This is a genomic window from Burkholderia sp. Leaf177, assembly GCF_001424345.1.
Lineage (GTDB): Bacteria > Pseudomonadota > Gammaproteobacteria > Burkholderiales > Burkholderiaceae > Caballeronia.
This window is the reverse complement of record NZ_LMPF01000004.1, coordinates 114,653-226,961: the sequence shown is the minus strand read 5'-3', so window position 1 is coordinate 226,961 and position 112,309 is coordinate 114,653. Positions and strand designations below refer to the sequence as shown.

Annotated in this window: 114 protein-coding genes, 1 tRNA gene and 1 riboswitch (1 of these 116 only partly in view); of the genes, 51 read left to right on the top strand and 64 right to left on the bottom strand. The window is 60.0% G+C overall.

All coding sequences use genetic code 11. The features are described 5' to 3' along the window. Positions 1–6: 6 nt before the first annotated feature. The 3 genes from ASG35_RS07945 to ASG35_RS07935 form a co-directional block, all read right to left on the bottom strand. On the bottom strand, positions 7–801 hold the full coding sequence (locus tag ASG35_RS07945) for an ABC transporter permease (protein WP_082508276.1): 795 nt from the start codon (positions 799–801) through the stop codon (positions 7–9). A gap of 102 nt (positions 802–903) precedes the next feature. Then, complete coding sequence (locus ASG35_RS07940; RefSeq protein ID WP_327019641.1) at positions 904–3,324, bottom strand: glycosyltransferase family 4 protein; 2,421 nt, start codon at positions 3,322–3,324, stop codon at positions 904–906. Positions 3,325–3,467: 143 nt separating this feature from the next. Further along, positions 3,468–3,776 (bottom strand): hypothetical protein, encoded by a 309-nt coding sequence (locus ASG35_RS07935; RefSeq protein WP_056355176.1) that lies wholly within the window; start codon positions 3,774–3,776, stop codon positions 3,468–3,470. Between the two features lie 498 nt (positions 3,777–4,274). On the opposite strand from ASG35_RS07935, the gene ASG35_RS07930 reads away from it, so the two are divergent. Beyond that, positions 4,275–5,150, top strand: coding sequence for a symmetrical bis(5'-nucleosyl)-tetraphosphatase (locus ASG35_RS07930; protein WP_056355173.1), 876 nt, complete (start codon positions 4,275–4,277; stop codon positions 5,148–5,150). Between the two features lie 7 nt (positions 5,151–5,157). Here ASG35_RS07930 and rfbD read toward each other — a convergent pair whose 3' ends face one another. Genes rfbD through ASG35_RS07890 form a run of 8 tightly spaced genes read right to left on the bottom strand, consistent with a single transcriptional unit; the run spans position 5,158 to position 11,434 of the window. Next, positions 5,158–6,075 (bottom strand): dTDP-4-dehydrorhamnose reductase, encoded by a 918-nt coding sequence (rfbD, locus tag ASG35_RS07925; protein WP_056355363.1) that lies wholly within the window; start codon positions 6,073–6,075, stop codon positions 5,158–5,160. 10 nt (positions 6,076–6,085) lie between these two features. Then, the gene (gene rfbC, locus ASG35_RS07920) at positions 6,086–6,637 is read right to left on the bottom strand and encodes a dTDP-4-dehydrorhamnose 3,5-epimerase (RefSeq protein ID WP_056355170.1); all 552 of its coding nucleotides are present in this window, start codon (positions 6,635–6,637) and stop codon (positions 6,086–6,088) included. Between the two features lie 48 nt (positions 6,638–6,685). Further along, positions 6,686–7,489 carry a lysophospholipid acyltransferase family protein gene (locus ASG35_RS07915; RefSeq protein ID WP_056355160.1) on the bottom strand — a complete coding sequence of 268 codons (804 nt, stop codon included), beginning with the start codon at positions 7,487–7,489 and terminating at the stop codon, positions 6,686–6,688. A 13-nt stretch (positions 7,490–7,502) separates the two neighbouring features. Further along, positions 7,503–8,786 (bottom strand): dihydroorotase, encoded by a 1,284-nt coding sequence (locus ASG35_RS07910; RefSeq protein WP_056355157.1) that lies wholly within the window; start codon positions 8,784–8,786, stop codon positions 7,503–7,505. 4 nt (positions 8,787–8,790) lie between these two features. Then, positions 8,791–9,822, bottom strand: a complete 1,032-nt coding sequence (locus tag ASG35_RS07905; RefSeq protein ID WP_156393042.1) for an aspartate carbamoyltransferase catalytic subunit — start codon at positions 9,820–9,822, stop codon at positions 8,791–8,793. A gap of 54 nt (positions 9,823–9,876) precedes the next feature. Beyond that, complete coding sequence (gene pyrR / locus ASG35_RS07900; RefSeq protein ID WP_056355156.1) at positions 9,877–10,392, bottom strand: bifunctional pyr operon transcriptional regulator/uracil phosphoribosyltransferase PyrR; 516 nt, start codon at positions 10,390–10,392, stop codon at positions 9,877–9,879. Further along, positions 10,389–10,859 (bottom strand): Holliday junction resolvase RuvX, encoded by a 471-nt coding sequence (gene ruvX, locus ASG35_RS07895; RefSeq protein WP_056355154.1) that lies wholly within the window; start codon positions 10,857–10,859, stop codon positions 10,389–10,391. Before ruvX ends, pyrR begins: the two co-directional genes overlap by 4 nt. Further along, positions 10,856–11,434 carry a YqgE/AlgH family protein gene (locus ASG35_RS07890; protein ID WP_056355151.1) on the bottom strand — a complete coding sequence of 193 codons (579 nt, stop codon included), beginning with the start codon at positions 11,432–11,434 and terminating at the stop codon, positions 10,856–10,858. The genes ruvX and ASG35_RS07890 overlap by 4 nt, the downstream gene beginning before the upstream one ends. A gap of 29 nt (positions 11,435–11,463) precedes the next feature. Between ASG35_RS07890 and ASG35_RS07885 the strand changes: the two genes are divergently transcribed. Further along, the gene (locus ASG35_RS07885; RefSeq protein WP_056355148.1) at positions 11,464–12,945 is read left to right on the top strand and encodes a cryptochrome/photolyase family protein; all 1,482 of its coding nucleotides are present in this window, start codon (positions 11,464–11,466) and stop codon (positions 12,943–12,945) included. Between the two features lie 3 nt (positions 12,946–12,948). On the opposite strand, the gene ASG35_RS07880 is transcribed toward ASG35_RS07885, so the two are convergent. Further along, positions 12,949–14,307, bottom strand: a complete 1,359-nt coding sequence (locus ASG35_RS07880) for a hypothetical protein (RefSeq protein ID WP_056355146.1) — start codon at positions 14,305–14,307, stop codon at positions 12,949–12,951. A gap of 353 nt (positions 14,308–14,660) precedes the next feature. After that, entirely contained in the window at positions 14,661–14,831 is a 171-nt protein-coding gene (locus ASG35_RS07875) for a rubredoxin (protein ID WP_025527884.1), read from the bottom strand. Between the two features lie 355 nt (positions 14,832–15,186). Here ASG35_RS07875 and thiD point away from each other — a divergent pair, with 355 nt between their 5' ends. From thiD to ASG35_RS07860, 3 genes are read left to right on the top strand one after another with little or no spacing between them, the layout of a single operon-like run. Beyond that, on the top strand, positions 15,187–16,056 hold the full coding sequence (thiD, locus tag ASG35_RS07870; RefSeq protein ID WP_056355140.1) for a bifunctional hydroxymethylpyrimidine kinase/phosphomethylpyrimidine kinase: 870 nt from the start codon (positions 15,187–15,189) through the stop codon (positions 16,054–16,056). 25 nt (positions 16,057–16,081) lie between these two features. Beyond that, positions 16,082–16,903, top strand: a complete 822-nt coding sequence (locus ASG35_RS07865; RefSeq protein ID WP_056355138.1) for a DUF72 domain-containing protein — start codon at positions 16,082–16,084, stop codon at positions 16,901–16,903. A gap of 55 nt (positions 16,904–16,958) precedes the next feature. Next, positions 16,959–17,318, top strand: coding sequence for a hypothetical protein (locus tag ASG35_RS07860; protein ID WP_235527490.1), 360 nt, complete (start codon positions 16,959–16,961; stop codon positions 17,316–17,318). A 129-nt stretch (positions 17,319–17,447) separates the two neighbouring features. On the opposite strand, the gene groL is transcribed toward ASG35_RS07860, so the two are convergent. The 4 genes from groL to vapB all read right to left on the bottom strand — a co-directional run bounded on the left by groL (position 17,448) and on the right by vapB (position 20,374). Then, positions 17,448–19,091 (bottom strand): chaperonin GroEL, encoded by a 1,644-nt coding sequence (gene groL, locus ASG35_RS07855; protein ID WP_056355133.1) that lies wholly within the window; start codon positions 19,089–19,091, stop codon positions 17,448–17,450. Positions 19,092–19,200: 109 nt separating this feature from the next. Next, complete coding sequence (locus ASG35_RS07850) at positions 19,201–19,491, bottom strand: co-chaperone GroES (protein ID WP_031362728.1); 291 nt, start codon at positions 19,489–19,491, stop codon at positions 19,201–19,203. 197 nt (positions 19,492–19,688) lie between these two features. Beyond that, positions 19,689–20,114, bottom strand: coding sequence for a type II toxin-antitoxin system VapC family toxin (locus ASG35_RS07845; RefSeq protein ID WP_082508274.1), 426 nt, complete (start codon positions 20,112–20,114; stop codon positions 19,689–19,691). After that, entirely contained in the window at positions 20,111–20,374 is a 264-nt protein-coding gene (vapB, locus tag ASG35_RS07840) for a type II toxin-antitoxin system VapB family antitoxin (protein WP_056355131.1), read from the bottom strand. Before vapB ends, ASG35_RS07845 begins: the two co-directional genes overlap by 4 nt. Before the next feature lie 159 nt (positions 20,375–20,533). Here vapB and ASG35_RS07835 point away from each other — a divergent pair, with 159 nt between their 5' ends. Beyond that, positions 20,534–21,217, top strand: a complete 684-nt coding sequence (locus ASG35_RS07835; protein WP_056355128.1) for a DUF2242 domain-containing protein — start codon at positions 20,534–20,536, stop codon at positions 21,215–21,217. Between the two features lie 7 nt (positions 21,218–21,224). Here ASG35_RS07835 and ASG35_RS07830 read toward each other — a convergent pair whose 3' ends face one another. Next, the gene (locus ASG35_RS07830; RefSeq protein ID WP_056355352.1) at positions 21,225–23,321 is read right to left on the bottom strand and encodes a D-(-)-3-hydroxybutyrate oligomer hydrolase; all 2,097 of its coding nucleotides are present in this window, start codon (positions 23,319–23,321) and stop codon (positions 21,225–21,227) included. 289 nt (positions 23,322–23,610) lie between these two features. Beyond that, a complete protein-coding gene (locus ASG35_RS07825; RefSeq protein WP_056355126.1) occupies positions 23,611–23,970 on the bottom strand; it encodes a BON domain-containing protein in 360 nt (119 codons plus the stop codon). A gap of 669 nt (positions 23,971–24,639) precedes the next feature. On the opposite strand from ASG35_RS07825, the gene ASG35_RS07820 reads away from it, so the two are divergent. The 5 genes from ASG35_RS07820 (at position 24,640) to ASG35_RS07800 (ending at position 30,282) form a co-directional block, all read left to right on the top strand. Continuing rightward, positions 24,640–26,100, top strand: a complete 1,461-nt coding sequence (locus ASG35_RS07820) for a TAXI family TRAP transporter solute-binding subunit (RefSeq protein ID WP_056355124.1) — start codon at positions 24,640–24,642, stop codon at positions 26,098–26,100. Positions 26,101–26,184: 84 nt separating this feature from the next. After that, a complete protein-coding gene (locus ASG35_RS07815; RefSeq protein ID WP_056355121.1) occupies positions 26,185–26,835 on the top strand; it encodes a 2-hydroxychromene-2-carboxylate isomerase in 651 nt (216 codons plus the stop codon). 162 nt (positions 26,836–26,997) lie between these two features. Next, a complete protein-coding gene (locus tag ASG35_RS07810; RefSeq protein ID WP_056355118.1) occupies positions 26,998–27,960 on the top strand; it encodes a LysR family transcriptional regulator in 963 nt (320 codons plus the stop codon). A gap of 189 nt (positions 27,961–28,149) precedes the next feature. Continuing rightward, positions 28,150–29,364 (top strand): MFS transporter, encoded by a 1,215-nt coding sequence (locus tag ASG35_RS07805; protein ID WP_056355114.1) that lies wholly within the window; start codon positions 28,150–28,152, stop codon positions 29,362–29,364. Between the two features lie 171 nt (positions 29,365–29,535). Beyond that, the gene (locus ASG35_RS07800) at positions 29,536–30,282 is read left to right on the top strand and encodes a GntR family transcriptional regulator (RefSeq protein ID WP_056355110.1); all 747 of its coding nucleotides are present in this window, start codon (positions 29,536–29,538) and stop codon (positions 30,280–30,282) included. Here the strand turns inward: ASG35_RS07800 and ASG35_RS07795 are convergent, their stop codons facing one another. Next, a complete protein-coding gene (locus tag ASG35_RS07795; protein WP_056355107.1) occupies positions 30,283–31,671 on the bottom strand; it encodes a CoA transferase in 1,389 nt (462 codons plus the stop codon). It lies immediately after the preceding gene. 209 nt (positions 31,672–31,880) lie between these two features. Here ASG35_RS07795 and mdtD point away from each other — a divergent pair, with 209 nt between their 5' ends. Both mdtD and ASG35_RS07785 read left to right on the top strand, forming a co-directional pair. Beyond that, positions 31,881–33,329, top strand: a complete 1,449-nt coding sequence (mdtD, locus tag ASG35_RS07790) for a multidrug transporter subunit MdtD (RefSeq protein ID WP_082508286.1) — start codon at positions 31,881–31,883, stop codon at positions 33,327–33,329. A gap of 1,326 nt (positions 33,330–34,655) precedes the next feature. Beyond that, positions 34,656–35,930 carry an EAL domain-containing protein gene (locus ASG35_RS07785; RefSeq protein WP_056355103.1) on the top strand — a complete coding sequence of 425 codons (1,275 nt, stop codon included), beginning with the start codon at positions 34,656–34,658 and terminating at the stop codon, positions 35,928–35,930. Positions 35,931–35,948: 18 nt separating this feature from the next. Here ASG35_RS07785 and ASG35_RS07780 read toward each other — a convergent pair whose 3' ends face one another. The 4 genes from ASG35_RS07780 to xseA form a co-directional block, all read right to left on the bottom strand. Next, on the bottom strand, positions 35,949–38,003 hold the full coding sequence (locus ASG35_RS07780) for a PAS domain-containing hybrid sensor histidine kinase/response regulator (RefSeq protein WP_235527483.1): 2,055 nt from the start codon (positions 38,001–38,003) through the stop codon (positions 35,949–35,951). A gap of 2 nt (positions 38,004–38,005) precedes the next feature. Beyond that, positions 38,006–39,475, bottom strand: a complete 1,470-nt coding sequence (locus tag ASG35_RS07775; RefSeq protein WP_235527482.1) for an ATPase domain-containing protein — start codon at positions 39,473–39,475, stop codon at positions 38,006–38,008. A gap of 264 nt (positions 39,476–39,739) precedes the next feature. Then, on the bottom strand, positions 39,740–40,321 hold the full coding sequence (gene sodB, locus ASG35_RS07770) for a superoxide dismutase [Fe] (RefSeq protein WP_056355096.1): 582 nt from the start codon (positions 40,319–40,321) through the stop codon (positions 39,740–39,742). Between the two features lie 230 nt (positions 40,322–40,551). Continuing rightward, complete coding sequence (gene xseA / locus ASG35_RS07765) at positions 40,552–41,928, bottom strand: exodeoxyribonuclease VII large subunit (protein ID WP_056355093.1); 1,377 nt, start codon at positions 41,926–41,928, stop codon at positions 40,552–40,554. Between the two features lie 516 nt (positions 41,929–42,444). On the opposite strand from xseA, the gene lpxK reads away from it, so the two are divergent. The 5 genes from lpxK (at position 42,445) to ASG35_RS07740 (ending at position 46,329) form a co-directional block, all read left to right on the top strand. After that, the gene (lpxK, locus tag ASG35_RS07760; RefSeq protein WP_056355091.1) at positions 42,445–43,461 is read left to right on the top strand and encodes a tetraacyldisaccharide 4'-kinase; all 1,017 of its coding nucleotides are present in this window, start codon (positions 42,445–42,447) and stop codon (positions 43,459–43,461) included. Next, complete coding sequence (locus ASG35_RS07755) at positions 43,442–43,648, top strand: Trm112 family protein (RefSeq protein ID WP_056355089.1); 207 nt, start codon at positions 43,442–43,444, stop codon at positions 43,646–43,648. Before lpxK ends, ASG35_RS07755 begins: the two co-directional genes overlap by 20 nt. 34 nt (positions 43,649–43,682) lie before the next feature. Beyond that, positions 43,683–44,492, top strand: coding sequence for a 3-deoxy-manno-octulosonate cytidylyltransferase (gene kdsB, locus ASG35_RS07750; protein WP_056355085.1), 810 nt, complete (start codon positions 43,683–43,685; stop codon positions 44,490–44,492). A gap of 297 nt (positions 44,493–44,789) precedes the next feature. After that, a complete protein-coding gene (gene adk / locus ASG35_RS07745) occupies positions 44,790–45,452 on the top strand; it encodes an adenylate kinase (protein WP_056355083.1) in 663 nt (220 codons plus the stop codon). A 118-nt stretch (positions 45,453–45,570) separates the two neighbouring features. Then, positions 45,571–46,329, top strand: a complete 759-nt coding sequence (locus tag ASG35_RS07740; protein ID WP_056355080.1) for a 3-hydroxyacyl-CoA dehydrogenase — start codon at positions 45,571–45,573, stop codon at positions 46,327–46,329. Positions 46,330–46,391: 62 nt separating this feature from the next. Here ASG35_RS07740 and ASG35_RS07735 read toward each other — a convergent pair whose 3' ends face one another. Continuing rightward, positions 46,392–47,237 (bottom strand): SirB1 family protein, encoded by an 846-nt coding sequence (locus tag ASG35_RS07735; protein WP_056355078.1) that lies wholly within the window; start codon positions 47,235–47,237, stop codon positions 46,392–46,394. Next, entirely contained in the window at positions 47,237–48,787 is a 1,551-nt protein-coding gene (gene murJ, locus ASG35_RS07730; protein ID WP_056355075.1) for a murein biosynthesis integral membrane protein MurJ, read from the bottom strand. Before murJ ends, ASG35_RS07735 begins: the two co-directional genes overlap by 1 nt. 449 nt (positions 48,788–49,236) lie before the next feature. Here murJ and rpsT point away from each other — a divergent pair, with 449 nt between their 5' ends. Next, positions 49,237–49,512, top strand: a complete 276-nt coding sequence (rpsT, locus tag ASG35_RS07725) for a 30S ribosomal protein S20 (RefSeq protein ID WP_047845158.1) — start codon at positions 49,237–49,239, stop codon at positions 49,510–49,512. Positions 49,513–49,692: 180 nt separating this feature from the next. Here rpsT and ASG35_RS07720 read toward each other — a convergent pair whose 3' ends face one another. Next, on the bottom strand, positions 49,693–50,025 hold the full coding sequence (locus ASG35_RS07720) for a DUF3579 domain-containing protein (RefSeq protein WP_056355072.1): 333 nt from the start codon (positions 50,023–50,025) through the stop codon (positions 49,693–49,695). Between the two features lie 568 nt (positions 50,026–50,593). On the opposite strand from ASG35_RS07720, the gene argF reads away from it, so the two are divergent. After that, positions 50,594–51,523: an ornithine carbamoyltransferase gene (gene argF / locus ASG35_RS07715; protein WP_056355069.1), complete on the top strand. Its 930-nt coding sequence runs from the start codon at positions 50,594–50,596 to the stop codon at positions 51,521–51,523. Positions 51,524–51,645: 122 nt separating this feature from the next. Next, positions 51,646–52,875, top strand: a complete 1,230-nt coding sequence (locus ASG35_RS07710; protein WP_056355066.1) for an argininosuccinate synthase — start codon at positions 51,646–51,648, stop codon at positions 52,873–52,875. A gap of 68 nt (positions 52,876–52,943) precedes the next feature. Here ASG35_RS07710 and murB read toward each other — a convergent pair whose 3' ends face one another. Next, the gene (gene murB / locus ASG35_RS07705; protein WP_056355064.1) at positions 52,944–53,963 is read right to left on the bottom strand and encodes a UDP-N-acetylmuramate dehydrogenase; all 1,020 of its coding nucleotides are present in this window, start codon (positions 53,961–53,963) and stop codon (positions 52,944–52,946) included. 124 nt (positions 53,964–54,087) lie between these two features. Here murB and ASG35_RS07700 point away from each other — a divergent pair, with 124 nt between their 5' ends. Continuing rightward, complete coding sequence (locus tag ASG35_RS07700; RefSeq protein ID WP_056355061.1) at positions 54,088–54,573, top strand: YajQ family cyclic di-GMP-binding protein; 486 nt, start codon at positions 54,088–54,090, stop codon at positions 54,571–54,573. 80 nt (positions 54,574–54,653) lie between these two features. On the opposite strand, the gene plsY is transcribed toward ASG35_RS07700, so the two are convergent. Both plsY and ASG35_RS07690 read right to left on the bottom strand, forming a co-directional pair. Next, positions 54,654–55,274 (bottom strand): glycerol-3-phosphate 1-O-acyltransferase PlsY, encoded by a 621-nt coding sequence (gene plsY / locus ASG35_RS07695; RefSeq protein WP_056355058.1) that lies wholly within the window; start codon positions 55,272–55,274, stop codon positions 54,654–54,656. A 51-nt stretch (positions 55,275–55,325) separates the two neighbouring features. After that, positions 55,326–55,817: an aminoacyl-tRNA deacylase gene (locus tag ASG35_RS07690; RefSeq protein ID WP_056355346.1), complete on the bottom strand. Its 492-nt coding sequence runs from the start codon at positions 55,815–55,817 to the stop codon at positions 55,326–55,328. A 125-nt stretch (positions 55,818–55,942) separates the two neighbouring features. Between ASG35_RS07690 and ASG35_RS07685 the strand changes: the two genes are divergently transcribed. Next, a complete protein-coding gene (locus ASG35_RS07685) occupies positions 55,943–57,094 on the top strand; it encodes an acyl-CoA dehydrogenase family protein (RefSeq protein WP_056355343.1) in 1,152 nt (383 codons plus the stop codon). A 1-nt stretch (position 57,095) separates the two neighbouring features. Further along, positions 57,096–58,616 (top strand): class I adenylate-forming enzyme family protein, encoded by a 1,521-nt coding sequence (locus tag ASG35_RS07680; protein WP_056355055.1) that lies wholly within the window; start codon positions 57,096–57,098, stop codon positions 58,614–58,616. Between the two features lie 13 nt (positions 58,617–58,629). Here ASG35_RS07680 and xerD read toward each other — a convergent pair whose 3' ends face one another. Beyond that, positions 58,630–59,553 (bottom strand): site-specific tyrosine recombinase XerD, encoded by a 924-nt coding sequence (xerD, locus tag ASG35_RS07675; RefSeq protein ID WP_056355341.1) that lies wholly within the window; start codon positions 59,551–59,553, stop codon positions 58,630–58,632. Between the two features lie 23 nt (positions 59,554–59,576). Further along, positions 59,577–60,821, bottom strand: coding sequence for a tRNA epoxyqueuosine(34) reductase QueG (gene queG / locus ASG35_RS07670; RefSeq protein ID WP_056355052.1), 1,245 nt, complete (start codon positions 60,819–60,821; stop codon positions 59,577–59,579). 17 nt (positions 60,822–60,838) lie between these two features. Here queG and tsaE point away from each other — a divergent pair, with 17 nt between their 5' ends. Both tsaE and ASG35_RS07660 read left to right on the top strand, forming a co-directional pair. Next, positions 60,839–61,393, top strand: a complete 555-nt coding sequence (gene tsaE, locus ASG35_RS07665) for a tRNA (adenosine(37)-N6)-threonylcarbamoyltransferase complex ATPase subunit type 1 TsaE (RefSeq protein ID WP_056355048.1) — start codon at positions 60,839–60,841, stop codon at positions 61,391–61,393. Next, a complete protein-coding gene (locus ASG35_RS07660; protein ID WP_056355045.1) occupies positions 61,375–62,919 on the top strand; it encodes an N-acetylmuramoyl-L-alanine amidase in 1,545 nt (514 codons plus the stop codon). The genes tsaE and ASG35_RS07660 overlap by 19 nt, the downstream gene beginning before the upstream one ends. A gap of 30 nt (positions 62,920–62,949) precedes the next feature. Here the strand turns inward: ASG35_RS07660 and ASG35_RS07655 are convergent, their stop codons facing one another. Together ASG35_RS07655 and ASG35_RS07650 are read right to left on the bottom strand one after the other, a co-directional pair. Then, complete coding sequence (locus ASG35_RS07655; RefSeq protein ID WP_056355042.1) at positions 62,950–63,831, bottom strand: EamA family transporter; 882 nt, start codon at positions 63,829–63,831, stop codon at positions 62,950–62,952. 207 nt (positions 63,832–64,038) lie between these two features. Continuing rightward, positions 64,039–64,299 (bottom strand): hypothetical protein, encoded by a 261-nt coding sequence (locus ASG35_RS07650; RefSeq protein WP_056355039.1) that lies wholly within the window; start codon positions 64,297–64,299, stop codon positions 64,039–64,041. A 190-nt stretch (positions 64,300–64,489) separates the two neighbouring features. Between ASG35_RS07650 and ASG35_RS07645 the strand changes: the two genes are divergently transcribed. Continuing rightward, positions 64,490–65,389: a pirin family protein gene (locus tag ASG35_RS07645; protein ID WP_056355036.1), complete on the top strand. Its 900-nt coding sequence runs from the start codon at positions 64,490–64,492 to the stop codon at positions 65,387–65,389. A 183-nt stretch (positions 65,390–65,572) separates the two neighbouring features. Further along, a complete protein-coding gene (gene trxA, locus ASG35_RS07640; RefSeq protein WP_056355033.1) occupies positions 65,573–66,421 on the top strand; it encodes a thioredoxin in 849 nt (282 codons plus the stop codon). 128 nt (positions 66,422–66,549) lie between these two features. Here trxA and ASG35_RS07635 read toward each other — a convergent pair whose 3' ends face one another. After that, the gene (locus tag ASG35_RS07635; protein WP_056355338.1) at positions 66,550–67,413 is read right to left on the bottom strand and encodes a tRNA threonylcarbamoyladenosine dehydratase; all 864 of its coding nucleotides are present in this window, start codon (positions 67,411–67,413) and stop codon (positions 66,550–66,552) included. Positions 67,414–67,711: 298 nt separating this feature from the next. Here ASG35_RS07635 and pdxH point away from each other — a divergent pair, with 298 nt between their 5' ends. From pdxH to ASG35_RS07620, 3 genes are all read left to right on the top strand, one after another. Beyond that, on the top strand, positions 67,712–68,368 hold the full coding sequence (gene pdxH, locus ASG35_RS07630) for a pyridoxamine 5'-phosphate oxidase (RefSeq protein ID WP_056355032.1): 657 nt from the start codon (positions 67,712–67,714) through the stop codon (positions 68,366–68,368). Positions 68,369–68,603: 235 nt separating this feature from the next. After that, positions 68,604–69,818 carry an SAM-dependent methyltransferase gene (locus tag ASG35_RS07625; RefSeq protein WP_056355029.1) on the top strand — a complete coding sequence of 405 codons (1,215 nt, stop codon included), beginning with the start codon at positions 68,604–68,606 and terminating at the stop codon, positions 69,816–69,818. Between the two features lie 77 nt (positions 69,819–69,895). Continuing rightward, on the top strand, positions 69,896–70,951 hold the full coding sequence (locus ASG35_RS07620; protein WP_442854817.1) for a DUF72 domain-containing protein: 1,056 nt from the start codon (positions 69,896–69,898) through the stop codon (positions 70,949–70,951). A gap of 53 nt (positions 70,952–71,004) precedes the next feature. On the opposite strand, the gene msrA is transcribed toward ASG35_RS07620, so the two are convergent. Further along, entirely contained in the window at positions 71,005–71,565 is a 561-nt protein-coding gene (msrA, locus tag ASG35_RS07615; RefSeq protein WP_056355026.1) for a peptide-methionine (S)-S-oxide reductase MsrA, read from the bottom strand. Positions 71,566–71,768: 203 nt separating this feature from the next. Here msrA and ASG35_RS07610 point away from each other — a divergent pair, with 203 nt between their 5' ends. After that, positions 71,769–72,278, top strand: coding sequence for a flavin reductase family protein (locus ASG35_RS07610; RefSeq protein WP_056355332.1), 510 nt, complete (start codon positions 71,769–71,771; stop codon positions 72,276–72,278). A 39-nt stretch (positions 72,279–72,317) separates the two neighbouring features. On the opposite strand, the gene ASG35_RS07605 is transcribed toward ASG35_RS07610, so the two are convergent. After that, positions 72,318–72,806, bottom strand: a complete 489-nt coding sequence (locus ASG35_RS07605; RefSeq protein ID WP_047845177.1) for an Lrp/AsnC family transcriptional regulator — start codon at positions 72,804–72,806, stop codon at positions 72,318–72,320. Positions 72,807–72,900: 94 nt separating this feature from the next. Beyond that, on the bottom strand, positions 72,901–73,707 hold the full coding sequence (locus ASG35_RS07600; protein ID WP_056355024.1) for an IclR family transcriptional regulator: 807 nt from the start codon (positions 73,705–73,707) through the stop codon (positions 72,901–72,903). Between the two features lie 96 nt (positions 73,708–73,803). Here ASG35_RS07600 and ASG35_RS07595 point away from each other — a divergent pair, with 96 nt between their 5' ends. Then, a complete protein-coding gene (locus ASG35_RS07595) occupies positions 73,804–74,994 on the top strand; it encodes an acyl-CoA dehydrogenase (protein WP_056355329.1) in 1,191 nt (396 codons plus the stop codon). Between the two features lie 86 nt (positions 74,995–75,080). Here ASG35_RS07595 and ASG35_RS07590 read toward each other — a convergent pair whose 3' ends face one another. Next, the gene (locus ASG35_RS07590; protein WP_056355020.1) at positions 75,081–75,719 is read right to left on the bottom strand and encodes a peroxiredoxin; all 639 of its coding nucleotides are present in this window, start codon (positions 75,717–75,719) and stop codon (positions 75,081–75,083) included. Positions 75,720–76,117: 398 nt separating this feature from the next. Here ASG35_RS07590 and ASG35_RS07580 point away from each other — a divergent pair, with 398 nt between their 5' ends. From ASG35_RS07580 to ASG35_RS07570, 3 genes are all read left to right on the top strand, one after another. Further along, positions 76,118–76,420: a DUF883 family protein gene (locus ASG35_RS07580; protein ID WP_056355014.1), complete on the top strand. Its 303-nt coding sequence runs from the start codon at positions 76,118–76,120 to the stop codon at positions 76,418–76,420. A 198-nt stretch (positions 76,421–76,618) separates the two neighbouring features. Next, complete coding sequence (locus ASG35_RS07575) at positions 76,619–76,999, top strand: phage holin family protein (RefSeq protein ID WP_056355011.1); 381 nt, start codon at positions 76,619–76,621, stop codon at positions 76,997–76,999. A gap of 75 nt (positions 77,000–77,074) precedes the next feature. After that, positions 77,075–77,593 carry a DUF3318 domain-containing protein gene (locus ASG35_RS07570; protein WP_056355008.1) on the top strand — a complete coding sequence of 173 codons (519 nt, stop codon included), beginning with the start codon at positions 77,075–77,077 and terminating at the stop codon, positions 77,591–77,593. 26 nt (positions 77,594–77,619) lie between these two features. Here ASG35_RS07570 and ASG35_RS07565 read toward each other — a convergent pair whose 3' ends face one another. From ASG35_RS07565 to glyA, 7 genes are all read right to left on the bottom strand, one after another. Further along, on the bottom strand, positions 77,620–78,060 hold the full coding sequence (locus ASG35_RS07565; RefSeq protein ID WP_056355005.1) for a type IV pilin protein: 441 nt from the start codon (positions 78,058–78,060) through the stop codon (positions 77,620–77,622). Continuing rightward, entirely contained in the window at positions 78,057–78,596 is a 540-nt protein-coding gene (locus ASG35_RS07560) for a pilus assembly PilX family protein (RefSeq protein WP_056355002.1), read from the bottom strand. The genes ASG35_RS07565 and ASG35_RS07560 overlap by 4 nt, the downstream gene beginning before the upstream one ends. Further along, entirely contained in the window at positions 78,593–79,378 is a 786-nt protein-coding gene (locus ASG35_RS07555) for a type IV pilus assembly protein (RefSeq protein WP_056354999.1), read from the bottom strand. Before ASG35_RS07555 ends, ASG35_RS07560 begins: the two co-directional genes overlap by 4 nt. Further along, a complete protein-coding gene (locus ASG35_RS07550) occupies positions 79,375–79,782 on the bottom strand; it encodes a type IV pilus modification PilV family protein (protein ID WP_056355326.1) in 408 nt (135 codons plus the stop codon). Before ASG35_RS07550 ends, ASG35_RS07555 begins: the two co-directional genes overlap by 4 nt. Then, complete coding sequence (locus ASG35_RS07545) at positions 79,779–80,330, bottom strand: GspH/FimT family pseudopilin (RefSeq protein ID WP_056354996.1); 552 nt, start codon at positions 80,328–80,330, stop codon at positions 79,779–79,781. Before ASG35_RS07545 ends, ASG35_RS07550 begins: the two co-directional genes overlap by 4 nt. Before the next feature lie 154 nt (positions 80,331–80,484). Beyond that, entirely contained in the window at positions 80,485–80,967 is a 483-nt protein-coding gene (gene nrdR, locus ASG35_RS07540) for a transcriptional regulator NrdR (RefSeq protein ID WP_056354994.1), read from the bottom strand. A 3-nt stretch (positions 80,968–80,970) separates the two neighbouring features. Beyond that, on the bottom strand, positions 80,971–82,218 hold the full coding sequence (gene glyA / locus ASG35_RS07535) for a serine hydroxymethyltransferase (protein WP_056354991.1): 1,248 nt from the start codon (positions 82,216–82,218) through the stop codon (positions 80,971–80,973). 160 nt (positions 82,219–82,378) lie between these two features. Continuing rightward, a riboswitch (ZMP/ZTP riboswitch) is annotated at positions 82,379–82,478 on the bottom strand. A gap of 293 nt (positions 82,479–82,771) precedes the next feature. Here glyA and ydfG point away from each other — a divergent pair. From ydfG to ASG35_RS07490, 9 genes are all read left to right on the top strand, one after another. Next, positions 82,772–83,518: a bifunctional NADP-dependent 3-hydroxy acid dehydrogenase/3-hydroxypropionate dehydrogenase YdfG gene (gene ydfG / locus ASG35_RS07530; protein WP_056354988.1), complete on the top strand. Its 747-nt coding sequence runs from the start codon at positions 82,772–82,774 to the stop codon at positions 83,516–83,518. A 122-nt stretch (positions 83,519–83,640) separates the two neighbouring features. Continuing rightward, complete coding sequence (ybgC, locus tag ASG35_RS07525) at positions 83,641–84,123, top strand: tol-pal system-associated acyl-CoA thioesterase (protein ID WP_235527481.1); 483 nt, start codon at positions 83,641–83,643, stop codon at positions 84,121–84,123. Positions 84,124–84,304: 181 nt separating this feature from the next. Then, a complete protein-coding gene (tolQ, locus tag ASG35_RS07520; protein ID WP_056354982.1) occupies positions 84,305–84,982 on the top strand; it encodes a protein TolQ in 678 nt (225 codons plus the stop codon). Between the two features lie 10 nt (positions 84,983–84,992). Further along, entirely contained in the window at positions 84,993–85,439 is a 447-nt protein-coding gene (gene tolR, locus ASG35_RS07515; RefSeq protein ID WP_056354979.1) for a protein TolR, read from the top strand. Then, entirely contained in the window at positions 85,439–86,533 is a 1,095-nt protein-coding gene (gene tolA / locus ASG35_RS07510; protein WP_056355323.1) for a cell envelope integrity protein TolA, read from the top strand. The genes tolR and tolA overlap by 1 nt, the downstream gene beginning before the upstream one ends. Positions 86,534–86,668: 135 nt before the next feature. Next, a complete protein-coding gene (gene tolB / locus ASG35_RS07505; protein ID WP_056354976.1) occupies positions 86,669–87,964 on the top strand; it encodes a Tol-Pal system beta propeller repeat protein TolB in 1,296 nt (431 codons plus the stop codon). Between the two features lie 45 nt (positions 87,965–88,009). Continuing rightward, positions 88,010–88,516, top strand: a complete 507-nt coding sequence (gene pal, locus ASG35_RS07500; protein WP_047845194.1) for a peptidoglycan-associated lipoprotein Pal — start codon at positions 88,010–88,012, stop codon at positions 88,514–88,516. A gap of 27 nt (positions 88,517–88,543) precedes the next feature. After that, positions 88,544–89,293: a tol-pal system protein YbgF gene (gene ybgF, locus ASG35_RS07495; RefSeq protein ID WP_056354973.1), complete on the top strand. Its 750-nt coding sequence runs from the start codon at positions 88,544–88,546 to the stop codon at positions 89,291–89,293. A gap of 182 nt (positions 89,294–89,475) precedes the next feature. After that, a tRNA-Lys gene (locus ASG35_RS07490) sits at positions 89,476–89,551 on the top strand. A gap of 62 nt (positions 89,552–89,613) precedes the next feature. On the opposite strand, the gene proX is transcribed toward ASG35_RS07490, so the two are convergent. From proX to ASG35_RS07445, 9 genes are all read right to left on the bottom strand, one after another. Next, complete coding sequence (proX, locus tag ASG35_RS07485) at positions 89,614–90,651, bottom strand: glycine betaine/L-proline ABC transporter substrate-binding protein ProX (protein WP_056354971.1); 1,038 nt, start codon at positions 90,649–90,651, stop codon at positions 89,614–89,616. Between the two features lie 86 nt (positions 90,652–90,737). Then, on the bottom strand, positions 90,738–91,667 hold the full coding sequence (locus ASG35_RS07480; RefSeq protein ID WP_056354968.1) for an ABC transporter permease: 930 nt from the start codon (positions 91,665–91,667) through the stop codon (positions 90,738–90,740). After that, a complete protein-coding gene (locus tag ASG35_RS07475; protein ID WP_056354966.1) occupies positions 91,660–92,853 on the bottom strand; it encodes a quaternary amine ABC transporter ATP-binding protein in 1,194 nt (397 codons plus the stop codon). The genes ASG35_RS07480 and ASG35_RS07475 overlap by 8 nt, the downstream gene beginning before the upstream one ends. Then, a complete protein-coding gene (locus ASG35_RS07470) occupies positions 92,850–93,206 on the bottom strand; it encodes an NIPSNAP family protein (protein ID WP_056354963.1) in 357 nt (118 codons plus the stop codon). The genes ASG35_RS07475 and ASG35_RS07470 overlap by 4 nt, the downstream gene beginning before the upstream one ends. Then, positions 93,203–94,027 carry an alpha/beta fold hydrolase gene (locus ASG35_RS07465; protein ID WP_056354960.1) on the bottom strand — a complete coding sequence of 275 codons (825 nt, stop codon included), beginning with the start codon at positions 94,025–94,027 and terminating at the stop codon, positions 93,203–93,205. The genes ASG35_RS07470 and ASG35_RS07465 overlap by 4 nt, the downstream gene beginning before the upstream one ends. Before the next feature lie 3 nt (positions 94,028–94,030). Continuing rightward, positions 94,031–95,128: an LLM class flavin-dependent oxidoreductase gene (locus ASG35_RS07460; protein ID WP_056354957.1), complete on the bottom strand. Its 1,098-nt coding sequence runs from the start codon at positions 95,126–95,128 to the stop codon at positions 94,031–94,033. Between the two features lie 58 nt (positions 95,129–95,186). Beyond that, positions 95,187–96,698 carry an aldehyde dehydrogenase gene (locus tag ASG35_RS07455; protein ID WP_056354954.1) on the bottom strand — a complete coding sequence of 504 codons (1,512 nt, stop codon included), beginning with the start codon at positions 96,696–96,698 and terminating at the stop codon, positions 95,187–95,189. A gap of 17 nt (positions 96,699–96,715) precedes the next feature. Next, positions 96,716–97,696, bottom strand: coding sequence for a flavin reductase family protein (locus ASG35_RS07450; protein ID WP_056354950.1), 981 nt, complete (start codon positions 97,694–97,696; stop codon positions 96,716–96,718). Positions 97,697–97,788: 92 nt separating this feature from the next. Next, the gene (locus tag ASG35_RS07445) at positions 97,789–99,618 is read right to left on the bottom strand and encodes a helix-turn-helix domain-containing protein (RefSeq protein WP_056354947.1); all 1,830 of its coding nucleotides are present in this window, start codon (positions 99,616–99,618) and stop codon (positions 97,789–97,791) included. Between the two features lie 153 nt (positions 99,619–99,771). Here ASG35_RS07445 and ASG35_RS07440 point away from each other — a divergent pair, with 153 nt between their 5' ends. The 4 genes from ASG35_RS07440 (at position 99,772) to ASG35_RS07425 (ending at position 102,359) form a co-directional block, all read left to right on the top strand. Next, complete coding sequence (locus tag ASG35_RS07440) at positions 99,772–100,371, top strand: amino acid synthesis family protein (protein WP_056354944.1); 600 nt, start codon at positions 99,772–99,774, stop codon at positions 100,369–100,371. A 102-nt stretch (positions 100,372–100,473) separates the two neighbouring features. After that, a complete protein-coding gene (locus ASG35_RS07435; protein WP_056354941.1) occupies positions 100,474–101,418 on the top strand; it encodes a 2-hydroxyacid dehydrogenase in 945 nt (314 codons plus the stop codon). A 33-nt stretch (positions 101,419–101,451) separates the two neighbouring features. Then, complete coding sequence (locus ASG35_RS07430; protein ID WP_082508284.1) at positions 101,452–101,928, top strand: Lrp/AsnC family transcriptional regulator; 477 nt, start codon at positions 101,452–101,454, stop codon at positions 101,926–101,928. A gap of 2 nt (positions 101,929–101,930) precedes the next feature. Beyond that, complete coding sequence (locus ASG35_RS07425) at positions 101,931–102,359, top strand: DUF3293 domain-containing protein (protein ID WP_056354935.1); 429 nt, start codon at positions 101,931–101,933, stop codon at positions 102,357–102,359. A 47-nt stretch (positions 102,360–102,406) separates the two neighbouring features. Here the strand turns inward: ASG35_RS07425 and ASG35_RS07420 are convergent, their stop codons facing one another. From ASG35_RS07420 to ASG35_RS07405, 4 genes are all read right to left on the bottom strand, one after another. Continuing rightward, positions 102,407–102,730: a DUF4148 domain-containing protein gene (locus tag ASG35_RS07420; protein ID WP_056354932.1), complete on the bottom strand. Its 324-nt coding sequence runs from the start codon at positions 102,728–102,730 to the stop codon at positions 102,407–102,409. 114 nt (positions 102,731–102,844) lie between these two features. Then, a complete protein-coding gene (locus ASG35_RS07415; protein ID WP_056354929.1) occupies positions 102,845–103,930 on the bottom strand; it encodes a M24 family metallopeptidase in 1,086 nt (361 codons plus the stop codon). After that, on the bottom strand, positions 103,927–105,588 hold the full coding sequence (locus ASG35_RS07410) for a GMC family oxidoreductase (RefSeq protein WP_056355322.1): 1,662 nt from the start codon (positions 105,586–105,588) through the stop codon (positions 103,927–103,929). The genes ASG35_RS07415 and ASG35_RS07410 overlap by 4 nt, the downstream gene beginning before the upstream one ends. A gap of 49 nt (positions 105,589–105,637) precedes the next feature. Beyond that, the gene (locus ASG35_RS07405; RefSeq protein ID WP_056354926.1) at positions 105,638–106,963 is read right to left on the bottom strand and encodes an MFS transporter; all 1,326 of its coding nucleotides are present in this window, start codon (positions 106,961–106,963) and stop codon (positions 105,638–105,640) included. Positions 106,964–107,198: 235 nt separating this feature from the next. Here ASG35_RS07405 and ASG35_RS07400 point away from each other — a divergent pair, with 235 nt between their 5' ends. Continuing rightward, positions 107,199–107,921 carry a FadR/GntR family transcriptional regulator gene (locus tag ASG35_RS07400; protein ID WP_162244389.1) on the top strand — a complete coding sequence of 241 codons (723 nt, stop codon included), beginning with the start codon at positions 107,199–107,201 and terminating at the stop codon, positions 107,919–107,921. Positions 107,922–107,938: 17 nt separating this feature from the next. On the opposite strand, the gene ASG35_RS07395 is transcribed toward ASG35_RS07400, so the two are convergent. The 5 genes from ASG35_RS07395 to ASG35_RS07375 form a co-directional block, all read right to left on the bottom strand. Next, a complete protein-coding gene (locus tag ASG35_RS07395; protein WP_056354920.1) occupies positions 107,939–108,334 on the bottom strand; it encodes a hypothetical protein in 396 nt (131 codons plus the stop codon). Positions 108,335–108,360: 26 nt separating this feature from the next. Further along, on the bottom strand, positions 108,361–108,915 hold the full coding sequence (bamE, locus tag ASG35_RS07390) for an outer membrane protein assembly factor BamE domain-containing protein (RefSeq protein WP_056354918.1): 555 nt from the start codon (positions 108,913–108,915) through the stop codon (positions 108,361–108,363). A 31-nt stretch (positions 108,916–108,946) separates the two neighbouring features. After that, positions 108,947–109,849, bottom strand: a complete 903-nt coding sequence (locus tag ASG35_RS07385) for a peptidoglycan DD-metalloendopeptidase family protein (RefSeq protein ID WP_235527480.1) — start codon at positions 109,847–109,849, stop codon at positions 108,947–108,949. Between the two features lie 84 nt (positions 109,850–109,933). Then, positions 109,934–110,116, bottom strand: coding sequence for a hypothetical protein (locus ASG35_RS07380; RefSeq protein WP_056355319.1), 183 nt, complete (start codon positions 110,114–110,116; stop codon positions 109,934–109,936). A 194-nt stretch (positions 110,117–110,310) separates the two neighbouring features. Then, the gene (locus ASG35_RS07375; protein ID WP_056354911.1) at positions 110,311–110,970 is read right to left on the bottom strand and encodes a VTT domain-containing protein; all 660 of its coding nucleotides are present in this window, start codon (positions 110,968–110,970) and stop codon (positions 110,311–110,313) included. A gap of 245 nt (positions 110,971–111,215) precedes the next feature. Between ASG35_RS07375 and mutL the strand changes: the two genes are divergently transcribed. Continuing rightward, positions 111,216–112,309, top strand: the 5' portion of a protein-coding gene (mutL, locus tag ASG35_RS07370) for a DNA mismatch repair endonuclease MutL (RefSeq protein WP_056354908.1). The gene runs 886 nt beyond the window's last position; 1,094 of the gene's 1,980 nt are visible here — the first part of the coding sequence; it begins with the start codon at positions 111,216–111,218; its stop codon lies beyond the right edge, outside the window.

Genomic DNA, 112,309 nt, shown 5'->3' with positions numbered 1-112,309 from the left:
GCGGCACTACAGTTCATCGACCATTTCTGCCGCGTGATGCCGGAATAAATGCAGCGCCAACATGCACAGCAGCAGGCCCAGAATAAGCACCGGCCAAACCAGGTTCCAGTTCGGCCACGCGCGATCCACCAAAATAGTCTGGTATCCCAATATTAAATCGGCCATCGGATTGAGGGCTATCCATGGTTTCAGCGAATCTGGTAAAACATGCCGCGGATAGACGATCGGCGTGAACCAGAACCAGAACTGGACGAAAATACCCATGAACTGACCCACATCCCGGAAAAACACGTTTAGAACACCCAACGTGATCCCTAACCCGATACTAAATACGATCTGCACGATCAGCAGCGGAATCAGCGCCAGAAACGGAATGCCCGGAAAGTTGCCGGTTACCAGAAGAAAGATAGTAAACAAAGAAAAAATGATCGCGAAATTTATCAGCGACGAGATCGTCACGATCATTGGTAGCGCAATACGCGGAAAACTCAGCTTCTTGATCAGATTTGCATTGTCAACAAAGACGCCCTGCGAACGCGTGATGATCTCCGCGAAGAGCCCCCACGTAATCGCCCCTGCGCACAGATAAACGCTATACCCGAACTTGCTTGGAACGCCCGGCATCCTCGAACGCATGACCTCTGAAAAAATCACTGTGTACACGAGAATCATCGCAAGCGGTTGCAGCACGAGCCACAGCGCGCCCAGCATGCTGGTCCTGTAACGCGACTGAAACTCGCGCTTGACAGATCCCACCACAAATCCTCGATAGCGAATCAAGGCACTCAATAATGCGCTCAAAATACGTCCTTGTTGACCGTTGGGACCGGGGCGGATGTCAAGCGTCCGTCGTCCAGATTGTTCATTGGGTAATCGAAAGTGGGGCAATCCGTAGCGCACGCTTCATTTCGGACACCATGTCTGGTACCACTCGCCGTCGTAGATTACCTGTTCCAGTTGCTTGGCACTTTGCTGCCAGGTTAGCCACGGAAGTGTTGTTGCCGAAATCGTGCCAGCGGCGAACAACGCAAGCCAGGATTGGATAGCGCTTGCCAGATCGCTGGCTGTATCGCCTGTGAAGTAGAACGCGTGATCTCCCGCGACTTCACGGAACACCGGAATGTCGCGCGCGATGATTGAAATGCGTTGCTGAGCGGCTTCGATCAAAGGCAAGCCAAAACCCTCGCCCAGCGATGCAGCCAGAAGACAGGACGACGATGCATAGATGTCTTCCAGGAATTCATCGCTGATTCCTTGCAGCCAGAAAAACCGCTTGTTCGCATCGGCGTGACGAGCGAGTTGCGGTACGAGCTCGTCCACGCCCCACCCTGCCTTCCCGACAATCACCAGATTCACATCGACGTACGATGCCCAAAGCTCTTCAAAAGCGGCGACCGCCTGGACGTATCCCTTTCTTGGCTCGACCGTGCCGACCATCAGAATAGTGGGCCGGGAGCGAATGGCGGCGAGCGTGTCGGCGGCATTGTCCGGCAATCCGGTCGACGGCTGGCTATTGCCAATATCCGCGCCGAGATGAAAATACCCGATCCTCAGGGAACGTTCCCGCTTGGGCTTATGCCGGACCAACCAGTCCTGCAAGTTGTCGGCCACTGCCCTGGATATGGCGACAAGGCCGTCGGCCACTGTCGTGATAGTTTCGACCCAAGGCGGAAAAACCCTTGCGATGCCCTCATGAAACCACTCGGGACGGAGCACGGGCAGCAAATCATAGACAACGAAATACACTTTGACGCCACGCCGGCGCTGCATTCCAAACCACGCTATTGCGTCCGGGATGCGGTCGGCGACAAGGTCGAGTCCCAGGAAGACGTCGCCTGGTTGGGTATCGAGCCATTCGTCCGGGTCGCATGCAAATTCCGATCCGGGCGCTGATTCATTCAGGAATGCGTTTGCGTATCGATAAGCCATTGCACCGCGATCAAGGCGAACCGGACGAACTGTCCAACCGGACCTGCACGCAGAGTGAAGCTGCTGGAATATCGCGCGTGTAACGCGCTGAATGCCTGAACGGGCATCGTGATCGGCCAGAATGGAGACATCGACCAGCAACTGACGACGCTGCCCGCTTCGCCGGTTCAAGGCAATCGCGTCGGCGCTGGCAATCAAGTCTGCGTCGGTCGGAACAGCATCGAGATCAGTTAGCGCGTTCAGCAGATTCTCATATCGGCGCGTTTTGTCAGGAGGAGGAAAACGCGATAGATCCCGCTCGTTGCGTTTGGCGAAAGCTTGCTCGAACGCCCGGACTGCGCGCTGCCCTGTAGCGTCCCACGAAAACTTCGCAGCCTGTACAGCCGCATGGGCACGCAACGATTCGCGGTAATCCTCGTCCGTCAACGCGCGTTGCATGAGATCCGCCATCTGCTGCGTATTGTGCGGATCAAAAAGCGCGTCCTCGCGACCGATTACTTCGGGAATGCTCGTCGCCGACGACGCCACAACGAGAGCACCGCACGCCATTGCCTCGAGCGCGGGTAAGCCAAAACCTTCATGGAACGAAGGGAAAACGAACAACTCACATGCCTGGTATAACGCGACCAAATCGTCATCGGTAACATAGCCAGACAGGACGATTTCATCGGGTGCCAATCCGCAAGACGCGGCGAATTCGAGCAACCTGATGCGGCTTAGCTCCTGCGGCTGGCAAACCATGAAGAGCTGGTGCTGCTCGCGTTGCGTAGCGGGCAATTTTGAGTACGCGGCAATCAGCCCTTCCAGGTTTTTGCGCGGCTCGACAATGCCAGCTGTCATAACAGCACGCCTGCTTACGCCGTAACGTGCAAGCACTGCTTCGCGCACTTGCGCCGTGAGAGCTCGCGCGACGAAGTTGTCCGACGCAGCCGACGAGATATTCGTAACGCGCTCGCGGCCGATTCCCAGTTCGCGTACCGCTTCCTCGCCGCAGTACGCTGATATAGCGAGTAACAGATCCGCGCGTTTCAGCGCGTCGATCTTGCCAAAGTAATGCTGCCGCATCCCTGCATCCGCAAGATATTTCGCGGGATTCAAAAACGGGATGAGGTCGTACAGCGTGACGGAAACGAGCGTGTGCGCATCGAGCGCCTTGACAGAGCTGATCGACTGGTCGACGTAGCCTTCGAACAAACTGCTGATGTGGACGAGATCCGGCTCGATTTCAGCGATCGCATGTTCCCGAATCAGTGTCGCCGCGCGTACCCGCCAATTGCCGGGATCTTGATAAAACGCAAACTGAGGCAAGGAAAAAACGACTATGCGTTCGTCGGGAACGATCCCGGCGAAGGTTTCTCTGATTTGCTCGATGCTATCCGGGAAAAGATCGCTCAAAACGATCCAGACCTCGTTTCCGCCGGCATTTCGCACGATTGCTTTCGCAAGAGCAAGGCTGTAACGGCCGATACCACGCAAACGACTAACCGACTGACATCCTTGAAGATCTAAAGCAATGCGCATCGCGATACCAAATGATTTTATTTTGTCTTGGAAAAATTACGGTGGACCAGGTCTGCGTAGATAGCACGACCCTTCGCCGTCAGGCGATCCACGGAAACAACCTCGTCAACCAGCGTGGCAACCGCAGGCGCGAAGCGCGCGTAGCGGGATAAGGACGCCCGGACCGCAGGAAAGCGCGCCAGCAGGTCTGCCACCTGCTGCTTAAGCTTCGGCCGGCAATTGACATAGGCCGCGGCATGAAGCAGTCCGAGCTTGATCTTGCGACTTATCGCGGTTGTTATCCGCGCCGGGCGAATTGCATTGAAGGCACTCGGGAGGGTCCTCACATTGTGTCCTCTAAAGTGAATGACATGGCAAACCACGCCTGAAAGACGCGTCTCTAAAACCTTACGCGGCCAACACGCTTGCATGCCGACGCCGACGCCACAAACCTACATGGAATCTGAATTAAAGGGTAACGTGTGAAAAAAGGCAAAAATACCGTTTCAGATGCAACCGATTTTTTGTTTTCGGTAATTAATCGTGAAATTCGAAATCAAGCCGGCGTCTCGCCGCGCTGCCTGTTGCGTCGTCACAGACGGCATTATAAATGCTCGGTTACCGCAGACGGAAGCCAACTGCAATCACTCTTCAGCCACGTCGGCACAACTGCATTTTGCAACGGCAAACCGGGTTGCTCGAAATCATGCAACGACCCCGCGTCGAAGACTTTCGCACGTTAAACTACGCGCTCGCCATGCCTCCGTTTAACACGCCTCCATGTAGGATCGCAGGCATGACGAACCGCCCATGCATCTGCGTTCCGCAATGTCCTTTCATCGAATATGTGGCCGATCGTTTCGTCTATGCAGCTTTCCCCCGCGCAATTTGTGCCCCCTCTCGCGTTTGGCGACATTCAGGGCTGCCGCGACGCTTTCCAGCGACTGTTGGCGAAAGCCGCGCCGGCTGAAAACACGCCGTTGTGGTTTGCTGGCGACGTGATCAATCGCGGGCCTGAATCGCTTGCAACGTTGCGCGATCTGATGGCGCTCGGCAACCGGGCCGTTACCGTGCTCGGCAACCACGATCTGCATTTGTTATCCGTATCTGCCGGAATAAGGAAGTCGAAAAAGGGCGACACTATCGACGAAATTCTTGCCGCGTCCGATGCGCATGATTTGTTGCACTGGGTTCGTCATCGTCCCATTGCGCACTTCGAGAACAATATGCTGATGGTCCACGCCGGCGTCCTGCCGCAGTGGGATGCGCAAACCACCCTGGAACTCGCTGACGAATTTCAAAAAGCGCTCCGCGCGCCAGACTGGAAAACAACGCTTGCGGGACTGTACGGCAACGAACCGAACCGCTGGAAGCCAAAGCTGAAAGGCATTGAACGCTTGCGCGTAGTGTGCAACGCGCTCACGCGGCTGCGATTTTGTAACGCGGAAGGGGAAATGGATTTCACTTCCAGCGGCACGGTCGCATCGGCGCCGCCGGGCATGATGCCGTGGTTCGACGTGCCCTCGCGCAGGACGGCCGATACCACAGTTGTGTTCGGGCACTGGGCGGCGCTCGGCTTGATCGTACGCGACAACGTCATCGGACTGGATTCCGGCTGCGTCTGGGGCCAATCGCTCAGCGCCATTCGCCTCACGAGCGATCCGGCCGCCCGCACGCTCACGCAGGTCGATTGTCCGGATTGCCGGGCGCGCATCGATTAGCTTTCGATCATTTGCCAGGGTTTCGGCTCACAGTCATTTCACCCATGCAGCGATCCAGCGCCTCACGCCAACCCGGCATAACAATCCCGAAGCATTCACGCAATTTTGCGTTCGACAGCACCGAGTTCCGGGGCCGGGACGTTACGGCGGGATATGCAGAACCTGGAATGGCGTGAACGACGGGTTTCCGTTCGAACGCCGAAAATTCCATGATCGCCTTAGCGAAGCCGTGCCACGACGTTTCTCCGGATGCTGTCATATGGTAGATCCCGGCGAGAGACGCGCGCGTGGCAGTATCGCTGGCGGCAAACTGAGCCAAGACCGAAGCGGTGGCGCCAGCGATCGACGCAGCCCATGTAGGCGCGCCAAACTGATCCGCCACCACGCGAAGCTGCTCGCCTGCGGCGGCACGGCTCAATATGCTGCGCAAGAAATTCCGGCCATGCGCCGCGTACACCCAGCTCGTGCGCAGTATCAAATGATCGCAGCCCGACGCGTTGATTGCCTCTTCTCCAACCTGCTTACTCTTGCCATAGACGTTTAGCGGATGAAGTCTGTCCGATTCCAGGTACGGTCCCGCTTTTGCGCCATCAAATACATAGTCCGTGGAATAGTGGACAAGCAAGCTGCCCAGTCGAAAAGCCTCTTCGGCGAGAATTGCCGGCCCGTGAGCATTGACACGCATGCAGGTGGTTTCGTCTTGTTCCGCCCGATCAACAGCCGTATAACCTGCCGCATTGACGATGACTTGAGGCGATGTATCACGCAGGACACGGCGGATCTGGTCGGGATTCTCGAGGTCAAGGTCCTGGCGGTCGAGTGCGACGACACGTCCCAGATCGCCAAGTTTGCCGGCCAGCTCGCGTCCAATCTGACCGTTCCTGCCGATCAGCAAAATGAGCGCCGGAGCGTGCGCGGTTGCCATGGTCGCGGCCTTATTTGAAAAGATCGGCTTCGCGCAGTCGCCGTCCTGCAGCATCCTTCGCCGACATTATCGGCAGGACATCAATGGGCCATTCAATACCGATATCGGGATCGTTCCAGAGGATCGTCCGTTCGTGCTCGGCGTACCAATAGTCGGTTGTCTTGTAAAGGCACTCGGCGCTATCGGACAGTGTGAGAAAACCGTGCGCGAAGCCCGGAGGGATCCACAACTGCCGGCGATCAGCGGCGCAAAGCCGGGTGCCCGTCCACTTGCCGAACGTGGCAGACCCGGCGCGAATGTCAACGACTACATCGAACACTTCGCCTTGTATCACCCGCACGAGTTTGCCTTGTGCGTGCTCGATCTGGTAATGCAGCCCGCGCAACACGCCTCGCGACGACTGCGAATGATTGTCTTGGACAAACGTGACATCCCGTTGCACATGCGCCGCGAAATCACGCGCATTAAAGCTTTCATAGAAGAAGCCGCGCATATCGCGCGCCACATCCGGCTCGATCACCAAAACGTCCGGCAACGCTGTTGGAAAAACACGGATGCTCATTCGCCCTGCTTTTTCATTGAGTGATAACGGCTTTAAACGCAGCAGCGATTACGCGGGCCGGCTGTCCGAACTACCGGGCGTGGACAACGGTGACGAAAGAGGCACGGTGCTCGCCGCGAGATTGCCGCGCATCCTTCTCAACGCCCCTTCCACCGCCGCCTGCGCCTCTTTCGCCAGCACTCTCCTATCATCCCCTGCCGCAATCGCATCGCAGACATAAAGATGCGCGGTCAGCGGCCTAGCATGCAGCATTGCATCCAGCGTAAAACCCAGCGTCAGATCGTCGATATAAGCCGGCGCCTCCGACTGCCTCCCATTCGCATCTTCATACATCAGGCAAATCGGCTGCACGGGACACCCCGCCGATACCGCCGCCTGAAACAGATTCGAATGAAACGGCAGCAAGTCTTTCCCCGCCGACGTCGTCCCTTCCGGGAACACGCACATCAACTCGCCGCGCTTCAACCGTTCCGACAACTCGTGCATGATCCGCTTGGCATCGCTGCGTTTATCGCGCTGGAGAAAGATCGTGTCCAGTTGCTGCGCGAGCCAACCCACAATCGGCCATTGCCGCACTTCTGCCTTCGATACAAACGGCGTCGGCCGCCACGCATTGACCACGTAGATATCAATCCACGATATGTGATTGCCAACCACCAGCGCGCCGTGATCGAGCCGCGCCTGATCGTTGTGGACCACGAGTTTCATGCCGCATCGACGCAACATTTCAACCGACCACGCGCGGTTCAGTTCCATCCGCGTTTGCGGCGTCGCGTTAGGAAAACGCGTCGCCACGGTGAACATCCCGCGCAGCAGATGCGAAAAAATTCGAAGCTTCCGGAAGGCGAGCATGGTCTCTCAATCCTCAACCGCGAAGTGCTTCATACGCAATATGCCCCGCGACAATCGTCGCCTTCACCCGCGCCGGCAACTCATATCCAAGAAACGGCGAGTTGTGTCCCTGGCTTTTCAGCGACGCCGGTTCCACGAGCCATTCGCTGGCGGGATCGAAGAGACAGAGATCGGCGGTATCGCCCACCGTTATACGTCCCGCGTTGAGCTTGAGCACGTTCGCCGGCGCAGTCGTAATTCGCGACAGCGCCTTCGACAACGGCACGTTCGCCTCGCGCGCCCACTTCACCGTCAGCGACAGCAGCAATTCCAGACCCGTCGCACCCGGCGTGGCTTCGGCGAAAGGCAGCAGCTTCTCGTCGTCATCGAGCGGCGTGTGATCGGAACAGATTGCATCGATGGTGCCATCAGCCAGACCCGCGCGAATGGCATCGCGATCACGCTGCGAGCGCAACGGCGGATCGAGACGAAACTGCGAGTTGAAATAGCCGATGTCCATGTCCGTCAGATGAACGTGGTTGATGGTGACATCGCAGGTGACTGAAAGACCTTCGGCCTTCGCCTGACGCACGAGCGCGACGCCCGCCGCCGACGACAAATGCGACAAATGCACGCGCGCGCCCGAGACGCGGACGAGCTCGAAAATGGTATGCAACGCGATGGTTTCCGCCGACACCGGCACGCCCGACAACCCAAGCCGCGAAGCGACCGCGCCACTCGCCGCCACGCCGCCACTCGCCATATAACTGTCTTGCGGACGCAGCCACACGGCATAACCATAAGTGGTCGCGTATTGCAGCGCGCGCAGCAGCGTTCGGGTGTTCACTATCGGCGTATCGGCTTGTGAAAATCCAATGCATCCCGACTCGGTCAACTCGACCATCTCGGTAATCGCGTCGCCCTTGAGCCCGACGGTCAGCGCGCCCAGCGGATACACATGCGCCTGATGCAGCTTGTCCGCGCGAAAGCGCAGCATTTCGACCAAGCCAGGTTCATCGAGAACGGGATCGGTATCCGGCGGACACACGAGACTCGTCACGCCACCGGCGGCGGCCGCAGCCATCTCGGATTCGAGCGTGGCCTTGTGTTCGAATCCGGGTTCACGAAGCCGCGCGCTCAAATCAACAAAACCCGGCGATACCGCGAGGCCTTTTGCATCGAAGGTACGCGCTGCTTGAAAACCAGCGGGCGCATTGCCGATGCCCACGATCTTTCCCTCATCGATAAAAACATCGGCGAGGGTTTCAGTGCCCGCGGCCGGGTCGATAAGCGTGCCGCCCTGAATATGTATTTTCATTGGGTTAATCACTATTTCCGGCAACGATGCCCATTACCGCCATGCGCACGGCGATCCCGAAGGTGACCTGATTGAGAATCACCGATTGCGGACCATCGGCCACTTGCGAATCGATTTCGACGCCGCGATTCATCGGTCCCGGATGCATCACGATGGCATCGGGCGCGGCGAGCGCAAGACGCTCGGGCGTGAGTCCCCAAGACTTGAAATACTCTTGCGCCGAGGGCAACAACGCGCCGCTCATGCGCTCGTTCTGCAGCCGCAACATGATGATGACGTCGACGTCTTTCAGGCCTTCGTCGAGATTGTTGTACACATGCACGCCCATCTCGTTGAGGTTGCTCGGCAACAAAGTTCTCGGGCCGATTGCGCGCACTTCCGGCACGCCGAGCGTGGTCAGCGCGTGAATGTCGGAGCGCGCAACGCGCGAATGCAGAATGTCGCCGACGATCGCCACCCGCAGATTGCGGAAATCCTTTTTGTAGTGGCGGATCGTGTACATGTCGAGCAAACCCTGCGTCGGATGCGCATGCCGCCCATCGCCGGCGTTGATCACATGCACGTGCGGCGCGCAATGCTCGGCGATCAGATACGGCGCGCCGCTCGACGCATGACGCACGACGAACATGTCGGCGTGCATCGCGGAAAGGTTGTTGATGGTGTCGAGCAGCGATTCGCCCTTGCTCGTGGACGATGCATTGATATTCAGGTTCAGCACGTCCGCCGAAAGCCGTTTCGCGGCGATCTCGAACGTGGTCCGCGTGCGCGTGGAATTTTCGAAGAAGAGGTTGAAGACCGACTTGCCGCGCAGCAGCGGCACTTTTTTGATCTCGCGATCGGTCACGCTGACGAACTGTTCGGCGGTATCGAGAATATGCGTGACGATTGCGCGCGGCAATCCTTCAATGGTGAGCAGATGCTTGAGTTCGCCGTTTTTGGTGAGCTGCGGATTGCCTTTGAGAAAACCGGGGCGCGTCACCGCCGGCTTCCTGTCCGGCGCGCTGCTTTCGGCAGAACCCTGAGTGGCCATGTTCATGTGGATCCTGGTGGTGCTTGATGCGTGACAAGAGGATTGCGTAACGCGCGCGCTTTATTCCGTGCGTGCTTCGGTGCTGAATGAAAGCGTGCCGTCGTCGCGCTGCGTGAGCACGAGATTGGCATCCGCCGATACATCCACCACACCGCCCGTAAAGCGCGCCGCCACGGGCAATTCGCGGCCGCCACGATCGGCGAGCACGGCGAGTTCAACCCGCGCCGGACGACCGAAATCGTAGAGTTCGTTCACGGCCGCGCGCACAGTGCGTCCGGAAGACAGAACGTCGTCGATCAGCAGGATTTTTGCGTTATCGATTGCGAATGGAAGCGATGTCGGGCTGGCCTGACTATGCAAGCCCTTCTTGGCGTAATCATCGCGATGCAATGCCACGTTCACCACGCCGAACTGCGCCACGTTCAGGTCCTTCGCGAGCCGCGTGGCGAGCCACACGCCGCCGCTATAAATGCCGGCGAGCACCGGACCATTGGCTTGCGAGAGCGACTCGCCATAAGCCGAGCGGATCTGCTCGAGCAGCTCGCGGTATAACGCCTCGGCGTCAATGGAACTCATGATCGATCGTCGGAAAGTTGGTCGAAATACTGTTGCAGGATGACGCGGGCGGCTTCGGCGTCGATGTCGTCATAACGGCCCTTCGCGTTCATCTTCACGCCGTTGCGTTTCAATTCGGCTTTCGCTTCCACCGACGAATACCGCTCGTCCACCCAACTCACCGGCACGCTGAAACGCCCGTTCAGCTGATTGCCGAAACGCGTGGCAAGTTGCGTCATTTCGTGCGGCGTGCCGTCCGGGTGCATGGGCAAACCGACGACCACCGTGCGCGGATTCCACTCTGCAATCAACTGGCCAACGGCTTCGAACCGATACTCGCGGCTGCGGTTTTCAAGCACCGTCAACGCCCGCGCATGCCGCGTCAAGGTATTGCCGACCGCAACGCCGATGCGCTTTTCACCGTAATCGAAAGCGAGCAGCGTGGCTTCGATGCGCGCTTCAATTCGGTCCTGGCCATCACCCGTCATGCGTGGCCCGCTTCGCCCGACAACATGGAAAGCGACACGCCCAGCAACGACAACGCCGCTTGCAACTTTTCCTCGGCGGGTACATCGAAAACGATGCGCGGATCAGCTTCCACTGTCAGCCAGCCGTTCTTCGCGATTTCTTCTTCCAGTTGCCCCGCGCCCCAGCCGGCGTGGCCGAGCGTGAGCAGGAAGCGCTCGGGACCCTTGCCGCTTGCGACCGCCTCAAGCACGTCTTTCGACGTGGTCATGGCAAGGCCGCCCGGCACGCTCATGGACGATGTATAGACATCGCCGTCGGCGGGATCGTGAAGCACGAAACCGCGCTCCGTCTGCACCGGTCCGCCGAAATACACGGGCAAATGCACGAGCGGCTCGATCTCGAGCTTCAGGTCGATACGGTTGAAAAGCGATTGGAGGTCGATGTCGGTCGGCCGGTTGATTACCAGGCCGAGCGCACCGCGCTCGCTGTGATCGCAAAGGTAGACTACAGTCCCCGAGAACGTGGGATCAGCCATGCTCGGCATGGCGATCAGGAACTGATTCGTCAAATTGATGCGATCGGGTGTCTTGGACATAATTCGGATTTTAACAAAGGCGATACTTGATGGCCGACTTTGAACTGGGGCTAGTCTGGTTTCGACGAGACCTGCGCGTGGCAGACCATGCTGCACTCTATCACGCACTAACACGCTGTCGCCGGGTGCTGTGCGCCTTCGTTTTCGACCGCGAAATTCTGTCGCCTTTGCCGAAAAACGATCGTCGCGTGCCGTTTATTCATGCAAGCGTTATCGAACTGGACGAAAGCCTGCGCGAAGCCGGCGGCGGACTGATCGTGCGTCACGGCATGCCGTCGCATGAAATTCCCGAACTCGTGCGCGAATGCGGCGTGGACGCGGTCTTCGCCAATCGCGATTATGAGCCGTCCGCGAAAGCGCGCGACGAGGGTATCGAGAAAAAGCTGGCGAGCGCGAGCGTTGCGTTTTTCACGTTCAAGGACCAGACCGTTTTCCATCAGGACGACGTGCTGACGGGCGCGCGCAAACCCTACACGGTGTTCACGCCGTACAAGCGCAACTGGCTGGCGTCACTCACGCCGGATGCGCTGAAACCGTATGCTTCGGAGGACAATCTTTCCGCCGTGGCAAAGCCGCCGAGCGGCGTGAAGCACGGGATTCCATCGCTGGAATCGCTTGGTTTCAGCAAGGAGCACGCGCCCGCATTGCCCGCGGGGACGAGCGGCGCGTACCAGCTATTCGATGACTTCCGCGACCGCATGGTCGATTACGACCGGACGCGGGATTTTCCGTCGGTCAAGGGCCCGAGTTATTTAAGCGTGCATTTGCGGCACGGAACCATTTCGATTCGCGCCCTCGCCCGGACCGCGCACGACGCGCAGCGTCACGGCAACCGGGGCGCGGAGACGTGGCTATCCGAACTCATTTGGCGCGACTTTTATTTTTCCGTTCTGCACCATTTTCCACAGGTCGGCGTGCCTGGCGATCACAAGGCGTTCAAGCCGGTTTATGACCGCATCGAATGGGAAACGGGTGACGTGGCCGACAGCAATTTCGCCGCGTGGTGCGAGGGCCGCACGGGTTATCCGCTCGTCGATGCCGCCATGCGCCAGATCAATTCCTCGGGCTACATGCATAACCGGCTGCGAATGGTGGTCGCGAGTTTTCTTACGAAGGATCTCGGGCTCGACTGGCGTCGCGGAGAACGGTATTTCGAGTCGCTGCTGAACGACTTCGAGTTGTCATCGAATAATGGCGGATGGCAGTGGGCATCTTCCAGCGGATGCGACGCCCAGCCTTATTTCCGCATTTTCAATCCGATCACGCAGTCGGAAAAATTCGATGCCAAAGGGAAATTCATTCGCCATTACGTGCCGGAACTCGCGGGCCTTTCGGACAAGGACATCCACGCGCCGTGGAAGGCCAAACCGGACGCGCTGAAGGCGGCGAAGATCGCTTTGGGCGCGGAATATCCGCTGCCCGTCGTCGATCACGATACCGCCCGTAAAACCACGCTGGCGCGTTATGCGGTCGTGAAAAGCGCGTCCGCGCCAGCAGCCGAAGAAGAATAAAAGTCAGCGGACCGCCGCCACACCGCGTTCGATCATGGCGGTCAGCGACGCCACTGAAGCGCCGCCTTCCGACGGCGCAATTCCCGCTGCCGCCTGATGCAGCATCGCGCCGAGCGCCTGGGCGGCGCGCTCGGGAATGGTGGCATCGAGCGTTGGGCTGTCGGGAATCATCTGCGCTTCGTACGCAATGCGCCGCCACGCGAGACCCAGGGTATCGGCGAGCAGCGCGACATGGCCCAGTCCCAGCGCGCATGCTGCGGAACCCAGCCGATACGCCGCGTCGGCCGCTTTCATTGCCGCCTCGACATCGATACGACCCGTCTCCCGCTCAGACGCGCCGTGCTCGATCAACGCACCGATGGCAGGCTCCGCGCTTGTCAGGAAATCCTCGTAAGCCGCTGCGTTCACGCGCAGCACGCCGAGATCGCGCGTGGACCCGTCGCGCGCCTGCTCCGCGTTCTTTTCCCACGCGTCCTCGGAGGCCTGCGTGCCCGCAATATGCCAGTGGACGGTCAGGCCGTAATCGCGCAACACATCGACTTGAATGGAATCTTCCGCCGACGCGCCATATAACGCGTAATCGCGCCACAAAAGCGCAAGCGCCGCGCGCACGAGGGATTTCGGCGCGTACGAGAGACCGTGCGCCTGGTCGGCCAGAATCAGGTTGAAGCGCGCGTATAGACGACGGGCGTCGGCGGCGTTATCGGCATCGGGCTGCAGGCGCAGCGCCTGAACCACCGCGCCGGCGAGACGCCAGAAATCGTAGGGATCGGGACCGGCGAGGTCCGCCAGACACGCATCGAGGATCGACATGGTTTCCGCCTGCCCGCGCTCCTCGTCGACTTTCGAGCGCAGCAAAACGAGCAGCGCGCGCTCGTAATGCGCACGGACGCGCCCGAGACGTTCCGGCGAAACCGGGCGCAGCGTGGCTGGCGGAATGGCGCGGCCGGCGAGCGCGAGGTCATCGAAGGTGACGGGCGCCGCGCGCGTGTGCGCGGCCATCAATGCATGCAACCCGCGATAATGCTCGAAAAGCAGCGTGGAACACGCGAGTTCGCGCAAATTCCGGCGCTCGACGGCGGCACCGAAGTCGCGCAAAGCTTCGGCAAACTGGTTGCGCGTTTTCTCCGATAACCCCGCGAGCGGCGAGACCAGCACCAGCGTCTCGGCGAAACGTTGCGCGGGCAGCCAGCCGGCCGCGTGCAAAGCGCCGATAGCGCGCCGCAGCACGCCGAGCGTGTCGCCCTCGCGCAAGAAAGCGTGCTGCGCGTCGGTCAGTGCCATTTCTGCAATCCGCACCGCGCCGCCGCGTGGATTGGGCAATGCCTGGAACGTGTTGGTCAAGCCGGACAGAGTAGTCATGGAACGCTCACGAGCCGATTCACGGGTCAAACCGTGCATCGGATGGATCTGGGTCGAACCCGGGCCGCATTGCTCCTAACATCTTGCGATATAAACCCGGACCTGCGTTTGCCGAATCGTTTTGCCTGGCCGAACGTCTGCGGTTTGGCGCTTCGGGCATCTCGCCGATGTTTTGGCATTGAGCCTTCGCCCATGGTCGCGTTATCTGCTGCCTCGACGCGCCACGTGATACCGCATTTCCTTTTCTCGCGCTTTCCTGCCGCAAATACCGTAAACAAGACGCGCCGCATGAAGGCTTCCCATCCATGCGGCGCGGGTTTTTCTGTTCTGCTGCCTTGTGTCCGAGCCTATGCTCAGATCTGAACCATCTCGAAGTCTTCCTTGCGGGCGCCGCATTCGGGACAGGTCCAATTGATTGGAACGTCTTCCCAGCGAGTGCCGGGCGCAATGCCTTCCTCGGGCAGACCCGCTTCTTCGTCATAAATCCAGCCACAAATCAGGCACATCCAGCTTCTGTATTCCATGCTTATGTCGCGTCGGGGAATCGGTTAAATGAGTGCATGATGGTACCGGTTTGGCGCCGCGATGCCTAGCAATGCAGCAGCGCTGGCCGATCGGTCTGGTTTCCGCCATGATCGGGATCAATATCGCGCGTGGTGTACGAATAGCGCGAAACAACGGTGGAGCAAGTATCACGCCTTGCGCAGCGTTTCCGTTCAGTCAATCTTCAGGCCGATTTCACCTGAGATTCCTTGCGAAAAAATAGCCGGTTCACGTGGCAATCCGTCTTTAGGCCGCATAATCGTGCCGTTTGCACCAAACCATTGTCCGGCTGCCCAGACCAGCTTTTCCAGCCGAAAGACCAGAAAAAACCATTCGATGCCCAGCGATACCCCTCCTATTGTTCTTACTTTCGGCCTGTCCGACCCGACCGGCGGCTCCGGCCTGCAAGCCGACCTGCTGACGCTTGCCAGCATGGGCTGCCACGGCTTGACCGTGCTGACCGGCTACACGGTGCGCGATTCCGCGACCTGCGACGAAGTGACCGGACTCGATCCCGAAACCGTTGGCACTCAGGCCCGCATGTTGCTGGAGGATATGCCCGTGGCGGCGTTCAAGATCGGCGCTGCAACGCGCGCGGAGGTCGTGGCTTCGATCGCAGAGGTCGTGGCGGACTACGACGATGTGCCGCTGATCCTCGCGCCCGACTTCACTCTCGACGACGAGCACGTGCTGGCCGCGGACGAATTACGGGAATCGATGGCCGATCTGCTGGTGCCGCAAACCACCATGCTTGTCGCCGATCACGCCACGCTCCTGCAACTCGCCCAGCCCGACGGCGACGCCGAAGCGCCCACGCTCGACGCCGCAATTTCGCATCTGCTTTCACAGGGCTGCGAATATATCCTGGCAACGGAAACGGGTACGCACAGGCACGTCAATACGTTGTATAGCGAAGAAGGCCAGATCCGCCAAGACACGTGGGACCGCACCGAACATCGCATGATGGGTATTACCGATACGCTCGGCTCCGCGATCGCCGCGCTACTGGCAAACGGTCAGGAACCCGCTGAAGCCGCGCGCGAAGCGCAAGAGTACGTTTTCCAGGCGACGCGAGCCGCCTTTAGGCCCGGCATGGGCGCTTATATGCCGGATCGTTTCTTTTGGGCCCGTTCGAACGATGACGAAGAGACGCCGCCCGTGGTGGTCGACGCGCCGCCCGCCGCACCCGGCGAAGCACGCCACTGAAACCGAACAGGAGCGAAACTAGACAATGCCGCTGCGCAAAACTTCGCTCCCGTCGCTCAAACATCGCCCGCCCGGTGCGGTTCGTATTGGCTGCGCCGGATGGGGACTGACCGACGCCGTCGGCGAGCATTTTCCCGGCGACGGCACGCATCTCGCCCGCTATTCGCAGGTGCTGACGTGCGTTGAAATCAACTCGAGTTTTTATCGGCCGCATCGTCCAGAGACGTATGCACGATGGCGCGACAGCGTGCCCGGCACGTTTCGTTTCTCGGTGAAGATCCCGAAGGCGATCACGCACGACGCCCGTCTCGTTGCATGCGAACCGCTGCTCGACGCGTTCCTCGAATCCGCGACACAACTCGGCGAGACGCTCGGTTGCTGGCTCGTGCAATTGCCGCCCAGTCTCGCGTTCGATGAAAACGAAGCCGCAGCGTTTTTTGCATCGATGCGCGAGCGCACTCAAATTCCCATCGCGCTCGAAGCACGGCACGAAAGCTGGTTTGCGAAGAGCGCGGCCACGCTGCTGAAATCGAAAAGCGTGGCTTATGTCGATGCCGATCCGCAGCCCGACGATTGCGCCATCAAGCATCGGGCGGATACGTCGCTCGCGTACTTCAGGCTGCATGGATCGCCGGATGTGTATCGTTCGTCGTATGAATATCCGTTCCTCGACGGCCTCGCGCTCACGCTGCACGATCGGGCGAAAAAAGCACACGACGTATGGTGCATCTTCGACAACACCGCCGCCGGCGCCGCGCAATTTAATGCGCTACGCGTGAAAAGCCGCCGGGCATTGAACGCCCGCCCAAAAAAACGCATTGCCGTAAAGGAGAAAGTCGATGCGTGAGTACGCGAAGTGGTTGAGCGCAGTTTTGATTCTGGCGGGTAGCTTGACATGCGCGATGGCGCAAACCGCGCCCGCACCAAACGCGACGAATACTGCCGCACCGGTAGGCGATGGAACCTTTCTCCTCACCATTTTCCTCAAGCACGATGAGTCCAAAACGCTGCCGCAGATCAACCAGCAGTTGAAGGAGCAAGGCTACTTCAAGGCGTTCCCGCCGCCGGGCGTTCAGGTGGTGTCGTGGTACGTGATGATGGGTATCGGCCAGGTTGTGACGCTGCGCGTTCCCGCCGATAAATTACGCGAAGTGAATCGCGCAATCGAATCAACCGCGTGGGGCGCTTACAGAACCGAGTTCTATCCCACCTACGACTACAAGGCCGCAGCCGAACAGATGCGTGAGCAGAACGGCAAATAGCGCTTAGCTATAAGCCGATAAAAAAACCCGCATCAGTTGCCCGATGCGGGTTTTTTCTTTGGCAAACCTGGCGAAACGCAGACTCCCGAAAAAGCCCGCGTTGTCACGCAATTCCGGCAGAAGCCGAAATTACATGTCCATGCCCATGCCGCCCATGCCGCCCGGCATTCCGCCGCCGCCCATCGGGCCTTCTTCCTTCGGCAGTTCCGACACAGCGCAGTCGGTCGTCAGCAGCAAACCTGCCACCGATGCCGCGTTTTGCAATGCCGTACGCGTCACCTTGGTCGGGTCCACAACACCGGCTTCCACCAGGTCGACGTACTCGCCCGTTGCTGCGTTGTAGCCGAAGTTGCCCGTGCCTGCTGCAACTGCTGCCACCACGACGCTGGCTTCTTCGCCACCGTTCGTGACGATCTGGCGAAGCGGCTCTTCCATCGCGCGCAGCACGATCTTGATGCCTGCGTCCTGATCGGCGTTCAAGCCCTTCAGGTCCTTCAGTGCCAGACGAGCGCGGATCAGCGCAACGCCACCGCCAGCCACGATGCCTTCTTCCACAGCTGCGCGCGTTGCGTGCAGTGCGTCTTCGACACGTGCCTTCTTTTCCTTCATTTCGACTTCGGTAGCAGCGCCGACCTTGATCACTGCAACGCCGCCAGCCAGCTTGGCCACGCGTTCTTGCAGCTTTTCACGGTCGTAGTCCGACGTTGCTTCTTCGATTTGCGTGCGAACTTGCTTCACGCGCGCTTCGATGTTCACAGCTTCGCCAGCGCCGTCGATAATCGTGGTGTTTTCCTTCGCCACTTCGATGCGCTTGGCCGAACCCAACTCAGCCAGCGTTGCCTTTTCCAGCGTCAGGCCGGTTTCTTCGGCGATGACCTGACCACCGGTCAGGATCGCGATGTCTTCCAGCATGGCCTTACGACGATCGCCAAAGCCCGGAGCCTTCACAGCAACTGTCTTCAGAATGCCGCGAATGTTGTTCACAACCAGCGTAGCCAGTGCTTCGCCTTCCACATCTTCAGCGATGATCAAGAGCGGACGGCCAGCCTTCGCAACTTGTTCCAGGATCGGGAGCAGATCACGGATGTTCGAAACCTTCTTGTCGTGCAGCAGCACGAACGGGTTTTCGAGCACGGCAACTTGCTTTTCCGGCGTGTTGATGAAGTACGGCGACAGATAGCCACGGTCGAATTGCATACCTTCAACCACGTCCAGTTCGTCTTCCAGCGACTTGCCGTCTTCAACCGTGATCACGCCTTCCTTGCCGACCTTGTCCATTGCTTCGGCAATGCGGTCACCAATCGACGAATCGCTGTTGGCCGAAATTGCGCCGACTTGAGCGATTTCCTTGTTCGTCGTGCAAGGCTTGCTGATCTTGCGCAGTTCTTCGATAGCAGCCGTAACTGCCTTGTCGATGCCGCGCTTCAGGTCCATCGGGTTCATGCCCGATGCAACGTACTTCATGCCTTCGCGGACGATCGACTGAGCCAGAACCGTAGCTGTCGTCGTGCCGTCGCCGGCGTTGTCGCTGGTGCGGGAAGCAACTTCCTTCACCATTTGCGCGCCCATGTTCTGGAGCTTGTCTTTCAGTTCGATTTCTTTCGCGACCGAAACGCCGTCTTTCGTAACCGTCGGGCCGCCGAAGCTGCGTTCCAGAACGACGTTACGACCCTTCGGGCCCAGCGTGACCTTGACCGCGTTGGCCAGGATGTTTACGCCTTCAACCATCTTTGCACGGGCGATATCGCCAAATACGACTTCTTTAGCTGCCATATTCAAACTCCTTGATTCGTTTCAGTTTTTGGCTGTCTGCCAGGCCGGGCGAGAGACGCGGGAAAGCGTTTCGATCGCGCCGGCTGGAGCGCCGCAGGCTTGAAGGTGATTACTTGACCAGAACGGCCATGATGTCTTCTTCGCGCATCACGAGCAGTTCATTGCCGTCGACCTTGACGGTCTGACCAGCGTATTTACCGAACAGCACGCGGTCGCCCACTTTGACGTCGAGGGCGTTTTGCGTACCCTTGTCATCGCGCTTGCCCGGGCCGACGGCCAGGATTTCGCCTTGATCCGGCTTTTCAGCTGCAGCGTCGGGGATGATGAGGCCCGAGGCAGTCTTGGTTTCCTGATCCAGACGCTTGACGATGACGCGATCGTGCAAAGGACGAAGGTTCATACACACTCCTCTCTTAACTGAGACTATAAAAACGCGGGAAACCCGGCTGGCGGCTCACGGAACCACCACCCGGAAAACTGTTAGCACTCTCGTGCGACGAGTGCCAAGTATATGGCACTCCAGTCGGTAATTTCAAGAAGGGATATGGGAGAAGGACGAGAAATAGATGGGGAAGGGGTACCGCGCGTAATTTCGGCTTAAGGCGCAGGCGTTGCCCAATCCTCAATGCGCAGGCCAGGTACCCGTATGAATTCCCGGACGTTGTTCGTCACAAGAATGGTGCCGGCCGCCAAAGCGTGACCGGCGATTGCCGAATCGTTGTCGCCGATCGGCGTGCCCCGGCTCGCCAATTCAACGCGTATGCGGGTTGTCTCATCGACTGCCGACGCATCCCACGGCAATACGCCGTCCAGCCGTGCAACGAACGCGGAGACCAGACCCGCGTGTTTGGGCGATGCCTTTTTGCCCACGGATCCAAACCGCATTTCTGCATAAGTGATCGCCGAAATAACGATTCGGTTTTGCGCGTTAACACAGTTTTGAAGCTTGGCCAAGACCTCCACAGGCCGCTTTCGCATGATGAAGGAACAAATGTTTGTATCGAGCATGTACAGCTGTGTCACCGGCTGGTCTCTCCCGGCTCTTCATCCATCCCGGAGAGGTCGAATCGACCAGTTTGAACAACGTTGACCCGTTCTGCCAGGAAATCACTTTCGGCGGTGGGTTCGATAGCAAACGACGTCCAGTTAGGGCGCACCGGACGCAACAAGATCGTGTCCCCCTCACGCTGGATCTCAAGTTCAGTTACGCCCTCGAATTGCATATCCTTTGGGATTCGAACTGCCTGGTTTGCGTTGTTTTTGAAAATAGAGACGGTTCGCATGAGATCCTCCTCTCGAGAGCGTGAGTCGCAATGATAAAGTTAGAGCGTATGTTGGCATATGTCAAGATAGCGCATCGTAATCCTCGCCTTTTACGTCCGCCCTCGCGGCGCACTACAATCTAGGCCGCCGATGTCTCTCGTATTGTCCCGCCGACTGTCATGCACAACCCGTTTCCCCGACTTTCCCTCGCCCTGCCCGTGCTGATCCTCGCTGCATGCGGCGGCAAGGCCGCGCCCACGCCGAGCTATCAGGCAGAAATGTTCTCGACTGGCGTGAGCCCCTTCGCGCACAACTACGACGCCACCAGCCAGGAAACCTGCGAAGCCTCGCGCCGTGCGTTGCTAAGCCAAGGCTACATGACGACGATGGCCCAGCCCGACACCGTCGACGCCACCAAGAATTTCCAGCCGACGCCGGAAACACACGTGGTTGTATCGTTTCATGTGGTCTGCACGCCGGGCGAAAATGCGAGCAATACGAGCATCGCGTATGTGAACGCCGTGCAGGATGGCTATACGCTGAAGAAAAGCGATACGTCGGCGAGCGTGGGATTAAGCGTGCTCGGCTCGTTGTCGTTGCCGATCCGCTCGAACAGCGACTCCATGGTCAAGATTTCCAGCGAAACCGTGCCAGCGGGCAAGTTCTACGACCGGTTTTTCGGTCTCGTCGGCCATTACCTGCGCACCGTGCCGCGCAGCTCGCCCATTCCCGGCGACGACGTCACGAGCCATCCGCTCGCGCCTTCGCTGATATTGAACTCGCCGGAGCTCACACCTACGCCGATCGTCGTGCAGACGCCGGTCGTAAGCGCGCCGGCGCCCGCCTCGGCTCCGACACCGTAGGAACGCTTCACTCGGGTACGTTCACCGAACCGCCGCCAAACGTGATCGCGTTACCGCCGGGCGCGGCGGAAATCGCCGGCAGATTTGCCACCGATAACGCCGGCGCCGCCCCCGCAGCACCGCCTCGCGGCACCGTGCGCACGACCTGCGAAGGCGGCAGCGGCGCGTTGTTCTTCAGGTGCGCCCACATCAGGTTCAGCGCCTGCAGGTTGTAGTAATGCAGCGGGATAAAGCGGTTGTCGAAGCCCGCGACGCTCAGGAAGGCATCGAAATGCTGGCCGTTCGTCACTTCGTAGAACGACAGGTTGCTCGAGTTTCCTTCGGCGAGCTTGTTCATGGCGGCGTACGGGCGCGACGCGTGGTTGATCGGCACGAGCGTGTCCGAGCGTCCCTGGACGATGATCGCCGGCTTGCCGTGCAGGTTCGCATTCACCCGGATTGCATCGACACTCGCCGTCATCCGTGCGTCACCATTGGTCCACAAACCGCGCACGCAGAACGCACCGGTGAAGCTGGCATCGGTCGTAGCGAAACGATGATCCGCCGCGCCCGGATTTCCCGCGTTGTAGACCAGATTGATGCCGTTGGTCGGCGGCACGCCATTGCCGTTGCCGAAGACGGTAGGCATCGGCGAGACGAGCGGCGTCACGCCCGCCGCGCCCGTCAGCGCATTGGTCGTGCCGAAGCTGAAGTTGCACAGGTTGTCCGTGACGCTCGATTGCGTGTACGCGTTGGCGTACGTCACGGCAACAGCGGGCACGGCCTGCGAATCCCACATTGGCGCTTGCAGAAGATCCGAATCCGTCTGATACCCGGCTTGATGCAACTGGGTCAACGCGCTGTTTGCCTGGCTTATGACATCGCCGCCGGAAATCACGCCGCTCGACGCCAGCGATGCACACCGCGCGGTGCGAATAGCCGTTGTGGTCACCAGCGGCAAGGCGGTGAGATACGGCGCGCCGGCTGCGGCAGGAGCAAGCGCCGCGCATGGCTGGAGCAGGTTCGCGAGCGACATGTAGTCGGCAAGGGGCCGTCCGAACGACGCCACCGGCACGCCGCCCTGACGGACGGACACCTGCGATGGAACCCTCAGGTTGATCTGCGGCTCGCCGACTACCACCGCCGTGATCCACCCTTGCGTATCCTGCTCGGCAGCCGCGAGCGATGCGCCGCCGCCATTGCTCACCGATGCCGCGATCGTCGTGATGTCGCCGCGGTTGTAGCGCGTCTTGTGGTTGCTGCCATCGACTGCGCCGTATGTGTCGTTGAGCGCCCAGTACGCGAACTGGATTGCCTGCAGCGTATTCGTGCCCCAGTCTTTCTCCGGGTTCTGCTGCGAGTGAGCGTGTTTGAACGCGTATCGATTGGAAAATTGCGCGTTGAACGCAGCGATGCTCGTCGCGCCCGGATTCGCCGTGAATTCGCTCGTTTTCCCGGCGCCGTTCGCATTGGCCAGCGTGCCATCGATCAGCGTAACCAGGTTCGTCGCGAGTTCGTGCGCGCCGTTGCCGCTGCCTTTGTCGGTATAAGCCACCGCGCAGCCGCGCTTCAAGCCCCATTCACCCGCCGCCGATATCGCCCCGTACACGCCACGAGATCCCGACGACGTCGCCGTCACAATGCACGGCTGATCCGGATTGAAGCTCGCCGGAATCTGCACGAGAAGGCTGACGTTCTTCTTGCCGCTGCCATCGTCGGCGTACGCGAGATATTCCTTGCCGGCAATCTTGCCTTCGCCGAGCGTGTCGTTGCCGTTCAGATCGACATTCGGTCCCCAGAAGCGGCCATATCCGCCGTTCGCGGACATGTCCACGAGCGCGCGATAGTTCGAGTAGATGGCAAGCCGCCTGAGCTCGGCCGCGCTCGGCGACGCTGCGTTCGCCACAGAAGGCGCACTCGCCGATGCCAGCCCGGTCTTGCCGAGCCCCGCTGTCAGAAGGTCGTCTGTATTGCCGTCGTAGGTCTGCGTGCGAACGCTGCCCGCGATGAAACTAGGCAGTGAGTTGGACTGCGAACCATGGTCGTCGTCGTTGCCGTGGCACGCTGCCAGACCTGCGGCAACCGCCACGGCGGCAAGCACCGCGGATATCGGGAATCGCTTCATGGTGTCTCCGTGAATTTTTATTGGTTTGAACACGCGCACTCGACCAATACCAAGCACAAAGCCCGTCCGCAAGCCGCGCGCGAGGTACGCGCAAGGTGCGCGCAACTCCGTCACTCAACCACAAACCGGCGCGGCGCCACTACCCGGCAATACCCCGACCAAACATGCAAAACGGGTCCCGGTGCACGAAGCACCGGAACCCGTTTTTGAACCATTCGATTCCCGTCAAGCTGCGCCGTTACTAACTGAAACGCAGCAGCTTTTCGAAAAACCGGGGCTCAGGCCTGCATCACGAACCGTTTTGCGGTGCGAGCGAGAGCTTGTTCGATACCGACTTCACGCCGGAAACGCCCTTCGCGACTTCTTCAGCCTTCGGGATCTGCGCGCCGTCCGGCACCGAACCCGTCAGGGTCACGGCACCGCCGCGTGCGCGCACAAAGATGTTCGACACGTCGATGCCCTGTGCCTTGCTCAATGCACGGCGCACATCGAGACCGAGCTTGCGGTCGGTCTTCTTCGTGATCTTGGCGTCGGCCTTCGCCGACATTGCGTCCGAGGGTGCGGCATCGCTCGATTGAGCATAGGCGCTCGATGCGACCGCGACGCACAGCACGACGCCCAGTGCCTTCAACATATCGACTGCTTTCATGGTTTCTCCTTTTGTTTCGCTTTGGACTTCGCAAAGTTGTACTTCTTTGTGCTTCTTTTGGACCGCATCAACCCAGCGGCTTGCTACGACATCTTGCGGCTTGCCCTGTCAACGGCGGCCACGAATGGTCAACGTATACGGACAAAGCCGGCGATGCTGGCGACACGGTGTTGCGAGAGACTAGCGAAAAAAACGAATGTCCGGCCGTTCTTATTAGCGTGTCCTGGCGAATGTGATTTCGTTTAATCGGGACACGGATTAGGTGCGCATCATGCGACGCTGCCGGTTCTGCACGAAGCACATGCTCCGAATTGCCGGTTGCGCGGCGCGGATGCTGGTTCTGCGGCGGCGAACGTCAATTTAATCCAGCATTGCCAGAAGCGCAAAGCATTTAACACGATGACACGTGTCCGTGGGCTTATCGTGACGCCACGGATGCAATTTGACGTTCGATCACCACGCCCTAGGGCGCGCCCCTGATTCGGGCGCATTTCCGTTCATGTACCATCGGCAACAATTCGGATCGGTCGTACGAAACGAGTTGTTTAGTGACCAAGGGTTTTCCCTTTTCATCTTCTGCTTTCTCTTCTGCTTCCAAGACACGCGGCATCGATTATTGATTGTGCTGGCGCCAGGCCCGTATCAAGTCCCGCCTCATCAACCTCGACAATGACCCAAGTTCCCGGCCAGAAATCTCCTTCCCCGGACGATCCACCCAAGCCCCGCGCCCGGCGCATCGCGCCTTCCATGGCGCGTTTCGTCGCGATCTCGTGGCGTGATCTCGCGGTTTCGTTCGGCCCGATCCTGCTCGTCAGCGCGGCCGCCATCTACCTCGCCGTGCGGCTGATCCAGCCTGCGCCGCCCAATACGCTGACCATGTCGGCGGGAACCAAGGGCAGCTCGTTCTGGAATAACGCTCAGCAGTACAAGAAGATTCTTGCGCGCAATGGCATCACGTTGAACGTGCTCGAATCGCAAGGTTCGCTCGATAACTTGCAGAAGCTCGAAGACCCGAATTCGAATGTCGATGTGGGTTTCGTGCAGGGCGGAATGGCTGCAGCTACTTCCGGCGTACCCGGCGCCGCGCCAGCCATAGCCAGTCAACACGAGAACCTGGTCTCGCTCGGCAGTGTGGCGTACGTGCCGTTGGCGGTGTTTTATCGCGGGCCGATGTTGACGCGCCTGTCCGAATTGAAGGGCAAGCGCCTCGCCATCAGCACCGAGGGCAGCGGCACGCGCGCGTTGGCGCTCGCGATGCTCAAGGCGAACGGCATCGAGCCTGGCGGCAATACCGAACTACTGCCGCTCGCGGGCGACGAGGCGGCCGCCGCGCTTTCGAACGGCAGCATCGACGCCGCGTTTCTCACCGGCGACTCGGCGCAACCGCCGACCATGGGCAAGTTGTACAGGACGCCCGGCATCCGTTTTTTTGATTTCACCCAGGCCGATGCCTACGCCCGCCGTTTTCCGTACCTGAAAGTCCTCAACCTGCCGATGGGCGCCTTCGATCTCGCGAAAAACCTGCCCGAGCATCGGATTCGCCTGATCGCGCCGACCGCCGAGCTGATCGCGCGGGACGGTTTGCATCCGGCGCTATCCGACCTGCTGATCGAAGCCGCGAAGGAGGTCCACGGCCGCGCGAACCTGATGCAGTCGGCCAACGAATTTCCCGCGCCGCTCTCGCACGAATTCCGCATCAGCGACGACGCCGAGCGTTATTACAAATCAGGCAAAGGCTTCCTGTATAGAACGCTGCCGTTCTGGATCGCGAGTCTGGCGGACCGCGTGATCGTGCTGCTGGTGCCGATCATCGTGGTGCTGATTCCGGGCTTTCGCCTCGTGCCGGGGCTTTACCGGTGGCGCGTGAGATCACGTATCTACAAGATCTATGGCGCGTTAATTGCAATCGAACGGGAAGCGATGACCGACCCGGATACCGTCCAGCGGGACGCGCTGATCGAGCGGCTCGATGACATCGAGGGAAAGGTCAACCAGATGAAAATGCCGCTCGCCTACGCCGATCAATTTTATGTATTGCGGGAACATATCGGCTTCGTGCGGCAACGTTTGACCCTCGCGCGGAGCGCCGCAATCGATGCGCAGGCAGACAGCGTTCAGCACACCACGTAATATCGAAAGGTGAAACGACGGTAATCTGAATTGCAGGTGCCGCGTGCAAGGCACATGAGGCATGGAAATGCCAGGGAGATTCAAATGAGCGCTTCGCCTTCCATCGATCCGCGCCAGCCGTACTTTTTTTTCGACTTCAATTCTCCCTTTTCGTATTTGCTGCTGGAACAGCATGAAAAGTGGCCGAACATGCCGTTCGAAGTTTTGCCGATCGATTACCTGAAATTGCTCAAGCATTGGGGCCAGCCGATGCCAGGCTCGATTCCCCCGAAACGTGTCTTCATGTATCGATACGCGCTGTTCCGGGCGGAACAACTGGGCATTCCGTTCAAGATGCCGCCGTCGCATCCGTTCGATTCGTCAAAGGCGCTGCGGCTCGCGGTGGCTTCGGGCGGGGAAGTTGGCTGTATTCGCGAAATTTTCCGCTTCATCTGGAAAATGGGCCGCGATCCATCCACGGACGAAGGTTTCGACGATCTCTGCCGCCACGTCGGTTTGCCCGACGGCGCGAAGATGATCGAACTCGAGGACGTAAAGGCGACATTGCAGGCGAACGTCGAGCGCGCGATCGAGCTCGGTGTGTTCGGCGTGCCGACGTTCGTAGTGAACCAGCAGTTGTTCTGGGGCGAAGATACCTTGCCCATGGTCCTTTACGTGGCCCGGTCGCCGAACTGGCTCGAAGCGGCGGAAGTCCAGCGCATCAGCCATCTGCCGAGAACCGCGCCGCAGATGTAAAAGCGCGGCTCCTCCGAAGCACACGGCGGCCGCTCCTATCCCGCGCATAGCGGCCACGCTATGGCGTGCGGGTTCGGGCGGGCTTAACGTAGCGGCTTCGGCGTGCATCGCCATGTTTTTTTGTGCGGGCGGCCCTGACAGTGCTGCCCGGACGACTCGCCAATGAACGATCCCGCCGATTCAAGCTCGACAGATTCCCTCGATATCTGGCTGATCCGCGTTCTTCAAACTCTCCTGACCGAGCGCAGCGTCACGCAGGCCGCACTGCGCCTGAACCAGACGCAACCGGCTATCAGCACGGCGCTGCGGCGTCTGCGCGATCTTCTGGGCGACCCGATTCTCGTGCGTGGCAAGCAAGGCATGGTGCCGACGGAATACGGCGCGTCGCTTTTGCCCGCGACGCAGCGCGCGCTGCGTGAAGTGGAATTCGTCGCCACGCCGCACGGCATTTTCGATCCCGCCACGTCGCGCCGCACGTTCCGCGTGGCCGCGCCGGATTATCTGAACGACTTTTTCATGCCGACGATGATCCGCGCATTCCGCGCCGCCGCGCCTAACGCGCGGCTGGAAATTGAATCGCTGAGTCCGACGCTCGATCACGAGCGCGCGCTCGATGACGGCGACCTGGACCTGGTCGTCGCCAACTGGGAAAACCCGGAACCGCGGTTCGCGCGCCGCGAGCTTTTCACCGATCACTTCGTCTGCCTCATGCGCCGCGGCCATCCGCTTGCGCGAGAACCGCTGACGGCCGCGCGTTACGCGCTCGCCGCGCACCTGGCGCCGACCGCATATAGCGGGGCGAAGCGGCATCCCATCGATATCGGCCTGGAAAGCGCCGGCATCAAGCGGCGCATTGTCGCCACGCTTCCGTATTTCGGGTTGGTACCGCAAACGCTGCTGCAATCCGACCTGATTTTCACCGCCACGCGCCGCTTCGCGCTGCATTACGCGGCGCTCTTGCCGCTGGTCGTGATGGAATCGCCGATCGAATTTCCGCCCATCGAAAGTTATTTGATGTGCTTGCCCGACGTCACCCGTCCAACCGATCTTGCGTGGCTGCAAGCGCTGATGACCGATGTGTCGCGCGACCTGACTGGGCAGCCTTTGCGGAATTTGGGCCGGTAAGAATTCCTTTTTTGGCCGTTATCTCTGTTCCGAACTCACTCTTCATCGACAAGAAAAACGCCCTGAAGCCTTCGGGGAAAGGCGTCTGGTGTATTAAGTGTTCACTGGAATATTGATACGTCGGACAGCGCACCTCAAACTATGGGAAAATCACGCTTCTTCAGTAAAATCAACCCCGCACTTACCCCAATGTCCACCGAAGCCTCGCTGTCCCGCCGCGCCGATCTCGCCATTACAGGGCGAATTGTCGCAGTCGTCGTTTTCACCTTTATTTGCTACCTGACTATCGGCATTCCGCTCGCGGTGCTGCCGGGTTTCGTGCATCTGAATCTCGAATATGGATCGGTGATGGCGGGCGTGGCAATCAGCGTTCAGTACTTCGCAACGCTCGCGTCAAGGCCGCTCGCCGGGCGCGCCGCTGACAGCATCGGTCCAAAGCAAACCGTGTTGCGCGGCCTGACCGCCTGCGGGATCAGCGGCGTGCTGCTGCTGTGCGCCGCGCTCGCCGAGCAATGGCATTCGGTGAGTCTTGCGCTGTTGATCGTGAGCCGGCTGGTGCTTGGATTTGGTGAGAGTCTGGTCGGAACGGGCGCGATCACGTGGGGTATCGGACGCGTCGGGCCGAATCAGAGCGGACGCGTGATCTCGTGGAACGGCATTGCTACCTATGGCGCACTCGCGCTTGGCGCGCCGCTCGGCGTGGCGATGGAGCACACGCTCGGGTTTGCATCGCTGGGAACGTTTGTGATCGCGCTCGGTGGTATCGGTTATTGGCTTGCCACGCGAATGGGCCCGGTGCCCGTGGTTCACGGCGAGCGCATGTCGTACAGAAGCGTGTTCTTTCGCGTGTTGCCGCACGGCATGGGGCTCGCGCTGGGATCGGCGGGATTTGGGTCGATCGCCACGTTCATCACCTTGTTTTATGCCGCGCATAACTGGCCGAACGCCGCGCTTTCGCTGACCGTGTTCGGCACGATGTTCGTCGGCGCGCGTCTGCTTTTCGCCAACACGATCAAGGTCTTCGGCGGTTTTCGCGTGGCGATCGTGTCGTTCGCGTTCGAGTGCGTTGGCCTGCTGATGCTCTGGCTCGCGGCCGATCCCGCCTTCGCGCTGGCCGGCGCTGCGCTGACCGGCTTCGGCTTTGCGCTGATCTTTCCGGCGCTCGGCGTCGAGGCTGTCGGGCTGGTGCCGCCGGCGAGCCGGGGCGCGGCGTTATCGGCGTATTCGGTGTTTCTCGATTTGTCGCTGGGCGTGACCGGACCGCTGGCTGGATACGTCGCCGGGGAATTCGGCTTCAGTTCCGTGTACTTGTTTGCAGCGATTGCATCGGCGGCGGGCGTGGCGTTGACGGTTGCGCTCTATATGCGCACCGGGCGCGGACTGGGCGGCGCGGCGACCGCGTGACGGTTTTGTTTGAGCGCTGCCATGCGTTGAAAGACGTCCGCTGCGGCGGACGTTTTGCATTGTCGGATTTGAATTCACTACGTCTGCGCAGTTTCCGCTTACGAACGAAAGGAAACCGCCGTTGCGCTCCTTGTCTTAAAATCGCCGCTTGGTCCTTACTTCCTCCGCTCTATGAACTCCACATCGGAAGACCGCTGGCGCGACTTGCGCCCGGACCCGGACAGCGACACTCCGCTTTATCTGCAACTCGCCCGCAAGCTCGGCAACGCGATCCACGATAACCGCTGGAACGCGGGCGAAGCGCTGCCATCGGAGCGCGTGTTGTCGGAGGCGCTGGGGGTATCGCGGATCACTTCGCGCAAGGCCATCGCGCTCCTCGTCGAACAAGGACTCATACGGCGCACGCAAGGCGCGGGATCGTTCATCACGCCGCGTTACGAAGACCCGCTTTCGCGTTTGTCGAGCTTCAGCGAAATGCTGCGACGGCGTGGTTTCACGCCAGGATCGCAGTGGCTTTCGCGCGTGATCGAACCGGCGAATCGCGATGAAGTGATCCAACTGGGGTTATCGCCGGCGGCCGCAGTCGCGCGTTTGCGGCGCTTGCGTACCGCCGATGGCATTGTCATGGCAGTCGAGAATTCGACTTTCCCGGCCGCGCTGATTCCCGATCCGCAAGCCGTGGGCGATTCGCTCTATAGCTTTCTCGAGCAGCGGAATCTGTCTATCGTGCGCGCCTTGCAGCATTTTCGCGCGGTGAATGCCAGCGACGAGATCGCGGCGCAAATGGGTATTGCGCCACACGATGCGCTGTTGCTGATCACGCGCGTGGGCTACACGGCGGATCAGCGCCCGATTGAACTCACCGATACCTACTGCCGCAACGATTACTACGATTTCGTTGCGGAGTTGCGGAAGTAATTACGTCCACCGCGGCTCGTTCGCGCCGACCGGCACCGGCGGCGACGCCCAGAACGGCGGCGTAAGCGGCATGCGCTCAGGCGCTTGCGTGAGCGTCAGCGAGCCGAACGGCGATTCAACTGTTTGAAGCATGTCCCTGACGTCATCGATTTGCGGATCGTGGATCTTCTGCCCGTCTTCAATCAAACCCATCGATTGCAGCCAGCGCCCCGTTCCCGCCAGCGAAACCCGCACATGCCAGCTTCCGCCCTCCTCGGCGCGGCGCTGCAGCGCAGTGATGGCGCCGAACGCCGCGAGATAACCGGTCGCGTGATCGAGCGCCTGACACGGCAGGTGGCGCGGGTTCGTCTGGCCGGCCGCCTGCGCTTCGGTCCATGCAATCCCGCTTGCCGACTGCACGAGGCTGTCGAAGCCACGGCGCTCGGACCACGGCCCCTTGTGCCCATACGCGGACACCGACACGTACACGATTCCCGGCCTTTCTCGCGCGGCGTCCTCCGGGCTGAAACCCTTCGCAGCAATCGCGCCGGGCCTGTAGCCCTGGAGGAAGACATCGGCGTCTTTCAACAGCGCGCGCAAAGTGGCGCGGCCGGTTTCATCGCGCAGATCGATGGTGGCGGATCGCTTGCCGCGGCCGTTGTCGATGACCAAAGGCGCAATGTTCGGCAGATGCGGACCGTTGATCAGCAGCACATTGGCGCCGTGTCCGGCGAGCGTGCGCCCAGCCACCGGACCCGCGATGATGCGGCTCAGATCGAGCACCTTGACGCCGGAGAGAGGCCGCTCGCCGGCGCCAATCGCTTCGGGTGGCGCGTCGCCGATCTTCACGATTTCAAGCAGCGGCGTTTCAGCGATAGCGCGGGCTTGCGGGAGCGCCGACCATTCGTCGGGCGTGCGGATCAGCGCGGCGCAAAGGCCGGCGTTGGCAAGTGCTTCGTCGAGCGCGGCGCCGTCCCAGCGACGGATCGATTCGCTTACGCCGGCGTGATCGTTCGCGCAGCCAAGCAGTTTGACCACGCCGTCGCGATGATGCTTGAAGTTCGTGTGAAGCTGGATCCATCGGCCATCGCGGGTTTCGTAGAAGCCCATCAGCGGGTCGCGCAGCTCGGGCGCGGAATTGGCGTCGATGCGCAAATAGCGTTCGCTACGAAACGCGATTGCCGCGCGGCGGGCGTCGAGTTCGACCTCCTGCATCTGGCCCGTGCGCTGCCGGAAGCAATCGGCGGCGGCCAACGCAGAGGCGCCAATACTCGCCAATGCCAGTGCGCTCACCCGATACACCGAAGGCAATTGCCGCTCGTCGCCGGACAACGTGAGGTGGCGTAGCGTTTCGGGATTTTTTCCGGCAAGACGCCAGAGCTCTGCGATGGAACTATCGGCGAAATTCATGGCGAGTCTTCCTTTCAGCCTGGTCGCATGCAAACGAAGCTTGATTGTAAAAGCAGCCGGTTGTATCGGAAAGCGGCACGTTGCGTGCGTGGATCTGCTTGATTGCTGCTTAATTACCGCCCGATTGCTGCCGGATTAGCACTTAATTGCCGCCCGATCGTGCGGCGCATCCACGTAAAATCACGTCACTCCTTCCGCCGGCCGCCTTCATGCCCGACACGATCCACTCGAACGTTCCCGCCTCCCCTTCCCCGCAAGCGCTCACGATCATGCTGTGGCTCGTTGCCACCGGCTTTTTCATGCAGACGCTCGATTCGACCATCGTCAACACGGCACTTCCCGCGATGGCTCGAAGCCTTGGCGAAGCGCCGCTGCGCATGCAGGGCGTCGTGATTGCGTACTCGCTGACGATGGCAACCGTGATTCCGTTCTCAGGCTGGCTCGCCGATAAATTCGGCACACGTCACGTCTTCTTCAGCGCCATTTTGATCTTCACCATTGGTTCGCTGCTTTGCGCGAATGCCCATACGCTGATGCAGCTCGTGGTTTATCGCGTGGTGCAGGGCGTGGGAGGCGCGATGTTGCTGCCAGTCGGGCGTCTTGCGGTGCTGCGCGTCTTTCCTGCCGAACGATATCTGCCGGCGTTGTCGTTCGTGGCGATTCCCGGGCTGATCGGACCGTTGATCGGGCCGACGCTTGGCGGGTGGATCGTGCAGATTGCGTCGTGGCACTGGATCTTCCTGATCAACGTGCCGGTGGGCGTCATTGGGTGCATCGCGACCCGGCTTTTCATGCCCGACAGCCGTAATCCCGCGACCGCGCCTTTTGATCTCGCCGGGTATTTGCTCCTGGCCGTCGGCATGGTGGCGCTGACGATCTCACTCGATGGCCTCGCCGATCTCGGCTTGCAGCATGCCATCGTGCTTGTGCTTCTGGTATTGAGCCTGGCGTGTTTTGTCGCTTATGGCTTGCATGCGGTGCGCGTGCCGCAACCTATCTTTTCGCTTGATCTCTTCAAGATCCATACGTTCAGCGTTGGTCTGCTCGGCAATCTGTTTGCGCGGATTGGGAGTGGCGCGATGCCTTATCTTCTGCCGCTTCTGCTGCAGGTGAGCCTGGGTTATTCCGCTTTCGAAGCCGGCCTGATGATGCTGCCCGTCGCGGCGGCCGGGATGGTGTCGAAGCGCATTGTGACGAAACTGATCATGGCGCGGGGATATCGGCGGGTGTTGGTCGTCAATACGGTACTGGTCGGGCTGACCATGGCGAGTTTTTCGCTCACTAGCGCGGAGCAGCCGCTTTGGGTGCGGTTGATTCAGCTGGCGTTCTTTGGCGGCGTCAATTCCATTCAGTTCACCGCGATGAATACGCTTACGCTCAAGGATCTTGGCACGGGCGGCGCCAGCAGCGGGAACAGTCTGTTTTCACTCGTGCAGATGCTTTCGATGAGTCTCGGCGTGACGATTGCCGGGGCGGTTTTGGCGACTTTTACGGGGATTCTGCCGAAGGTCACGGAGACGAATTCTCTTCCGGCATTTCACGCGACGTTCCTTTGCGTGGGGGTTATTACGGCTGCATCGGCATGGATTTTTGCGCAACTTGCGCCGGAGATTCGGGCGGTGAAGAGTATGGAGACGGATCCTTCGGAGGCGCACTAGGGTGGAGTGGGGTGGGGTCCTCCTTTTTGCGGTTTCGCGGGTTGGGTTCTGGCTGTTCTGTTTAGCACTGTTAGCCACTGCCCGTGGCGGGACTTCCTTTCACAAGGTTTGATGCTGACGCTTGGGCGGTTGGTTGTAGGGGGCGGGGGTGATGCTGGGCTGGTGCTTTTTAAGTCTCCGGGGGTTTCTTGCTAGCTGTTCTCTTTAGCACTGTTAGCCACTGTCCGTGGCGGGACTTCATTTCACAAGGTTTGACGCTGGCGCTCGCGGTTGTTTGTAGTGGTCGGGGTTAGCGCCGGGTTGTTTCTGCCTAGGCCTTCGCGGGTTCTGCCTTATCTGATCTCTTTATCACTGTTAGCCACTGTCCGTGGCGGGACTTCATTTCTTTGTCCAACGGCGACAAAGAAACGAAGCAAAGAAAACGCCTCTCAACCGCTAATTCTTAAGTGTNGTCCGTGGCGGGACTTCATTTCTTTGTCCAACGGCGACAAAGAAACGAAGCAAAGAAAACGCCTCTCAACCGCTAATTCTTAAGTGTCCACAGCGTGCAGCGACAACTGTGTGGCACGCAAGAAGCACCCTCAGCGCATAACCACGTCCCGCTGAAACCCTCCCCCTCCGTTCACGGCAACCCACACGCTTCGCCACCAGTGTGGGAATCCACTAACCAGGCCTCCGCGCTACGCGCGCTGGCGCCCAAATGGAAAAAGCGCAGTACTGGCGGCAAAGTCTGCGGTTCAAGATGCTTGGCCTGTTATGAGCTCAACCCTTCGTTAACCGTTGGACGGATTTCCGTATTAATAGATTCCGACACTGGTGGCGAAGCGTGTGGGTATCTGTTGCCGGAGCGGGAGGGTTCCAGGAGGACGTGGTTATACGCTGAGGGTGCTTCTTGCGCCTTAAGAATTAGCGGTGGAAAGGCGTTTTCTTTGCTTCGTTTCTTTGTCGCCGTTGGACAAAGAAATGAAGTCCCGCCACGGACAGTGGCTAACAGTGATAAAGAGATCAGCCAACAACGAACCCGCGAAGGCCCAAACAGCAGCAACCCATCTCCGCCCCGCCCACCCCGCCGCCCCTCCCAAAGCGCCAAAAAACCCCGAACATGTGCGAACAAAAACCCCTTCGCACTAGAAAAGTGCACACATCCACCCCACCCACGATCAAAACCCCCACCGGCGCCAGCCCCTCCAAACGACCCCGCCTTATCTCGAATACCCGCTAAATGCGCATATTTCTTGCTCCTCCGAGAGAGGTCCTATCCTGTAAACTGGCGTAGCCGAAAATCTTCCCACCCCCGAGCTGCGCTCGAACACCCGCCCCCACACCATGAGCATGGTTGATATCGACCCTCCCCGCTTTCAACCGCCCCGCCCCATCGCGGGCGACGACGGCTCGCGGCGAACCGTCCTGTACGGCGAATACACCGTGTTCAGCGTGTTTCAACCCGTGTTCTCGGTGTCGCACCGGCGCGCCATCGGTTATCACGCATCACTGCGCGCCCGCGACGATACCGGCCGCCAAGTGCCATCGCATGAAGTCTTCACGCAGGCCGCCCGGCGCGGCGATCTACTGGAACTCGGACGGCTCGCCGAATCGCTGCATCTGGGCAACTTCTTTTCCTTCGATAGCAACGACGAATGGCTTTTCCTGAGCCTCCACCCAGCCGCGTTGATGGACACGAGCTACGGCGACGCACTGCTGGCATCGCTGAAAAACGTGGGACTGCCGCCGCAACGCGTGGTGCTCGAAGTGCCCGAACAAGCGGGCGGCGAGACGACGCGCTTTGCAGAAATCATCGATTCGTTGCGCAAGTCAGGCTTCCTGATCGCGCTGGATGGCTTCGGCGTGAAGCATTCGAACATCGACCGCGTGTGGCATCTGCGGCCGGATATTGTGACGCTCGACCGATGCATCCTGCAGCAAGCAAGCGAACATTCGCATATTGAACGCGTGCTACCGGGTCTGGTTTCGCTATTGCACGAATCCGGGCAACTCGTGCTGATGGGCGGCCTGAGCACTGAACGCGATGCGTTGATCGCTCTCGAATGCGGCGTTGATTTCGTGCAAGGCGCATATTTCGCGGGCCCGAGCGTGGAAGCGGTGAAACCGCAAGCGGCGCAAGGCGTGATGGACGCGCTGTCCGCCGCTTCGCGTGAACGGGTGGCAGCGCGCGAACGGGCGCAATCGGCGCGGCTCGCGCCGTACGTGAGCGCGCTGGAAAGCGCGGCGGCGCAGCGGGTGGAAGGCGCCGGTCTCGCCGATGCAACCCGCGGCCTCCTGCAACTTCACGAGACAGCCCGCTGCTTCCTGCTCGACGCGTCCGGCCGTCAGATTGGCGACAACATTCTGCCGGCGGCGCGCGCATCGCAGCGCGCGAAGCGTTTCCGGCCGCTGCTGCATTCCGAAGGCGCGAGTTGGGAACGCCGGCCGTATTTCATCGAGGCATTGCGTACGCCCGATCGCGTGCATCTGACTGCGCCGTATCTGTCGATCAACGAAGCGCACTTGTGCGTGACGGCATCGATTGCCGCGTCAACGCCGCGCGGCCTCGAAGTGCTATGCGTCGACATCAACTGGGATGTGACGTCGCAACGGCGCTAGGTTCGCGCCGCTGACAACTCACGCAGGCGAGCTCATCAGCGCAGCCTTGACGGTGCGCGCAAGGTCGCCGATCTGAAACGGCTTTCTGAGCACCGCGTATCCATCGACCCGCTCCTTCGATACATCCACGTCCGCATACCCGGTCGCGAGAATCACCGGCAGTTGCGGATGCGTGCGCTTCACCTCCGATATGACTTCGAGCCCGTTCATGCCGGGCATCGCGAAATCGACCATCAGGAGGTCGGGATTGTCAGCGCGCAAACGATCGAGACCAAGCCGGCCCTGGGCCGCTTCCGTCACGGTATAGCCAAGCATTTTCAGACAGTCGACCAGGAAGCTGCGCACATCGACGTCATCTTCGATCACGAGAATCCGCTGATGCCCGTCCGAACGCTCGTCGAAGGTTTCCGGCACGGCGGCTTCGGCCACGTGCCGTTCGCGCAAGGGCAACCAGAGTTCCACGGTCGTGCCCTTGCCTTCCTCGCTGTGAATTCGCGCCGTGCCGCCGGCCTGCGTTGCAATGCCGTACACCTGGCTCAAGCCAAGTCCCGTTCCCTTTCCCACTGGCTTCGTCGTGAAAAACGGATCGAAGACGCGCGTCAGCAATTCCGGCGCGATACCCGTGCCGGTATCGCTTACGCCGATCACCGCGTACTGGCCTGCCGGCAAGGTTGCGTCCGGCGCGCTGCGCTGGTTCACGTGAATGGTCAGCACGCCGCCGTCGGGCATGGCGTCGCGCGCGTTGATCCCGAGGTTCAGCACGGCGAGTTCGAGCTGGTTGGCGTCGGCGTCGGTCCAGGCTTCGTCGACCTCGAAACGCGTGCCGAAATGGATCCCCGTTCCCAGCGATAACGTCAGCATGTCGCGCATGCCGTGCAGCATCGAAATGACATCGATGGCCTTGAGGTCCAGGTTGCTGCTGCGCGAAAACGTCAGCAACTGACCGGTGAGCTTCGCGCCGCGTTCGGTGGCGCGCTTGACGGTCTGCGCCATGTTGTGGACGCGTTCGTCACGGCTCAGGCGCGTGATCAGCTCCGCGTTGCCCATGATGACGTTGAGCAGATTGTTGAAATCGTGCGCAATACCGCCCGTCAGTTGCCCGAGCGCTTCCATTTTTTGAGCTTGCACGAGCACGGCCTGAACCTTCGCGCGTTCGTGGATCTCCTTCATCAACCGGTCATTCGCCGATGCCAGCTCCTCCGTGCGCTCGGCAATCCGGCTTTCGAGCGTGTCGTTCAATCGCTCGACCGCAAGCTGGCTCGCTCGAATTTTTTCGTTCACTTCGTGCCGGTCGGTGACATCGAGCGATACCCCGATGATCCGCGTCGTCACAGCGCCTGTCGCGTTGTTGACGGTTCGCATTGGATGGCCGCGCGACTCGACCCAATGCACCGATCCATCCGGCCAGACCGCGCGATATTCGATCGTGAGATTGGTGTTTTCGCGAACGCAGCGTTCGAGCGCGAGCTGGCGCATCTCCCGGTCGTCCGGATGAACGGCCTCGACGAGTTGCGCGTGATCTATTGCCGATACCTTGTGCCCGAAAATCTTGCGCAATGCCTCGGTGGATCGCAGCGCGCCCGTCTCGACATCGAGTTCCCACGATCCCAGCCGGCCTGCCGCAAGCGCGAGATGCAGTCGTTCCTGCGATTCGACACGCTCCGCAAGCTGGCGTCGCGCCTCGTATTGCCGCAATCGCGCGCGCAACGAGGACGTCACTGCGCGACGCAAGGTTTCTGCGTGCAGCGGCCGTTCAAGCACGACGACGTTGCCGAGTTTTTCGAGTAAATCGAGCGCCTGTTTCGGACGTTCGATGCGCTTGGTCGCGAGCAGGATCAACGGAAAGTCGGACCACGTCGCCTGCTGCTCGAGCCACTGGAACAGCAGCGGCATGGCGTCGTCGGAGAGTGCTTCCTCCGCGATCAGCGCCGTGCCCGCACCCGCGCGCAGTTCGTGGTTGAGCATTGCCGCGTCTTGGCATACGAGACATTTGCGACCGTCGCGGCTCAGGACTTCTCCGATGACATGGGCATCTCGGCCACGCGGAGCAAGGATCAAGACCCGGTTTTCCACGGCTACGCGTCCTTCGAGGCAGAAGCCCCGAGCATCGCGGAGTCGCCACGGTAGGTAGGCAATCCGGCAAGCACGCCGTCGAAGTCGCGCAGTGCTTCGCTGATCTCGATACCGCCCTGGGCCAGCCGGAATTGCCGGATCGTGCGTTCATGCGCGCTGCCGCGGCTCTTCACGGTTGCAAGCGCGGTCAGTACTTCGCCCTGATGCTCGAAGTAGCGGAACAGGATCATGGAATCGCTCAGATAGCTGATGTCGATATCCGTCTGCACTTCGCCGACTATCCCATGCTGTCCGAGCACCAGCATGGTCACAACGCCGCGCTGGTTCAGATAACCCAGGAGTTCATGCATCTGGAGCAACAGGTAACGCTCTCCGGGCATTGCCTGGAGATAGGCATTCAGACTGTCGATAGCCACATAACGCACGCCGTCTTCTTCAACAGCTTCGCGCACGTCGGTCGTGAACTGTCCCGGCGACATCTCGGCCGGATCGATCTGGCGCAAGGTCAGTTGACCGTTTTCAAGGTACGGCGAAAGGTCCAGGCCAAGGGCCTTCGAGCGCAGCAACAGGGTGCGCAGGGTTTCGTCGAAGAGGTAATACATGCAGCGCTCGCCGCGCTGCAAGGCGGCCATCAGACAGCACACCACGCTCGTTGTTTTTCCTACGCCCGACGGTCCCATCAGCAACGTATTCGTGCCGGGAATCAGGCCGCCACCGAGCATGGCGTCGAGACCCGGAGAACCCGTGCTCAATGGCTGGCTGGAAAAATCCACATGATGCTCGGCCGCGATCAGACGCGGATACACTTCGATCCCGCCTGTTTCCAGCGTGAAATCGTGGAAACCCTCGCGGAATTTCAAGCCACGCATTTTTGCCACGCGCAACCGGCGACGCGCGCCGCCGTAATCATGCACCAGTTGATCAAGACTGACTACGCCGTGTGCAATGCTGTGAAGCTGAAGATCGCCTGGGTCGGACGTGTTGTCATCGAGCAGGAATACGGTGCATTCGCGCGTGGCGAAGTAGCGCTTGAGAGCAAGAATCTGGCGGCGGTATCGAAGCGGGTTTTGCGAGAGCAGCCGCAACTCCGACAAACTGTCCAGCACGATCCGCGCAGGTTTGAGCGCTTCGACCTGATGCATCACGTTCTTGACGGTCTCACCAAGCTCCACCTCCGCCGGATGCAGCACGGACTGCTCGTACTCGGGATCGAGCCCTTCGTCGGATAGCAATTCGACGATGGCAATTGCATCGACGTCCCAGCCGTGACCGTCTGCCACGGCGAGCAATTCCGAACGCGTTTCCGAGAGCGTGATGTATAGCCCGGTCTCGCCCAGCTCGGCGCCTCTTAGTAAGAATTGCAGCGCCAGTGTGGTTTTGCCAGCCCCGGGCGAACCTTCGACCAGGTACACGCGATTTGGCGTCAAGCCCCCGCCGAGGATGTTGTCCAGCCCTTCAACACCGGTGGACATTCGGGGTGTACTCGGCAACGGTTGGCGTTTATTTCTCATAGTTGTGTGGTCGTTAAGCACGCTGACGAAGGTGTTGGAAAAATGCAGCAAGGATCAGGCCACCAACGGCCTGGCAGTGCTTTCATGCCTCTGACCGTGCTATCCGGACACTTCGAGCCAGATGCAAAAAGCCCTCCTTGCGGAGGGCTTTAAACGCGAAACTTCACGAGTCTCGCGGACTTCATGTTCATCGCGGAAGATTACTGCTGCAAAAGAATCAGTGTCTCAAGCACCAAAATTCTTCGATGCAAATTCCCAGTTCGCGATGTTCCAGAATGCTTCGATGAACTTCGGACGCGCATTGCGGTAGTCGATGTAATACGCGTGTTCCCATACGTCGATGGTCAGCAGCGCCTTCGCGTCCGTGGTCAGCGGCGTGGCGGCATTGCTCGTTGAAACGATATCGAGCGAACCGTCCGTCTTCTTCACGAGCCACGTCCAGCCCGAACCGAACGTGCCGGTCGCGACCTTCGCGAACTCTTCCTTGAATTTGTCGAACGAGCCGTACTTGGCGTTGATTGCGTCGGCGAGCGCGCCGGCCGGAGCACCGCCACCCTTGGGCGAGAGGCTGTTCCAGAAGAACGTGTGGTTCCAGACCTGGGCTGCGTTGTTGAACACGCCGCCCGATGCCTTCTTGACGATTTCTTCAAGCGACAGGTTTTCGAATTCGGTACCCGGAATCAGCTTGTTCAGGTTCGTCACATAGGTTTGGTGATGCTTGCCATAGTGATACTCAAGCGTTTCTTCCGACATGTTCGGAGCGAGTGCGTTCTTTTCGAACGGCAACGGCGGGAGGGTATGTTCCATGGTGCGAGCTTCCTTCTATGTTGAATTATGGGGGACGTGAGGAGTGAAGCAATGGAGCACTCGATTGTAGGCGAGTTGGGATAACCCCGCAAATTGCGGGTTTTTATGAGCATTATCGGTTACGAAGCATGAACGGCGGCGTAAAAAATGCTCCAGCAGACACGCTATCCCGTCAAAACTACGGGCCTGTCAGCGCTCCTAATTCAAGCTGCGCATCGAGCATGCCGGACTCAGAATTCTTCCGATAAACGCGGCTGGACATCCGCCAGCAGAACGTCCGCCGCACCTTCCGCAAGATGCACGGTCAGTGCCCGCTTCGGCTGGAGCGCGTTCGGCGAACGCACGGCACGCCCCGACTGTGCATCGATCAACGCAGCGTAGCCACGTTCCAGCGTGCGTTGCGGGCTCAGCACCTGCAATCTCGCCGATAACTCCGACACCCGCGCCGCCGCCCGCTCATGCCTGCGCCCTTGCGAGTCGCCAAGACGCTGCGCCAGGCGCATCAAATGTTCACGTTCGGCGGCGAGATCAGGACGCCAGCGTTGCCAGCGCATCTGCACGAGCGCGAAACGCGCGCGGGCATCGCGCACGGGACGCGCGCCAGCGGATGCAAGCCGCGTCGTCAGCTGCCGCAAGTGAACGCGCTGGCGTTCGAGCCGTTCGGCCGGGCTGACCAGCCGGCGTGCAAGCCAGTCGATCTGCTGCGCGCGCCGTTCCATCATCCGGCCGAAACCACGCGCAAGCGACGCATGCCGATGATCCAGATCCCGCAGCAGCAACACGCGCTGCGGGCTGACGAGTTCGGCCGCCGCCGTGGGCGTGGGCGCGCGGACATCGGCGGCAAAATCGGCGATCGTGAAATCCGTTTCGTGACCCACGCCGCTGACCACGGGCATCGCGCTTTCGGCAATCGCGCGCGCGAGCACTTCTTCGTTGAAGGCCCACAGATCTTCGATAGAACCACCGCCCCGGCACACGATCAGCACGTCCACTTCACGGCGCGCGCAGGCTTCATCGACCATGGCGGCGAGTTTCGCGGCCACGCCCGCGCCCTGCACCGGCGCCGGGTAGACGATCACCGGCACATGCGGCGCGCGACGCGCGAGCGTGGTAAGCACATCGCGCAAGGCGGCCGCCTGCAACGACGTCACGATTCCGATCGCGCGCGGATGTTGCGGCAGCGCGCGCTTTCTCTCGGCAGCGAACAAACCCTCGGCTTCGAGCTTGGCCTTGAGCCTAAGGAACGCTTCGTACAAACGCCCTTGCCCTGTGCGCCGAACCGCTTCCACGCCGAGTTGCAGTTCGCCGCGTGGTTCGTACATCGTGACGAGCCCGCGCACTTCGATCCGGTCGCCTTCACGCGGCGTAAATTCGGCATATTGCGCCCGGCCGCGGAACATCACGCAGCGCATTTGCGCCTGTGCGTCCTTGATCGAAAAGTACCAGTGGCCGCTCGCGGCTTTCGTGAAATTCGAGACTTCCCCCGACACCCAGACCAGCGGAAACGAGCGCTCGAGCATCGAACCAATCGCGCGATTGAGCGCCGAAACGGGAATGACGGCGTCAGCGCTGGAGGCGTCAGTTTGAGGGAAAGGATCGGTGCTCATGTGAGGAAAAGGGCCGGTTATTTGCGGTGGAAAAGCCGCGGAAGCTTATCCGATCGGCCAACGCAGTGTAGCAAGTGTCCACAATGCACAAGTTACCGAAAACAGGCGCTCCCAAATGTGAAATTCATAAGAATGCTAACCAAGCCTTTGTTTTAAAAGGATTCTTTATCTCACAAAAGCTTTTAAACCGAAGCAAGTCCGACCTGACGGCGAAATCCGGCCGATGAACGCCAACTTGTTCACAGAGTTATCCACAGGACCGGCTGTGTAAAACTGTGCCCCGTGTCATTGTCCCTTCGACTGGCGCGCAACGCACCGCCGCGCTAGAGTGCCGGGTTCGAGGATCGCCCGTCGACCGCTTTCTGTTTGCTCAAGTTTGCTTATTTTGGAGAACCGCCCCGATGCACAGGTGCCGGCCGTCAAGCTCAGTTTTTCCTGTTTCGGCATTGTCGTTCTGCTTCAAGCACCGGCCCGCCCGTTCCCGAGCTTTTCCACTTATTAAAAGAAGGGCGCGCCATGTCTGACTTCAAACCGCCGATCGAAAATTTCCTTGCCCGCGAATGGCGCCGGCGCGGGTGGGTCGCGTGGTCGCTTACGCCCTATGCAGCGGTTTTCGGCCTGATCGCTGCGATTCGACGCGGCTTTTTCGCACTCGGCTGGATCAAGCAAATCAACGTGGGCGTGCCTGTCGTCGTGGTCGGCAACGTGACGGTGGGCGGGACCGGCAAGACGCCGACCGTCATCGCGCTCGTGGAAGCGCTGCGCGCCGCCGGCTTCCAGCCGGGCGTCGTCTCGCGCGGTTACGGCGCGAAGATTCACGAAGCCACGCGCGTCACGCCGGAAAGCAAGCCATCGGATGTCGGCGATGAACCCTTGCTGATCGCGCGCCGCACGCACGCGCCCGTGATGGTTTCGCCCGATCGCGTGGCGGCGGCAGAGGCTTTGTTGAAGGCGTTTCCATCGGTCGATGTGATCGTGAGCGACGACGGCCTGCAGCATTACCGTCTCGCGCGCAGCTTCGAACTTGTCGTTTTCGACGACCGTCTCGGCGGCAACGGTTTCCTGCTTCCGGCTGGCCCCTTGCGTGAATCGATGTCACGGCATCGCGACGCGACGCTCATCAACAGCCCGTATGAACGCGCGCTGCCACCATGGCCGAACACGTTCTCGCTGGATCTGACCATCGGCGACGCATGGCTGCTCGATGACCCCGCCGTCCGCCGCCCGCTCGCCGCGTTCAAGGGCGAGCGGATCGTGGCCGCGGCGGGTATCGGTTCGCCGGAACGTTTTTTTGCGTCGCTGCGCGCGGAAGGCTTGACGATCTCGACCCGCGCGTTCCCCGATCACTACGATTACCGCGACAACCCGTTCGCCGGCATCGACGCCGATTCGATCCTGATCACAGAGAAGGATGCAGTAAAATTCGGGGCCTGGCGTGACGCGCGCATCTGGGTCGTTCCCGTGGAAGCCGTGCTCAAGCCCCGCCTCATCGCATTAGTTGTGGAGAAACTTCGTGGACGCACGCCTGCTTGAAATCCTTGTCTGCCCGATTTGCAAGACCCAGCTCACTCATGACCGCGCGGCGCAGGAACTCATCTGCAATGTGGACAAACTCGCGTATCCCATTCGCGACGGCATTCCCATCATGCTGCCCGACGAAGCGCGCCAGACGGTCGAAGGCACGCCCGTCGATCCGCTGAAACCCGTCAGCGGCAACTGATCCTTCCCAAAAGCCAAACCGCGAACGCCAAGACATGAACGCCCATACGCCGGTCGTGCCGCCCTTTATTGCTGTCGTGCCCGCGCGGCTCGCGTCCACGCGGCTGCCGGACAAGCCGCTGGCGGATATCGGCGGAAAGCCAATGGTCGTGCGCGTCGCCGAGCGCGCGCGTTTGTCGGGCGCGCTGCAAGTGCTGATCGCAACGGACTCGCCGCGTGTGGTCGTTGTCGCGAAGGAACACGGTTTCGACGTCCTCCTCACGCGCGCCGATCACCCGAACGGCACGGATCGTCTGGCTGAAGTCGCCACGCATTTCGGCTGGAACGACGAGACCATCGTGGTCAACGTGCAAGGCGACGAACCGCTGATCGACCCGGCGCTCGTGCGCAACGTGGCGGCGCATCTGGCGGCGCATCCGTCGTGCGCCATTGCAACCGCGGCGCATCCCATCCACGATCCAGCCGACGTTTTCAATCCGAACGTCGTGAAAGTCGTGCTCGATGCAAAGAGCGTCGCGCTCTATTTTTCGCGCGCGCCGATTCCCTGGTCGCGTGACGCGTGGCAAAAGGAATGGCCGAATGTGACCGCGCTGGCTTCGCGCCCGCCGGTTCCGTCGAACGTGCTGCGGCATATCGGCTTGTACGCGTATCGCGCGAAGTTTTTGCGGGCTTATCCCACGCTGAGCGTCGCGCCCATCGAAGAAGCCGAGGCGCTCGAACAGCTCCGCGCGCTCTGGCACGGCGAGCGCATCGCGGTCCTGATCACAACCGACGCACCGCCGCCAGGTGTCGATACCCCCGCCGATCTCGCTCGCGTTCGCGCGCTGTTTCCGGCCTCGGCCTAACGCGCCGAAGTACTTCCGTACAACTCGCGTTAACCCCGCCACGCCCCACATAACAAGCCTTTGCGGCCTTTTTTCGGGTCGCCATTGTGACGATGCATGGCATAATCGGCCGGTAGCGCGAGCCTTCCGGTCAGCGCCTTTGCTCCCGAGCGCCCATGTCGACTGGTGCCGCGCCGTCTCCCGAATTCGGCTCGTCGCGCCTCGTTTCGGGCGTCTCCCGGGCAAACGTAAATAGCGGCCGGACGCCAGATAAGCCTCGCAGCGAGAGCGGTTTCTATTCGATTCGGAGATATCACCATGCGTTTGATCCTGTTGGGCGCTCCCGGCGCCGGCAAGGGCACCCAGGCCACCTTCATCAAGGAAAAGTTCGGCATTCCGCAAATCTCGACCGGCGACATGTTGCGCGCCGCCGTGAAAGCCGGTTCGCCGCTCGGCGTGGAAGCCAAGCGCTTCATGGACGCGGGCGAGCTCGTGCCGGACACGTTGATCATCAACCTCGTGAAGGAGCGCCTGCAGGAGCCGGACTGCGCGAACGGTTATCTGTTCGACGGTTTTCCGCGCACGCTTCCCCAGGCCGACGCCATGAAGCAGGCGGCTGTTGTCATCGACTATGTGCTGGAGATCGACGTGCCGTTCGCGGACATCATCGAGCGCATGAGCGGACGACGCTCGCACGCCGCGTCGGGCCGCACGTATCACGTCAAATTCAATCCGCCGAAGCAGGAAGGCCGTGACGACGTAACCGGCGAGCCGCTGATCCAGCGCGACGACGACAAGGAAGAGACCGTGAAAAAACGGCTCGACGTGTACGTGGCGCAAACCAAGCCTTTGATCGATTACTACAACAACTGGTCGAAGCACGGCGACAACAACGGCTTGAAGGCGCCGGAATATCGTCGTATTTCGGGCCTCGGTACCGTCGATGAAATCCGTCAGCGCGTGTTCGACGCATTGACCTGATTCAACGCTTCGGCGCCGCAAGCACGCCTTTTGGAAACCCGCTCGTGCTTCACCGGCCGAGCGGGTTTTTTCGCTTTTGCAGATCTCTGGCACATACCGCAACTGAGGAGCACACAGCATGGATATCCAGGACAACGTTTTTCTCGTCACCGGCGGCGCATCGGGTTTGGGCGCGGCGACGGCGCAATTGATCCGCGATCATGGCGGCAAGGTCGTGATTGCAGACATGAACGAAGCTGGCGGCGAGAAGCTCGCGAAGGAACTCGGCGGCGTGTTCGTGAAGTGCGACGTGAGCCGTGAGGAAGATGGCCAGCGCGCCGTGGACGCGGCAGTTCAACTCGGCAGCTTGCGCGGCCTCGTGAACTGCGCGGGCATCGCGCCGGCGGCGAAGACCGTCGGCAAGGACGGCCCGCATTCACTCGACGTATTCGCGAAGACCATCGGCGTGAACCTGATCGGTACGTTCAACATGATCCGGCTCGCAGCCGCCGCCATGTCGAAGAACGAACCGAACGCGGCCGGCGAGCGCGGCGTGATTGTCAGCACGGCGTCAGTTGCGGCCTACGACGGCCAGATTGGCCAGGCGGCGTACGCGGCATCGAAAGGCGGCGTGGTCGGCATGACCTTGCCGATCGCGCGTGACTTGTCGCGCAACGGCATCCGCGTGATGACCATTGCACCGGGCATTTTTGAAACGCCGATGCTGCTCGGCATGCCGCAGGAAGTGCAAGACGCGCTCGGCGCCATGGTGCCGTTCCCATCGCGCCTCGGCAAACCGAACGAATACGCGATGCTCGTCAAACATATTTTCGATAACCCCATGCTCAACGGCGAAGTCATTCGCCTGGACGGAGCAATCCGGATGCAACCGAAGTAAACGCAAAACGGCGGCGCATCGTGAATGATGGGCCGCCGTTTTTTAGAAGCGAAGCGAAAAAATCAATCGCTGTCGTGCTGCGTGCGCTGCCTGAGTTCGTGCAACTCCGTCTCCACGACGGTTGCGTCCTCGGCATCCGGACGGTCATCCAGGTACCGACGCAAATCTTCCATGGCCGGACGCAAATAATCGAGACGCGCGTAGGCGAACCCGCGATCCCGTACTTCTTCAATGCTGCCGGGCATCAGGATCACGAGCCGTTGTTGCACGGCAAGCAAACGCTGCCAGCGCTCCGTCTGCAAATAGATGCTCTTGAGATTGCGCAACATTCGTCCGATGATTTCCCGCCGCGTCGCCGGCTGCAACAGCACGCGCAACGCGCTGCCGATCGATTCGCCAACCCGCTGCACGTAAGGCTCGAGCATCTCGACCATCGCGGATTCCGATAGCGAATGCCCAGTGGTCGGATCGAGCATCACGTCGCCCTCCGGCGTGGTCACGCGCAACAGGAAATGCGCCGGGAACGACACGCCGCGCACGGGAATGCCAAGCTGTTCACTCATCTCCAGATACACCACGGCAAGCGAAATCGGAATGCCGCGCCGGCGCTTCAGCACCATGTTCAGGTGGCTGTTATCCGGGTCGTAATAATCGTTGAGATTGCTGGTGAAACCCAGCTCGCGGAAGAAAAACCGGTTGAGCACGCCGACTTTCTGCTTGATATCGGCGTCATCCGGCATGCGCCGCCGAACCCGCAGAACCAGCTCGTCGATCTCGGCCAGCACGCCCTGCAAATCGAGATCGGGATACGCGTCCTGCGCAAGCGACAACGCCGCCTCCGTCAGGGGCAGACTGTCGTCCTCCGCCACCAGCGAAGTGAAATAGTCGAGCATGCGCGTCGTCGTCATCACAGCGTTCGCCTTCTGAAATACGCGTATTTGAAGCCCATCGCGGAGAGCATACCGAAATATAGCGCAGCGAATACAACCAGGCTGGCCCCGAGAAGCGCGATGCGTTGCAGCGGCGCGGCACGCATGCCAATCCAGTCGAAGTTGCCCGATACCCAGTGCATCACTCCCGCCAGCACGAGACATGCCCCGACCAGTTGGGCGAAGAAACGCGTCCATCCGGGCGACGGCTGGTAAATCCCGCGCTTCCTCAAGCCGATAAACAACATTGTCGCGTTCACGCATGCGCCGAGCCCGATCGACAACGTCAAACCGGCATGCGCGAAGATCGGTACGAAGATCAGGTTGCTCAACTGAATCGCGATCAACACCAGGATGCCGATAATCACGGGCGTCTTGATGTCCTGCTTCGCGTAAAAGCCCGGCGTAAGGATCTTGATCAGGATCAGGCCGACCAGCCCGATGCCATACATTGCAAGCGCGCGGCCAACCATGACAACGGAGTTTGCATCGAATTTGCCGTAGCCGAAGAGCGTTGCGGTGAGCGGCTGGGCGAAGAAAAACAGCGCAACCGCGCTGGGCGCAGCCAGCAAGAACGTGATGCGCAAGCCCCAATCCAGCAGCGCTGAGTATTCGACCGGATCCTTGTCCACATGCGCCTTCGAAAGGCTTGGCAGCAGGATCGTGCCGAGCGCGGCGCCGAGCAGCGCGCTCGGAAACTCCATCAGACGGTCGGAATAGTTGATCCACGAAACCGCGCCCGGTCCGAGCCGCGACGCAATGTTCGTGTTGATGATCAAGCTCAATTGCGCGACGGACACGCCGAAGGTCATCGGCACCATTTTGATCAGCACGCGCTTGACGCCGGGATGCCGAAGCGCCTTCACAAAATTCCAGCCGATGCGCGGAATCATGTCGATCTTCTTGAGCCCCGGCAGTTGCACGAGAAACTGCAGGATTCCGCCGGCAATCACCGCATACGCGAGCGCGTAGATAGGCACTTTCAGATGCGGCGCGAGGAAAACGGCGGCCACGATAAAAGAAACGTTGAGCAGCACCGGCGCGAACGCGGGCAGCGAGAACTTCCGGTACGTATTCAGCACGCCCGACGCAAGCGACGTCAGCGAGATGAAAATGATGTACGGGAACATGATCTGGGTCATGGTCACAGCAAAGCCGAACGCGCGTCCATCGTGTTCGAGGCCCGACGCCACGGCGAACACGACCCAGGACGCGCCCGCCACGCCCGCGATCGATACCACCGCGAGCGCCCAGGCAAGCACGGTCGACATGGCATCGACGAGCGCCTTGGTTGCGTCGTGTCCCTCCGTGTTCTTGAACTCGGCGAGGATTGGCACGAACGCCTGCGAGAACGCCCCTTCTGCGGACAGGCGCCGCAGCAGGTTCGGGATGCGGAACGCGACGTAGAACGCGTCGGTGAATTGGCTGGCGCCGAAAGCGCGCGCGATCAGCGTTTCGCGGATCAGGCCGGTCACGCGGGAAAGCAGCGTGAAACCGCTGACCGTCAGGAGGGCTCGGATTAGATTCATGGGGCGCTTATTATACGGGCGGCACCGTGAACGCAACGCGTTGCAACAATTGCTGAATAGTTAGAATTTGCAACGATGGTGGTATCTTCTGCAGCCCGGCCACATTTGAACGTGGCCGCGCCGCGACTCCAACACAACCTGCTACGCTTGCCAGTCCCATGATTTCGTTGCTATAATCGCCGGTTTCGAAGCTCCTGAATCCGCTTTCGGCACGGGTAAGCCTTTAACCGGGCACCTGCAAAGGTAATTACCAGGCACTGCGGTTTCGCGTCTTCTTTCGACGTTTTTGCGCTTTCGGGCAATCGATCCCGAGAGTTTGATCATAAACAGCGCAACGGATTGACCTCGTTTTATCTTGTGCGGAGCCGGGCCGGCATCAAGCTGGGCTCGCTCCGGAAGCTAAACGGGAAGCGCTGAAACACATAGCTGGAACAGGATAAGGAACCGTCATGGCAAATACCGCACAAGCTCGCAAGCGCGCCCGTCAAAGCGCGAAGGCAAACTCGCACAACTCGGCGCTGCGCTCGAAGTTCCGCACCGCCATCAAGGCTGTTCGCAAGGCAATCGACGCCGGCGACCAAGCCAAGGCTGCGGAAATCTACAAGACGTCGGTCAAGACCATCGACATCATTGCGGACAAGCGCATCGTTCACAAGAACAAGGCTGCTCGCCATAAGAGCCGTCTGTCGGCTGCCATCAAGGGTCTGCAAGCACCTGCTGCTTAAGGATTCCGGTTGCGGTCTGCGCGCCTCAGGCGCGACAGGCTTTTGCTTTTTGCGCTGAAAGATTAAAGGCAATAAAAGCAGCAATGAAAAAACCCGCCTTGGCGGGTTTTTTGTCGTGTACTTGGCAAACGGTTTAGATCGGATTGAAAAGCACGGCTTCCAGGTTGACGTCGCGCTGCCCTATGAACCCTGCTGCTGGGTTCCATGGTGTGGCGGCAATTCGCAGGCTTCCGTCACGAGCAAGTCGTTGTCCTTTGCGAAGTTCATTACGAAGTCGAAAGCCATGGGTTCGATCTCACGCAATCTCGAGTCGAGAATCACCGTCTTCACGTTTCCAAGCAACGTGGGGCGTACATAGATGGAATATGTCAGCCGGGCATTCGGCCCGCGCTTCTTTGGGCCATAACCCGACATCACACCGCAGAGCCGCTCCGACCAGTCACTCGGCCGAAAGGTCTTGCCGTTCGACGTGACGCCCTGGATAAAGTACTCGGTTGGGGTTGTTTCGGCCATGTAGGAATACCTGTTTGACGACCAGCGGAAACCGCCGGCAAACGCGCATGCACGATTGGCAAGTTGAACCGGAAACCAAGCTTTTGCTCAATGAGCCCGGTCGCAGTCAAGCCTTGCGTGGAACCTGACGTGTGGAAACTTCGCACATTGGCGCAGTCTTGCCCGGACGTGTATCAAGCCTCGACACACCTGTTTTCGATGCAATCCACAGCTACCTTGCGGCTTCCTTGTGACGGTATGCAACAAGCATTTCCGCGAACTCCATGGGTACGGCTGCTAAAGGAAACGGCGATACGCAACCGCCGCTTTGAAGCCGTGCTGAGAGCAGCCAAAAGGAGTCAGGGCTGCCGGAGAAACGAGGCCGATTATACAGCAGAGGGCCTTTTTCCGCACTGCACACAAAGGCGCTGAACCACGCCGGACGGGCCGTAAGACCGCTTTTCGCGACAAGCGTTCGATTGTGACCACCTCGTCAAATGGCAGAAATTCCTTTATGCTGAAATTCGATACCACCACGACGGCGGCGCCGTCCGGCGCAATTGCCGGCTGAAGCCGCCGTACGCATTTCATGACCGAAAAAAACATTCGCCACTATCTGCAGTTCAAGGATTTCTCCCTCGACGACTATGACTACGTGCTTGAACGCGCACGCATTCTGAAGCGCAAGTTCAAGAGCTACGAGACATATCATCCGCTGCACGACCGGACGCTGGCGATGATCTTCGAGAAGAACTCCACGCGTACGCGGCTTTCGTTCGAGGCAGGTATCTTCCAGCTGGGCGGCCACGCCGTGTTTCTCAGCACACGCGATACACAACTGGGACGTGGCGAACCGATTGAAGATGCTGCGCAGGTCGTGTCGCGCATGGTCGACATCATCATGATCCGCACGTTCGGCCAGCACATCATCGAGCGCTTCGCCGAGAATTCGCGCGTGCCGGTGATCAATGGCCTGACAAACGAATATCACCCGTGCCAGGTTCTCGCCGACGTCTTCACATATTACGAATTGCGTGGCCCTATCGCGGGGAAAACCGTGGCCTGGGTCGGCGATGCAAACAACATGCTCTACACGTGGATTGAGGCCGCGCAGATCCTCGGCTTCAAATTGCGCCTTTCCACGCCGCCCGGATATTCGCTCGATCCAAGCCTGGTTGCGCCCGAAAGCGCGCCGTTCTACGAAGCATTTGCCGATCCAAACGACGCCTGCACCGGCGCCGATCTCGTCACCACGGACGTCTGGACCAGCATGGGTTTCGAAGCCGAGAACGAAGTCCGCAAGAAAGCCTTCGCGGACTGGTGCGTCGATGCAGACATGATGGCGCGCGCGAATCCCGACGCGCTGTTCATGCACTGCTTGCCGGCGCATCGCGGGGAAGAAGTGAGCGCCGAAGTGATCGACGGTCCGCAAAGCGTTGTGTGGGACGAAGCGGAAAACCGTCTGCACGTTCAGAAGGCGTTGATGGAATATCTGCTGCTCGGCAAGCTCAATCATTGAGATTGGTTTGAAACGCTGCATCGTCCCGAAAATGCGGAATGGCCGCCATTTAGTGTCAAAATAGCGCTTTTCCGCGCGCTGAATGCCCGGCGCACACCGTTTTCCAGCCATACGAGTTCACCATGAGCGATATCAATAAAGTCGTGCTCGCCTACTCGGGCGGCCTCGATACCTCCGTCATCCTGAAGTGGTTGCAAGACAACTACGACGCCGAAGTCGTGACGTTCACCGCTGACATCGGTCAGGGCGAAGAACTCGAACCGGCGCGAAAGAAAGCGTTGCAACTCGGCATCAAGCAGGACAATATTTTTATCGAAGATCTGCGTGAGGAATTTGTCCGCGACTTCGTGTTCCCGATGTTTCGCGCCAACACCATTTACGAAGGCGAATATCTGCTCGGGACATCGATCGCGCGTCCGCTGATTGCGAAGCGTCAGATCGAGATTGCGAGGGCCGTCGGCGCGCAAGCCGTTTCGCACGGCGCGACCGGCAAGGGTAACGATCAGGTGCGTTTCGAGCTTGGCTATTACTCGCTCGAACCGGGCATAAAGGTGATCGCGCCGTGGCGCGAATGGGATCTGCTCTCGCGTGAAAAGCTGCTGGCTTACGCGGAAAAGGCGGGCATTCCTATCGAAATGAAGCACAAGCAAGGCGGCGCGCCCTACTCCATGGACGCGAACCTGCTGCACATTTCGTTCGAAGGCCGCCATCTGGAAGATCCGAAAGCCGAGGCAGAAGCCGATATGTGGCGTTGGACCGTCGCGCCGGAAGATGCGCCGGATGCACCGGAATATCTGGATATCGAATTCGAGAAAGGCGATCCGGTTGCTTTGAATGGCAAGCGTCTGTCGCCGGCGGATATGCTCACCGAGTTGAACGCGATTGGCGGCAAGCATGGCATCGGGCGGCTGGATCTGGTCGAGAACCGGTACGTTGGCATGAAGTCGCGCGGTTGCTATGAAACGCCGGGCGGCACGATCATGCTCAAGGCGCATCGTGGAATTGAGTCGATCACACTGGATCGCGAAGTCGCGCATCTGAAGGATGACCTGATGCCGCGTTACGCCGCGCTGATTTACAACGGATATTGGTGGAGCCCGGAGCGCCGCGCGCTGCAAGTGCTGATCGATCACACGCAAGACAAGGTGAACGGCTGGACGCGCGTGAAGCTGTATAAGGGCAGCGTGACGGTGGTGGCGCGTGATTCGAAGGAAACGCTGTTCGACAAGAACATCGCTACGTTCGACGACGACGGCGGCGCCTACGATCAAGCCGACGCCGGCGGGTTTATCAAGCTGAATGCACTGCGGATGCGGATTGCTGAAAATGCGCGTCGCAAGCGCGGTGGTTGAGCTTTAGTAGAAAATGTGAAAAACCCGCCTTCCGGCGGGTTTTTTTTGCGGCCTCTATCGCCACGCTTTTAAAGGCAGACCGGCTCGGCTTCCAGTTCCACGCCGAATCGCGTTTGAACGTCGCGCTTGATGGCATCGGCGAGTTCGAGGATTTGCGCGCCCGACGCGCCGCCGCGATTCACCAGCACCAGCGCTTGCCGGTCGAGCACCGCGGCCCCGCCGATTGAGCGGCCTTTCCAGCCGCATCGGTCGATCAGCCAGCCTGCCGCTAGCTTGAACTGCCCGTCCGGCTGTTTGTACGACACGACTTCCGGTTCCCGCGCCTTCAACGCATTGAACTCGGCCGCGCTGATCACTGGATTCTTGAAGAAGCTTCCGGCGTTTCCAAGCACGCGCCAGTCCGGCAGCTTTGCCTGACGAACAGAGACCACGGCATTAAAAATGGCTTGGGGATTATCCGCCGCGCCGCTTTCCAGCACGCGCGCGATGTCCGCGTATTCCGCGCGCGGCGTCCATTTTTTCGGCAGACGAAACGTCACCGATACGATCACAAAACGCCCGCGCCCTTCGCGCTTGAAAAAGCTGTCGCGATAACCGAACGCGCACGCATCGCGATCGAATTCGTGCGTTCGTCCCGTCGATAATTCGATCGCCCGCAAGCGCTCGAAGCGCTCGCCCATTTCAAGGCCATACGCACCGATGTTCTGGATCGGCGCCGCGCCGACCGTGCCGGGAATCAGCGCGAGATTTTCGAGTCCTGGAAAACCTTGCGACAAGGTCCACGCAACGAATTCATGCCAGTTTTCTCCCGCACCGGCTTCGATGTAGACGGCTTCTTTGTCTTCATCGACTATTCGGCGGCCGCGCAGGTCCATCAGCAACGCGACGCCGTCGAAATCCTTCGTCAGCACGATATTGCTGCCGCCGCCGAGAATCAGGCGCGCCTGGCCGTTGAGGCGTTCGTCCAGAGCAAGCGCCGCGATTTGCGCCTCTTCTGTCAGCCGGACAGCGTGTTTGGCGCGGACATCGAAACCGAACGTGTTGTGCGCGAGTAGCGGGTAATTGGAGAGGAGTTCGTACTCGGACATTGAGGCAACACTGAGGAGTGGTCTTGGGCAAACCGGGACGGCATCGGTAGAATGACGTTGGTTAGTGATTATAGCGAGTGCGTGCAGGCAGTCTGGCGCCTCGCCTCAACGAAGGGGAATGCAAATGCCATCGTTTGACGTCGTCAGCGAAGCAAACATGATCGAGGTGAAAAACGCCATCGAGCAGTCGAACAAGGAGATCTCCACACGCTTCGACTTCAAGGGTTCGGACTCGCGCATCGAGCAAAAAGAACGTGACCTGACGCTTTTTGCCGACGACGATTTCAAGCTCGGCCAGGTCAAGGACGTGATGTTGTCGAAGCTGGCAAAGCGCAACGTAGACGTGCGATTTCTGGATTACGGCAAGATCGAGAAGATTGGCGGCGACAAGCTGAAGCAAGTCGTTGAGGTCAAGAAAGGTGTGACCGGCGAGCTGGCGAAGAAGATCGTCAAGATGGTCAAGGACAGCAAGATCAAGGTCCAGGCGAGCATTCAGGGCGACGCAGTGCGCATCAACGGCACGAAGCGCGACGACCTGCAAAGCGCAATCGCCATGCTGAAGAAGGATGTGACGGACGCGCCGCTGGATTTTAATAATTTTCGGGATTGATGATCCGGAGAGCTTGACGCGTTGGAGAGCAAAGCCGCCTTTCAGGCGGCTTTCTTGTTTTGCGCCGGCTTGTTAAAGCGCTATTGAGGCGATTGCGCCGCCTTCTTTTGTCCGATGCGACTTTCCTTCCCATCGAGCAACTTCTTGATATTGCCGCGATGCCGCCAGATCAAGAGCGCGCTCATTGCGGCAACTGCCAACGATATACGGCTTGGCCCGAACAGGAAGACATCGAAGAAAGGCGCGAATACCGCCGATACCAACGCGGCCAGCGACGAATACCGGAAGAAGAACGCGATGATGACCCAAGTCAGCAAGGTAGCCAGCCCGAGCACGGGATGAATCGCGAGCAGCACGCCCGCAGCCGTTGCCACACCCTTCCCGCCCTGGAACTTGAAAAATATTGGGTACAGGTGCCCGAGAAAAACAGCAATCGCCGCGAGCGCAACGGCGGTTGAATCCAGTCCGAAGCGCGCCCCGAAATGCACCACGAGCCATACGGCGAACCAGCCCTTGAAGGCATCGCCGAGCAATGTCAGAACGGCGGCCAGCTTGTTGCCCGTGCGCAGCACGTTTGTCGCGCCCGGATTACCGGAGCCGTACGAACGCGGATCGGCGAGGCCCATGGCCGAACTCACCACGACCGCAAACGAGATCGACCCGATCAAATAAGCCACCACAGCGACGATCGCATTGTTCATTGATTTCTTCTTGTCTTCGGAAACGGAGAGCGGGATTTCAAGACGCGCATTCTAATCGACGCTCGCGCAATTCACGGGCGTGGCCTGCAGCAACTCGGTCAGGATTTGCGGCTTGATACTTACCAGATACCCGCGACGCCCGCCGTTCAGATAAATTGTGCCGAGATCGAAAATGCTGGACTCCGCGTACACGGGCATAGCCTTTCGCGTACCGAAAGGCGACGTGCCGCCGATCAGGAAACCCGAGTGGCGGTTCGCGACTTCAGGCTTGCACGGCTCAACCCGTTTCGCGCCGATCTGCCGCGCGAGATTCTTGGTCGATACGGTTTTGTCGCCGTGCATGAGGACAATCAGCGGCTTTGCATGCTCGTCTTCCATGACCAACGTCTTGACGACCGAATGCTCGTCTACGCCGAGTTGGCGCGCGGATTCTTCCGTGCCGCCATGTTCGACATATTCATAAGGATGCTCGCCGAATTCGACCTTATGCCGGCGCAAGAACTGCGTCGCCGGCGTTTCGGAAATGTGTTTTACCTTGGACATGACGGCATTGTAGCGGCGCGAAAGCACGGCCACCATCGGCCGAACGGCCAATTGTGCGAGCGGATTTACTGTGGCACGATCGTTCGGAAATGCTCTCTGGCCTGCGCCACATTGGAGATTCAAACGTGATTCGCGATTCAGAAACCCAGACCTTGCTCGAAGACGCCATCCGCCGTTTCGTGCGCGAGACGCTCGTGCCGCGCGAAGCAGAAGTCGACGAAACCGACCAGATTCCCGCCGATGTCCTCGCGGCCATGCGCGAAATCGGACTGTTTGGATTGACGATTCCGGAAGCGTACGGCGGCCTCGGCCTCACGATGGAAGAGGAAGTGCGCGTGGCGTTCGAACTCGGCCAGACATCGCCGGCGTTCAGGTCGGTGATCGGGACAAACAACGGCATTGGTTCCATCGGCATCTTGCTCGACGGCAGCGAGGAGCAGAAGCGTCACTATTTGCCGAAGCTTGCCGCGGGCGATCTGATCGGCTCGTTTTGCCTGACCGAGCCGGATTCGGGTTCGGATGCGGCGTCGTTGAAAACGTCGGCACGAAAGGACGGCGAGCATTACGTGCTGAACGGCACGAAGCGCTACATCACGAACGCGCCGGAGGCCGGCATCTATACGGTGATGGCGCGCACGAGCGACGCAAGAGGCGCAAGCGGGATTTCGGCGTTCATCGTGGAGCGGGAATCGCCGGGATTGTCGCTTGGAAAGCCCGATAAAAAAATGGGGCAACGCGGCGCGCATACGTGCGACGTGATCTTCGAAAATTGCCGCATTCCTGCCGGGCAATTGATCGGCGGCGTGGAAGGCGTCGGCTTCAAGACCGCCATGAAAGTGCTCGACAAAGGCCGCCTGCATATTGCGGCCGTGGCTATCGGAGCGGCAAAACGGATGCTGCGCGACGCTCTCGCCTATGCGACCGAACGCAAGCAATTCGGCCAGCCGATCGTCGAATTCCAACTCGTGCAAGGCATGCTCGCCGACAGCAAGACCGAGATCTACGCGGCCGAATGCATGGTGCTCGACGCCGCCCGACGCCGCGACGAAGGCCGCGATGTATCGGTGGAAGCGTCGTGCGCGAAATACTTCGCGACCGAAATGTGCGGCCGCGTGGCGGACCGCGCGGTGCAGATTCACGGCGGCGCGGGCTATATCTCGGAATATGGCATCGAGCGGTTTTATCGCGATGTGCGATTGTTCCGGCTCTACGAAGGCACGTCGCAGATTCAGCAAGTGATCATCGCGCGCGGTTTGATGCGCGGCACGGAGATTTAAGATGGAAATCGATGTCGATGCATTGCTTCGCGCGCTGCCGCAGCGCATCTCGGATATCCCCGAGCGTCTTGCCGCGCGCGCGCCGCAGCATGTCGTGCTGATCGAGGACGGACGACGTTTGAGCGCGGCGGACCTTCTGCAAAGCGTCAACGACACCGCAAGACAGCTTGCCGAACTCGGCGTGAAAGGCGGTGATCGCGTGATGATCGTGAGTGAAAATTGCATCGCGCAGATCGTGCTGATGTTCGCGGCATCGAAGCTGAATGCATGGTGTTTGCTCACGAATGCACGCCTTTCCGCAAGTGAAGTCGATGCCATCCGCGATCACGCCAGACCGCGTTTGGTCGCGTTCACGGTCGAGGCATCGAAAGACGCCGCGGATCATGCCGAGCGCTTGAACGCCTTGGCGAGCGCCGATACATGGCAATTCATCACGGATAATTCGGTCACACCCGAACCCATCGAAACCGATCCCGCCCGGCAATGCGCCGCGTTGATCTACACCACGGGCACGACTGGCGCGCCAAAAGGCGTGATGCTGTCGCATCGGAATTTGCTGTTCATCGCGGCAATTTCCAGCACATTGCGGCGCGTAACGCCCGACGACGTGGTCTACGCCGTTCTGCCGGTCACGCACGTGTACGGGCTGGCATCGGTTTGCCTCGGCAGCTTGTACGCGGGCGCTACGCTCAGGCTCGCGCCGCGCTTCGCGCCCGATGCCGTTTGCGACGCGCTGGCCGAAGAAAACATCTCGATCTTCCAGGGCGTGCCGGCCATGCACGCAAAGCTCGTCGAACATGTGCAGACCGGCCGTGCACCCTGGCACGCACCGGCGCTGCGTTTTGCTTATTCAGGCGGTTCGCCACTCGATCCCGCGTTGAAAGCCCGCGTCGAAGCGCTCTACAAAGTTCCGCTGCACAACGGTTATGGCATGACGGAAAGTAGCCCGACCATTGCGCAGACCATGCTCGATGCCCCGCGCGAAGATTGCGCGGCCGGCCATCCGATTCCGGGCATCGAATTGCGTTTCGTCGGAATGGATGGTGTCGATGTCCCCACGGGGGAAGTCGGCGAATTGTGGGTGCGTGGCCCGAACGTGATGCTCGGTTATTACCGCAACGAAGCTCAAACGCGGACGACGGTCACCGAGGAAGGCTGGCTCAAAACCGGCGACCTTGCGCGGCTGGAGCCGGATGGCGCGCTGGTCATTGCGGGGCGCAGCAAGGAGCTGATCATTCGTTCGGGCTTCAACGTGTACCCGGCGGAAGTCGAGAACGTGCTGAATGCGCATCCCGGCGTGCTGCAATCGGCGGTGATCGGACGGACGGTCGAAGGTAACGAGGAAGTGGTCGCGTTTGTCGAACTGCTGCCGTCGGTGCATGCGCTGCCCGATGACATTGTCGAGTGGTGCGCCGCTCGGCTTGCGCCTTACAAGCGCCCGGCGGAGATCCGCGTGCTGGCGGCATTGCCGGCGGCATCGACGGGAAAGGTGTTGAAGCACAAGCTCAGGGATGCGCTTTAGTTCTCAGTGAGCTTCAACCGCGTGGATGGTGCTCCTTATGCAGCGTCCTCAACCGTTCACGCGCCACGTGTGTATAGATCTGCGTGGTCGAGATATCCGTATGGCCGAGCAGCAACTGCACCACGCGCAAGTCCGCGCCGTGATTCAACAAATGCGTGGCGAACGCGTGCCGCAAGGTGTGGGGCGAAAGCGGCGCGCGTACATCGCCGGTAAGCGCGTGGCGCTTGATGATGTTCCAGAACTGCTGGCGCGTCATGCCTTCGCCCCGCGTGGTCACGAACAGCGCGTCGGCGGCACGCGCTCCGAGCAGCGCCGGGCGCGATTCACGCAAATATCGCTCGATCCAGTCGTGCGCCACCGCGCCGAACGGGATCAGGCGCTCTTTCGAGCCCTTGCCCATCACGCGCACCACGCCCTCGTTCAAGCCGACTTCCACCGTCTTCAACGTCACGAGTTCCGTCACGCGCAAACCGCTCGCGTACATCAGTTCGAGCATCGTGCGGTCGCGCAGGCCCAGCGCGGTTTCCACGTCGGGCGCATTCAGCAAGGCTTCGACTTGCGCTTCGTTAAGCGTCTTGGGAAACCGCGGCGCTTGCTTGGCCGAGCGCAATTTCAACGTGGGATCGGATAAAGCGCGATGTTCTCGCAATGCCCAGGCGTAATACCGGCGGAAGACGGACAGGCGGCGGTTGGCGGACGTCGCTTTATCGGCTCGGCGCGCGGCGAGATAACCGTTCATGTCGGCTTCGGTCGCGGTATCGATCTCCCCGCCGCGCGTCTTCGATAACCACTCCGCGAACAATCTCAAATCGCGCCGGTACGCTTCCAGCGAGTTCTTCGCGAGGCCGTGTTCGAGCCACAACGCGTCGCAGAAAAGATCGATCGATGCGCCGCTCGACACTATTTCCGACGCGCGTTCCAACTCTGTCACGTCCATTGATACATCCTTTAAGCGTTGGATCATGCTGCCTGCCGAAGTGCCCATTCCACATGTTCGCGCACCAGTTCCGATGGATCGCCGGCACGTGCGTTCAACGCGTTTGTTATTTCCGAGCGCGAATTTGCACTGAGCGATGTCGAGCGTAACGCGTTGCCCATGGCCACTGCAATATTACGCAACCACTGTTCGTGGCCAATACGACGAATCGCGCTGCCTTGCATGCGGTCATCGAATTCGGATGCGTTCCAGCCGAACAACGCCACGAGCGATGCGCGATCGAGTCCGTGCCGAACATTAAAATCCGCGACGGGCGCAGCCTGCGCAAATTTGTTCCACGGACACACGAGCTGGCAATCGTCGCAACCATAAACGCGATTGCCGATCAGCGGGCGCATCTCCTCCGGAATACTGCCCTTCAACTCGATGGTCAGATATGAAATGCAGCGCCGTGCATCGAGCCGGTATGGCGCGATGATCGCCTGCGTCGGGCACACATTGATGCACTTCGCGCAGCTTCCGCAATGCGAACCGTCGTGCTCGGGCGCGTGGTCGGGGTTGATATCGGCGTCGGCGGGAAGTGCGATATCGACCAGAATCTCGCCGATAAAAAACAGCGACCCCGCGTCACGTTGCAGCAGCAATGTGTGTTTGCCGCGCCAGCCGTTGCCTGCTTTCTGCGCCAGCTCGACCTCCAGAACCGGCGCGGAATCCGTGAACACGCGATATCCGAACGGCCCGATTTCCGCTTCAATACGATCAGCCAGAAGTTGCAATCGGCTGCGCATGACCTTGTGATAATCGCGGCCGCGCGCATAAACGGACACGACCGCCGCAGCGGGATCGTCGATGCGCGCCCATTCGGTCGCGCGCCAGTTGACGGACGTTGCATCGGCTGTCGAGGTACTTTCCGGCGCCTTGCCATTGAGTGTCGATGCCGGCAGATAGGCCATCCGAACTGTAATAACACGTCGCGTACCGGCCACAAGCTCGGCCGGCCTTGCGCGTTTCATCGCATGTTTGGCCATATAATCCATCTCGCCGTGATAGCCTGCTTCGAGCCACGACGCGAGGCCTTCTTCGGCATCCGTCAAGTCGGCGTCGCTGACGCCGACCGCACCGAACCCCAACTCGCGCCCCCACGCCTTGATGCGCAGCGCGAGTTCAGCCAGCCCGGCTTCGTCATCAATTCTGAAGTGGCTCGGGTTCCCGGCGGCGTTTTCTGACGCGCGCTCGTGTTCCACAGGGTGTTCCGGCAGACGGTTCATCACGACATTTTACGAGAATGCCCGACAGCCTCACTCGATCGATTGCAAATCCTCCCGCCGCGCTCCTCGAACGCCGCTTCGACTTGCCCAGCGAGGACGCAACGCTCGCGTTCGGCGAACAGTTCGCGCGGGCGATTCTCAAGGTCCGGAGCGCAACCGCCGATTCCCCGAACGAACGTTTTCCCGGTTTGCAGGTCCAGTTGATCGGCGACCTGGGCGCGGGCAAGACCACGCTCGTGCGCGCGACGCTGCGTGCGCTCGGTCACGCGGGCCGCGTGCGCAGTCCCACTTACACGCTCGTCGAACCCTATTCGCTTGCCACGCAAACGGGTGCGCTCGAGTTGTATCACTTCGATCTTTATCGCTTCTCCGATCCAGCCGAATGGATCGATGCCGGCTTTCGCGAATACTTCGACTCAGGCGCGGTCTGCCTGATCGAATGGCCGCAACGCGCCGGCGGATTGCTGGGTGTACCGGATCTCGAATTCAAGCTGGAACAGGAAGGCGAAGGCCGCGTGCTGACCGCGCGCGCGTTTAGCGAAACAGGAAAGTCATGTCTCGAAAGTTGTTGATCAAGCCGTTTCATTCGATCGAATCGACCGCCACTGCTTCGCACAACTGGCGCCGGCGCCAGGTGCTGCGCGCGGGGGCATCGACTATTGCGCTTGCGTTGCTCGGACCGAAGCTCGCCTATGCGAGTTCGGTGCTCGGCGTGCGTGTGTGGCCGGCACGCGATTACACGCGCGTCACGATCGAGTCGGATCAACCGCTGCAAAATAACCAGCAACTGCTGCAGGGTCCGGACCGGCTAGTGGTCGACCTAAACGGGCTGGATCTCGATCAGGAACTGAAGGACCTCGTCTCGAAGATCACGCCGAACGATCCGCAGATCCAGTCGGTGCGCATTGGGCAATATCAGCCGCACGTGGTGCGCATGGTGTTCGACCTGAAGGGCGCGGTCAAACCGCAAGTGTTCACACTGACGCCTATTGGCAGCTACAAGTATCGGCTGGTATTCGATTTGTACCCGGCTGTCGCGCCCGATCCGTTGATGGATCTGCTCGCGCAATCCGAGCACAAGCAGCAGGCTATCGATCAAAGCAACCCGAATCCAACTCAGCCGCCCGCCACGCTGAGCGGTCCCGCGACCGCTCCAAAGTCGAACGCACCCGACAATACCGACGAATTTTTCCAGAAGTACGCGCAGGCAAACGATCTGCCCCGTGCGCCATCCGCGGCCCCGGTTGCGCCTGCTGTGCCGCTGCCGAAACCTCGCCCGACGATCAAGCCCGCACCGCCGACAGCCATCGCAAAGGACGATTCGTCCGACAGCGACACCAGCGACGACTACGGCTTTGCCAATCCAAAAAGCGGCAAAGCCGGCACGACGCGACTGCTTACGGTCGCCATCGATCCGGGTCACGGAGGCGAAGATCCCGGCGCGATCGGCGGCGGCGGCACGTACGAAAAACATATCGCGCTGGATATTGCCAAGAAGCTGCGCGCAAAAATCGATGCCCAGCCGAACATGCGCGCCATGATGACGCGCGACAACGACTTCTTCGTGCCGCTCAACGTTCGCGTGCAGAAGGCGCGCCGCGTGGGCGCCGACTTGTTTGTTTCGATTCACGCCGACGCGTTCACCACACCTTCCGCGCGCGGTTCATCCGTGTTCGCGCTGTCGGATCACGGCGCGTCGAGCGCAGCGGCCCGATGGATGGCGAACAAGGAAAACGCGTCCGACTCCATTGGCGGCATCAACGTGAAGACGCAGGACGCGAGCGTCAACCGCGCGTTGTTCGACATGTCCACGACCGCGCAGATTCGCGATTCCATGCGCTACGGCAATTTCGTGCTCAACGAAATTGGCGATATCAACAAACTGCACAAGGGTTCGGTCGAGCAAGCCGGATTTGCCGTGCTGAAGGCGCCGGACATTCCATCCATTCTCGTGGAAACCGCGTTCATCAGTAACCCGGAAGAAGAGCAGCGCCTGAACGACGACGCCTACCGCGACAAGATGGCCAACGCAATCATGAAAGGCATCAAACGGTACTTCGCCGCAAATCCGCCGCTGGCCAAGAGCCGCATGACGTAACGCACGCTGCAGGAATTGATGCCGGCAGGTTCAGCGTGCCGGCATCAATCGCTGCATCAGCCATCCGCCGAACACGTTGACAAACAGCCCGGCCATCACCAGCACGGCGCCAAGAAGCTGCATTAAACTCAGCCCTTCATCGAGCAGCAATGCGGCCGATGCCAGTCCCACAATGGGCACGAGCAAAGAAAACGGCGCCACCTGGCTCGCCGGATATTTCCCAAGCAGCTTGCCCCACAGCGTGTAGCCGAGCATTGTCGCGATAAACGCGAGGTACACGATCGCGAGAATCGACGTCACGGATATAGCGGACAAGCTCGCCTCGATGCGCGCGGGCCCTTCCATGATCAGGGACAAAGCCAGGAACGGCAGCGGCGGCACGAGGCTCGCCCACACCACGAGCGACAGCAAATCGACCTTGCCCATGCGCTTGGTGATGACGTTCCCCATTCCCCACATTGCCGATGCAGCCAGCGTCAGCACGAAGCCCGCGACGGTCATGGCGTGCCCCGCTTGCACGCCAATTACGGCGAGCCCGCACGCGGCGATCAGCAAGCCCACGATATTCGGACCGCGAATCTGCTCGCCCAGGATCATGGCCGCGAAGATCAGCGTGAAGAATGCCTGTGCCTGCAATACCAGCGACGCCAGGCCGGCGGGCATGCCAACGGACATTGCGTAGAAAAGCAGCACGAACTGGCCGAGCGATATGGTCGCGCCATACGCGAACACCCATTTGAACGGAACGGCGGGGCGTTTGATAAAGAACACCGCCGGAAGGGCCACCAATGAGAACCGCAACGCCCCAAGCAGCATGGGCGGAACGCCGTGCAACCCAACCTTGATCACGACGAAATTCACGCCCCAGGCAAGAATCACGATCAGCGCGGACAACAAATCCCTTGGCGACACAGCCGTCTCCGTCAGTTGTATTGATGCGCATCCAGTCACTCGGATCGAACGCGAACCGACACTTTAGCGGACGATTTTGCAAATGCCTTGTACAAACTCACGACATAGCCCATTCGGACAGGGTCGAGTGCGCCGTTTTGGACAAAGAAAAAGCGCTTGCACCGGAGCCGGCACAAGCGCTTTTTTGCAAACTTCCAGACTTCTGACTTACTTGCCCTGACCGTTCTCCACGGCAGCGCTTGCACCCGTTTCAACTGCCGGCGTCTTGCTCTTGTTCGCCGACAAGCCATTCGACGACTTGTTCGTACCGTGGCGTTGCATGCGGTGCTTTTTCATCGGGGCGGACGCGCCGTCCATGGGCGCTGCGGTGGAACCGGCCATCGAGTTGTCGCTCGATGTCTGCGCGAAAGCGCTGCCGGTAGCGAGCAGTCCGGCCGTAAGGGCGATCAAAAGCGTGTTTTTGGTCATTATTAAAACTCCTGTCTATGCAAAAGGGACTTGGGTACTGCAGTTTTTCATCACATGCGATAACGATAAAGAAAACGATCGGCACGGTCACGAACCATAGACCTCTTGGCCTATCGCCCGGATAACGCTTGCATGCTTCGACTCGACGCCCAGTAGAATTGCAGTTCCGAGCACGCAACCGAGCGTTCACATGTCATCCACAATCGAAGCGTTTCTCAAGCCACACCAGCACGACGTCGGTAACCTTACGGTCCGGCGCGTATTACCGGCATTGGCCGTCCGCACGATTGGGCCGTTCATCTTCTTCGACCACATCGGCCCCGCAACGCTCGTGCCCGGCGTGGGACTCGACGTCCGGCCGCACCCGCATATCGGGCTGGCGACGGTGACGTATCTGTTCGAAGGCGCGATCATGCATCGCGACAGCCTGGGTTCGTTGCAGAAGATCTCACCGGGCGACGTGAACTGGATGACGGCGGGGCGCGGTATCGTGCACTCGGAACGCACGCCGGACGAAGAACGCGCCGCCGGGCAAACCATGCATGGCATCCAGACGTGGGTTGGCTTGCCGGTTGAAGACGAAGAGGTCGCACCCTCGTTCGAACATCATCCGGCAGCCGCGCTGCCGCTCGTGGAACATAACGGCGTGCGCCTGCGGATAATCGCGGGCAACGCGTTCGGCGAAACGGCCCCGACCACGACGTTCTCGCCAACGCTGTATGTGGCCGCCGAGTTCACGCCGGACAGCGCCGTGACGCTCGACACCGAGCACGAAGAACGTGGCGTGTATCTGCTCGAAGGCGATCTTACTATCGACGGCGATGAACTTCCCGCCGGCCAGATGGCCGTGCTGAAGAACGGCTTTTCAGCCGATCTGCGCAGTACGAATGGCGCCATCGCCATGTTGCTGGGCGGCGCGCCACTCGACGGGAAACGTTTTATCGAATGGAATTTCGTATCGAGTTCGAAGGAAAAAATTGAAGCCGCGAAACACGCGTGGAGCGAGCAGCGCATGGGACACGTCCCTGGCGAGACGGAATTCATTCCGCTGCCAACCCCGCGCCGCGAGTCGAATGCGCCGGAGGCGTAAGGCACCGAATCTTTAATAACCGTCTTGGATCGACCGACCGCGGCGACGCTGCCCGGATACGCGCATTGACTGCCTGATCCTGAATGGCAGCCTCTTGTATCCGCCGAAAATCGCACAAGCTTCGACGTAGAATTGTCAAAATTGCTTCGTGCCCTTTTCTGTAAGACGCTTATGAGGAACACCATGGATACAACACTCGCCACGTTCGAACAGGATGTCATCGCCGCGTCAACGCTTGCGCCAGTCCTAGTGGATTTCTGGGCGCCGTGGTGCGGTCCGTGCAAGACGCTCGGACCCATGCTCGAGCGGCTGGAAGCCGAAGGCGCGGGAAAATGGAAGCTGGTGAAGGTCAACGTCGACGAAAACCAGGAACTCGCGGCGCACTTCCAGGTTCGCAGCATTCCGCACGTGATCGCGTTCGCGGATGGCCACGCGGTCGATCAGTTCATCGGCGTGTTGCCGGAAGGCCAGTTGCGCACGTTCATCGAAAAGCTGGTGCCGGATGGCGCCGAAGCCGAACGTCGTGCGGCGCAAGTTGCCTACGAAGCAGGTGAAACGGATGTGGCTATCGATCATGTCAAGACAGCGCTTGCGCTCGATCCCGGCTACGACGACGCCCGCCTCGACTTGATCGAATGGCTGCTGGCGGCAGGCCGTACAGACGAAGCGCGCGACGAAGACAAGCTGTTGTCGCCGAAAACCACGCAAGGAATCGATGCGCGTTACAACGCGCTGAAAACCGAACTCGACGCCGCCGATGCCGCCGCGAGCCTTCCTCCCGCCGACGCGTTGATCGACGCGGTGAATGCGAATCCGGATGATCTTGAAGCGCGCTTTGCGCTGGCGAACCGCCTGATTGCGGGTCGCGATTACAACGGCGCGCTGGAGCATCTGTTCGCAATCGTCACGCGCGACCGCGCTTTCATGGACGACGTCGGCCGAAAAACGATGCTTTCGGTATTTGGTCTAGCTGCGCATCAACCGGAGGTGGTTTCGTTCTGGCGCCGCAAACTCAGCAGCGCAATGAACTGATCAATTAATGCAAAACCGTTAATCCTTTCAAATCGATTAAATCAGTTTCGAAAGAAGTCTTCTGCAGAAAGTCGTTGAATCTTTTTAATGGCCGCTTTGCATTTAATGGTAAAGCGGCCGTTTTAATTTCAAAGCGCGGGCTTCGCAAGTTGTCTTAATACATAAGAAACCGCAGCGAAGCCAAAACTTGCAGTTACGCAGACGCTCGATCCAAACCCTGCGCAATTGAGTCCAACGGGACCGGAATAATTTGGCGCGGTATCGGCCTGCGTTGCGGCGTCGCCTGCATCCGCGGCCGGCGCGTCTGGATAGATGAGCGGCTCTTCGGAATAGACGGCGCTCACCTTGAATCTGGATTTGGGTCCGCGCGGGAAGCCGTGCGACTTGCGCAGTTGGCCGCGCACCTTGGAGAGCAGCGGGTCCTGAATCGTAAGCGCAAGATCGGCGATACGAATCCGCGTCGGGTCGAGCTGGCCGCCTGCGCCGCCAATCGTAATCAGTGGCTGATTGTGCTCGACACACCACGCAATTAGCGCGGTTTTCGTACGAACGCTATCGATAGCATCGATGACAAAATCAAAACCGCCGCCCAGCACGGAATCGAAGTTCGCGGGTTCCACAAAATCCTCGACTTCTTCCACGCGGCAATCCGGATTGATCAGGCGGATACGTTCCGCCATGGCGGTGACTTTCGCCTTGCCGTAATTGCCATCGAGCGCGGGCACTTGCCGGTTGGTATTGCTTTCGGCAACGTTGTCGAGATCGATCAGCGTCAGGCGGCCGATTGCATTTCGCGCCAGCGCTTCAACCGCCCACGACCCCACGCCGCCAATTCCAATCACTGCGACGTGCGCGCGTTCGAACGCCGCCAGTCCCGCCGGGCCGTACAACCGCGCCACGCCACCAAAGCGCCGGGCGCGGTCGGCTGCTTCAAACTCCGGCTTTGCGGGGGTAATATTCAAAGCGTCGGCAGATGCGGAAATGGCTGTCATGAGCGTTTTGCGAGCGGGAACACAAACGAGGAGGCGGAACTGACGCGCTATCACAACGATAGAAGCGCATATGAGCAGGAATTCGCCGAATTGCGTATTCTGCCTTATCGAAGATTGGACGTCGGGAATCAACGGCCGGTTTTTGAAAGGTGAATGAAAAATAATCGCTTGGGTTGCGTCAAATTTTGTTGCGCGGCTTTATGACCTGACTCAATAAAGGTCCAAAGGGCACTCGCCGTAAAGCGCAGGATTTGCAGACCTTGGCTATACTAATGCGATTGAAGTGCTTGCATAAAAAATGACTACCCTCGCTGACCTTCGAAAGAATTATTCCGTCGGATCGCTGGACACATCCGACGTAGATCCGAATCCCGTTCGGCAATTCGAAAGCTGGTTCGCGCAAGCGCAAGACGCAAAACTCCCCGAACCCAACACCATGACGCTCGCCACGGTCGACGAACGCGGCCGGCCGTCGGCGCGCATTGTGTTGATCAAGGGCGTCGATGATCGCGGCTTTGTATTCTTCACCAATTACCTCAGCCGCAAAGGCCATGAGCTCGCGAACAACTCGTTCGCCAGTCTGCTGTTTTACTGGATCGAACTCGAGCGCCAGGTGCGCGTCGAGGGCTCCGTCGTCAAGACAAGTCTGGAAGAAAGCGATGCGTATTTCGCGTCGCGCCCGCTTGGATCGCGAATAGGCGCGTGGGCGTCGGAGCAAAGTGAAGTGATCGAAAGCCGCGCGGTGCTCGAAGCCCGCGAGCGCGAACTGATTGCGAAATTCGGTGACAACCCGCCGCGCCCGCCCCATTGGGGCGGCTACCGGCTCGTTCCCGACACTATCGAATTCTGGCAGGGCCGCCCGTCACGGTTGCATGACCGTGTCGTCTATAAACGTGATGCACGCGAGCAGGCGGACAACGGCCAGCAATGGCGCATTGTTCGACTATCGCCTTAGCGCCTGAAGGCGTTTTCAAGCGCCTTCGCAGCCGTTTCTGCTTCGTTTGGCTGTAACTGACCTTTCGCCCGGTTCTCGATGAACCGACTTCAGCGGCCCGCGTTCAATCGCGTCTCGTTGCGGCGTGTCTGAACGGTTAAGGCAAAGAAGAAAAAAGCATCACGACGTGACGTACCAACGTGCAGTGCAAGCGACCCGGTTTGGCTTCAATTTCATCTGAGCGCGGAGAACAAGCATGTTTTGGGAGAAAAAACTGACGCAGTGGGTGCAGGACATTCGCGACCGGGCCAACCTGCCCGCCCGCCTGGTCCTGTGGGATGGACAGCAGCATGACTTCGGAAGTTTCGCGGCGCCGCAAGTTACGTTGCACGTGAAGAGCGCGACCGCCCTGCCTTATTTGCTCGAACCGAGTCTGGACAATCTCGGTGAAGCTTATGTGAAAGGCAAGATCGACATAGAAGGCAAGCTGTCCGACATCATCAACATTGGCTACGGCCTGGCCAAGAACACGGTTACCAGCGCAAGCAAGCTCGCGCGCGTGCGGCGTTATTTCAACCACACGAAGGCGTCGGACAAAAAAGCCATTCAGTACCACTACGATGTATCGAACGAGTTCTACGAGCTTTGGCTCGACAAGAACATGGTCTACTCGTGCGCGTACTTCGAGAACGGCGACGAAGACCTCGCCACCGCGCAGATCAAGAAAATCGATCACATTCTGACCAAAATCCAGTTGCAGCCAGGCCAGCGCCTACTGGATATCGGCTGCGGCTGGGGCGCGCTCGTCTTGCGCGCGGCGCAGAAATTCGGCGCGCAATGCGTGGGCGTCACGCTCTCGCAAAACCAGTTCGATCTCGCCACCAAGCGTGTGAAAGACGCCGGACTCGAAGACAAGATCGAGATCCGTCTGCAGGATTATCGTGACGTGCAAGGGCAGTTCGACCGGATCACGAGCGTCGGCATGTTCGAGCACGTCGGGCGCAAGAACCTGCCCGGCTACTTTGCCAAGGTGCGCGAACTGCTGGTCGATGACGGCGTTGCAATGAATCACGGCATTACGTCGACCGACTTCAATAGCGGCGAGACGGCGCTGGGCGGCGGGGAGTTCATCGATCGATACGTGTTCCCGGACGGCGAGTTGCCGCACATCGGCCTCGCGCTCGAAGCGCTGCAGGAAGGTGGTCTGGAAGCCGTGGACGTGGAAAGCCTGCGCCGTCACTACGCGCGCACGCTCGACATCTGGGCGGAGAATTTCGAGGCGAACGCGGAGAAGGCCAAATCGCTCGTAGACGATGAAAAATTCCGCATCTGGCGCGTGTACCTTGCAGGATGCGCGTATGCGTTCGAGAATGACGATGTCTCGATCTACCAGATCGTCTGCCGGAAGGCCGGACGCAGCGCCAAAACGCTGCCGTGGTCACGCCGGTATATTTACGAAAAATCGCTCTGAGTTCAACGCCTGATTCCGCAGCCTCTGATAACCCCGCGTCCGGTGATGAACCGGACGCGGGGTTTGTTGACGTTGATTTGTTTGGTGACGCTATCGAGCCGGAAGGGGCAGTAGCTCAAAAACCGAAGCCGGCCAAAACATCTTCCCCGCGTTCGAAATCACGCGGCGGCGTTCTGCCCGCGCTCGCCGCGCCCGAGCTTCAGGCGCTCGCGGACCAGCTTCCGCCGAAGGTTCACATCGGGACATCGACGTGGTCGTTTCCCGGTTGGCGCGACATTGTGTACGGCGACGAATATTCTTCCGCCAAGCTTTCCCGCGACGGCCTCAACGCGCTCGGCGCGCATCCTCTGCTTCGATGTGTATCGATAGACCGATCGTTTTACGGGCCTTTGTCGATCGCCGATTACGCGCGTTACGCCAGTCAGGTTCCGGCGCATTTCCGGTTTATCGTCAAGGCGCCTGCCGCGGTCACCGACGCCACTGTCCGCGGCGAAAAAGGCGTACCTGCTGGCGATAACCCCGCGTTTCTCGACCCGAACATCGCGATCAGTGAATTCGTGGAGCCATGCATTGCAGGTCTTGGCGAGAAAGCCGGCGCGCTCGTGTTCCAGATTTCGCCGCTGCCGGACGCGATGATCGTCGATCCAACCGTGTTTCTCGATCGCCTGTCCGCGTTTCTTCACGCGCTGCCGCCGCTGCCCGGTGAAAGCTGCTACGCCGTCGAACTACGCGACGCAATCATGCTGACGCCGCGTTTAATCCGTGTCCTGCGCGATGCCAACGTGCGCTATTGCGTCGGCATCCACGCGCGCATGCCCGATCCGCGGCGTCAAGCCAAAGCGCTCGCGTTACTCGATGAAGGCGGACTCGGCCCGCTGATCGTGCGCTGGAGTTTGCACGGCGGTTTCAAATACGAGCAGGCGAAAGCGAAGTACGAACCGTTCGACAAACTCGTCGATGAAGACCCCGACACGCACGAAGCCCTCGCCGAACTCGCCGTCCAATACGCGCTCGCGGGTCAACCTGTGGTGATCGCGGTGAACAACAAGGCCGAGAGATCGGCGCCGCTGACGTGCTTCAAGATCGCGCGCAACCTCGTCGCCGCGATGAAAATCTGGCTCGGGAAAAAATAAAGCGGACTTCGGTTTCCCGAAGCCCGCATCGTTTTTTTTTGCGCAAATTGCGATCAGCGCTTGAGCCTGCTGGAAAATTTCTGCCTAAACTTTGCGACTTTCGGCGCAACCACGAACGCGCAATATCCCTGGTTCGGATGCTGCTCGAAGTAGTTCTGGTGATAATCCTCGGCCGGATAATAGTTGCCGTTCAGCGGCGTCACTTCGGTGACGATCTTGCCGTCGAAAATGCCGCCCTTCTGCAACTCCTCGATCACATCCAGCGCAATTTTCCGTTGTTCGTCGGAGTGCGTGAAAATGCTCGACCGATACTGCGTGCCAACGTCGTTGCCCTGACGGTTCAACTGGGTTGGATCGTGCGTGGCGAAGAAAATCTCCAGTACTTCCTTGTAGCCGATCACGGCTGGATCGAAATCGACCTTGATCACTTCGGCGTGTCCGGTCGTGCCGTCGCAAACCTGTTCGTACGATGGGTCCTTCACCTGACCGCCGGCGTAACCCGATTCCACCGACACCACACCTTCAACGCCCAAAAACACCGCTTCGGTACACCAAAAACACCCACCGCCAATGGTGGCGGTTTCGCGCTTCGCCTGCTCGTCATGTTGCGTCATGCTGGCTCCTGGTTCGTGTTCCGCTGTGACCCAGATGCAGGCGGAACCCCTTTGAATCAACCCTTCCAGCTTACTGGTTTTCGCGTATCCGTGTTGCCGGTGAGGCTTATGTGATGGCGTCTTCATTATTAGCGCCATGGTCGATTCCGCTAGAATCGCAACAATCGCAATCTTCCGATGACATCGAAAACGAACCGCCCCTGATGAAACGCGCCAATCCGCCGAATTTCGATGCAACCGCTTTCCGGGACGCCCTGAGCCAGTTCGCCACCGGCGTCACCGTCATCACGACGCGCGCCGAATCCGGTCAGTTGATCGGCATTACGGCGAGCTCGTTCAATTCCGTCTCGCTCAATCCGCCGCTCGTGCTGTGGAGCCTCGCGACTAAATCAGCATCCATGCCCGTATTCCAGGCCAACAGTCATTACGTGGTCAACGTGCTCGCCGCCACGCAAGTGGATCTGTGCAAGCGCTTCGCAACCGTCAAGGGCGATCGTTTTGCGGGCGTCTCACATGCGGCCGGCGACACGGGAATGCCCGTACTCGACGGCGCGCTCGCGTGGTTCGAGTGCCATAACCGCAGCCGCTATCAAGAGGGCGATCACGTAATCTTCGTGGGTCAGGTCGAACGGTGCGGCGTGCACGAGAACGCAGCGGAAATAGCCCCGCTGGTTTTCCAGGCGGGGCATTTCCATACCGTTGGGTCGTTGTAAAACTCGTATTGAAGCTCGTCTTGAAGCTCGTCTTGAGCCTCAGCCCGTCCGATCGATCAACGCGACAGGAACGCCCGCTTCGTCCTTCATGGTCTGAAGCACGATGTTCGAGCGGATATCGATAACACCCGGTGCCTTGTACAACTTGCTCAGAATAAAGTCTGAATAATGCTTGAGGTTGTGGGCGAGTACGCGCAGCACATAATGTGTGTCGCCGGTCACCACGAACGCTCCTACTACTTCCGGCCATTCACGCACCGCCGCCGCAAACTTCTCGTGCCAGTTTTCCTGATCGTTGCGCATGGATACGTGCACAAACGCCTCGAGCTCCACGCCAAGGCGTTCCCGGTCCAGACACGCGCGATAACTCGCGATCACTCCTTCTTCTTCGAGCAATCGCATGCGGCGCAGACACGCCGACGGTGAAAGCGAGATGCGTTCGGCCAGGTCCAGATTGCTGATCCGTCCATCTTCCTGGAGCACGGACAAGATACGGCAATCGGTTGCATCCAGCGAGAACCCTGTCATTTTTTAGTCTCCCTGCGGCTGTTTCATCGAATTATGTTCTAAGAGCGGCCACTTTGGGAGGGTATTTCTAAATCACGTTTCAATTATCTGGTCGTTAAACCAGTCGTGCAGCGAGTGCGCGGAGCTTCGGCCCGACGACGTTGCGAAAATAAGCTTCATCCATCGACGATGCCGGTCCGCTGCTGCTCAACACCAGCCAGCGGCCATTGCGGACATCACGAACAGGCGTGGCGATGGCGTTCACATCGGCGTGCCAATCGCGAAACGAGTAGCAACAGCCATCGCGCGCGTAATCGGCAATAGCGTCACGCGCCGCATTTACCAGGCGTGCGCCATCTTCGCCATGTGTTTGCGCCGCTGCGCCAAGGTCTTCGAGCAGCGCTGCTTGCAGGTCCGGTTCCTGCACGGCCAAATATGCGCGGCCCATTGAACTCGTGAGCATGGAAAGCCGCGATCCCGGCGCAAGGCCAAGCGTCAACGCCGTCTCGCTGCGGATGGTTTCGAGGTAGATCATGTCGAGGCCGTCGCGGCATCCCAGCGATACAGCCGCGCCGATTTCCCGCGCCAACACGCGCATGTGCGGCCGCGCGAGTTCAAGCGCGTCGGCGCCTGCGAGCAGCGCGAAGCCGAGCGAAAGCACGCCGGTATCGAGCGCGTACTTGCCGGCGGGTTCATCGAAGCGCAGGTAGCCGAGCGTTGTAAGCGTATAGGCAAGACGGTTGACCGTGGCTTTGGGAAGCCCAGTTCTTTCGACGAAATCGCGGTTGGCTAGCAAGGTTTCGCCGGGCCGGAACGCTCGAAGCAGTTCGAGCCCACGAGCCAGCGCGACGACGAAACGGCGTTCATCGATTCCGTCCGGTGGAGCTGGCGAATCGGTTATCCCGATGGAACTTGCAGGCATCGAATGCTAGACTCGGTCATTGATTTGCAAAACATTGTTCCGCTTAGCGGAACATCAGTCAAGTCCGAAAATTTGGAAAGAGAACAGGAGAACACCATGGCCGATGCCGCCCGTTTCAACTGGGAAGATCCGTTGTTGCTTGATCAGCAACTCAGCGACGAAGAACGCATGATTCGCGACGCCGCGCATGCCTACGCGCAGGACAAATTGCAGCCGCGCGTGCTCGAAGCGTTCCGCAACGAGCGCACGGACGTCGCGATCTTCCGTGAAATGGGCGAGCTCGGCCTGCTTGGTCCGACCATCCCCGAGCAATATGGCGGTCCCGGCCTGAACTACGTCAGCTATGGCCTGATCGCGCGCGAAGTCGAGCGCGTGGATTCGGGTTATCGGTCGATGATGTCGGTGCAATCGTCGCTTGTCATGGTGCCGATCAACGAATTCGGCACCGATGCGCAAAAGGAGAAGTACCTGCCGAAACTGGCAACGGGCGAGTGGATCGGCTGTTTTGGCCTCACGGAACCGAACGCGGGTTCCGATCCGGCCAGCATGACCACGCGTGCGAAAAAGGTCGATGGCGGCTTTTCGCTTTCGGGCCAGAAAATGTGGATATCGAATTCGCCTATCGCCGATGTGTTCGTGGTCTGGGCGAAGCTCGAAGAAGACGGACGCGACCAGATTCGCGGCTTCATCCTCGAGAAGGGCTGGAAAGGACTGACCGCGCCGGCGATTCACGGCAAGGTTGGCTTGCGGGCATCGATTACCGGCGAAATCGTGATGGACGAAGTCTTCGTGCCGGAAGAAAACCTGATGCCCAACGTAAGCGGACTCAAAGGGCCGTTCACCTGCCTGAATTCAGCGCGCTACGGCATCGCGTGGGGCGCGCTCGGTGCAGCGGAAGCGTGCTGGCACATGGCGCGACAGTACACACTGGACCGCAAACAGTTTGGACGTCCGCTCGCGGCAAACCAGCTCGTCCAGAAAAAACTTGCCGATATGCAAACGGAAATCACGCTCGGTCTTCAAGGCGTGCTGCGCCTCGGCCGGATGAAGGACGAAGGCACGGCGGCGGTCGAAATCACGTCGATCATGAAGCGCAATTCGTGCGGTAAGGCGCTGGACATTGCGCGCCTCGCGCGTGACATGCTGGGCGGCAATGGTATTTCGGACGAGTTCGGCGTCGCCCGGCATCTGGTGAATCTCGAAGTGGTGAATACTTACGAAGGCACGCACGATATTCACGCGCTTATTCTCGGCCGCGCGCAAACCGGAATTCAGGCGTTTTTCTGACCAGATAATCAAGGAATTCCCGATAAAAAAGCCAACGCTTAAAAGGCGTTGGCTTTTGCTTTTGTTCTTACTCCCAACCGGCTTTGTTATTTATTCGGTTGGGGCGTCAGGCGGAGATACGGACGCACGGCCTTGTATCCCTTCGGGAACTTGCGCTTGATTTCCTCTTCGTCCTTCAGCGACGGCACGATCACCACGTCGTCGCCCTGCTTCCAGTTGCCCGGCGTTGCAACCTGATGGCTGTCAGTGAGTTGCAGTGAATCGATCACGCGCAGGATTTCATCGAAATTGCGTCCCGTGCTGGCCGGATACGTGATCGTCAAGCGCACCTTCTTCTGCGGATCGATGACAAACAACGAACGCACCGTCAGCGTGGCATTCGCGTTCGGATGAATCATGTCGTACAGCTCGGACACTTTGCGGTCGCCATCGGCGAGGATCGGGAAACCGACGTTCGCCGCCTGCGTTTCGTTGATGTCCTTGATCCATTCCTTGTGCGATTCCACGTTATCCACCGACAACGCGATCGCCTTCACATTGCGTTTTTCGAACTCGCCGGCCAGCTTCGCTGTCAGGCCGAGTTCCGTGGTGCAAACCGGCGTGAAGTCAGCCGGATGCGAGAACAACACGCCCCAGCTATTGCCCAGCCATTCGTGAAACTTGATGCGGCCGACGCTGGAGTCCTGTTCGAAGTCGGGCGCTGTATCGCCAAGACGCAAGCTCATGTTGTATCTCCTAAAGTTAGATACCGCGATTTTCAACTCGCGGCGAACACTGCATTGACCAACGCCGTCGATAAAACCGGCAAGGCGGTCCGATCAAAATTAAAGCATACGTGACTAGACCTGCACAACGAACGAACATTCAGTCAGATCGTCATGCATATTTGTAATTTTTCGGGCGATGGGAAGCGCATCACCTTCAAAACCGCGCTGATTTTTTTCGCCTGGCGAACCTAATCGTCGCTTATTCAATTGAAACAGGTACGTGAAGCGGCTATGCGCGACGGATCCGTGCATCGGGAACAAAAACTGCAAGCTTGCAGTTTCGGGGCCCGATGGACGCTGGTCACCCACTGCTTCTTTGGTACGATTAGCGTAGCCTCACCCGTTTGGAGCCATCAATGTCAGAAATCAATAAGGAGCGATTCATGTCGGATATCAAAACCGTTCTCGCAGACGCCGAAGACCTGTTGAAGCAGGCCGCGAGCGCCACTGGCGAGCGTGCATCCGAGTTGCGCGAGACCGCTCTGACCCGCTTGAAACAAGCGAAGGAAAAGGCCGCAGATGCACAGGTCGTGGTGATCGAAAAGGGCAAGAAGGCTGCGCGTGCCACCGACGACTTCGTACACGAGCGTCCCTGGGCATCCATTGGAATTGCGGGAGGCATTGGCGTGGTCATTGGCCTCTTGATCAATCGCCGTTAATTCCATCATCGAGTTCGCCAGTCCGCCGCGTTTTCGCCCTGCGGGCGCTCTCGCGAGCGGACCCGGCCCGAACATTGCCTTACAAGGCAGGAGCAGCGTCGGCTTTCGCCGGTGCCCTGCTCGACAGACCGGCTGGATGCTTGTGAAATCCGCCCGGATACTTTTGCGCCAAAATAACGCGCGCTTCGCGCTCAAGCCATGATGACCGAAAGGCAATTTCAGCACGATACGCAAGGGCCGTTGCGCCGCATCGTCAGCTCCGTTTTTTCCATCTTCGAAACCCGGCTGGAGTTGATCGGCATAGAGCTCTCGGAAGAAAAGGAACGGTTGCTCGGCGTTCTCTTCCTCGGCCTCGCCGCGATGATGCTGACCATGATGGCGCTCATCACGTTGACCGTGCTTATCGCGATCGCGTTCTGGGACACCTACCGATGGCAGTCGCTCGCGGCAATCACGGCCGTGTACATCCTGGTCGCCGTTGCCTGTGCGCTTCGTGCCCGCGCCGGACTGAGCAACGCGCCGAACGTGTTCGAAAGCACCCTTGCCGAATTCAAGAAGGATCGCGACACGTTTAACTGACATGCATTGCGCACGCATTCGCGCCGCAAGCCAGGTACTGTTTTTATCGATGACTTTCCACGAGCCAGCCACGCCATGAGTCAAACCGACGACACCTTCAAAGCTCAAAAACGAGCGAACGCGCACAAACTCAGCACGCCCCACATGCGCGCGCTGCGCAAGGAACTGCTGATCGCGCGGGCCGACGTCGAGCGCATGGAACTGGCCCAGGCAAGCGCCGATTTGCGCTACAAGGTCAAGCATTTCAGCGTGCTGAACATGATCATGCCCGGGCGCGGCAAGCGTGGGCGCACGTCGGGCATCGGCGGGTTCATGAACCGCATGACGGGCGGCACGGGCGGTGGTGGCTTCGGCAGTGTGTTCAATGCCGGTAACCTGAGCCTGCTGTTGAAGCAGTATCCCGTGGTTGGTTCGCTGGCTTCGCTCGTGCTTGCAAAACCAGTACGCACTCGGCTTCTTGCCAGCGCAAAGCCTTTGCTCAAATGGGGCGGACTTGGGCTGGTCGGCTGGGAAGCGTACCGTGTGTGGCAACAAATGAAATCTACTCCAGCTAACACGACTTCCGCCGACACGATTATCGACCCGGATGCCTGACATCTTGTTTGTTTGAAGAAACGGCGTCATTTGCCGCTCCAGCACGCCGCCACTTTGGGCGGCGTGAGTTTTTCGGCAGCTCGGTTTGACTTAACGCCGGTGGCATCGAGCGAAAAAATGCCACAGGCATCGTTGCTTGCCGACACCGGTTCGGCTTCGATCGAATAACCGCCGTTCATCTCCGATTCCCCCAATATTCGCAGTAGATAGATTGGTGCGCCGCTTGTTGGCGACTGATCGAAGCCGGCCGGCAATTTCAGCGCGGAGTCGTTACCTGAAACGGTTTGCGCGCTTTCCACGTACTGCGCCGCGCGATAAAGCGCCGCAACTGCATCCAGCCGATGTCCCTTTGCCACTTGCTGCTGATAAACCGGCATTGCGAACATGGCGATGATCGCCGCCACGCCGAGCGTGATCATGAGTTCGAGAAGGCTGAAGCCTTTGGAATGAGATGCTGTCGTGCTCATGGCGCATTCGTCTGAAAGGGTTTTGCGACCACGCGACGCCAGTGTCCGATCGGGCCGCTTTCGGCGATCTCAAGTTGTTGTTGCAACCACACCTCGGTTTCCGCGCGCCGGCCGAATCCGCGCGCAGTGATCAAGAACGCGCCGCCGCCGTTTTCGCTCGAAGTCGGCCATGATTCGATCAAGCATTGCGGCGGCTTTGCGGCATGCGGCCACGTCGCAAAGGGCGTTATCGCATTCGCCGCTGCGCCTTCGAACGACGCCTTCAGTCGCCATTTTTCCGGCTCGCTGCCGAGCGCACCGGTGATATCGCGAGGCTCTGGCAACGAGTCGAGCGCGATCCGGGCGCAGCGCAGCAGCGCGCTGTCGGCGCTATGAAATGCCTGCACACGTCCTCCCAAATTGCGCGTTGCCCGCGAGCCAGCCAACGCGGCTTCGAACCACGCGGCGGCGGTGACGAGCAGCATCGACGAAATCAATAAAACGATGGGCAGCGCGATGCCGCTCGAATGACGGCGCTGACTGGTTTGCATCTTCATAGCGGCTCCGGTCCATTGCGCAACGCAATCCTTCGGCGAAATGCCTGCCGGACGCGGCCATCGGCGGATACGGTCGATACACCATCACAATCCGTATAACGCGGACGCGCCGCTGCGTTTGGCGTATCGCCACGCACGAGTACGCAGACGTCCACCGCTGTGACGAACGGCCATCGGTCTTTCGAGATCGCGGCTGCGTCCACGGAAACAGGCGCGTCCTGCAACCAATACCCAATTCTCAACCGCTCGATGCCCTCGACCATCGGCTGACCCGTCCCCGTCTTGCCGCTGCCTTCGCAATAAAGCTCCGGCTCGACAGTCGAGGAACTGGCCTTGGCGTAGTAGCGGTTCGTGATGCGCGCTCCCGCCGAAATCTGTCCGAGACAGTCGGTCGGCGATCCCGACGAAGAAGGCCAGGTCGAGATCGAGTCGGCGGTGTAGCGGATCAGGATGCCGTCCGAACGACTGCTCAGCGTCTCGCACGTCGGCGCTATATCGCTTCCGACTGGACGACCCGCGGAACACCCGAACAATCCCGTCGACATGTCCGATGCTTCGTGCCCAGCCGGCTCGAAGCGGGCCATCTGAACCTGCTGCGCGATGAGGTCGAGCGCGTTGCTTGCTGCTTCGCGCAGACGCGCACTCTCAGTGGCCCGGTCGTAGGCAAGCCGCTGTCCGCGATAAAGCGAAATGATCGCCATAACCAGCAATATGCCGAGCGCCGCTGATATCGACAATTCGAGCAGCGTATGACCACGCTGAGTTTTCCTGGAGGTGGTCATCGTGCGAACGCCACGGTTACGCAGGCGAGCTTCGCACCGACACCGGGTTCGGCGCACGAAGGTTCATCGCCGTTACCCGATGCCGGCGAGCGCCATTTGACCACCGCGACATGCACGCCATTGCCGCGATCCAGCACATCAATGCCGCCTTCCGGCAACGCCGCGGCCGCCCGCGTGCGCCATTGGGCCACGATCGGATCGCGGTCGGCATCGCGGCGAATGCCTTCCGCAACCGAATCCGCGATCGATAACGCCGCCTGACGCATCATCGTCGACCGCTCGTTGCGAGCCAGCCACACCTGCGCGCCGATAATGCCAAGCGCGGTCACCGCGAACAGCGCCAGTGCGATCAATACTTCGATCAACGAATCGCCTCGATCAAACGCTCGCGTCTTGGTCTTCATGCCGCCGCTCCACATGCGCCTTGCGTGAGACGTGCGCGCCCGCCTGCCGCGACCCTGATACATCGGCGCCCGCGCACGCCGAGAGATCTCAAGGCACCATCGCGCGCGCTGAAGTCAAAGCTGCGAAATCCGCCGATGATCTGTCCTGACGGCGGCGTGAACGAAAGCTCGCTCCCTGTTCCGCTGATAGCAACGCCGGCTAAAGCAGGCTGCATGCGCATCAGAAAGCGTCCGCCATCGCGATCGGCAAATAGTGCCCAGCCGCATGCCCAGTCCGTCAGGCCGGCGTCGCAGGCTTTTCCTGCAAGCAGACACGCGCGGGCCGCGTCGATACGGCACAAAGTCACACGCGCGCCGCGTGCGATTGCTTCGGAGCGCGCCAGCGCAAGGGTGGACAACATCGCGCGTGCTCTGGCATCGACCTGATCGCGCTTGTGCCATACGACAAACGACGGCGCGGAAAACGTCGCGACGACCGCTATCACCGCAAGCACAACGGCGAGCTCGACCAGCGTAAAGCCGGGTGAATATCGGAAATTCATCTGCATCCCTCATCGATTTAACCGGGCAAGCGATCAATCTAAAGAGAATTTCCGGCGTGCGCCATTAGCCGATTGGTCGAGTATCGGACGTGCAAAAGCCTCGACATACTGTCGAAACGATCACGGGTTCAAAGCAAGGGGAAGGGAAATGCAGAAACGCTCAGCGCTTGCGGGGACTCGTTTTGCGAGGCGCCGTGCGGCGGAATTCTTCGAGCACGTCTTCGAATTCGGACACGTCTTCAAAACGCTTGTAGACCGAAGCAAAACGCACGTAGGCAATGGTGTCCAATTGACGCAACTCGTTCATGACAAGCTCGCCCAGACGGTCGCTGCGAACTTCGCGTTCGCCGCTGCCAAGCAACTGGTATTCAATGCGGGCCACGGCGGCGTCGATGGCGTCGGCGGCAACCGGGCGCTTGCGCAGCGCCAGTTGCATGCTGGCCACAATTTTCGCGCGATCAAACTCGGTACGGCTTCCATCCTTTTTAACGACAGACGGCAACGCGAGTTCTACACGTTCATACGTGGTGAAACGCTTGTCGCAGGCGGGGCAACGCCGCCGCCGGCGAATCGCCGCCCCATCTTCCGAGACACGCGAATCGGCCACTTGCGTGTCTTCGTGACGGCAGAAGGGGCAGCGCATGGCTTAGCCGTACACCGGGAATTGCTTGGTCAACGCAGCGACCTTCGCGCGCACGCGCTCGAGGTTCGCTTCGTCTTCCGGCGCATCCAGCACGTCGGCAATCAGGTTACCGACCTGCTCCGCCTCGGCCACGCCGAAACCGCGCGTGGTCATGGCGGGCGAACCGAGACGCACGCCGCTGGTCACGAACGGCTTTTCCGGATCGTTCGGAATGGCGTTCTTGTTGACCGTGATATGCGCCTTGCCGAGCGCGGCTTCCGCCGCCTTGCCGGTGATGTGCTTCGCGCGGAGATCGACCAGCATGACGTGGCTTTCCGTGCGTCCCGAGACGATCCGCAAACCGCGCTTGACGAGCGTTTCGGCCAGGACACGGGCGTTATCGACGACCTGTTGCTGATACGTCTTGAATTCCGGCGAGAGCGCTTCCTTGAACGCGACGGCCTTGCCGGCAATCACGTGCATCAACGGACCGCCTTGAATGCCCGGGAAAATAGCCGAGTTGATTTGCTTCTCGTATTCGGCCTTCATCAGAATCACGCCGCCGCGCGGGCCACGCAGGCTCTTGTGCGTCGTGGTCGTGACGAAATCGGCGAAAGGCACCGGGTTCGGATAGACGCCTGCCGCGATAAGGCCGGCATAGTGCGCCATGTCGACCATGAAATAGGCGCCCACGTTTTTCGCAATTTTCGACAGCCGCTCGAAGTCGATCTTGAGCGCAAACGCCGAAGCGCCCGCGACGATCAATTTCGGCTTGTGTTCGCGGGCCAGTTCTTCGGTCTTGTCGTAGTCGATGTCTTCAGCTTCGTTCAAGCCGTAACTGACCACGTTGAACCATTTGCCCGACATGTTCACCGGCGAGCCGTGCGTCAGGTGACCACCTTCGGCGAGACTCATGCCCATGATGGTGTCGCCGGGTTTCAACATGGCGAAGAACACGCCCTGGTTCGCCTGCGAACCGGAGTTCGGCTGCACGTTTGCTGCTTCGGCGCCAAACAATTGCTTCACGCGATCAATTGCCAGTTGCTCGACCACGTCTACATATTCGCAGCCGCCGTAGTAGCGCTTGCCCGGATAACCTTCGGCGTATTTGTTCGTGAGTTGCGAGCCTTGCGCGGCCATGACGGCGGGGCTGGTGTAGTTTTCCGAGGCGATCAGCTCGATGTGATCTTCCTGACGGGTGTTTTCCTTCTCGATCGCTGCAAACAATTCCGGATCGACTTGGGCGATGGTGCTTTTAGCTCTATCAAACATACGTTTTCCGTTGAATGGGTGTCAGTTGACCGGATCGCGCGTGCGCAAAATGTCTGCGCCGCGAGAGCACGAAGCACGATGGGTCCAGGCGAGGCGGAAGAGAGACGCTCCGTTGACGCGAGACGGACAGCCACCGGCAACGCAACACATGCGTGCGGATCTCAGCTGCCCAGGCGAACGGCAAAACGGCACCCTGCGCTTCCCGGTGGGTTAATCCACCTTGGACCCGAAGATCCTTGTCGCCAGTTACGCAGGGCTGGAGCGCCCTAGTTTAATGGGGCGTCGGCGATTAGGCAACAGCCGCTAAACACTTGAAATCGCTCGATTCTATCGAGTCTCATTTCAGCGAAAACAACATTCTTCGGTGGTCGGGCACCAAATTTGCCGCTGGTCACCGCTGGATCAGCCTTGCTGAAGAGAAATGAAATCACGGCTGACAACTTGCCGCGCCGCATCAATGGAAGTACGCTGTTTGACTCCCCGCGCGCGCTCGGTCGCGGCGCGACTTATTCTTTCCGTAACCTGACCGCAACCTGACAACGGGAATCCGCACATGATCGTATTTGTCACTGGCGCTTCCGCCGGCTTCGGCGCAGCCATCGCCCGCACGTTTGTAAATGGCGGCCATCGCGTGATTGCTACCGCGCGCCGCAAAGACCGGCTTCTGGAACTATCGAAGGAACTCGGCGACGCGCTTTTGCCCGTCGAACTCGATGTCCGCGACGAGGCTGCCATCAAGTCCGTCACGGCTGGCTTGCCGCCTGAATTCGCCGACATCGATGTGCTCGTCAACAACGCTGGACTTGCGTTGGGGCTGGAACCGGCACAGCGCGCGAGCCTGGACGACTGGAACAACATGATCGATACGAACTGTAAAGGTCTGGTCACAGTCACGCACGCATTGCTGCCCGGCATGGTCGAGCGCAATCGGGGACACGTGTTCAACCTGAGTTCGGTCGCGGCCACCTACTCGTACGCCGGCGGCAACGTTTATGGCGCGACGAAGGCGTTCGTGCGCCAGTTCAGCCTGAACATGCGCGCCGACCTGGCCGGAACAGCGTTGCGCGTAACAGATATCGAGCCGGGATTGTGTGGCGGCACCGAATTTTCGAACGTGCGCTTCAAGGGCGACGACACGAAGGCGGCAAATGTCTATAAAGATGTGCAGCCGCTGACGGCCGAGGACATCGCCGACGCCATTTATTGGATTGCCACGTTGCCGGCTCATGTGAACATCAATGCAATTGAAATGATGCCGGTTGCGCAATCGTTCGGCGGGTTGAGTATTCATCGCGGGTAAATAAATATTGCTTCCCGGTAGCGCCTTCGATGAAACCAATCGTAAGTTGTTGCCTGGAAACAGCAAATTACAGCGCGTTTCGGCGGCTGGTTTACAGCTTCCGGTAAAATGCGTGGATGAATATGTCAACCAGCGAGCATCAACCGGCGACCGGCCCTTTGACTTTCGACTGGCCGCTGCGGGTCTACTACGAAGACACCGACGCCGGCGGCATCGTCTTCTACGCGAACTACCTGAAGTTCTTCGAACGGGCGCGCACCGAATGGCTGCGCGCGTGCGGTATCGATCAACGCAAGCTGTCGGAGTCGGATGGCGTATTGTTCGTCGTCAAGCGAACGACGGTGGAATATTCCTCACCGGCGCGGCTCGACGACGTTCTCCATGTGGTGAGCAGAATCGAGCGTATTGGCCGGGCATCGGTGGATTTTCATCAGGAAGCGTGGCGAGACGGCGTGTTGCTGGCGGCCGGCGAGATCCGGGTTGCGTCGGTCAGTCTTGAGTCCATTCGTCCCGTGGGAATTCCTGCTTCGGTGCTGGCCGGACTGCGCGGCGGTCCGCGTGCAGAATGCGCGTCAACCGTGCTGACACCAATATCGTTTAAATAACCTTGTTCAGAAAAATCCTATGTAGACAAAGCATCTTTGACTCCATCAAGACCTGAACCGAATAGCGCCTGCGTGACTTTACGCACGCAAGCACAGCAGCACCGAGCACGCTTTGGCAGAAACTTTTTTCCTGACCGGAAGCAACTCGGACGCCCCCTTTGGGACGTAACAGCGGACTTTTATGAACACTACACAAGACCTGTCGATCGTTTCTCTCGTCATTCATGCGAGCCTGTTGGCCCAGGCCGTCATGGCGCTGCTGCTGATACTGTCGTTGTTGTCGTGGACGTACATCATTCGTAAATGGTTCGCCATCCGGCGGGCCCGCGCTCAGACCGAGCGTTTCGAACGCGATTTCTGGTCGGGCGGCGATTTGCAGGCGCTTTATCAGAGCGCGGCGAACAACCGTCACACCATCGGCGCACTGGAACGGATTTTCGAGTCCGGCATGCGCGAATTCCTGAAGGGCAAGGAGCGCCGCATGAATGACCCGGCTGCGATTCTCGACGGTTCGCGCCGTGCCATGCGCGCGGCTTTCCAGCGCGAAATGGACGGGCTGGAAGTCAATCTCGCGTTTCTTGCTTCGGTCGGATCGGTCAGCCCGTACATTGGTTTGTTCGGCACGGTCTGGGGGATCATGAATTCCTTCCGCGGCCTTGCAAACGTACAGCAGGCAACGCTTGCCAACGTCGCGCCGGGTATTGCCGAAGCGCTCGTGGCAACGGCAATCGGTCTGTTCGCCGCCATTCCTGCCGTGGTCGCCTACAACCGCTACGCACACGATATCGACCGCCTCGCGATCCGCTTCGAAACGTTTATCGAAGAATTCTCGAACATCTTGCAGCGCCAGGCTCACTAAGGAGTTCAGAATGGCCGGAGGTCCAATGCGTTCCAGCATGCGCGGCAGTTCAAGGCGCGCCATGTCCGACATCAACGTCGTGCCGTACATCGACGTAATGCTCGTGTTGCTCGTCATTTTCATGGTGACCGCCCCGCTCGTCTCGCCGTCCATCATCAACTTGCCGACGGTCGGCAATGCTGCGCCGCAGGAGCAAACACCGCCGGTCGTGGTCAACATCAAGGCCGACGGCAGCATGAACGTGCGCTACAAGGAAGACGGCGGCGCGGCGCAACAGCAGAACATGTCGAAGTCGGAATTGAATGACTTCGTGCTGAACCGGCAGGAATCGCATCCGGATCAGCCGGTGGTGATTGCCGCCGACAAAACCGTGAAGTACGAAGTCGTAATGAACGTGATGTCCGACATGAAGGCGCGCGGCGTCAAACGGGTCGGATTGTTAGTCAAATCGCAATGATGAATCGGCAGCCCAGCGGGAACCCTGGCGCGCGGATCAGCGCGCGCCCCATCCGTCCGCCGCGTGAACGCGGCACATGGAAGGCGTTCGCGCTCGCCGCGCTGATGCACGTATTGCTCGGCATCCTGCTGTATCACGGCGTGAACTGGCAGAACAACACGCCGGCCGGCGCGGAAGCCGAACTGTGGACGGACATTCCGGATTTGTCGGCGCCTACACCGCGTATCGCTCCGCCGCCCGCGCCTCCGGTGAAGGTACAGCCTGCGCCGCCGCCGGCCAAGGACGAAGAAGCTGACATCGCGCTGCAAGAAAAAAAGCGCAAACAGGAAGCAGCGGCGCGCGCCGCGCAACTCGCTGAGCAACAGCGCGCGCAGCAACAGGCCGAGCAGGAAGCCGAGGCCAAGCGCCAGCAGCTCGCGGCGCAACAGGCGGCGCAGCAAGCGGCCGCGGCCGCAAAAACCGCTCAGGAAAAGCAGAAACAGGCCGATAAGCAGAAGCAGCTCGCCCAGCAGAAGCTCGATCAGCAGAAAGCGGCGCAACAGGCCAAGGAAAAGCAGGCTGAAGCCGAGAAGGCAGACCAGCAGAAGGAACAGGCTGACGCCAAGGCGAAATCGCAGGCCGATGCCAAGGCCCAAGCCGAAAAGGCTCAGGCTGAAGCAAAGGCCAAAGCCAAGGCACAGGCCGACGCGCAAGCCAAGGCCAAGCTCGACAAGGAACGCAGCGCGCGGCTCGCGGCGCTGCAAGGTCAGGCGGGCGGCGGCACGAATTCGAGCGGCGACGGACTGGCCAAGAGCGGCACGGGCAGCGGCGCGGGCGGAACGGCGACATCGGCGGGATATGCCGAGAAGGTGCAGCGTCGCGTGCGGCCGAATATCGTCTGGGCTGGAGAAACGGCCGGACTGGAAACCGTGGTCGCGGTGCGCTGTTCGCCAACCGGAACGTTGTTATCGGCCACTATTCGACGTTCGAGCGGCAACGAGCAATGGGACGAAGCCGCGTTGCGCGCTGTACAGCGTTCGGACCCAATGCCCGTCGATACCAACGGGCAAGCGCCTTCCGCATTTACGATTACCCTGCGCCCGGCGGGCGGCTGATCGGATTTGGACGGCAAAGTGAGACATTTTTGGGACGTTCGGCCCATTGTGTGAAGATTGGGAACGAATTGTGCGATTGGCGGTCTGTTGTGCAGCCGTCAATAGTTTAAATACTGCTTTTTTGGAATCAGATACATGAGTTTGATGACGAAGCTTGGCCTGAAAACGCTTGTTGCCTCCTGCCTGATCGCCGTGGGAACGTCCGCCGCGCAGGCGCAACTCAACGTGCTCGTGACTGGCGTGGGTTCGACTCAGTTTCCTATCGCCACCGCGACTTTCGCCAACGAAGCGAATTCGCCGCAGCAGGTCAGCGCGATCATTCGTCAGGATCTGCAGCGTAGCGGCAAGTTCACGAATGTCGACGCGGGCGGCACGCCGGTATCGGAAACGGATTCCGTCGATCTCGGCAGCTGGAAGGCCAAGGGCGCGGACGCTTTTGTATCGGGTAGCGTGACGAAACTGCCGAATGGCCAGTTCGAAGTGCGCTTCCGCCTGTATGACACGGTTAAGCAGGAAAGCCTCGGCGGCCTTTCGCTCGTCAGCCCGGAAAGCGGCCTGCGCATGAGCGCGCACAAGGTTGCCGACTACATCTATGCAAAGTTGCTCGGCGGGCGCGGCGTGTTCGCGACACGGCTTTCTTACGTGATCAAGACCGGCGGGCGTTACCAGTTGCAGATTTCCGACTCCGACGGCCAGGACGCGCGCATTGCGCTCTCCAGCCCCGAGCCGATCATCTCGCCGGCCTGGTCGCCTGACGGCACCAAGGTGGCGTATGTTTCTTTCGAAAAGAAAAAGCCCGTTGTCTATATCCACGATTTGCCGACGGGCAAACGCGTGATCGTATCGAATCAGAAGGGCAATAACAGTGCACCGGCATGGTCGCCGGACGGCCGCAAGCTCGCGGTCGCCCTCTCCACCACCGGCAACACGCAGATATTCCAGGTGAACGCAGACGGCAGCGGTTTGCGCCGCCTGACGACCGGCAGCTCAATCGACACAGAGCCGGCTTACTCTCCTGATGGCAATTCGATTTATTTCACGAGCGACCGAGGCGGCGCGCCCCAGATTTACAAGATGTCGGCGAACGGCGAAAGCGCCGGCACGGCACAGCGCGTCACATTCACGGGCAGCTACAACACCAGCCCGCGAGTGAGCCCGGACGGCAAGCAAGTCGCGTACATTTCGCGCGTTGGCGGCGGCTTCAAGCTGTATCTGCTGGACCTCGCGTCCGGTACAGCTACGGGTCTGACCGACACCACGCATGACGAATCGCCCAGCTTCGCGGCGAATGGTCAGTACATCCTCTACGCCACCCAGGTGAACGGGCGTGGCGTGTTGGCAGCCGTGTCGACCGATGGTCGTACGCGGCAAGTCTTGTCGCTTCAGGGGGGCAGCGTACGCGAGCCGTCCTGGGGTCCGTTCATGCAATAAATCTGATGCAATAACTTTAAGCAGCAACACACAAGGAGAGTAACCATGATGTCTAAAATTCGTATCGGCTTTGCAGTGGCGATGGTCGGTGCATTGGCCGCATGTCATTCAGGCGTCAAGCTGGATGAAGGTGCAAACAAAGGCGCGATCGGCACGCAACCCGACGCGAACGCAGTTCAACAGGTCAACGTCGATCCGCTGAACGATCCGAACAGCCCGCTGGCGAAGCGCAGCATTTACTTCGACTTCGACAGCTATGCAGTTCGTGATGACTACCAGCCGCTGTTGCAGCAACACGCGCAGTATTTGAAGAGCCATCCGGACCGTCATGTCCTGATCCAGGGCAACACCGACGAACGCGGCACGAGCGAGTACAACCTGGCGCTGGGCCAGAAGCGTGCTGAAGCTGTGCGTCGTGCAATGTCGCTGCTGGGCGTGGCCGACACGCAAATGGAAGCCGTGAGTCTGGGCAAGGAAAAGCCGCAGGCTACCGGTCATGACGAATCGTCGTGGGCACAAAACCGCCGCGCCGATCTCGCTTATCAACAGTAATAGAACCAGTCACGGGTGAGTCGCCGTATGTTGTATCGCTTCCCTTCGCTGCGCGCGGTCGCAGTTGCTTGTTTGCTGGGCTCGGCCGTGGTCGGCGGATCGGCGCATGCAGCATTGTTCGATGACAACGAAGCGCGCAAGGCCGTACTCGATCTGCGCACGAAAACAGACGGTCTGGCGAGCCAGTTGTCCTCGGCTCAGCGCACTATCCTCGATCAGCAGAATCGTCTTGACCAGTTGAATCAGCAGGTCGCGACGCTTCGTGGCCAGAACGAGGATCTGGCCAACCAGCTGACCACGTTGCAGAAGCAGCAGAAGGACTATTACGCCGACCTCGATGGCCGGTTGAAGAAGCTCGAGCCGCAGCAGCAGACGGTGGATGGCGTGCAGGGTACGGTGCAGCCCGGTGAGACTGATTCGTTCAACGCGGCATCGACGCAGTTTCGCAACGGTGACTTCAAGAATGCGGCGGCGTCGTTCAAGACGTTCGTTGCGAAGTATCCGCAAAGTCCGTATCAGCCGACCGCGCAGTATTGGCTGGGCAACGCGCAGTATGCGTTGCGCGATTACAAGGCATCGACCGCGACCTGGCAAAATCTGGTGAAGAATTTCCCGACGCATCCGCGGGCGCCCGACGCGCTGCTCGCAATCGCGAATAACCAGATCGAGCAGGGTCAGAAACCCGCTGCGAAGAAGACGCTGGAACAGATCATCTCGCAGTACGGTGGAACTGAAGCCGCGCAGTCGGCTGAAAGCAAGATGTCGCAAGTGAAGTAAGCGTCAGGGCCGCTTGGCATTGCCTCGCGGCCAAAATTCGCGCCTCTCGTGAAGGAGCCCGTAGCGTAGTTGCTACGGGCTTTTTCTTTGATTTTTGGCTACTTTTGTTCGTTTCGATACGCGACGGATTTTTACGCGGCGTTGACAACCTGCGGCCGCTGTGACTATAATTTCGGCTCTTTGGGTCGTTAGCTCAGCTGGTAGAGCAGCGGACTTTTAATCCGTTGGTCACAGGTTCGAATCCCGTACGGCCTACCAAAGACAAGAAGGGCTCAGCGAAAGCTGAGCCCTTTTTCATTTCCAGCCAGCGAAAAATCCGCTCAATGCACCTTGCTGGCGGTCGCCACCCATTGATCAAACTGCGGCTTGTTCCCCGCCATCCATTCATCGGCGAGCTTGTTGATCAAGGTCGATGAACCCCCATTTTTACTGATCGCGTATTCCCAACCTGACCACGTCTTGCCCGGGAATTTGATCTGCTCAATCAGCGTCTTCACCGCCGGATTCGCGGCAATAAACTCCTTGTTGCCAACCGATCCCCAGTTCCACGATGACATCGCCATGCGGCACGGATTCGCCCCGCCCGCGCATCCTTCCACGCCGTTCACAAGCGCCGATGCCTTGTTCGGAACATTCGGCGGCAGCGCATCGCTGGGCGTCGGCAGCCAGACGACGTCCTTGCCGGGAACGAGCGCGTTCGTGGTCCATGACGGATTCCACGCGTAGAAGAATGCCGGCTTGCCGTCCTTGATGCGCGTGACGGCATCGACCATCAACGCTTCGTATTTGCCGCGCACCGCGTGCACCGTCTGCTTGAGCCCGAACTTGTCGATCTGGTAATCGACCACGTCGCCGCAACTCCAGCCCGGATCGCAACTGATGAGTTCAGCCTTGCCGTCGCTGCCAAAAAGTCCCGCGATCTTCGGGTCTTTCATCTGTTCAAGGCTCGTGATGTTGTGGGCCAGCGCGGTCTTTTTATCGATGAGATAACCATTGATGCCGCCACCCACGATCATCCCGCCGCCCACGATTTCCGCCTGCTTTTCCACTGCCCTGAAGCCGGGTTCGCGCTGCGGGAAATTGACATCGGTGGCGAGATCGACGTCGCCTTGCGCCGCGGCCTGGAAGAACAGCGTGGTGTTCATCGTGCTGAGTTTGACGTCGTAGCCGAGCGCTTTCATGGCTTTCATCACGATCTGCGCGGCGACGTAATTGCCGCCGAGGCTATCGCTTTGTGCGTATCGAACGGTCTTGCCGTTGCCCGGCAACGTATCGGCGAATGCACCCACGCTCGCCGATGTCAAACCCACTACCGCCGCGACTGCGAGCGCCCGTCCTGCCCATGCAAATGGTCTCATCAAATTCCTCTATCGTGATCGTTCGATCATCCGGCTCTCGGCCGGACGCGCCTGGGTTTTGCCTGATTTTTGCCTGACTTCAAAACTCACAATGCTTTCTTGGCTTCCGCGTTCCTCGGCACCCGCTCGCCGCGGACAAACCGCATCAACACCGGCAGCAACGCGCTACGCGTTCCGCCCTTCGATTGCGCCAGTTTCTGCGTGATGCGATCGAGCATCATTGCGAGCAACACAATTGCGATGCCGCCAATCGCCGCCTGTCCGACATCCAGCCGCCCGAGTCCCTGAAGCACGACCAGACCCAGACCCTCGGCGCCGATCATCGCGATGACAACCGACATGACCATTGCGGTGAGCACGGTCTGATTCAGGCCACCGAGAATGGTCGGGATGGCGAGCGGCAATTGCACTTCCCATAAGAGCTGGCGACGATCGGCGCCAAACGCGAGACCCGCTTCCACGATTTCATGCTCGACCATCCGAATCCCGAGATGCGTGAAGCGGATCAGCGGCGGCATCGCGGTGGTCACGACGGCAACTTCGCCGGGCACGGTGCCAACGCCGAACAGCATCACCACGGGCACGAGATACACGAACGTCGGCGTGGTCTGCATGATGTCGAGCACGGGCCGCACGATGCGCCACACGCGGTCGCTGCGCGCGCACCAGATGCCGATGGGTATGCCGATCAACGCGCAGAACACAATGGCCGTCGCAATCAGCGACAGCGTGGTGATGGCTTGCGCCCACACGCCCATCGCGGCAATGAGGACGAGTCCCAACACGCTGAAGAGCGCGACGCCCATGCTCGCGAGACGCCAGGCAAGCAGGAACATGAGCACGAGCATCAGCGGAAACGGGACGGCGTGAAGCACGGTGTCGTTGAAGGTGAGCAAGCGCTCGACGGGCCACTTGATGACGAGAAACATTGGCCGCAGGTTCTGCGCGATCCATTGGACGCCGTGCTGGATCCAATCGCCGATCGGCAAGACTGCGAGATCGTCGGCTTTAAACATGGCGTGCTCCCATGGCGCCCGCAGCGCCGATTCGGGCAAGGATCTGCCCTGCTTCCAGACGGCCGATCAGGCGGCCGGTGTCATCGATTACGCCGATCGGGCCGCCGTGCTTATCCTGCTGATAACTGCCGGCGACATCAACAAGTTTGGTGTGCGCGGGCACGCAAGTGAAACGCGTGTCGGGCCGGGGCATGCTGCCGCCGCCACGCGCCTGTTCCATCTCCCACGCGGTCACGGTGCCGAGAATGCGTTCGTCGGTATCGAGCAGGAAGCCCGGGCCGGGCTGGCCGGAAGCGTCGCCCATGAGGATGCCGTTGGGGCTCCGCAAAACCGCGGAGAGCGATGTCATGACGGAACCGGCGTCGAACAATCTGCCGCGATCGACTTCGCGCGTGAATGCCGCGACGTAATCGCTGCCCGGTTCGAGCACGATGGACTGCGGCGTGCCTTCGCGGACCAGCTTGCCTTCGGACATGATCGCGATGCGCGTGCCGAGCTTCAGCGCTTCCTGGAAGTCGTGCGTGATGAACAGAATGGTCTTGTTCAACGTGCGCTGAAGCCGCAGCAATTCGTCCTGCATCTCGGTGCGAATCAGCGGATCGAGCGCGCTGAAGGCTTCGTCCATGATGAGGACGTCGGCATCGGTTGCAAGCGCGCGAGCGAGGCCCACGCGTTGACGCATGCCGCCGCTGAGTTCGTGCGGCATGTGATAACCCCAGCGCGCAAGTCCCACCACGTTCAGCACCTCTTCCGCGCGCTTGCGGCGATCGGCTGCGGACATGCCACGCAGCTTCAACCCGAACTCGACGTTCTCGATCACGCGACGATTCGGCAACAGCGCGAAATGCTGGAAGACCATCGATATCCGCTTGCGGCGTACATCGCGAAGACCGGCTTCATCGAGCGTGCAAATGTCCTGGTCGTCGAGCAGGATCTTTCCCGCGCTCGGTTCGTTCAGGCGATTGATACAGCGCGCGAGCGTGGACTTGCCGGAGCCGGACAAGCCCATGATCATGTACATGGCGCCGGACGGAATGGAGAGCGATACGTCGTCAAGACCGACCACGTGACCCAGCGTTTCCTGCACTTCGGACTTGCTCTTGCCGGCTTTGAGCATGGCCAGCGCCTTCTCGGGCTTGTCCGTGAACACCTTGTACAAGTGCTCGATCTTCAAGCGCTCAGTCATAGCATCTTCTCCTCTGAAGAGCCGGCGGAAACGGGCAGATGCCGCAACGGTGAAAAGTCGGTCGGCACGAGAATCCTGTTTTCCGCCTGCTCGATGTTCTCCGACAGCCTCGGCAGGAATTCCTGCCATCTTGGGTCGTCGGCGAGTTGTTGACGGCGGCGCGCGCGGTCGTTGAGATCGGCGTAGGCCCACATGTGCGTGACCTGGCTGAGCGGTCCGATATCCGTCGTGAAGTAGCCGATCAAATTGCCCAGGATCGGCTGCTGGATCGCAAGGCCTTCGTCGCGCACGAGCTTCAGGTATCGGCCCATCCGGCCATTCCTGATCCGGTAGATTCGCTCTTCAATGATCATTGCGGCGCTCCCCGATCATCGCTCGCCAGAAAGCGGCGCATCATTGCGGCAACCACGTCTGGCGCTTCGATCAAAATCGAGTGACGCAAGCCGGGCAGGATTTCAAGCTGCGAATTGGGAATGCGCTGATGCATGTACTGCGCCATTCGCGGGTTCGAGCCCTGATCTTCTTCGCCGGTTGCGATCAATGTCGGCACGCTGATCTGATCGATGAACCCGCCGAAATCCGTCTGCGCCAGAACGCGGTAAGCCGCGGCATAACAATCGGGATCGTTCTCGGCGTTGCGCTGCCGCAAGCGTGCGACGAGCTCGGGATTGCGCTGCTGGAAACCTTCGGTGAGCCAGCGCGAAAGCGAAGCGTCGTAATGCGAACCACGGTCGCCGGATTGCAGCGCAGCAAGTCGCGCCGCGACGCGCTCGCGTTCTTCCGGCGTGCGTCCGGAAACGGTCGATAACAACACGAGCTTTTTCAAGCGCCCGGGATGCGTCAACGCAAGGCGCTGCGCAATCAGCCCGCCGAGAGAAAAACCCGCGAGATCGAATTGTTCGAAACCGACGTGATCGGCGAGCGCGAGGACATCGCCCACGAAGTCATCGATTTCATAACGCCCTTTGACGAGTGTCGAACGGCCGTGTCCGCGCAGATCGAGCGTCAGGATTCGGAACGTGTCTCTCAGCTTCGCGACAATGCCTTCCCATGCTTCGAGGTTCGAACCCACGCCGTGAATGCAGATCAGCGGGCGCGAACCCTCCCCTTCCAGCCGATAATTCAGCGCGATGCCACGGCCATCGAACGTCGTTGCAATACTCGCGTCGTCCATGGTTCAGGCTCCCGCCGCCGCAACGCTCGGCTCGCGTCGTTGCAACTCGCGCTGCCGTTCGCGCGCAGCAAAATGCGGCATGACTTCATCGATAAAAAGACGCAGCGTCTTCTTCTGAAGCTCGAACGGCAAGTTGAACGAGAGGCCGAGACAGAACTGGTCCACGCCCTGGTCTTCGTAAATCTGCAGCTTGCGGATCACTTCTTCGGGCGTGCCGAACATCAAGTTGTCGCGGATATTCGCCGGGTCGTAGTTCGCTCGATTCGCCACCGTTTCGTAGGGCACGGGCTCGGGGAAACCATCGGTAACGGTGCCAATGTTCTGCATCAGGTTCTCGAACGTGCGGCCGAAATCCACGCTATGGCGCACAGCGGTTTGCCAGTCATCGGGACGATCGTAGACGCATGTGCGCCGCAACATCATGAAACGCGGCCGCGGACGTTCAGGGTGATCGGCAACGGCCTTGCGAAACTTCTCGCCGAGCACGGCGACTTCCGCTGGCGGCGCGGACAACGGCGTGGACAGGATGTTCGCGCCAACGCCGACAGCCCAGTCGAAACTGCCGGGGTCACGCGTCGCGACCCAGATTGGCGGATGAGGTTGCTGCAGCGGTTTAGGCACCGATGTCGCCAGCGGGAACTTCCAGTAATGGCCATCGTGCGCATAGTCGCCGGCCCAAAGCTTCTGCACGGCCGGCACGATCTCCTTCAGATACGCCACGCCTTCCTGCTGCGGAATGCCGCCCGCCATGCGATCGAATTCATACTGATACGCACCGCGCGCAATCCCGAACTCCAGACGGCCGCCGGTCAGGTGATCGCACATCGCGGCTTCGCCGGCAAGACGGATTGGCGACCAGTAAGGCGCGACCAGCGTCGCCGTGCCGAGACGGATGCGCTGCGTATGCTGCGACAACCACGTGAGGATCGAAAACGGATTCGGTGAAATCGTGCATTCGATGGTGTGATGCTCGGCGGTCCAGAGCGTCTCGAAACCGCCTTCATCGGCAATGCGAGCGAGCGCAAGCATGTTCGACATGGCCGTGGACATGGAGTCCTCCGGCGAAAAACGTTCCATGCTCAGTGAGATGGCAAATTTCATGATGGGTCTCTTTGGAATTTTTCTGTGGGCTTAGCGGCGCGCGCTCAGCGGCGCGCGCTTAGCGGAGGCGGATCACGAACGGGTCTTGCATCGCGCCCGAATAATCGATCACCACGTTCTTCACGCGCGAGAATTCGCGCATTACCTCGAAGCCGCCGCGACGTCCGTAACCGCTTCGTTTCGTGCCGCCGTTCGCCGACATGTACGCCGCCGATCGATACGTGTTGATCCAGACCGTGCCCGCTTCAACGTCGCGCGCAAAACGCAACGCGCGGTCGATGTTCTGCGTCCAGATGCCGGAGGCAAGGCCGTATTCGGTATCGTTGGCAAGCGCAATGAGTTCTTCTTCCGTGTTGAACGGAACCACGCCCACGACCGGCCCGAAAATCTCTTCCTGCATGAAGCGCATTTCATTGCGCGCTTGCGTCATGACGGTCGGTTCGAAATACCATCCCTTCGATAACGCCGAGTCCTTCGGCTTGCGTCCGCCAACCGCGATCTTCGCGCCTTCGTGTACGCCGGACGCCACGTAGCCTTCGACCTTGTCGAGCTGGCTCGCTAGAGCGAGCGGACCGATGTCGGTATCGTCGGCCATCGGGTGGCCTACCTTCACGCGCCGCGTCCGCTCGACCAATGCTTCGACAAAACGCTCGTAGACCGGCGCTTCCACAAAGCAGCGCGAACCCGCCACGCACGTCTGCCCCGCCGCCGCGAACACGCCCGACACCACGCCGTTCACCGCGCGCTCCACATCCACGTCCGAGAACACCACGTGCGGCGACTTGCCGCCGAGTTCCATCTGGCACGGCACGAGATTCTGCGCCGCGTTGCCGGCGATCTTGCGGCCGGTCATCGTGCTGCCGGTGAACACGAACTTCGCGATGCCCGGATGACGCGTGAGTGCGTCGCCGGTCGTGACGCCATCGCCGGTGACGACGTTGAATACGCCCGGCGGAATGCCCGCTTCTATCGCGAGTTCGGCGAGTGCAAGTGTCGATGCCGTCGCGTGTTCGGAAGGTTTCACGACCACCGTATTGCCGATCGCGAGACACGGCGCCAGCGTGCCCGTGAGCATCATCAGCGGCGAGTTCCACGGGATGATCATGCCGACCACGCCTATGGGTTCGCGCAGGTTGAAGTTGAGCGTGTCGAGCTTGTTGACGGGGATCGTGTCGCCTTGCAGCTTGTCGGCCATGCCGGCGAAGTACTGGTACGAATCCGGGATCGCACGCATTTGCGCGCGCATTTCCTTGATGAGCTTGCCGTTGTCGCGGCATTCGATTAGCGCGAGTTCATCGGCGTTGGCGAGCACGAGTTCGGCAAGCCGGCGCACGAGTTTGCCGCGATCCGTTTGCGTGATCCGGCGCCACGCCGGGTTCTTCAACGCGGCTTGCGCGGAACGCACGGCGGCATCGACGTCGTCGGCATTGCCTTGCGCGAACTGATACCAGGGCTCGGCCGTTGTCGGGTCATAGCTCGACACGTAATCTCCGCTTTTCGGCGCAACGAACTCGCCGTGGATGAACAAGTTTTGCTTCGATCCTTGCAGGTTTTCGACTGTCGTTTTCATCGGTACGTGATCCTTGTTCAGAGTTGCGGTTGCTGCAGGCGCGGCTGCGCGGCGCTGACCATCGCAATACGGCCGCCATCGTGCGAATCCATGTAGATGCCGAACCGGCCGCCCGCGCTTTCATGCACGTAGCGCCTCAACATGCCGCGAATTTCGGGCGTCGGAATGTCGTCGTAGGGAAGCTGGTCGAGCGGGAAGAAACTGAAGTTCTCCGGGATCTGGCAAGCCGCGCGAGGCAACGCCAATCGGGCGCGATAGATCAGGTAGCCGGAGTCGCTGCCGGCGGCATCGAAGACGGAATAGAGGAATGTGTCGTCGGGAAGCAGTTCGAGATCGCCGCCGCCGGAAATCGGCAAACGTCCATTGACCAGCCTGTGCGGCGCGCTCGGCAAGGTCCAGCCGTCCTTGCCATCTTTCGCGAGCAGCAACGACCCTTCCGCTTCGATCAGATAACCCACGATCATGTTGTGCGACGACAGCCAGCCCGGCGGCAACGGGTTCTTTACTTGCGCGTACCGGCCACGGCAAAAACCGAGTGGCGCGGTCGGGCTCGTGCCGAACGCCTGAACCCGGCCGATGAGAATCGTGTGGTCGCCCGCGTCCACGCGGTCGTGCACGGTGCAATCGAACCAGGTCAAACAATCGGACAAAACCGGTGCGCCGGTGTGCACGCCGTCGTGACTGACGGCCGCGAATTTATCGGCGGATTTGGACGCGAAGAGATTCGATACATCCGTCTGCGCTTCGTGCAGCAGATTGACGGCGAAGTGATCGGTCTCCTGAAAGACCGGCGCGCTCGAAGCGCTCTTTCCTACGCAAACGAGGAGAAGCGGCGGGTCCAGCGAAACGGAGGTGAACGAGTTCGCCGTCATGCCGCGCGGACGCCCTTCGGAATCACGCGTGGTGATCACCGTCACGCCGGTCACGAAGGTGCCGAATGCCCGGCGCAAGGCCACGGGATCGACGGCGACGGGTTTATCTGAGACTTCGGCTTGCATGTACTTCACCTCGAACGTCGTTGCGTTGAGATAGAAGTTAAGCCATGCAAAAAAAGGATTCTTCCGCTGGATCGACGGACGATCGCAGTTAATTACCCTCGCATTCGGGGGATCGATTCCTGACGCGCTGCGGGGGAATTGCCGTTGTCGATAAGGCTATGCAATTGCAGTGCAAGCTCGATCGAAAAGCGTTGCTCCGGCGTCTCCACTTCAATGCCGAACAAGTCGGATATGCGCGACATGCGGTATCTGAGCGTGGTGACGTGCAGGCCCATGGCGTCGGCGCAATGCTGGCTGCGGCAACCCGCGCGCACGTAGGCGGCGAGCGTTTCGAGGTACGCGGAGTTGTGCTTTTTGTCGTGCTCGACCACGCGGCCAATTGCACCATCGATAAAACTCCGTACATCCGACGAATCCGCCGCGCCCATCAGCATGGGCAGCGGACCGAAGTCGGGCACGGTCATCGCGCCGCGACGGCCGAAGGTGCGCGCGACCCGGATCATGCGCCAGCAGCGCTCCCATTCCTTCGCGAGCGCTTCGAGCCCTTCGCATGTGTCGCCGAGTACGACGATCGGCTCGCTGCCGACCGAACGCGCCAGCGTCTCCGCTATCCGATGCGCCAATCGCGTCACGCGCTCCAGTTCCACGCCCTCTTCATGCGGCACGAGACACACGAGCGCGCCGCCGACCGTCACAATGTGCACCGCAATATGTTGCTGCGCAGCGAGCAATGCGACGGCGCGATGTCCATCCACGGAAAGATCCGCCGATGCATTCGTCCGGTCCGGGAAATCGATCACGAGCATGCGCATGGGCGCGGCCAGCGAAAGTCCGAGCCGGCGCGCGCGACGCAACATGTCCTGTTCGTCGCGCCATCGGCGTTCGACGATCTCGAAGAACAGTTCGGTGAGCGTACGGGTTTCGAAGCGAAAGCGGATGACGCTGCGCATCAATTGAACGCTCAACGCAAATTTCGCACTTTCGATAAGCAGTTTCTGCAGGTCGTTCGAGCCGGATTGATCGAAGGTGAGAAGCGCGCCGACGGCTTCGTCATCGACCATCAAGGGTTCGATGCGCGCGTCGAGCGAGAGCTTGTCGCTCAAGCGCAGCGTGATGGTTTCCGAGCGGCGCGTGGTCACGGCGTCGCGTACCTCGGCGAGAAATTGACGGCCCGCCGCGCCTTCGAGGAGCGCACTCCAGCCGGCGTCGTCGTGAAGATTCGGTACCGGTGACGCCGATGCAAGCAAGCTGCTCGCGAAGAAATCGAGCACGAGAACCGGCGCGTTCAGCAGGTCGCCGAGCATGGCCGTCAACGTTTCAATGGAGCCGCCCGCCAGCACTTCCTGCAGCAGCGACCCTTGCGCGCCGAGCACGCGGCGCAGTTGCTCGGCCGCCGCCAGTTGCGCGCGATGCCGGTGCGCACGCTCGATTGCGATTGCCCCGAGATGCACGATGATCGACATGAACGCGAGGTCATCGGGCGATACGTCGACCACTTTCCGCGATGAAACCGCGAGCACCATCGGCCGGCCTTCGGCGTCGACGCTGGCCATCGGATAAATCAGAACAGTGCAGTAGCCGCGATCGAGCGCCTCGCGCCGGTAGCCGGGAAATTCGGTGGATTCGCGCGCATCGCGAATGTAGACGGGCTCGAAGCGTTGCAATGCGACAAGCGCGGGACTGGTCGCGAGTTCCCATCGATCCCCCGATGGACTGCGCAGCATGACGTTGGCCTCGAAGCGCGCGGTGACGAGCGCGTAGCCGTGCGCGAGGTCCAGCGTCATGATCGATCCGAGGTCCCATGAACCATGCCGGCATGCTGCTTGGATGAGATCGCGCAGGAGAGTATCGAGGTCGCCGTCGGAGTTGATTTGGCTCGCGACATCACGCAGCGACATGATCCGCGACAATTGATCTGGCATAGCACAACGTCCACAACGTCTCTTTATCTATTTTTAATATACGACAGAACGCAGTGAAAAATAAAAGATTCATCCCACGAAGCGACGGAAGATTCGCGCCGTTACGGTCGTTAGGATGCTTCCATGACGAACCGCTAACCAATGGAGTGAGCTATGGACGTGACGGAAACCGGGCTTCGCAAGATCGCGACTTTTATCGAGGAAACGCATATTGAGGGCGGCCGCGCCGCCGAGCGGCCGATCACCACAGTGGTCGTCGCGGCAATCGTTCGCAATCCGTGGGCGGGAAAAGGGTTTGTCGAGGATCTGCGGCCGGATATCTTGCGGCTGGCGCCGGTGCTCGGGCGCGAGATGACGCAACGGCTCGTGGCCATCATGCCGGCGGAACGCGTTGAAGCGTATGGCAAGGCCGCGACCGTTGGCGTGAATGGTGAGATCGAACATGGGTCCGCGCTCATTCATACGCTGCGGTTCGGGAATATGTATCGCGAAGCGGTGAACGGCACGGCGTTTCTCAGCTTCACGAACACGCGATCCGGGCCGGGCGCGTTGATGTCGGTGCCCATGATTCACAAGTCGGAAACGGGCAAGCGTTCGCACTTCATTACCGCGACTTTCCAGATCTCCGATGCCCCCGGGCCGGATGAAATTTTGATCGCCATTGGGGCAGCCGATGGCGGGCGCGCGCATCCGCGGATTGCCGATCGCTTCCAGGATATGGCCGAGATGGAAGCGGAGAAAGCGGCGGTTTGATCCTGGAGACGTAGAGATCCTGCTTTCCATTGCCTCGGGCAGATCCTGGCGCTCATGGCGTCTGGACTTGCCCGAGTGTTGCCTTTCCCCGCCGGAGCGTTCATGTCCGACCCCATCGCGCTGATCACGAATATCCGCGCCGATTACGAAGCCTCTTACCTGTCCGCGCTTTCGTCTGCAATGCCCGGCGAATCCATCTCGTTGTTCCGCGATCTCACCCGCGAACAACGCGCGCGCGTTCGTATCGCGATCGTCGCGAATCCAAATCCCGCCGATGTCGCCGCGCTCCCGAATCTGATCTGGGTGCAAAGCCTTTGGGCTGGCGTCGAGCAGCTTGTGGCCAGCCTTCCCGCGGACGGTCCTCCCATCGTTCGCATGATCGATCCCGAGATGTCGCGAACCATGGCCGAAGCCGTCCTCGCGTGGACGTACTATTTGCAGCGCGACATGCCGGCGTACATTCGACAGCAACGGGAACACGTCTGGGATCAGCTTGCGTATCGAAAGCCGTCGGTGCTTACCGTCGGAATATTGGGTCTCGGTTCGCTCGGCGCCGCCGCAGCGCTGCGCTTGATCGACGCAGGATTCAACGTCGCCGGATGGAGCCGGTCAGCAAAGACGCTTCCGAACGTGCGGGCGTTTTCAGGCGCCGACGGCCTGATCGAGATGCTCGGTTCCAGCGATATTGTCGTGTGCCTCGTGCCGTTGACGCCGGAGACGCGCGGCTTGCTCAACGCCGAACGACTCCACGCGATGAAACCCCGCGCCGCCCTCATCAACTTCGCACGCGGCCCGGTTGTGGTTGAAGAAGACCTGCTCGCCGCGCTCGATGACGGCCATCTCTCGCACGCGGTCCTCGACGTCTTCGACACCGAACCGTTGCCACCCGATTCGCGCTTCTGGCACCATCCGTGTGTGAGCGTGCTCCCCCACATCTCGGCGCCGACGGATTTCAATACAGCCGCCGAGGTGATTGCGGAGAACATCGCCGAGTTCCGGCTAACCGGAAAGGTCCCCGGCAGCGTCGATACCGCGCGGGGTTATTGACCGACTGACCGACAAAACCAGACGGGCCCGGTGATCAAACTAGACCGCTACGACATCGCCATCCTGCGCATCCTCGCGCGCGATGGCCGCATCACCAAATCGCGGCTCGCGGAAGAAGTGAACCTGTCGATATCGCCGGCGTGGGAACGCGTGCGCAAGCTCGAAGAAAGCGGCGTGATCAAGGGGTATCGTGCGGAACTCGACTGGGTCGGCGCGATCAAGGCAAGCCGGATCGTAGTTGAAGTGACGCTCGCAAAACACACCGCGCACGACATGCGGCGCTTCGAGGAACGCGTGCTGGCCGCGCCCGAAGTCGCGCTGTGTTATGCCACGGGCGGTGGTGTGGATTACATGCTGCATGTGGTGTCGCGAGACATAGATCACTATCAGCGGTTTATTGATTCGCTGCTCACCGATGACATCGGCATCGAGAAGTACTTTACGTACATTGTCACGAAGGTCGTGAAAAGCATGCCGGACAGCGTGCCCGATTTGCCCGACTGGGAATGACCATGAACGCCCATTCGTCGATCAGCGCCGATACGATTCGCGCTTACGAAGAAACTGAATATCGCGTGTTCGGCATTGCGCCCGTGACGCTGCGCGTTGGCGTGCGGAATGTGTTGCTCGCCGATTTACATCGCGCGTACGACGTGAATTGCAGCGCGTTTATAACGGCGGTGAATCCGTTGAGTGTCCAAGCCGATGACGCTGAAAATGTCCGTCATCAAGCAACGCTCGCCGATGAACTCAAGAAGAAGAACTTCAAATTTATCGATGGCATGGGACAACATCCATCCGCGAAATGGCCAGGCGAACCGAGTTTTTTGGTGCTTGGTCTCTCACTGCACGAAGCAAAAGAACTCGGCATGCGTTACAGGCAAAACGCAATCGTCTGGTGTGGCGACGACGCAGTGCCTCGACTCATCCTTCTTAAATAAACAGACGGCTCACGCTTAACTCAGCGAGCCGTCCGTCCACTGATTCATTACGATCCTGCATACAGGTTGCAAAAGCTGACCGGGCCGACACACGATTCATGGCTCGCACCGCCAACATTGGCAATCCGCGATGAACTCGCGCTCGTTCCCGCAGCCACGCCGCCGTATGCGTTGGCGCCGTCTTGCTGCGCAACTTGATTCGAATAGATCCGGGCGACATCGGGATACGACGCGTTGCTGACAAGGCGCGAACCGTCTTGCTCGGCGGTAACCAGTTGCTGTTGAACTTCGGCGCGGGTCAGGCCTTGAGCAAAAGCGCTCGACGACACGAGAACGGCGGCAGACATTACGAACAGGGCAATCTTTTTCATTTTCGACTCCAGAGTGTTTAACGGGTTGGTAATAGGGCGAACCCATTTTTTCCCGGTCTATTCCAGAGAATTTGAAAATAATTTTTCGGCGATGTCGTGAGGCGTTTGAAAGCGTTACTTCACGAGCCAATCCGCGAGGTCATATTCGGCATCGTTTCGATGAATCACGCGCACAGGCCAGTTGTCGCCACGCGTCAGGCAACGAACGCCCGAAGCGGTCAGCAACACCGTCTCTTCGCTTTTCGCGCCGCGCAACCCCGGATTCCATGCGAAGGCTTGATCGCTGGAAATCGCACCATCGGTCGAAGGTGTGACGATCGCTTCGCGGCACGCATAACCCGTCGGACCACCTTGGTGATGCGCGCGCCACGCATCGGCGTGACCGGCTCGCGCGTAGGCATTTTTCATATCGATGAAAAACTGCGTGTACAACTTCCCGGCGCGTGTCGCTTCAAGGAAGTCTGCATGAATCTCAATCGCGGATTCACGCGCACGATCAAGCGTCTCCGGCACGGTGCCGAAATGCACCATGCGCGTGAGGCTAACGTTCAAGCCGTGGCGTTCCGCGCCGAGCACGACCATCACGCGGCGGCGTACGGCGTTGGCAAGCGGCAGAGGATGCCGGTATTTATCGATACGATCATCCGCCGCAATCAGCACGCACACCGGGCGAATTCCTTGCGCAATGCACGCGGCGAAAACTTCGGCCTCGATTCGCCGTTCTGTCCATCCCGGTTCAACTCGCGAACAAATATCCTCCACGATGTTCGTAGCATCGCGTCCCAACTCCGCGTAACGCTGTTGCTCGGCGGACGTCAGCACCGAGCGCAACATGACGAGTTTCGGAATCATATCTTGCGCGTATGGACGTGGCGTATCGCTGCCAATGCGCTTGTCCCGCAACAGCGCCGCGAGTTGCGCTTCGCCGTTCTCGTACCAGGGATGAGTCACGTAACGGCATTCGAACGGCATCACCTCTTCATCGATAAAACGCGGCATCTCGTTGTCCGGCGCAAGCAACACAGGCAACGCATCTACGTCTCGCATCACGAGCAATTGCGCGACGGCGGACTCGGAGCGCTCGACCACGTGGAAGCTGGCGCCATCGGTCAGCCATGCGAGGGTATCGCGGCGATTCAGCAAAACCGCGTCGAGATTCCAGTCATCGAGCGCGCTTCTCAGCGTCTGCAGTTTCGTCATGCCGCGTCTCGCACGAGAGGAAGACGCTCTGTCGCGCGGACCGTGTTCATCATCAAGTCGGCAGCGCGATCCGCGACGGCCATCACGGCTGCGTTCGTGTTGCCGCTGACGATGGTTGGCATCATCGATGCGTCGATCACGCGCAATCCTTCTACGCCACGCACTTTCAGATCCGATGAAAGCACCGCAAGGGGATCGTCGTCGCGGCCCATGCGACACGTCCCGACCGGGTGATAGCCCGTCTTGACGGTGCGCTTGCAATGGGCGGCGATGGCTTCTTCGCTGGTTATATCGGGGCCTGGAAAGATCTCGCGCTCGACCATATCGGCAAGCGGTTGGCTTGCGAGAATCTCGCGCGCGAACCGGAAACCTGACATGGATACGCGCAGATCGTCCGGATGATTGAAGATGCCGGTATCGACCACGGGCGCCGCCGCCGGATCATTCGATGCCAGCCGCACCGACCCGCGCGCACGCGGCCGCAGCAACAGCGCGTTGATGGTGACGCCGTGCCCGGGCGCGGTTCCCATCACATCGCGATCGAGATAGATGGTCGGCACGCAGAACATCTGGATGGTCGGCTCGTCGTTGTTGCCGGCGGGATCGAAGAACGCACACGTTTCGACTCCGGTAGTCGATGCCGGCCCCGACCTGAACATCAGATATTGCAGACCTGCCTTGATCATCGGCCAGCCGCGATCCTGACCGTAATAACCGAACGCGCCTTTGGTCGTCGCGACAACCGGAACTTCGTAGTGATCCTGAAGGTTCTTTCCCACACCTTCCAGTGCGACCTGAACCGCGATGTCATGCCGCTCGAGTTCATCGCGCGGACCAATGCCCGAAAGCATCAGCAACTTGGGTGTCTGATACGCGCCCGCCGCGAGCACGACTTCACGGTCGGCGCGCGCCGTCTGCGTGTGATTCCGATGTACGTATTCCACGCCCGTCGCCCGGCCGCCTTCCAGCAAAACCCGCGTCACGCGCGCGTTCGTCAGGATGGTCAGGCGCGGATCGTTCATCACGGGACGCAGGAATGCGTCGATGGCGCTGCAACGCTGGCGCGTACGCCAGTCGATGGTGTGCTGCATGAATCCCACGCCGAATTGCCTGGCGCCGTTGAAGTCGGGCGTGTACGGAACGCCGAGGCCTTGCATGGTCTTGACGTAGGCGCGGCTGAGCGGGCTCGTATGGCCGAGGTGGGAAATCTTCAGCGGCCCGCCCACGCCATGAAACGGACCCGCGAGGTGATCGTTGTCTTCCTGCGTGATGAAATGCGGCAGCATCGCGGCATACGACCAGTCGATAGAACTCTTCCCCGGCGCGCGCGTCGCGGCGTCCCATCGGTCGTAATCGGCGGCCTGGCCGCGCATGTACACCATTGCGTTGACCACGCTGCCGCCGCCCAGCACTTTCGCTTGCGGCACGATCGGCGCGCGTCCGTCGAGTTGCGGTTGCGCCTTGGTGCCGTGCATCGTGAGATATGTGTCTCGCGCGAGGAACTTCATGTAGCCCGCCGGCACGCCGAGCAAGCGGCTGGATTCGCGCGGCCCCGCCTCAATCATCAGCACGCGCGCGCCGCCCTCTTGCACGAGCCGCGCGGCCGCCACGCAAGCGGAACTTCCCGCGCCCACGATGATGTAGTCGTAATGCTGCATTGAATGTCCTGTGTTTTTGTATCGATGATTCAACGTGAAGCGTTCGCGCTCAAGCCGCGTTCGTGCGTTCCAACGCATCGCGCCGGCTCGATGCGCCGCGCAATTCGCCCGGATCTTCTGGCGATACCAGGAAGAACCACGAGACCAGCGCGCTGATCACGTACAGCACGGCATACGTCCACACCACGCCGTCCATGCCGACCGCACTGTTGAGCACCCTGTAAAGCACCGGCCCGATAAACGTCGATACCCCCGCGCTCAGGCAATAGATAGCCATGGCATTGCCTTTGTCCTCGCGTCCCGCAAGCGATGACATCAGCGCCGCCGCTGGCACATAACCGCACAGCGTGATGCCGTAGAGGCACGCACAGACCACGGCGATCGCGAAATTGTGGCCGGTGTATTGCGGCACGAAATACATGAGCAGCATGCTGATGGCCGAGCCGATACCCCCGAAGAACGTCAGCACGCGCCGCCAGCCGATCCGGTCGCTGATCCGTCCGACGATCGGATTGAAGCTCATGCCGACGAGGCCCATGATGGTGATAAGCAAAAGATATTGCTGCTGCGTGAAGCCGATTTTTTCGGTGAAGAAGAACGGCAGAAAGGTGAAGAAGCCGAAGTACGGCGCCGTATTGATAGTGCGCACAAGCGCTGCGGCAGCAATGCGCGGACGCCGCCAGAGAATGTCGATACCGCCGAGCAGAATGCGTCCGGTGCTTTTGCCGCTGTGCGCTTCATCGAGAAACGGCGCGCGTCCGCGCGGTTCGCGGATTGCAAACGCCGCAATCAACACGCCGCACGCAACGAGTCCGAGCGAAAGCCAGAAGGTCGGATACTCGCCAATCATGCCTATCGATACAACCGCGACGAGCGACCCGAGCGTCGGCAGGCCGCCGGTGAACGCGAGCCAGAACCAGCCGGTCGCGGCGCCCTTGAGGTCACTCGGCGCGGCCGCCTGGATCCAGACAAGGAACGCGTACGCGAACATCGGATACGCGATACCGCGCAAGCCATACGTGAGCGCGATCAGCAGGAAGCTTTTCGATGGCAGCGCGAACGCGAGAAACAGCACTTCGAAGATCACCCAGATCGCGCCGCCCGCAAGCATGACTTTGCGCGGCCCGAGCAGCGTGGAAAGCGAACCCGCGAGCCAGGAGCCGAGCGTCACGGTCACTCCGTAGAACGCAATGATGGTCGCCGCCGAATCGATGCTGAAGCCATTGCGCGTGAAGTACGGCGCAAGGTAATTGGACTCGACGCCATCGCCGATCATGAAGATCAGCACCGCGATATAACCCCAGAAAAGCGCGGCGGGAATGCCCCAGCGCTCGACGCCCGTGCGCCTTTGCAGCGTGCTCGCGGTCTCCATCATGGCCTTGTCTCCTTCGTCATATCGATGAATGCCGGCTGAATGCCGGTCGGTTCGACCATGATAATTCAACAAATCATAAAGTCATATTATGACTTTATGATCGTTTACCATGATCCGATGGAGACGCGCGCGATGCCGTGGGAGCGGGTTGCATCGTTTAAAATTGGTTATGTGGCGCGGCTTCGAAACCCCTTCGAGGACCACCGCCGCAAGCATTTTTCTCAAGACTTTCACCATGACGGCAACGCCCATCACGATCAAACGCTCGACCCTCAGCGAACGCGTGGGCGCCGAGATGATCCAGCTGATCATCGACGGCGTGTATCCGCCGGGCTCGGCATTGCCCACCGAACCGCATCTGGAAAAGCAGTTCGGCGTAAGCCGCGTGACGATTCGCGACGCCATCAAGCTACTGGTAAGCCGTCGCCTGATCGCGGTGAAGCATGGCTCGGGCATGACCGTGCTGCCTGAATCGCGATGGCATTATCTGGATCCAATGGTGCTGTTCGCGCACGTCACGTCGCCGCGTGGTCAGCACATGCTGGAAGAAGTTCTAGAGGTGCAGCGCTGCGCGGAAGAGGAACTCGCGGCGCTTGCCGCGACTCGCCGGACCGCGGAGCAGCTTGAGCGGATGAAAACGCTTGTCGCGCAAATGGGCGAGGTGCTCGATCAGCACGGCCCCTATACGGAACTCGATGTTGAGTTTCACGACGTCATTGGCGAAGCGGCGAACAATCGCCTCTTGCGAACCATGCTCGATCCGGTTCGTGAAGTGATTCGCGACGGATATGTGCTGACCGAGGAACTGCCCGGCGCGCCGGAGCGTTCCTGGAAAGGGCATCAGAAGATTTTGCGCGCCATTGAGAAGCAGGACGCCAAAGCGGCGCGCGCTGCGATGCATGAACATCTGGAAGTGTTTCGCCAGCATTTGGGGGTATCGCTGGATACGGCGTACTAGATTTTTTCCCGCACAACTCAATAAGCGGCGGAACGATCGTACACGCGCTTGCTCGCGCACTCTTCGCACCAGCGCCGGGCCACGTGATCCGGCAGCGCTTGCCAGCTATGTCCAAACGCGCATTCCCATTCCAGCGGCGTGCTGGCATCCACAAAACTCGCCGATACCAACTTGCCGCCACGCTCAGCCGCGAGCGCCCTCAGCCGCTCGGTGCGCTGTTCGCGTCGCTGCGATGCGCAGTTCATGCAGCGCACGTTCTGCGCCGCGCTCAAGGTGCTGTCCCACGCATGGCCGCGCTCGCATTGCCAGCCTTCAATAGAATCGGACGCCGCCGCCCGTTGCGTCCGGTAACTCGCCGCGAGCGCCATCAGCGCCTCGCGCTCGAGCGCGTGTTTTGATTTTTCAGTGTGCATGGGATCAACCTGAACTCTTGCAATTCTCAATGCGCGCCGCCGCCGAGCGCCTCGGATCGCGATGTAGTCGACACGATTCCGTCCGGACCAAAATGAGCGTTGAACATGGCATCGCGCGTCACGCCGCCCTCCTCCCAATGCCAGCTCCACACGCGCTCTTTCTTGAGCGGATATTCAGCAATGGTGGTTGGCTTGCCGAGAATCCGGCGCACTTCGTCCTGCGTCATGCCAGGCCGGATCTTCGCAATGTTCTGCGCCGTCAGCACCTGCGTGACGGATACGAACTTGCCGCTTGCATCGATATCGACGAAATAAGTATTGGTGCCCGCCGGCCCGCGCGGATATTCCAGACGCTTGGAACCATCGGTGAAATTACGCGTGGTTTCGGGTTCGCCCATCTGGTCGCGGATCTGCGCCTCGGTGGTCACGCCGGGCGTCAGGTCTTTCAGCAACAGCGTGTCCGGCTTGACGGCGTTGAACAGCGACTTCAACTTGTTCATGGCGTCCTCGCTTTGATGCTCGTTGCAACCTGTGAGCAGCACGGCGGCCGCGCACGTCGCGGCAAGCATGAGTCTTTTCATATCCGCCGACCTCCCAACGCGCGCCGCGCGATCATCCCGCCTTTTTCAGCGATGGCACCGGATCGACCGCTTGCCCCGACTTGCGCAGCTCGAAGTGCAGCAACGGCTTGTTGGTCGGACCCGTCCCCATTTCGGCGATCGGCGTGCCCTGGCGCACCGTATCGCCTTCCTTGACTAGCAGCTTGCTGTTGTGCGCGTACGCCGTCAGGTAATCGCTGCTGTGCTTGACGATGATCATGTTGCCGTACGCGCGCAGGCCATTGCCCGCATAGACCACGCGGCCAGCGGCAGCGGCTTTCACCGGCTCGCCGACTTTCCCGCCGATATCGATACCCTTGCTGCCGCTTTCGCCGAACTTGGTGATCACGCTGCCTTCCGCCGGCCACGCAAGCCATGCGCCCTTGGCGTTGACGGTGGGCGTGCTGGTATCGGCTGCTTCTGCTTTCGCCGTCGCCGCGCTGCTAGCCGACGCAGCCGGTGCCGCCGCCGTCGATGCGCCGCCAATGATCGGCGGCCCCGACTTCGATGCATTGGCCGCCGCGGCCGATTTGCTCCAGTCGTCGGTGCCCGCAGGCGTGCTGCCCGGCGGCGCCACGCGCAGCAACTGGTCGATATTCACCTGCTTGCTTTCCGGCAGGTTATTCCACTTGATCAGGTCGGCGGGTTTCTGCTTTTGCGCGCGCGCGATGCCATAAAGCGTATCGCCCGGTTTCACACGATAAAACCCTGGCCCCGCATCCGGCTGAGCCGGCGGTGCAACGGCCGCCCCGGCGACAGGCGTGGTTGTCGGAATGGACGTGGGCGCGGCCACGCCGCCCGTGGACCGGTCGACAATAGGCGCGGGCGTGATAGCCGACGAACAGCCGGCAACCAGCACCACCACGCCAATGGAAACGAGCGCCCCGACCACGCTCCCCCGGCCGCCTGCGGCCACTCTAGAATTACCTGAACGCAATACCGCCATGCTTGCCGTTTCCCTGACTACTGTTATGGATATATCCGGGCTGCGCTTGAGCGCCTAGAACCGCATGCCGGCGCCGCATCCGCCGAAAGCCCCGCCGTTCGTTGCGCTGCCACCGCAGCCAAAAATCCCGCAACCCGCGAGCAGCGCCGAAACACCCAGCACCACCACCGCCAGCCTGAGACGGCGCCAATTGCCACTGCGCGCCAATCCCGTTGTATGACTCGTTCGTTCCAACATTTGCAACCTGCCTCGCCAACCTTCGCCAGCATAAAACATTTAACGTTCGTTCACGAAACACCTGGATTGTTCATCTCGATATTCGATACATCGATCTGACAATTCGGCATTCTAACCTTTTACGTTTTTGCGGCGAAAGAGCGCAACGCGGGCATTACGGGCAGACGTGACGCATGGAAAACGCGTCACGACATTTATGGTTTGGCTCTACGCTTCATCATTTTCCAGAGCGCGCCAAGTGCAATTGGAACGATCGCGGCGCACACGCCGACAATCGCGATCACATTCAGATATTGGCGAATGAACGGAATATTGCCGAAGAAGTAGCCGAGCAGCACCAGCAGCAAAACCCAGATCAGCGCGCCGAGAATGTTGAAAAACTGAAAGCGCGAATGATTCATGGCCGACGCTCCCGCCACGAACGGCGCAAACGTCCGCACGATCGGAACGAAGCGCGCGAGCACGATAGTCTTGCCGCCATGACGTTCGTAAAAGCTGTGCGTCTTGCGCAGCGCTTCGCGATCGAGGAAGCGTTCGAGGACGGGTATGTTGGTATCGAAGACCTTGGGGCCGATTGCGCGTCCGATCCAGTAATTGACCGTATTCCCGAGAGCGGCCGCGACCAGCAGCAGGACGATCAGCGCAACGAGATCCATGGAGCCGCTTGCCGCAAATGCGCCGCCGATAAACAACAGCGAGTCGCCGGGCAAAAATGGAAATACCACGAGCCCGGTTTCACAGAACACGATCAGGAAGAGAATTGCGTAAACCCAGGCGCCGTAATGCTGGATAAACACGCCGAGCGACTTGTCGATGTGAAGGATAAGACTCAGGAATGACAGCAGCGTATCCAAATGGGGCCTCGATCAAGATGGATTTGGCGATGGCAACGTGCACGCGGGGTGGCATCGTTGCGTGAAAAACAGTCGCGCCATGATACCGAACTCGTTGCCGGAAAATTCACGAACGGCGCGTTTGGTTACGGGTTTGGCGTGAATCGGCGCGCTTTTTTGCGTTCCGGCCAAATCACGGCGCGAGGCTATATGGAGACTGGCTGGCCCTGAAATCGTTCACGGGCGTGAGGCTTTATAATTTGGGCATGACCGATCTCATCGATTCATCCGACGCGGTATCTGCGTCCGCACCGCCGTCCGCACCCGCCGCCACGCGCTTTCAGCGCGCGATCCAGCCTCTGCCCGACCAGCTGATCAGCCAGATCGCGGCCGGCGAAGTGGTCGAGCGCCCCGCGTCCGTGGTGAAGGAATTGCTCGAAAACGCACTCGATGCCGGCGCGACGAGCCTGCGGATCACGCTCGACGAAGGCGGCGTGAAGCGGATCGTGATCGTGGACGATGGCTGCGGCATTCCGCCCGGCGAACTTCCGCTCGCGTTGTTGCGCCACGCGACCAGCAAGATCCGCTCGCTGGCCGAGCTTGAAGCCGTGGCTTCGCTCGGATTTCGCGGCGAGGCGATTGCATCGATAGCATCGGTGTCCGAGTTGTTCATCACCAGCCGCACGGCTTCGTGCGCGCACGCCACGCGCATCGATGCCCAGACCGGCGCGATCTCGCCGGCAGCCGGGACTATCGGTACGACCATGGAAGTGCGCGAGCTGTACTTCAACACGCCCGCGCGCCGCAAGTTTCTCAAAAGCGAACAGACCGAACTCGGGCATTGCCTGGAAGTCATCCGGCGCGTGGCGCTGGCGCGGCCGGACGTGGCTATATCCGTGATTCATAACGGCAAGGCCGTCGAGCACTGGAACGCGTCCGATCCGGCCACGCGCGTCGCCAAGATTCTCGGCGAGGTGTTCGCAACAGCACATTTGCCCCTCGATGAACGCGCCGGACCGCTCGCCGTGTATGGCTGCGCGGGTTTGCCTACCGCGAGCCGCGGCCGCGCCGACCAGCAATATTTCTTCGTCAACGGTCGCTTCGTGCGCGACAAGCTGCTCACGCATGCCGTGCGCGCCGCCTATGAAGATGTGCTGCACGGGAACCGGTACCCGGCGTATGTGCTGTTTCTGGATTTGCCGCCCGAGTCCGTGGATGTGAACGTGCATCCGTCGAAGATCGAAGTGCGTTTTCGCGATTCACGTTCTATTCACCAATACGTGTTTCATGCCGTGCAGCGGGCGTTGGCGCGCAACGCGGGGGCGTCGCCGGAAACGACAGCGGGCGGCCATGCCGCGCA

Bases quoted from the DNA above. Each gene is read 5' to 3' on its own strand.
- ASG35_RS07555 (WP_056354999.1), bottom strand. From the start codon at position 79,378: ATGACCACCTCCAGGAAAACTCAGCGTGGTCATACGCTGCTCGAATTG.
- ASG35_RS07580 (WP_056355014.1), top strand. From the start codon at position 76,118: ATGTCAGAAATCAATAAGGAGCGATTCATGTCGGATATCAAAACCGTT.
- ASG35_RS07930 (WP_056355173.1), top strand. From the start codon at position 4,275: ATGTGGCCGATCGTTTCGTCTATGCAGCTTTCCCCCGCGCAATTTGTG.
- glyA (WP_056354991.1), bottom strand. From the start codon at position 82,218: ATGTTTGATAGAGCTAAAAGCACCATCGCCCAAGTCGATCCGGAATTG.
- rfbC (WP_056355170.1), bottom strand. From the start codon at position 6,637: ATGAGCATCCGTGTTTTTCCAACAGCGTTGCCGGACGTTTTGGTGATC.
- ASG35_RS07735 (WP_056355078.1), bottom strand. From the start codon at position 47,237: ATGACGACGACGCGCATGCTCGACTATTTCACTTCGCTGGTGGCGGAG.
- ASG35_RS07875 (WP_025527884.1), bottom strand. From the start codon at position 14,831: ATGGAATACAGAAGCTGGATGTGCCTGATTTGTGGCTGGATTTATGAC.
- ASG35_RS07625 (WP_056355029.1), top strand. From the start codon at position 68,604: ATGTTTTGGGAGAAAAAACTGACGCAGTGGGTGCAGGACATTCGCGAC.
- ASG35_RS07815 (WP_056355121.1), top strand. From the start codon at position 26,185: ATGAGCGCTTCGCCTTCCATCGATCCGCGCCAGCCGTACTTTTTTTTC.
- vapB (WP_056355131.1), bottom strand. From the start codon at position 20,374: ATGCGAACCGTCTCTATTTTCAAAAACAACGCAAACCAGGCAGTTCGA.
- ASG35_RS07395 (WP_056354920.1), bottom strand. From the start codon at position 108,334: ATGCACACTGAAAAATCAAAACACGCGCTCGAGCGCGAGGCGCTGATG.
- tolR (WP_056354979.1), top strand. From the start codon at position 84,993: ATGGCCGGAGGTCCAATGCGTTCCAGCATGCGCGGCAGTTCAAGGCGC.
- ASG35_RS07680 (WP_056355055.1), top strand. From the start codon at position 57,096: ATGGAAATCGATGTCGATGCATTGCTTCGCGCGCTGCCGCAGCGCATC.
- tolA (WP_056355323.1), top strand. From the start codon at position 85,439: ATGAATCGGCAGCCCAGCGGGAACCCTGGCGCGCGGATCAGCGCGCGC.
- ASG35_RS07425 (WP_056354935.1), top strand. From the start codon at position 101,931: ATGAACGCCCATTCGTCGATCAGCGCCGATACGATTCGCGCTTACGAA.
- ASG35_RS07690 (WP_056355346.1), bottom strand. From the start codon at position 55,817: ATGTCCAAGGTAAAACACATTTCCGAAACGCCGGCGACGCAGTTCTTG.
- ASG35_RS07575 (WP_056355011.1), top strand. From the start codon at position 76,619: ATGATGACCGAAAGGCAATTTCAGCACGATACGCAAGGGCCGTTGCGC.
- ASG35_RS07600 (WP_056355024.1), bottom strand. From the start codon at position 73,707: ATGCCTGCAAGTTCCATCGGGATAACCGATTCGCCAGCTCCACCGGAC.
- proX (WP_056354971.1), bottom strand. From the start codon at position 90,651: ATGAGACCATTTGCATGGGCAGGACGGGCGCTCGCAGTCGCGGCGGTA.
- ASG35_RS07710 (WP_056355066.1), top strand. From the start codon at position 51,646: ATGAGCGATATCAATAAAGTCGTGCTCGCCTACTCGGGCGGCCTCGAT.
- lpxK (WP_056355091.1), top strand. From the start codon at position 42,445: ATGTCTGACTTCAAACCGCCGATCGAAAATTTCCTTGCCCGCGAATGG.
- ASG35_RS07905 (WP_156393042.1), bottom strand. From the start codon at position 9,822: ATGAACATGGCCACTCAGGGTTCTGCCGAAAGCAGCGCGCCGGACAGG.
- ASG35_RS07435 (WP_056354941.1), top strand. From the start codon at position 100,474: ATGTCCGACCCCATCGCGCTGATCACGAATATCCGCGCCGATTACGAA.
- ASG35_RS07460 (WP_056354957.1), bottom strand. From the start codon at position 95,128: ATGAAATTTGCCATCTCACTGAGCATGGAACGTTTTTCGCCGGAGGAC.
- pdxH (WP_056355032.1), top strand. From the start codon at position 67,712: ATGACTACCCTCGCTGACCTTCGAAAGAATTATTCCGTCGGATCGCTG.
- nrdR (WP_056354994.1), bottom strand. From the start codon at position 80,967: ATGCGCTGCCCCTTCTGCCGTCACGAAGACACGCAAGTGGCCGATTCG.
- ASG35_RS07650 (WP_056355039.1), bottom strand. From the start codon at position 64,299: ATGACCAAAAACACGCTTTTGATCGCCCTTACGGCCGGACTGCTCGCT.
- ASG35_RS07660 (WP_056355045.1), top strand. From the start codon at position 61,375: ATGTCTCGAAAGTTGTTGATCAAGCCGTTTCATTCGATCGAATCGACC.
- ASG35_RS07605 (WP_047845177.1), bottom strand. From the start codon at position 72,806: ATGACAGGGTTCTCGCTGGATGCAACCGATTGCCGTATCTTGTCCGTG.
- ASG35_RS07440 (WP_056354944.1), top strand. From the start codon at position 99,772: ATGGACGTGACGGAAACCGGGCTTCGCAAGATCGCGACTTTTATCGAG.
- ASG35_RS07775 (WP_235527482.1), bottom strand. From the start codon at position 39,475: ATGTCCACCGGTGTTGAAGGGCTGGACAACATCCTCGGCGGGGGCTTG.
- ASG35_RS07885 (WP_056355148.1), top strand. From the start codon at position 11,464: ATGGCCGACTTTGAACTGGGGCTAGTCTGGTTTCGACGAGACCTGCGC.
- xerD (WP_056355341.1), bottom strand. From the start codon at position 59,553: ATGGACGTGACAGAGTTGGAACGCGCGTCGGAAATAGTGTCGAGCGGC.
- ASG35_RS07740 (WP_056355080.1), top strand. From the start codon at position 45,571: ATGGATATCCAGGACAACGTTTTTCTCGTCACCGGCGGCGCATCGGGT.
- ASG35_RS07565 (WP_056355005.1), bottom strand. From the start codon at position 78,060: ATGAGCACGACAGCATCTCATTCCAAAGGCTTCAGCCTTCTCGAACTC.
- ASG35_RS07610 (WP_056355332.1), top strand. From the start codon at position 71,769: ATGAAACGCGCCAATCCGCCGAATTTCGATGCAACCGCTTTCCGGGAC.
- ASG35_RS07380 (WP_056355319.1), bottom strand. From the start codon at position 110,116: ATGTTGGAACGAACGAGTCATACAACGGGATTGGCGCGCAGTGGCAAT.
- ASG35_RS07450 (WP_056354950.1), bottom strand. From the start codon at position 97,696: ATGCAAGCCGAAGTCTCAGATAAACCCGTCGCCGTCGATCCCGTGGCC.
- tolQ (WP_056354982.1), top strand. From the start codon at position 84,305: ATGAACACTACACAAGACCTGTCGATCGTTTCTCTCGTCATTCATGCG.
- ASG35_RS07445 (WP_056354947.1), bottom strand. From the start codon at position 99,618: ATGCCAGATCAATTGTCGCGGATCATGTCGCTGCGTGATGTCGCGAGC.
- argF (WP_056355069.1), top strand. From the start codon at position 50,594: ATGACCGAAAAAAACATTCGCCACTATCTGCAGTTCAAGGATTTCTCC.
- pal (WP_047845194.1), top strand. From the start codon at position 88,010: ATGATGTCTAAAATTCGTATCGGCTTTGCAGTGGCGATGGTCGGTGCA.
- ASG35_RS07415 (WP_056354929.1), bottom strand. From the start codon at position 103,930: ATGACGAAACTGCAGACGCTGAGAAGCGCGCTCGATGACTGGAATCTC.
- murJ (WP_056355075.1), bottom strand. From the start codon at position 48,787: ATGAATCTAATCCGAGCCCTCCTGACGGTCAGCGGTTTCACGCTGCTT.
- ybgC (WP_235527481.1), top strand. From the start codon at position 83,641: ATGTCAACCAGCGAGCATCAACCGGCGACCGGCCCTTTGACTTTCGAC.
- ASG35_RS07455 (WP_056354954.1), bottom strand. From the start codon at position 96,698: ATGAAAACGACAGTCGAAAACCTGCAAGGATCGAAGCAAAACTTGTTC.
- groL (WP_056355133.1), bottom strand. From the start codon at position 19,091: ATGGCAGCTAAAGAAGTCGTATTTGGCGATATCGCCCGTGCAAAGATG.
- ASG35_RS07545 (WP_056354996.1), bottom strand. From the start codon at position 80,330: ATGCAGATGAATTTCCGATATTCACCCGGCTTTACGCTGGTCGAGCTC.
- mdtD (WP_082508286.1), top strand. From the start codon at position 31,881: ATGCCCGACACGATCCACTCGAACGTTCCCGCCTCCCCTTCCCCGCAA.
- ASG35_RS07475 (WP_056354966.1), bottom strand. From the start codon at position 92,853: ATGACTGAGCGCTTGAAGATCGAGCACTTGTACAAGGTGTTCACGGAC.
- ASG35_RS07805 (WP_056355114.1), top strand. From the start codon at position 28,150: ATGTCCACCGAAGCCTCGCTGTCCCGCCGCGCCGATCTCGCCATTACA.
- ASG35_RS07850 (WP_031362728.1), bottom strand. From the start codon at position 19,491: ATGAACCTTCGTCCTTTGCACGATCGCGTCATCGTCAAGCGTCTGGAT.
- adk (WP_056355083.1), top strand. From the start codon at position 44,790: ATGCGTTTGATCCTGTTGGGCGCTCCCGGCGCCGGCAAGGGCACCCAG.
- ASG35_RS07550 (WP_056355326.1), bottom strand. From the start codon at position 79,782: ATGAAGACCAAGACGCGAGCGTTTGATCGAGGCGATTCGTTGATCGAA.
- ASG35_RS07465 (WP_056354960.1), bottom strand. From the start codon at position 94,027: ATGGACGACGCGAGTATTGCAACGACGTTCGATGGCCGTGGCATCGCG.
- bamE (WP_056354918.1), bottom strand. From the start codon at position 108,915: ATGAAAAGACTCATGCTTGCCGCGACGTGCGCGGCCGCCGTGCTGCTC.
- tolB (WP_056354976.1), top strand. From the start codon at position 86,669: ATGAGTTTGATGACGAAGCTTGGCCTGAAAACGCTTGTTGCCTCCTGC.
- ASG35_RS07910 (WP_056355157.1), bottom strand. From the start codon at position 8,786: ATGAAAATACATATTCAGGGCGGCACGCTTATCGACCCGGCCGCGGGC.
- ASG35_RS07830 (WP_056355352.1), bottom strand. From the start codon at position 23,321: ATGAAGCGATTCCCGATATCCGCGGTGCTTGCCGCCGTGGCGGTTGCC.
- ASG35_RS07590 (WP_056355020.1), bottom strand. From the start codon at position 75,719: ATGAGCTTGCGTCTTGGCGATACAGCGCCCGACTTCGAACAGGACTCC.
- ASG35_RS07820 (WP_056355124.1), top strand. From the start codon at position 24,640: ATGACCCAAGTTCCCGGCCAGAAATCTCCTTCCCCGGACGATCCACCC.
- ASG35_RS07700 (WP_056355061.1), top strand. From the start codon at position 54,088: ATGCCATCGTTTGACGTCGTCAGCGAAGCAAACATGATCGAGGTGAAA.
- ASG35_RS07410 (WP_056355322.1), bottom strand. From the start codon at position 105,588: ATGCAGCATTACGACTACATCATCGTGGGCGCGGGAAGTTCCGCTTGC.
- ydfG (WP_056354988.1), top strand. From the start codon at position 82,772: ATGATCGTATTTGTCACTGGCGCTTCCGCCGGCTTCGGCGCAGCCATC.
- ASG35_RS07645 (WP_056355036.1), top strand. From the start codon at position 64,490: ATGTCATCCACAATCGAAGCGTTTCTCAAGCCACACCAGCACGACGTC.
- ASG35_RS07915 (WP_056355160.1), bottom strand. From the start codon at position 7,489: ATGCTCGCCTTCCGGAAGCTTCGAATTTTTTCGCATCTGCTGCGCGGG.
- ASG35_RS07865 (WP_056355138.1), top strand. From the start codon at position 16,082: ATGCCGCTGCGCAAAACTTCGCTCCCGTCGCTCAAACATCGCCCGCCC.
- sodB (WP_056355096.1), bottom strand. From the start codon at position 40,321: ATGGAACATACCCTCCCGCCGTTGCCGTTCGAAAAGAACGCACTCGCT.
- rfbD (WP_056355363.1), bottom strand. From the start codon at position 6,075: ATGGCAACCGCGCACGCTCCGGCGCTCATTTTGCTGATCGGCAGGAAC.
- ASG35_RS07860 (WP_235527490.1), top strand. From the start codon at position 16,959: ATGGCGCAAACCGCGCCCGCACCAAACGCGACGAATACTGCCGCACCG.
- pyrR (WP_056355156.1), bottom strand. From the start codon at position 10,392: ATGAGTTCCATTGACGCCGAGGCGTTATACCGCGAGCTGCTCGAGCAG.
- tsaE (WP_056355048.1), top strand. From the start codon at position 60,839: ATGCCCGACAGCCTCACTCGATCGATTGCAAATCCTCCCGCCGCGCTC.
- kdsB (WP_056355085.1), top strand. From the start codon at position 43,683: ATGAACGCCCATACGCCGGTCGTGCCGCCCTTTATTGCTGTCGTGCCC.
- rpsT (WP_047845158.1), top strand. From the start codon at position 49,237: ATGGCAAATACCGCACAAGCTCGCAAGCGCGCCCGTCAAAGCGCGAAG.
- ybgF (WP_056354973.1), top strand. From the start codon at position 88,544: ATGTTGTATCGCTTCCCTTCGCTGCGCGCGGTCGCAGTTGCTTGTTTG.
- thiD (WP_056355140.1), top strand. From the start codon at position 15,187: ATGCCCAGCGATACCCCTCCTATTGTTCTTACTTTCGGCCTGTCCGAC.
- ASG35_RS07720 (WP_056355072.1), bottom strand. From the start codon at position 50,025: ATGGCCGAAACAACCCCAACCGAGTACTTTATCCAGGGCGTCACGTCG.
- ASG35_RS07405 (WP_056354926.1), bottom strand. From the start codon at position 106,963: ATGATGGAGACCGCGAGCACGCTGCAAAGGCGCACGGGCGTCGAGCGC.
- trxA (WP_056355033.1), top strand. From the start codon at position 65,573: ATGGATACAACACTCGCCACGTTCGAACAGGATGTCATCGCCGCGTCA.
- ASG35_RS07420 (WP_056354932.1), bottom strand. From the start codon at position 102,730: ATGAAAAAGATTGCCCTGTTCGTAATGTCTGCCGCCGTTCTCGTGTCG.
- plsY (WP_056355058.1), bottom strand. From the start codon at position 55,274: ATGAACAATGCGATCGTCGCTGTGGTGGCTTATTTGATCGGGTCGATC.
- murB (WP_056355064.1), bottom strand. From the start codon at position 53,963: ATGTCCGAGTACGAACTCCTCTCCAATTACCCGCTACTCGCGCACAAC.
- ASG35_RS07400 (WP_162244389.1), top strand. From the start codon at position 107,199: ATGACGGCAACGCCCATCACGATCAAACGCTCGACCCTCAGCGAACGC.
- ASG35_RS07795 (WP_056355107.1), bottom strand. From the start codon at position 31,671: ATGAATTTCGCCGATAGTTCCATCGCAGAGCTCTGGCGTCTTGCCGGA.
- queG (WP_056355052.1), bottom strand. From the start codon at position 60,821: ATGAACCGTCTGCCGGAACACCCTGTGGAACACGAGCGCGCGTCAGAA.
- ASG35_RS07570 (WP_056355008.1), top strand. From the start codon at position 77,075: ATGAGTCAAACCGACGACACCTTCAAAGCTCAAAAACGAGCGAACGCG.
- ASG35_RS07560 (WP_056355002.1), bottom strand. From the start codon at position 78,596: ATGAAGATGCAAACCAGTCAGCGCCGTCATTCGAGCGGCATCGCGCTG.
- ASG35_RS07800 (WP_056355110.1), top strand. From the start codon at position 29,536: ATGAACTCCACATCGGAAGACCGCTGGCGCGACTTGCGCCCGGACCCG.
- ruvX (WP_056355154.1), bottom strand. From the start codon at position 10,859: ATGACGGGTGATGGCCAGGACCGAATTGAAGCGCGCATCGAAGCCACG.
- ASG35_RS07835 (WP_056355128.1), top strand. From the start codon at position 20,534: ATGCACAACCCGTTTCCCCGACTTTCCCTCGCCCTGCCCGTGCTGATC.
- ASG35_RS07480 (WP_056354968.1), bottom strand. From the start codon at position 91,667: ATGTTTAAAGCCGACGATCTCGCAGTCTTGCCGATCGGCGATTGGATC.
- xseA (WP_056355093.1), bottom strand. From the start codon at position 41,928: ATGAGCACCGATCCTTTCCCTCAAACTGACGCCTCCAGCGCTGACGCC.
- msrA (WP_056355026.1), bottom strand. From the start codon at position 71,565: ATGACGCAACATGACGAGCAGGCGAAGCGCGAAACCGCCACCATTGGC.
- ASG35_RS07890 (WP_056355151.1), bottom strand. From the start codon at position 11,434: ATGTCCAAGACACCCGATCGCATCAATTTGACGAATCAGTTCCTGATC.
- ASG35_RS07470 (WP_056354963.1), bottom strand. From the start codon at position 93,206: ATGATCATTGAAGAGCGAATCTACCGGATCAGGAATGGCCGGATGGGC.
- ASG35_RS07595 (WP_056355329.1), top strand. From the start codon at position 73,804: ATGGCCGATGCCGCCCGTTTCAACTGGGAAGATCCGTTGTTGCTTGAT.
- ASG35_RS07825 (WP_056355126.1), bottom strand. From the start codon at position 23,970: ATGAAAGCAGTCGATATGTTGAAGGCACTGGGCGTCGTGCTGTGCGTC.
- ASG35_RS07785 (WP_056355103.1), top strand. From the start codon at position 34,656: ATGAGCATGGTTGATATCGACCCTCCCCGCTTTCAACCGCCCCGCCCC.
- ASG35_RS07810 (WP_056355118.1), top strand. From the start codon at position 26,998: ATGAACGATCCCGCCGATTCAAGCTCGACAGATTCCCTCGATATCTGG.
- ASG35_RS07635 (WP_056355338.1), bottom strand. From the start codon at position 67,413: ATGACAGCCATTTCCGCATCTGCCGACGCTTTGAATATTACCCCCGCA.
- ASG35_RS07880 (WP_056355146.1), bottom strand. From the start codon at position 14,307: ATGACTACTCTGTCCGGCTTGACCAACACGTTCCAGGCATTGCCCAAT.